A 114,578-nucleotide genomic window follows, 5' to 3' on the forward strand; every position below is an offset into this window, starting at 1 on the left:
AGCGCGCCTTCAGGTCGCGCAGCTGCTCGACGCGCTCCCTGGCCTGCTCGCGCTGGCGCTTGAGGTCGGCGATCTCGGCGCGCTGGGAGACGTACTGACGCATCGGATAGGCGAGCGCGACGATCAGCGAGCACAGGACGAGCGCGAGCAGCGCCGCGCGGCCGGTGAGCCGGGAGCGGCGGGCCTGGCGCTTGGTCTGGGAGCGGTAGACACGGGCCGCCGTCTGCTCGCCGAGCAGCCGCAGCCTGGTCGCGGTGGAGAACCGGTCCCGGTCCTTCACAGCCATGTTCCCCGCCTCCCGTTTCACGCGCGTACGTCCCCGCACACGGTACGGGACCGGTACGGGGACGTACGTACGACTGGCGAAGCCTTGCCTAACGGCTCAGCCGGAAGGGGTCAGCCCTTGCTGTGCCCGATGGTCCGCAAAGCGGACGTGCGGGAAGGCTCAGCCCTTGAAGCGCGGGAAGGCGCTGCGGCCGGCGTACACCGCGGCGTCGTCGAGGATCTCCTCGATGCGCAGCAGCTGGTTGTACTTGGCGACGCGGTCCGAGCGGGCCGGGGCGCCGGTCTTGATCTGGCCGCAGTTCACCGCGACGGCCAGGTCGGCGATGGTGACGTCCTCGGTCTCGCCGGAGCGGTGGGACATCATGCACTTGAAGCCGTTGCGCTGGGCCATCTCGACGGCGTCCAGGGTCTCGGTCAGCGAGCCGATCTGGTTGACCTTGACGAGCAGGGCGTTCGCGGAGCCCTCCTCGATGCCGCGGGCCAGGCGCTCGGGGTTGGTGACGAAGAGGTCGTCGCCGACGATCTGGACCTTGTCGCCCAGCTTCTCGGTGATGACGTTCCAGCCGGCCCAGTCGTCCTCGAACAGCGGGTCCTCGATGGAGACGAGCGGGTAGTCCGCGACGAGCTGCTCGTAGTACTCCGTCATCTCGGCGGCGGAGCGCTCCTTGCCCTCGAAGAGGTACTTGCCGTCCTTGTAGAACTCGGAGGCGGCGACGTCGAGCGCGAGGGCGATCTGCTCACCGGGGACGTACCCGGCCTGCTTGATGGCCTCGAGGATGAGGTCGAGGGCCTCGCGGTTGGAGCCGAGGTTCGGGGCGAAGCCGCCCTCGTCGCCGAGGCCGGTGGACAGGCCCTTGGTCTTCAGGACCTTCTTCAGCGTGTGGTAGACCTCGGCGCCCCAGCGCAGGGCCTCGGAGAAGGACTCCGCGCCGATCGGCGCGATCATGAACTCCTGGATGTCCACGTTGGAGTCGGCGTGCGAGCCGCCGTTCAGGATGTTCATCATCGGAACGGGCAGCAGGTGCGCGTTCGGGCCGCCCAGGTAGCGGAAGAGGGGGAGGTCGCTGGCCTCGGAGGCGGCGTGGGCGACGGCGAGGGAGACGCCGAGGATGGCGTTGGCGCCGAGCGAGCCCTTGTTGTCGGTGGCGTCCAGGTCGAACATGGCCTGGTCGATCAGGCGCTGCTCGGTGGCGTCGTAGCCGACGAGCTCCGGTCCGATCTGCTCGATCACGGCGAGGACGGCCTTCTCGACGCCCTTGCCCTGGTAGCGGTTGGGGTCACCGTCGCGGAGCTCGATGGCCTCGAAGGCGCCGGTGGAGGCGCCGGACGGAACGGCGGCACGACCCGTGCTGCCGTCGTCGAGGCCGACCTCGACCTCGACCGTGGGGTTGCCTCGGGAGTCCAGGATTTCCCGGGCTACGACGACGTCGATGGACGGCACGAGCATCTCCTTCTTGGGATGTGACGCTGGGAGTGCGGGGCGCGGGGGCCTCGATGGCCCGGTCCGTGCCCTGCGACTAGAGCCTAACCGCCCGGGGGTGCGGGTCGGCCGACCGACCGCCCCCTGGACACGGCGACCGTAGTACACATTGTTTCCGGGCGGAACAAAGGGGCTGGGGGCGGGTGCAGGCGGGGGAGCATGAGGCGGAAGCAGGGAGCACCGGAAAAAGCAGACCCCGCCCCGGCACGCATGGGGGAATGCGCACGGGGCGGGGAGACTTGGGGGGCGGCTGCTACTTCAGGTGCAGCTGCTGGCCCGGGTAGATGAGGTCGGCGTCCTCGACGATGTCCTTGTTCAGCTCGAACAGCTTCTTCCAGCCGCCCTCGACCTTGTGCTTCTCGGCGATCGAGCCGAGGGTGTCGCCCTTGACGACCTTGTACTCGCCGTCACCCTTCTTGACCTTCTTGCCGGTCGGGGTGCTGACGGTCTTGCTCGCGGCCGGGCGGTCGGTGGAGCGCGTGGCGGCCTGCGGCTCGGCGGCGCGGGCGGTGGTGTCCGGGGTGCTGGTGCTGGTGCCCGCGTTCGTGCCGGTTCCGGTGCTGGTGCTCGTGCTGCCGGAGGTGCCGCCGTTGTACGGGGTGCTCGACAGGCCCGTGCCGCAGTTCGGCCAGGCGCCCTTGCCCTGGGCGGCGAGGACCTTCTCGCCTATCTCGATCTGCTGGGACTTGGTGGCCTTGTCGGCGGTGGCGGCGTACTGCGTGCCGCCGTACGCGGCCCAGGTGGAGGCGGAGAACTGCAGACCGCCGTAGAAGCCGTTGCCAGTGTTGATGGACCAGTTACCGCCGGACTCGCACTGGGCGACGGCGTCCCACTCGGAGGCGGTGGCGGCGGAGGCGTTGCCGGCCGCCATCAGCGGAGCGGCGACGGCGGTGCCGGCGACGCCGGCGAGTGCGAGGGCGCGGATGGCCTTGGCCGGACGGCGGTGCTTGCCCTTGCTGGAAAACAGCATGGATCGATCCCCTCACCGACGCCTGCGAGGTGAGCTGTCGGGTTCGGGCCGGTTGAGTTGCCCGGCCACATCCCTCACGGGACATGGCTTCACCCCGAGCCGGTCACGGCATCAACTGCCGGTTCCGGCACTTACCTTGGGTCCCCCGCTCCTGCCTACGGCGCTTGACGCGACGACTGTTCCCGTACGGCCGCTGGCAGGACTCGGCGTTGCGGCAGCCGGGGCTCGTGGTGACGAGCGGACATGACCGTAGACACGCGATCCGCCGAATTCCAAAGACGATCAGGGCTTCTGAGACTCATCCCACACTTTCACCAAACGGGACATTTAACGCCTAAACGGGGCGTCAACTCCCGCCCCATTTCGCCCGTTCAGGAATCGAAATGCAGGGTCTGACCGGGGGCGATGTGGCTCGGGTCGTCGCCGATGACCTTCTTGTTGCCGGCGTACAGCGCGCGCCATCCGCCGTCCACGTCAAGGGAGTCGGCGATGGACGCGAGGGAGTCACCCTCGCGGACGGTGTAGGCGTGCCGCCCGGCGGAGTGAGCATTCACCCCCTTCGCGTCACTCGTCCCGCTTTCCTCCGCGCTGACGCCACGGTGCCGCCCGCCGCCGACCGACCCGGTGTCGACCAGGCTCCAAGTGCTGCCACTGCGCCACGCGTTGTCGGATTCTTCGGCGCCACGGGAGACCGAGGGCGAACCGTCGCCCGTCCGCGCCTCACTCTTCGCACCGGAAGACGACGACTTGCCGGACTTGCCCGCATTATCGGAGTCGGTCGAGCCGTCACCGACTGCCGCGTCACCCCTCGGTGAGTGCGAGTCCGACGGCGAGGCGTGAGACGCGGAATCGGACGCGGAGCTCTCACCCCGGGAGCCGGAGTCGCCGCCGGAGTCGGATCCGGACGTCTCGCCGGGCGACAGCAGCGAGCCGAGCAGACCGTCCGAGCCGGAGGAGCCGGATGAGTCCGAGGAATCCGACGAATCGCCGGATTGGGACGAACCATCCTTGGAGACGCCGGTGTCGACGTGGACCGAGCTGGAGTCGCTGCTGAGCCCGTAGAGCAGGGCACAGGTCGCCCAGCGCTTCGTGCCCTGGTCGGCGAGGATCTTCTCGGCCACGGCTATCTGCTGCGAACGGCTGGCCTCGTCGGGGCTCGTGGCGTACTGACCGCCGCCGTACTTGTCCCAGTCCTCCTGGGACATCTGAAGGCCGCCGAAGTAACCGTTGCCCGTGTTGGCGCTCCAGGAGCCGCCGCTCTCGCAGTCGGCCACCCTGTCCCACGTCGTGCCGTCCGCCGCGCTGGCACTGGCCGCGCCGAGCAGGGGGATGGCGATGGCAGAGCCGGTCACTCCGGCCGCGACGAGGAGAGCCGGAGCCTGACGGGGGCGACGGTGACGACCGTTCCCGGAGATCATGCGGAAGCCTTTCGTGCGACGGCGTTGACCGGCGCGGCGAAAAAGGCGCACGTGCCGCGCTGACGAGTGAACGTATAGGCACACGATCACTAGTCACAAGTTCGATGCGCAGAGATCACGTGAAGATCACAGCGCCTCCCACACAATCCCCCACCGGCCGCCGATATCCGGATACAGCGGACTCCGTCACCCCCTCTCCATGCCCGCGCGGACGCCCGTCCGCTCCGGTTACGGTCGTGCTGTGAACGCCCCGAACACCGCCCCCGAACTCTTCACCTGGGAATTCGCCAGCGATCCCTACCCGGCCTACGCCTGGCTGCGCGAGCACGCCCCGGTCCACCGGACGCGGCTGCCCAGCGGGGTCGAGGCCTGGCTCGTGACCCGGTACGCCGACGCCCGCCAGGCGCTCGCGGACAAGCGGCTGTCGAAGAACCCCGAGCACCATGCCGAGGACGCGCACGGCAAGAGCAAGACCGGCATTCCGGGCGAGCGCAGTGCCAACCTCATGACGCATCTGCTCAACATCGACCCGCCGGACCACACCCGGCTGCGGCGGCTCGTCTCCAAGGCGTTCACTCCGCGCCGCGTCGCCGAATTCGAGCCCCGCGTCCAGGAGTTGACGGACGATCTGATCGACCGGTTCGCCTCCCGGGGCGAGGCCGACCTCATCCACGAGTTCGCCTTCCCCCTCCCCATCTACGCCATCTGCGACCTGCTCGGCGTCCCGCGCGAGGACCAGGACGACTTCCGCGACTGGGCCGGGATGATGATCCGGCACGGCGGCGGTCCGCGCGGTGGTGTCGCCCGGTCGGTGAAGAAGATCCGCGGCTACCTCGCCGACCTCATCCACCGCAAGCGCGGCGACCTAGGCGATGACCTCATCTCGGGCCTGATCCGCGCCTCCGACCACGGCGAGCACCTCACCGAGAACGAGGCCGCCGCGATGTGCTTCGTGCTGCTGTTCGCCGGCTTCGAGACGACCATCAACCTCATCGGCAACGGCATGTACGCCCTGCTGCGCCACCCCGAGCAGCGCGCCCGCCTCCAGGAGTCGATCGAGCGCGGCGAGTCCGCGCTGCTCGACACCGGGATCGAGGAACTGCTCCGCTTCGACGGCCCCGTGGAGCTGGCCACCTGGCGCTTCGCCACCGAGCCCCTCACCCTCGGCGGCCAGCGGATCGCCACGGGCGACCCGGTCCTGGTGGTCCTCGCTGCCGCCGACCGCGATCCCGCCCGCTTCACCGAGCCGGACACGCTCGACCTCTCCCGCAGCGACAACCCCCACCTCGGGTACGGACACGGCATCCACTACTGCCTCGGCGCACCCCTGGCCCGCCTCGAAGGCCGCACCGCCCTTGAGACGCTGCTGCGCCGGCTGCCCGACATCGAGCTGGCCGCCGACCCGGCCGAACTGCGCTGGCGCGGCGGCCTCATCATGCGGGGGCTGCGGGAGCTGCCGGTGCGGTTCACGTCCGAGTGACGGGCCTCAATCGAGCCGTGAGCCATAAGCCGTGAGCCGTATGGACTCGGGGCCTCGTCCGATCGATATCACCCCTCCACCTCCCTGATCGCGTCCCGGTAGGCGCGCGCCGCCGCTCTCAGGGCCGCCTCCGGGTCGACGCCCGCCGCCTCGGCCCGCGCCGCCAGCGCCAGCAGCTCGTAGCCGACGCCCTCGCCGCTCGGCAGCGGCACGTCCAGTCCGGCCGTCCGGACGCGGGAGGCGAGCTTCGCGGCGAGGGCGAGGCCGGGCTGGCCCAGGGGGACGCCGTCGGTCACCGAGGCGCGCTGCTTCTCCTCGGCCTTGGTGCGCAGCCAGTGCTCCTTGACGTCCTCGGGCGTCTCCGCCGACTCGTCGCCGAACACGTGCGGGTGGCGGTGGATCAGCTTGGCGACGATGCCGCCGGCCACGTCGTCGATGGAGAACGGCTCCTCGGAGTCCTCCTCGGCGATACGGGAGTGGAAGACGACCTGGAGCAGGACGTCGCCCAGCTCCTCCCTCAGCTCGTCGCGGTCGCCGGCCTCGATCGCCTCGACGAGTTCGTACGCCTCCTCGATGCCGTACTTCGCCAGGCCCTCGTGGGTCTGCCGGGACGACCAGGGGCACTCGGCGCGGATCCGGTCCATGACCTGGACAAGGTCGAGGAGGCGGGCGCCGGGCAGGTCGTAGGAGGCGGGGAGCAGCTCCAGCTCGGGCATCTGGACGCGGCCGGAGCCGGCCATGCGGGCCAGGCCGTCCGTGAGGACCGGTTCGCCCTCGCCCGTCGCCACGACCACCACCGTGTGCCCGCCGGTGCAGGCGTCCACCACCTCCTGCGCGGTCGGGGACGCCTCGTCCACGGTGATGCCGGCTTCGCGCAGATACGGCAGCTGCGGATGCGCGCTGTCCGCGCACAGCACGCGGTCGGCGGTGCGCAGGGCCTGCCAGGCGGGCCAGGACAGCAGGCCGGGGGCGACACGGTGGCTGGTGGTGAGCAGGACGATGCGGCCGGGGGCGCTGTCCGGGCCCGGTTCCTGGGCGGAGCCTTCGAGGCTGGTGGTGTTCACGCCTCGAACGTAACGCACACCGACCGCCGGCCTCGGAAGTCGTCCACAGGCACGAGCCGATCATCAGACTCATCGGACAACATGCGACCAGTGATCGCCGGAGGGCCGGGACGGGGGCCTCTACCCGAACGCCGCCTGCGGCTGCGTCCCGCCGGAGGAGACCTCCCGGAGCCAGGGCGTCTTCGCGTCCACGCGGCTGCTCTTGGCCGCGTCCCAGGTGCCGTAGCGCGGGTTGACGTCGATGCGGAGTTCGTCGGACGCGGTGGACAGGGCCTTCCAGAAGGCGGGCTGGGTGGTGTCCGTGCCGAGCTTCTGCGCGAGCTTCTGGGCCTCCAGCTGGAGGCGGAGGTTGTCGTCGAGCCGGCGCGGGGCGATGCCGTACTTCTGCAGCCAGGTCGTCTCCAGCGCCTTCGCGCCGCCGGCCTGCTGCTCCAGGCCGGTGCGCATCGTCTGGATCTCCTTGCGGGTCACGCTCACGCCGTGGTCACGGGCGGCGCGGCGCAGCACCTGGTCGAGGACCATGTTGTGCAGGGTGTCGCGGGTGAGGCCGCTGGTGGAGGCGAGGACCTGCTGGAACTGCGCCTCGTCCGGGACCGCGGCCCGCTGCGCGCGGCGTACCTCGTTGACCCTGCTCTCCAGGTGGGAGACGGAGATCCGTTGTCCGCCGACGACGGCTGCCGCGCCCGGATGCGCGTCGTTGCCGCAGGCGGTGAGCAGGGGGCCCGCCGCGAGGATCGCGGCGGACAGGACGAGCGCGGTGCGACGGCGGCGGTGCAAGGAGACCTCCCGAGGAGATTGTGCGACGGTGCACAAGGTCTTGCGATGATCGATGGTAGAGAGGGGACCGGCTCCGGCCAACCCATTCGACCAACGATTCCCGGGGTGTTCGGGTACCGCTCCTCAGCCTCTCGCGTCCACCGCCCGCTCCACGGAGGCGGCGACGGCGGCGCGCAGGCCGTGGCCGACACGAACGGCAGCCACATTCTCGCCGCCCTTGGTGTCGGCCTTGCCGCCGACGAGGACGAAGCCCACCTTCCGGTACTGCGGCGCGGTCTGCCCCACCGCCGCGACCTCGGGCCGGCCGACGGCGAGCACGACCTCGCAGGAGCGCTGGAGCATTCCGTTGAGGAACGGCCGCGCGTTGCCGGTGCTCTGCTCCCCCATCACCGATGTGTAGCTCACGCGCGCGTGGGTCTTGAGAGAGGCGTCCTGCATGCCCTGCCAGACCGTGGCGGCCGGCGTTCCCGCGGCGATGCCCTTCTCGCCGGTGAGCAGGCAGGCGTCGACCTCCGTGTAGTGCCGCGCGCGCGTGTCGGGGATCGGAGGCCGGTCGTCACCCCCGAAGAGGAGGTAGCCGCCCACCACAAGGGCGGCGACGACGATCAGCGCGCCGCCCGCCAGCGCGATGGTTCGTCCGCTCAACGACCGGAGCCACACGACCGCGGCCCGCCCCATTGCGGCGAGCCGCCCCGTCGTTGTCTCTGCCTGCCGGGCGGAACGCGCCTGCGACACCTGTCGGACCTGCTTGGTCACTGTTGCTTGCCTGCTTTCGTGCCCACGTACGTATCAGTGCTCGTACGTATCAGTGCTGCGGTATCTGCCGCGCCGGCCCGGGCCAGAGCCTCCACGCGTGCAGCGAGGCTCCCGCCATCGACAGCAGGATCAGCAGCAGGTCGGCGGCGAACAGCACCCCGTGCGTGTCGACCGGGGTGAGCGCGAGCTCGGCGATCCAGGCCGCCAGCACCGCGCTGAACCCCGCGAAGGCCCACCAGTCGCCGCGGCCGCGCCGCCGCAGGGCGAGGAGGAGGGACGGTACGGGGCACAGCAGTCCGAGGCTGAGCAGGGGCAGCGCAGCCGCCCCCGCCCGTGCGGCGAACCGCCGGAGTGCCGGCCCGGTGACGACGACGCTCATCGCTGCTCCTCTTGTCCGACGGCCCTGTTGGAGGGATTGGGTCTGGGCGGACTCAGCCGCGAACTCAGCCGACGATGGCGACCGGAGCGTCCCAGGCGTCCCGGTCCACGGTGATCGTGTAACCGCCGCGGGATTCCTTGCTGTTGACCATGTACTGGTGTCCACGGCTGTGGTTGGTGAACTGGGTGGAGCCCCACGGCCAGTCCGACGTCGTGGTGTTGGTCTTGTCCCACAGTGCGTACCAGAGGTTGCCCGGCAGGTCCGTCTTGTCGGTCGCGGTGGCGATCGCCTTGGCGCTGGAGCTGGTGAAGCCGTAGTAGCCGCTGCGGTACGTCTTGGCGCGCAGCGCCTTGTCGAAGGAGCGCACGTACGTCAACACGGCGTCGTTGCACGCCGTGTTGGTGATGTCGTACGGCTCCATGTCGAGGTAGACCGGGCTGCCGGCCGTCATGCCGAGCGCCGCCGCCTTGGCCACGGCGTCGTTGCCGTCGCTCGTACCGAGGGACGCGGCCGTGGAGGCGGTCAGCTTCTCGGGGTTGGAGCTGGTCTGGCAGGGCGGCTGGGCGCCGACGTAGATCGGAATGAGCTTGAAACCGAGCGAGTTGACCGACTTCACCCAGGACGCGGTGAGGTTGGGCTGGTTGCAACCGCGGTTCTGGCCGCCGACGTAGACCGCGGCCGCGCCGTAGAAGCCGGTGTGCCAGGCCTTCATCGCACTCAGGGAGGGAGCGGTGCAGGTGTCGAAGGCGCGCCCGGTGAAGGTCTTCTGCGCCGGCCACGTGGTGGCGGCCATCGAGCTCTGCGCCGCGATGCCGGCGCCCGCGACGACGGCGGCACCGGCCGTCGCCCACGCGACGTAACGGCCCTTCTTGGACAACCGGTGACTGGACAATCCCCACCCCATTCACGATGACGGCGCACGACGCGCAGCGGGCGCGTCCACCGACGACGATGTAGTTGCTCCGGATCGGCGCTTGACGCGTTCCTGACCTGCGGAGCGGATCGCAAGGTAACCGACGTTGTCACCGCGCGCGGGAAACTTCAGCCCCGGGAGTTCACAAGTTTTCCCCAAGGGGCAGTAAATCTTCAGAGATCGCCAGATGTGCCGACTGCCTGTCGACCGAGGTGCAGAGACGAACAGCAGGCCCGCTCGTCGTAGAGGAAACCCTCAGACTCCCCAACGGCTCCAGAGTGTGTGCTGCCAATCATCGGAGTTGGGGCCGGGGCGGGTCACTGACGGCAGTGGTCCCGGGGCCGTCTCGATGAGGTGGACCAGCGACCACGCGACGCCGAAGCAGTCGTCCGGGCCGAAGCAGGTGGCCAGCGCATGCGCTTCCTCCGTCGTGACAGGCCGACGGATGGCCTCGAGCTGCCTGACCCGTCGCTCGATCTCCCCCTCGTCGCCGTCGTCATCAGGCAAGAGGCCATCAGCGACAAACGTCTGCACTTCGGCTCTCATCCAGCCATGATCAGCCGCGAAACCCCGGCGTAGCAAGCGTGGGGAGGGCTGGCTAGCACTCCAGCCTTAGATCGTGATCACGAGTGGCTGTGGCGGGCTCGTCAGTTCACTACGGAGAGGGCTTACTGTCCGCCGAGTCGGAGTACAGCAACCACGTACAGGCTCCCGGCCACGGTCAGAAGCAGAAAGGCGAGAACGGTATGGGCGACGAGTCCTCCTGCGGCAAGGCCCAGATGCGCCCGGGCCGCACGGCTCACATGGGGTCTGGTGACACCTCGCGCGGCGTTCGCGTCCGCCTTCTCGATCGCTCGGCGTAGTTTCCTGCGGCTTCTCTCGGTCGTGATACCCAGGCGCGCACCGTCGGCGTCGCGCACCAACAGGGTCCGGTACGCGCTGCCGTACGAGAAGGTCGTCAGCAGTCGGACTGAGGTGATCCGGTTGAGGTCGACGGACCGCTCGCCGGTCAAGGTGCGCGCAGTCAGGTGGGACGAAGAGTGCCGGAACGGGGCTCGCTCCTCGCACAGTGCGGGCAGGAAGATGGCGCTGGCGATCACTGACAGCAGTCCGAGCACGATGGGTGTGCCTTCTGGGGCTACCTCCACCCTGGCCAGTCCGTAGCCACCGAGAGGCAGCAGAAGAACCGTCACCGCCAGACCCGATCCCATGCGTGCACGTGCCACGCTGCGGGTTGTGGTTCCTTCCACTGATGCCCCCGTTTCTGTTGGCGGACATCAGCATGCATGCACGGCGGGCCTCTGCACATTGCCGGGTCTTCAAAGTTGAGCGGTGCGGAGGTGTCCGCGGGCTCGGCGGGTGGTGACGCAGCGTGTCCACAGCCGCTGGTTGTCAGCGTTGCGAAAGGCGAACGCGTTGCGGGCGACGAGCCTGATCACGCTGTTGATCCCTTCTCCCCTGGCGTTCGCCTGTCAGGTCAATCATCAAGCGTGACGCCTGGGAAGCGGTGAAAGCGAACTGCTGTATCCGTCAGTGGAGCCGGGACGAGTCATTCCAGCGTCCTCTAAGGAAGTCGAGCACTTCAGTGGCGAACACCAGGCGATCTGCGATGGATTCACCTCTACGCGTTGCCCGCGTTCTCATGAGACGCGTGAGGGCCCGCCGGATGATCCGGCGGGCCCTCCGGCGAGGTCGGCATCAGCGGATTACCTCAGCCCCCCATGCGGAGATCTCCCCTGCTGACATGGCCAGTTGGAGTTCTCCGCATGTGACACGCCACAGCCCGTCCCATCGAACGTCCCACTGTTCATTCCGATGATTCCAGAGCTGAAGGTAGGCACCCTCAACACCTTCCAGGAGCCGCAACTCGTGCACCAGGTAGTCAGGCGAAATGAACACGGGCTGTTCACCGATCGTCCCGGCACCTGTCTTCGGATTGTCGAAGCGGACCAGCACGTAAGGGCTGGGCTCACGATTCATGTCCGAAGACCTGAGCATACGGCCGTACCGCTCGGCGGCCTGGTCGACCGATTCGGCACCCGAAATTTCGACGGAATATCCAGGAAACACCCCGAATACGACCTCGTTGAGGCCCGGATCCTTCGGGAAGAGCCGGTGAGCCTCCGGCCTGACGCGGCCGACCGCATCAAACTCCCGACCCGCCCACGAGAAGCCGGTCAATGCGATCAACGGTTCAGGCCGACCGATGACCTCGTCCTCGCGCTCGCGCACAAAGTCAAGGACAGCACGGCACATTTCCGCGTCGTACGAGTCCTTGGTGTTCAGCCTGAACGCATGCCGGCGGTCCGAGCTCAGAGCCGCCAGCAGTACGAACCCGGGGGCAGGGGACCACTCCCAGGCGTCCGGGACGCCCGGGAGTGGCACTGCGTTGGGGAGCGCGGACAGCTTCGCAGCAATGTCCATGGTCAAACTTAACCAGCTTTCCGCTAGCGCGTGTAGTCGAAATGCTGTCCTTGTTCCGGAACTGGCCCGTGTCCGGGTTGTACCAACGCGACGCCGTACCGACATCACCCGAGCCCGGCTCCGTCCAACCCGACTGGAAGCCCAGGTGGCCCGTCAGCGAGCTGGTCGAGACCACCTTGCCCAGCGGGTCGTACGACGCCGAGCCCGCCAGCGTCGTCGCACCCGAGGCGAACGTGCCCACCACATCGCTGTGCTGGTCCGTCAGGGCCAGCACAGCACCGCCGACCGTCGACATCGGCTGATACGGCCGACGTGGCACGGGTACCGTTTGAGTGTCGCCGCAGAACGGAGTTCGCTGTGTCGCACAGCATCGCGGAGCACACCGGCGCTCGGATCGCCCGCATCCGAAAGCAACGCGGCCTGACGCAGCAGGGGCTGGCGATGCGGGCGCACGTGTCGAAGTCGCTGTTGTCGAAGGTGGAATGCGGGCAGAAGCCCGCCTCTCCGGCTCTTGTCGCTGCCTGTGCTCGCGCACTCGGTGTTTCCACGTCCGAACTGCTGGGGCAGCCGTACGCTGACGAACTTCGCCGGGACCGGATGGATGCGCTGATCCAGCCGATTCGTGAAGGGCTGGAGAACTGGGACATCGCTCTGGACTGGGAGACGGCTCCGCGCCCGGCCGCGTTGATCTGGGCGGACGTTCAGCGGGCGCTGGAGCAGCGCCGTCAGGCGCAGTACACGGACATGGTGCGCGACCTGCCAGCGCTGATCGACGAGTCAGTGCACGCAGCGCACACCAGTACCGGGGAAGAACAGCGGCTGGCTTTCGAGTGTTTGGCGGAGACCTTCCGATGCGTGTTCACCGTGGCGTGGAAGCTCGGCTTCCTGGATCTCGCGACCGTCGCACTGGACCGGCTCGCGTGGAGCGCACCGCGCGCCGACGAGCCGGGACTGGCCGCCATGCACGCCTTTCTTCGTGCGCAGACCACGATGTCGTCCGGGCGGTACGACGTGGGGCTGCGGGTGGTCGACCGTGCTCTGCGGGACCTCGATGGCCAGGAATCACGCCGCCCGGCGGGCATTGAGGCCATGCGGGGGATGCTGCACCTGCGCGCCGCGACCATCGCAGGTCGCATGAAGGACAAGGACCACGCCGACGCCCGCCTGGCCGAGGCTCGTGCCCTTGCCCAGGCCACAGGCGAGTTGCCCGACTTCGGCGTCACCTGGGGGCCGGTGAACGTCGGCGTGCACGCGGTGGCCATCGCTTCGGAGGCCGACGACTTCGGGCGCGCGATCGAACTCGCCGAGAACGTTCGCATCCCACGCGGCTGGACCCGCTCCAGGGCCGGGCACCACTGGATGGACCTCGGCCGGGCCCACACCTGGGCGGGTCAGCCGGAGCAGGCGCTGGACTGCCTGCGCCAGGCCCGGCGCATCGCCCCGCAGCAAACGCGCTACCACCCGACCGTGCGAGAAGCCGTACTGGCCCTCAGGCGGCAGGAACGAACCCGCAACGGCTCTCTGGCGCATTACGCGGAGTGGGTCGGGATGTAGCAGATCCCTGGCACGGCAGTTGCACCCTTCGGTGCAACTGCCGTGCACCGGTTGTCGGCAGGCTGACGTCTCGTCGGACCCCTTTGACCGGGCGAACGGTCCAGGGGCATCGCCAATGCTGACAAGGAGCGTCGACATGCCGCACCGCAGCGCCCGCATCTTCGAACCAGACGTACGAACATGGTGAGCCCGCCGGATCGGCTGCGCCTGCTGCCCTGGGCTGGGCCAGAGGGAAAGCCCTGCTATCTCGCGGGCGACGGAACCGGCTATGTATCCCGGCTCGCGGACAACGTGGAGTCGGCGCAGCTCGACCTGGCCGGCGAAATCCTCCAGGAAGCTCAGCGCGTACTGGACAGCCGCCAGTGGACGTCCGGCGAACTGCACCTGCTCACCATCCAGTTGAACGAAGCGCTGACACAGGTGCGCCAGATCGCGATCAGCCGGGGCGCCCGCCTGCCAGCACCCGCCTACGAAGATCCTGCCGTCGGCGACGACACGCACGACCAGCAGGAGGAGGCCTCGCAACGCACCCAGTTCGGTTCCGGGTCCCCCCTTCGATCTCGCCAATGGGGGGCCACCCAGACCTGATTCTCAAAACGGCAGGAACGGCCGATAAGGCTTCATCTTGGCCTTGGCCCGCTGCCCATCAAAGTGCCGCGCAGTGGTTCCTCACCCCAGAGACCGTCACGAGCGCTGAGTTCCTCAAAAGGCGGCACTGACTCGTCGCTCAGCGCGAGCCTGCCCGAGCCCCCGCTCGCGTCCGCCCACTCGACATGACCGTCACGGCAGCCGCACGGCCCGACCGGTTCCCACCCCAACTCCTCCACGAGCTCTGCCAGCACCAACCGAGTCTCCCCGAATCCGCTCCTCAGCAGATCCAGGTGGCGGGAGAGCTCCGCCGGATCCGCCGCGCTGTGTACAAGGGCACGCTTGTCAGCTTCCTGCCAGGAACGCTCTTCCTCCGCGAAAGCGGAATCCGACAAAGCCAGAGCGGACAATCTCCGCGCCCGGGTCAGACTCACGTCGAACGTCTGCCACACCGACTCTCCCTCGTCGTATGGAGAGTGTGCCTGTACCAGGCGATACCGCAACATATCACCTCACCATCGGCACCCTCCACCGGGATGACTACCTGGAAAGGAAGGCAATGCTGCCACCCTCCATACAGGAGGCCAGGCGTCTCGACGGGAGAGTCGGAACGCCTGGCCTCCTGTAGAGATCTACCGAATGAGCCGGTCTATTTCTCGGCGCCTAGCTCATTAGCCTCACTCAGATTCTCCTCGATCATCGCCCTGAAGAAATCAAGAAACGACGAGTACCGTTCCACCTCCGCACCGGCAAACCAAATCACAGGAGCCGGGAACTTATCGCCCGTCAGCGGCATCGCAAAGAAGTCGATGGCTGTCGTGGAAGCAGCGATCGGCAGGAGAACATCCTGATCGAGCCCTGAGGTCTTCAGGCCCTCTGTTTCGAGCGTCGTCAGCAGTTCGCGTGCCATGTCCATGCGCGCGCCCAGTAGCTCTGCGGTGCCGAACAGGTCTACGTCCTGCATGAGCGCAGGCCAACCATCAGCCTGGAGCAGGAACGAGGCATATTCGCTGTCAAGACTGTGACCGAGTCCCACGGCCACCTCCCGTAGACGTTCGGGGCTCGCAGGTGACCTGGGCTCTTCGTAACGCCACAGACTATTGGCGTCGACCTCTTGGACCCGATCCCTGGCATCGACCATCCTTTGCATTTCATCGCGCCAGTTAATCATTGGCCGCCCCTCTCATCCACGATGACGAATTTCTTCGGGGTGCATCCCACAGGGCACCGTTGACCCTGGCCCGAGAGACTGCTGTTTACCTTCAAATCCATGTCGATCCAGGTAGGGGGCTTTCCATGTCCGAGCCACATGGCATCCGGTGCATGGCCGGCAACTCCCTGGTACGGCGTACCTGCAGCTTCGGCACGGGCCCGTTCCGCCTTTGCCTCGCGTGCCGCCGCCCTACGGACGGCACCCTTCGTGGACACACGACCCGTAGGCGACAACAACCCCTTGTCAATTGCATCGTTCGCCGCGTCAACATACGCCTTAAACTGCTTGACCTGGTCGTCCGTGGCCCAGTCAGGAATCCTGACTTCTGCTTCGCCGGCGTCGTTGCAGTTGTGGACGAGTACTGGGGTGCTGCCAGCTTCCACATAGTACGTGTGGAGGGTGCCGATGGTGAGGTCGTAGGTGACGGTGTTCGCGTGGTAGAGGCGGACACCAGTGACCTCAGCCGTGCCGGCCGGAGTCTGGAGAACGTCGCCGGGCTTGAGGTCCTTGGCCTCGACGAAGGCCGATTGGGTCTCGTCGTAGAACGGGTGGTGGAAGGTCGTCGTGAGGTGGGCATCGCGGTTGGTCGTGCTGACCGACGCCACCGGCGCCGTGGCCGGCTCGTGCCCGACGCCGTGGCCGTGGCCGTGGCCGCCGGACAGGGCACCCAGGACCGCTGCCGAGGCCGCCAGGCCGAACGCCGCCTTGCGGGCCGCCTTCTTGGCCACGGCCTTCACACCGGTCTTCAACCTCTTACCGGCGGACTTACCAGTGTCCTTGATGGCCACGTCCACGAAGTCGTGGTCCGTGCGCGTCACGATCACGTCGGTGACCTTGTGCGCCTCCGTACCCTTCGCGCCCGGCACAGAGTTGGCGACCGTGTCACCGACCTTGACCTGGTCGATCGCCTTCGTCGTGCCGTCGGCCATCAGGACCCTGGTCGAGCCGGTGAAGCTGTGCGGCCGGATCGGGCAGCTGCCACCGGACTCCTCCGCCGCCTCGCCGGCGTCATCCGAGTGCGACTGAGCCCTCGTCCCAGCTCCCTCCGATTCAGCCCGCGAAGCCGCCGCCTCCGTGGCATCCGTGGCTGCCGTTTCCTCCGCTTCCGTCGCCCCCTTGCCGAACAGCCCGCCGACGACCTTCATCGCCTTCGGCGCCGCCTTCGCCAGCAAGGAGCCGCCTATCTTGCCGAGGATGCCGCCCACGGCGCCGGCGACAGCACCCGTCACCGCCGAGCCCGCGAACGCGCCCACGCTGCAGTCGTCACCGCCGTTCTCCGCACACGCGAAGCCCTGCTCCACCAGGGCACCCGCCGCACCCGCGGCCGCAGCACAGCCGATGGAGCCGACGCCCGCCGTCAGTGCCTCGCAACCCGCGAAGACCGCCGTCGACACCACGAAGGAGGTGATCGCCGCCGCGTGGTGCTTGGCGTACTTCGCCGCCGTCTTCACAGCCTTGACCGTGGCGTGGTACGCCGTCCTGGCCGCATGCGCGACCGCGTGCGCGGCCTTCTTCACCACATGCGCGACCTTGTGCGCCGCCTTCTTCACCGCATGCACCACGCGATGCACCGCGTGCGAGACCTTGTGGTAGGCGGAATGGACCGCGTGCACCACCCGGTGATACGCGCGTCTGACGTGCCGGACCGTGTAGTGGTAGACGCGGTGCACCACCCGGACCGTGGCGCGGTAGACGTCGCGCACGTGGTGAACGACCTTGCGGGCCGCGTGCTTGACTGCGTGGACGACCTTGCGGGCCACGTGCTTGGCCGCGTGGTAAACCCGGTGCGCCACATGCTTCACGGCGTGCGCCACATGCTTCACGGCGTGCGCCACATGATGGGCGGCCTTCTTCGCGCCGCACACCACGTCGTACCAGGAGCAGTTGCCCGACTCGTCCGTACCCGCAAGCGGGTTGTCATCGACGTACGCGAACGGGTTCGCCGAGACCGAGTTCGGCACCGGGTTCAGCGAGATGCTGTCCTTGTTCCGGAACTGCCCCGTGTCCGGGTTGTACCAGCGCGATGCCGTACCGACATCACCAGAACCCGGCTCCGTCCAACCCGACTGGAAGCCCAGGTGACCGGTCAGCGACGACGTCGAGACCACCTTGCCCAGCGGGTCGTACGACGCCGAACCCGCCAGCGCCGTCGCGCCCGACGTGAACGTGCCCACCACATCGCTGTGTTGGTCCGTCAGGGCCAGCACAGCACCGCCGGCCGTCGGCTTGATGCCGACCACGCCGCCCGCCGGGTCGTACGTGTACGTGTTGTCGCCGTCGGAGGCGATCGTGTTGTCCGCGCCCGAGTAGGTGAACGTCCTCGTGGAGCCGTCCGACGTGTCCCTGTCGGACACGTTCCGGCCCATCGCGTCCTGTGTGTAGGACTGGTCGCCCGCCACGATCTGCGAGCCGAAGGCGTCCGTCTTGTACGCCACCGTGCCGCCGCCGGCCGACGACTCCTGCGTCATCGAGCCGCGCGCCGAGTAGGAGTACGTCTTGGTGCCGTCGGACGTGAGCTGATCACGCGCGTCGTACGTGTAGACGTCCGCGCCGTTGCGGATGCGGTTGCCCGAGGCGTCGTAGCCGTAAGTCGTCGTGTTCGTACCGTTGTTCCACGACGTGAGGCGGTTCGCCCAGTCGTAGCCGTAGGTGTTGGACGAGGCTCCCGACACACCCGTCGTCGTCTTCGACGTCAGGTTGCCGTTGTCGTCGTAGCCGTAGGCGAAGCTCGCCAGCGTCGACGCGCCCTGGACCAGCGTGTCGCTGGTCAGCTCGTGTTCGGTGTTGTAGTTGAAGGTGCGGGTCTGGCCCGTCGCGCCGTACTTCACCGACCGCAGCTCGTTCAACTGCCCGTACGTGTACGTCAGCTGCGTGCCCGTCGCCCCGTCGTTCAGCGTCGACAGACGGCCGGCCGTGTCGTAGCCGTAACTCGTCGTGCCCGCGGCGTCCGTGCGCGAGGTCATCGCGCCGTCGTTGTTGTACGCGAAGCTGGACGTGCCCGCGGATCCCGACGTCGTCAGCAGGTCGCTGCGGTCGTCGTAGGTGAACGCGTTGTGCGTGGCGGCCTGGTGGTCCTCCGCGCCCGTGATGCCCGCCTCGTCCGTGTCGGCCGACAGCACGCGGCCGACGGCGTCGTAGGTGAAGCTCCGCTTGGCCGTCGCCGCGTCGGCGCCCGCGCCGGTCATCGTCTTCAGCTGGCCGTTGACGTCGTACGTCATCGCCGTCGTGGTGCCGCCCGGCAGCGTGACGTTCGTCGTCTGGCCGTCCGCGTCGTAGGCGAAGGTGGTCGTCGTGTCGGCCGCCGAGGTGTACTGCGCGGTGGTCGGCTCGATCACCTTCTCCTGCTGGCCCCACGGCGTGTACGTGTACCGCCAGGAGTTGCCGCGTCCGTCGGTGAACCGGGTGCGGTTGCCGGACGCGTCGTAGCCGAAGGTCGTCGTGATCGACGTCGTCGCGTCGACCGGCTGGACCTCCTGCGTGATCGTGCCGGCCGCGTCGTAGGTGAACTGGCTGGTGTGGCCGTTGGCGTCCGTCGCCGCCGTCATGTTGCCGACACCGTCGTACTGCTGCGAGGTCTCCCACAGCTTGGTGCCCGAGGCGTCGTAGGAGCGCGTGGTGATCGGGTCGCCGTCGGCGTTGTAGTCGGTCGTCGAGTAGGTGTTGTCCGGCAGCGTGGTCTTGTTCCGGTTGCCCTCGAAGTCGTACGCGTAGCGGGTGGTGTTGCCCGCTCCGTCCGTCACCGACGTGATGTCACCGGCCCGGTTGTAGCCGTACGTGTTCGTCACGCCGCCCGGTGAGGTGCTCGACGCGGCGTGCGCGCCGTAGGGGTTGCCGGTGGTGACCGCGTAGGACGTGGTCGCCGTCAGGGTCCGGGTCGACGGATAGCGCTCCAGGGTCGTCTGCGTGAGCTGGCGGCCCAGGTAGTCGTACGTCGCCTGGCTCTGCGCGCCCGAGGCGTCCGTCGCCGAGAGCTGCTCGCCGTTGGCGTCGTAGACGGCGTGGGTCTTGGTGCCGTCGGGCGCGGTGACCTGCGCGACGTCACCGAGCTGGTCGTACAGGTACGACGTGGTCCTGCCGCCCGGCGTCGTCGCCGACGTCTGGTTGCCCTCGCTGTCGTACGTCCACACCGTGGTGCCCGCGTTGGGCTGGGACGCGCCCGCCGGGGTGTACGGCGGCAGGGTCTCGGAGACCTTGTTGCCCTCGGCGTCGTACACCGTGGTGGTGACCAGGCCGCTCGGGTCCTGCTCCTCGACGGCCTCGCCGAAGGTGTTGAAGCCGCTGGTGGTGACCGGGCGCACGGTGGCCGGGCTGGTGCCGTCCGGCTCGGCCTGGACGGCGGGCGCGGTGGTGACCGCGAGGTTGCCCGCCTCGTCGTAGGCGTAGTCGGTGGTGTTGTTCTCCGCGTCCGTCATGGACTTCGGCAGGCCGCGCTTGTCGTACGCGTAGGTCGTCTTCTGCTCGTCGGAGGAGCCGACCGTGCCGCCGGTGCGGCCCTTGCCGTAGAGCGAGGACACCTCGGAGGAGGACAGGGCGCGCTGGTAGACCTGCGTGTTGGAGACGGCGCCGGCGACCACGTCGGAGACCGTGCCGCCCGCGGTCTTGCTACCGCCGATCGACAGCGGCCCGGTGCCCGTCCACGGCGACGGGTCGGTGGCCGAGCCCGCGAGCGTGCCGTTGACGTACAGCTTCATCGCGCCGGTGGCGGTGTCGAGGGTGCCGACCAGGTGCGTCCAGGTGTTCAGCGTCGGCGCCGTGGACGCCTTCGCGTCGTAGAACGCGGACGGGGAGGTCGCGTCCTGACTGGCTATGTGGAAGCGGTAGGCGTTGTCGGCCTTGGAGTACTGGAGGTAGAAGGAGGGCCGGTTGGTGCCCCCCTGCGCCACGAAGGTGCGGTAGGTGGAGGTGTCGGTGAGCTTCACCCACGCCGAGACCGTGTAGGAGGACGAGGTGTCAAGGACCGGGCTGTTGGTTGCGATCACATCGCCGGTGCCGGTGGGCGAGCCGCTGAACTGGGCGGCGTCGTCCGACCAGTTCACGCCCGGGTCGGCGGTTGCGGTGTTGCCCGTACCGGAGGAGTCCGTGACCGACCTGCCCGCCGTCTGGTTCAGCTTCCACCAGCCCGCCGGATGCCCCGAGGCGTCCCCGTACAGCGTCTCGCTGAGTAGGTTGCCCATGTCGTCGTAGGTGTTGGTGGTGGTGCGGTCGTAGCCCGAGGCGTCGTGGTCGTTCTCGGAGGCGATCTGGTCGTCCGGGGTGTACGACACCGTGGAGACGCGGTCCACGCCGGTCGGGTCCAGCTCGGTGGACGTGGTGCGGGAGGCTGCGTCGACGGTGTACTTGGTGACCGTCTCGCCGTTGTCCGACGTGGCCTGGGTGAGGTTGCCGGCGGCGTCGTAGACGTCCGACTCCAGCGTGTAGGTGCTCTGGCCGTTGGCGCTGGTCCGCTTCACCGTCGCGGTCAGGCCGTCGTCGGTGTAGGTGTACGCCGTGGTGTTGCCCATCGCGTCGGTGATCGACACGAGGCGTCCGGCCGGGTCGTAGGCCCGGGAGGACTCCGTCAGCAGGGTCGCCGGCTGGGGGTTGACGGGATCGCCGGTGTACATCAGGCCCTGGGTGAGCAGGTTGCCCTCGGCGTCGTAGGTGTACCGGGTCTCGTTGCCGGCGCTCGTCACCTCCTTGGTCTTGTTGCCGGAGGTGTCGTACGTGTAAGTCGTGGTGTTGCCGTTGACCGCGCCCTCGGCCGCGTTGGCGTCGGCCTCGGTGGCCACGCGGTCGTAGGCGTCGTAGGTCCAGTTCTGGGTGCGTGCGTGGTCGCCGCCGCTCGCGTCGGACACGGACTGCGAGGTGACGTTGCCGTCGTCGTCGTAGACCGAGGTGGTGACGGCGGCGTGGGTGGCGCCGGTGACGCGGTCGGTGAGCTGCGGGTCGTGCTCCTCGATCACCTGGCCGGCGGCGTCGTACTTGTAGGTGGTGACCAGGCCGCTGGGATAGGTGTCGGAGACGACCTTCTGGCTGGTGACCTGGCCCAGGCCGTCATAGGCGTAGGTGGCGACCAGACCGATGGCGTCGGTGGTGGAGGCCACGTCGCCGTTGCTGGAGTACGACACCTGGTTGACGGCGCCGCCCGGGGTGATCGTCTTCACCGGCAGGCCCTTGGGGACCACGCCGCCGCCGGACGCCGGGTAGGTGGCCGTGCCGTCGCTGTAGACCGTCGTGGTGGTGCGGCCGTTCGGGAAGCCGGGCACCGCAGGGCCGGTGATGGCGGTCTGGTTGCCCGCCGAGTCGTACGTGTACGACGTCAGGTAGGTGTTGTCGGTCGCGGACGCCGAGCGGCCGTCGCGCTCGGTCAGCAGCTGGTCGTTGCGCGGGTCGGCGGTGGTCAGCTGGGCCGTGGTGTCGTCCGGGTAGTACGTGTAGTACTCGGTGTTGCACTTGTTCGCGGCCTGGTCCTGGCAGGACGTGGAGGAGACCACGTTGCCGCGCACGTCGTGACCGGTGATGGTCATCGCCCCGTTGGGGTCGGTGACCGTGTGCTCGAAGCCGGCCGTGTCGTAGCCGAAGCTGGTCTTGTTGCCGAGCGCGTCGGTCTCGGTGAGCGCGCGGTTGTTGTTGGTGACGTCGTAGGTGTACTTCAGCGTCGCGGTCGTCGGCGTGGTGACCTGGACCGTCTCCACCGGCAGCAGGCCGGTGGAGTTCTTCGCGGCCTCGTACTGCTGGGCGACGTCCGCGTCCGACAGCTGCGAGCGGAAGAGGGAGACCTCGGCGACGGAGCCCTTGAAGTAGCTGGCGTACCCGGTGCTGTCGGTCGTGTTGTGGTGTGACTCGTCCGGCCAGTAGCCGCCGATGAAGCCACCGCCGACGTAGGTGTACGGCTGGTTGGACATCGCCGCGGTGCCGGTCTGGGTGCCGACCAGGGCGCCGTCGAGATACAGCGTCTGGCTGGTGGCGCTGGTGGAGAGCACCACGTGGTGCCACTTGCCGTCGGTGACCGCCGCCGAGGAGGCCAGGGGGTTGTCCGAGCCGGTGGAGAACCAGTACTCGCCGTACAGCTTGCCGCTGCTGCCCACGTACAGCACGGGCGTGTAGCCGGTCGGGGTGGTGGCGTTGCTCAGCGGGTCCCTGCTCGCGCCGAGCAGGACGCCGCCCGCGGTGGTCGTCTTGAACCACAGGCTCGTCGACTCGGCGCCCGAGCCGGGTATGGAACCGCTCGGCAGTGTCACCAGCGAGCTGGTGCCGTTGAAGGTGGCCGCCTTCTGGTCGCTGAACGGGCCGGTGGAGCCGAGCGTCACCGTGCTGTACGTGCCGTTGCCGCCGCGCACCTGGTCCACGGCCGTGGTCGCACCCGCGGCCTCACCCAGCCGGAAGTACTCGGAGGGGGCGCCGCCGAGGACCGCGCCCCGGTAGGTGTCGCTGGACCCGGTGACGGTGGGCGTGCCCATCCCCCACGTGCCGCCGTTCTCGTCGGTGAGCTGGGTCAGCGCCGTGGTGTTCGGGTCGTACGTCATCGTCGCGAACGTCTTGCCGGACGGCCGCTTGACGGAGGTGAGCAGGCTCGTGCTGTGCGTGCCGTACGTGTAGAGCGAGTTGACGTCGGCGGCGACCAGCGGGCGGCTGTACCAGCCGACGTCCGCGATGGAGCCGTTGAAGTAGGTGGCGTAGCCGTCCTTCTCGGTCGCCGAGTAGTGCGGCTCGTCGGGCCAGCTGCCGCCGAGGAAGCCGGTGCCGAGGTAGTTGAAGGACTGGTTCTTGCCGAAGGCGACCGCGCTCTGGATGGAGATGGTGCCGCTGCGCGAGCCGACCTTGGTGTTGTCCAGGTACAGGGACTGCGAGTTGCCCGCGGCGGACAGCACCACGTGGTGCCAGCGGCCGTCGGCCACGGAGGCGGAGGAGACGATCGGGTTGACGCCGCCGCTGTACCAGAACTCGGCGTTCAGCTTGCCGTCGGTGCCGACGTAGATGGCCGGGGTGTAGAAGCCGCCCGCCTGGCCGGAGCCGATGGGCTGGGAGGCGTAGGAGTAGAGGACACCGGGGCCCGCCGAGGTCTTGAACCACAGCGAGATCGCGCCGGAGTCGGTGTCGTTGCCGAGGTTCTTCGGCAGCGAGATGTCGGAGGAAGTGCCGTTGAATCCGGCGGCCTTGGCGACGGAGCCGGTCAGCGGGCCCGGCTGGCCGAGGGTGACGTTCTCGTACGTCGCGTCGGTCGTGCCCTCGTTGCCGAGGATCGCGTCCTTGGCGGTCGTACCGGAGCTCTCCGACAGCGGCCAGAAGGTGTGCGGGTCGAGGTCGAGCGCCGCGTTCTGGTAGCCGGAGCCGGTGGTGTAGCCGTACACGGTGCACTTGGTGGCCGACAGCGGCGAGCAGACCTTGGTGAGCTGGTCGCCGGTGTAGCCGTAGGTCCACGTCTGCACGGTGCCGGAGTCGCCCGGGGTGACCGGGTCGGTGACGACGGTGGCGACGTGCGCGGCCTGGGCGCCGGCCGGGGTGCTCCAGGTCAGGGACAGGGAGCGGTTCGAGACCGCGGAGGTCATCTTGTTGACGTGACCGGAGGTCCAGGTCAGGTTCACCGAGCGGCCGTTGGCGTCCGTGACGGAGGTCAGGCCGTAGCCGCCGGAACCCAGGGACTGGGTGAAGGTGTAGACGGTGTCGTCCTTGTCGGTCAGCGTGTAGCCGCCGGTGACCGACTTGAAGGTGGCGAAGCGTCCGCCGCCCGGCGTGAAGGTGCCGTCGCTGTTCTTGCCGTAGCCGACCTGGGAGCCGTCGGGGTAGGTGACGGACACGCTGGAGACGGCGCCCGCGGCGGTGTACTGCTCGGTCGCCCTCGCGTCGAAGATGCTCGACCAGCCGGAGCCGAACGCCCCGGTCCAGCGCGGGTCACGGGAGTTGTAGGCACGCTCGACGTCCAGGGACGGGCCGACGGTGGAGATCGAGGCGTCGGTGTCGGAGGTCGTGTAGTTGCCGATGGACGCGTCGAAGCCGTGGTCGCTGCTGTTCTGCGACAGACCGGAGGTGATCACGGCCTGCGGGACCTGGACGGACAGCTCGTACGTCGTGGCCGGGGAGTAGAGGTTGGTGGCGGAGTCGTACGCCTTGACGGTCCAGGTGTAGTTCTTGCCCCAGGCGAGCTTGCCGCTGGGCACGGTCCAGCTGCCGGTGGCGACGAGGCCCGAGTCGGCAACCTTGGTGCCGGACGCGTCGTAGACCTGGAACAGGTACTGGTTGCTGCTGCCGCTGGTGGAGTTGGCGCCGCCGGCCCAGGCCGTGAAGGTGGGCGTGGTGGTGTTCACGACCGCGTTGTCGGCGGGGAACTGCTCGTACAGCTGGGGCGCGGTGTTGCCGGTGTAGGTGACGTCGATCCACGGGCCCTTGCCCGGGTCGTTGAAGGAACCGAACTGCTTCCAGTGCAGGTTGTCGCTCGTCGCCGCGTACACCGCGAGGCCGTTGTCCTCAGTGGCGCCGCTGAACCAGCCCTGGATGGCGGAGGTGGTCAGGGGGACGGTCACCCAGTCGCCGACGGCGCGGTCGCCCGCGGTGTTGGCGCAGGCGTTCGGCACGCTCGGGGTCAGGTTGCCGATGGAGGCGCCCTTCGACGGGCCCGGGTAGGTGGTGACGGACTCCGGGGTCCAGGCGCTGGTCACCAGGGCGACGTCGAAGCGCTCGGCGGTGCAGGTGGCGGCCCAGGTGTCGAACAGGTGCAGGCTCGCGGAGGTGACGGTGGCGTTGGAGCCGTCCCAGGCGGTGTCCCAGTGGTTGACGAAGCTGTTCGCGGAGTGGGTGCCGGAGTCGTACGAGCCGACCTTGATGGTCTGCTCGTAGGAGCGGTCGGTGGCGGCGTAGCCGGACTCGGCGTAGGTGGTGGTCCAGCCGTCCTGGACGGTGGGGTCGACGGTGACCGGGAAGACGCGCTTGACGCTGTGCAGCCAGCGGCTGTCGAGGGTCACCTTCAGCGCGTAGCCGTCCTTGTCGCGGACCAGCTCGGTGGTGACGTCGTGGGTGGTGGCCGGGTCACCGGAGCGGCGGTTCACCTTCGAGTCGTACGCGTACGCCGGAGGGATGCGCTCGACGGTCTTGCCGGCCGGGCTCTTGAGGTCGATCCAGCCGTTGGAACGCTGGACGGGCTTCAGGCCTTCGAGGTCGAGGGGGAAGGTCCAGGTGTTGTCCGCGGCGGCGGAGCGCAGGACCACGGACTCCTTCACACCGGTCGCGGTGGGCGCGAGCCGCAGGTCGGTGGAGTCGAGGACGTCCTTGTACGTGACGGTCGAGCCGTCGGCGGTGCCCTTGACGGGGGCGGCGCCCCGCAGGGCGTAGGAGACGCGGTGCTTCTCGTCGGGTGCCAGGGTGGCGAGGTCGGGGTCGGTGGCCTTGGCGGCGAAGTCGACGGCGACGGAGTTGGCCTTCTCGTGCCAGCGGCCGTCCGGTCCGGCCCGCACGTCCACGTCGATGGGGGCCCATCTTCCCTTGCTGACCTGGTAGTTGACCGGCGTCTGGGACAGCCGGCGGGTGACGGACCCGTCGGCGTTGTCGTAGACGGTCTCGGTGCGCGAGGACTTGGTGGCGTTGCGCTTGCTGGTCTTGGCGTTGAAACCGGCGGCGCCCGCGCTGCGTCCCTTCTTCACGGACGGAGTGTGCGCGTGGTACGCGGGCAGTTCACCGCGGCCCTTGCCGGGGGCGTGGCCCTTGCCGCGGTGGGCGGCGGTCACGTCGGCGGAGACATGGTGGCGGTGGTGCGTGGCGGTGCCGGACCGCTGGTGCGGCAGCTTGCCCCAGTGGGGGTCGGTGAACCAGGACGCCCACGCGGACGCACTGGCACCGGGCAGCTCGACGCGGCTGAGCTCCAGCCCCTCGGCGAAGGCCTGATCGGTCGTCAGCATGACGGCGAAGGAGGTGAGCACGAGCACGGCGACGGCGCGCAGGGCGCGGCGCATCAGGCGTGCGGGACGGGGGTGGTGCAACAGCCGGGAAGGCAGCACGACTTCACTCCAGCGAGCGAGCAAGCGACAAGAAGCGCACCGATCTTGCCTGTCGTGAACATTCTGCAAACAGGCTCGAAAGGTGATCTTGGGCTGACCTTGACCGCCGCTTGTGCAACCGGCCCGACTTACATCGATTCACCCCCTTACGCCTTGTCAACTTCTTTGCAAGCACGTCGATATACCTGCATCAAGTGTTCAGGTAGTGCCTACTTGTGAACGCTGAGGTGTGGGCGTCTCACGGTGTGCCGCGTCCTGCGGCGCCCGCTCAGCGCGCGTGAAATCTCACCGGCGCCTTGGTGGGGTTGCCGCCGCTCGGCAGCTTCTGGTCCGGGCAGCCGGTGAGGACCTTCTTCATCGCGGCCTGCTCGGCTGCGGTCACCCACAGGCCGTACTTCTTCTTCACGGCGACCTGGGCGGCGACATAGGTGCAGCGGTACGCCTTGTTCGGCGGGACCCAGGTCGCCGTGTCGCCGTCCCCCTTGCCGCGGTTGGTGCTCGCGTCGACCGCCAGCAGGTTCAGCGGATCGTTGGCCAAAGCTATGCGCTTGCTGGGGTCCCAGTACTTGGCGCCCTTCTGCCAGGCGTCCGAGAGGGCGACGATGTGGTCGATGTCGACCAGGCTGCGGCCGCGCCGGAAGGTGACGTCCTTGCCGGAGTAGGCGCAGTCCAGGGACATGTGGATCACGAAGTCGCCGCGCGTCTCAGCGAGCCGCGCTTCCTAGCCCACGCCCCGGCCGGCTTCGATCCCGGCGAGGGCGGCCAGCACCTGATGGTCAAAGCCCGCGTCCTGAAGGCGCCGGAGATCGAGCGGGCACCACAGACGCTCACTGGCGTCCAGACGGAGCAGGTCATCGATGCCGCTCGCACTGCGCGTGACCGGCTGCTGCTGACCGTCCTGGTGGAAGCGGGCCTTCGCATCGGCGAAGCCCTTGGACTGCGGCGTGAGGACATGCATCTGCTCCCCGACTCCACGCACCTGGGCTGCCGAACCGGTGGCGCGCACCTGCACGTCAGGCCCCGGCAGGACAACGTCAACGGGGCGCGTGCCAAAGCCGGGCGCCCTCGCATGGTTCCGCTCACACCGGAAGTGGTACACCGATACCGCGATCATCTCGCCGAGCGTGAACAGGTAGTCGGCTCCGCCGACTGTGACTACGTCTTCCTCAACCTCGTCGGCGTCCACGCGGGACGTCCGCTCTCGTACTCCAATACCAAGCAAGTGATTGAACGGATCGGGAGGCGCTGTGGTCTGACCGCCCGACCGCACATGATGCGGCACACAGCCGCCACCCGCTGGATCCGCAACGGGGTCGCCCCGGACGTCGTACAGACCCTCCTGGGGCACGCCTCCTCGGCGAGCACCGCCGTGTACTTGCACGCCCAGGACGAGGATCTCCGCGCAGCCGTCGCGGCCGTCGCGGCCGTCGAAAGTCTCGCGCCGGAGCGTCCCGAGGACGGTCACGACTACTCCACCAGCCACCGCAGAGCCCTGCTCCGCCACTGGCGCACGTTCCTGGAATACGCCCGTCAGGCCGGGATGATGGACCACGTGCCCGGCGGGTTCGCGCTCAACCCCCGCTTCCACAGCATCGCCGCCGTGGAAGTGACCGAGGACGATCTCGGCCGCGCGATCCCCGAACACGTCATCGCCCAGCTCGACGTGCACCTCGGTCTGCTGGGCGCCTCGACGGGGTACGCGAGCGGCGGCTGGAGGGCCGCCGACTTCGCGCGGATGTACCAGGTGGTCTACGCGGTCCTCCGGGACACCGGCCGACGTCCGGGCGAGGTCACCAGCCTGCACCGCGACTGCCTGGAGCGGGTCGACGGCAAACCGACGCTGATCTACGACAACCACAAACGGCGACGCCACGGCCGTCGGCTGCCGATCTCGGAGACCACCGCCCAGCTGGTCGAAACCTGGCAGAAAGAGCTCGATGCGCTACCGGCCGTACCAGCCTGCGCCCAGTGGCTTTTTCCCTCACCGGGACAGCGCAACCGTCCACGCCGCGGGCATCTGAACACTTCGCATTTCTGCAACCGGATCTTCCGGAACTGGGTCGACGAACTGATCCCTGACCTTGTGGACGACCGGCTCGACGAGGACGGCGCCCCGCACGCCTACGACCGGACCCAGGTCGTCCCGTACGGCTTCCGTCACGCGTACGCCCAGCGTCATGCGGACGCGGGCACTCGCCCTGACGTCCTGCGGGAACTCATGGACCACCGTTCACTGGACGTGACCATGGGCTACTACAAGGTCTCCCTCAGCCGAAAGCAGGAGGCCGTGCGCACGGTCGCGGCACTCGCCGTCGACCGGCACGGAGCAGCCCGCGGATTCGGCGATCCCCTCGCCTACGAGGTGGAAAGCGTCGGGGATCCCTACGGCGGCTGCACCGAGCCGAGCAACGTCAAGGCCGGCGGCGGGCACTGCCAGATCCGCTTCCAGTGCGCCGGATGCGACTTCTACCGACCCGATCCCTCCTACCTCCCCGCCCTGGAACAGCAGATCGCGGACCTGCGGGCCGACAAGGAAGCCGCCCTGGCGATGGAGGCCGCCGACTGGGTCGTGCGCAATCTCGACGACCAGATCCGCGCCTACTCGAAGTCGGCCGACGAGATGCGGCGGAAACTCGACGCGCTGCCCGCCGAGGAGCGGGCCGCCGTCGAATCCGCCTCACGCGAGCTGCGCAAGGCACGTTCGGCAGCGGCCTTCATCCCTCTGCAGGCGCTGACGACACGGAGCTCCGAATGAAAATCCCTGCTGCTTCCGGCGGCAACGACCGGAACGCCCGGGTCGAGCGCCTGCGCGTCAGCCGAGCCAAGGACAGCGAAGACAAGACCAGGCGTGCACTCGACGCCGTGGACGGCCTTCTCCGCTCGGGACGACGGATCACCGTCACCCAAGTGGCACGGGAAGCCTCGGTGTCCACGTGGTTCGTCTACAACCAGCCTCAGGTGCACCAGGCCGTTCAGGACGGCATCACCGCCCAGCGAGCGCGGGGGCGCCGCAACTCCGTCGCTCCGGAGGCATCTCAGGTGTCTCCGGCCGGGTTGCGGACGGATCTTGCACTGGCCCGCGAAGAGATCAAGGACCTCAAGAAGGAGCGCGATCGGCTCCGTAACCGGGTCAGGCTGTCTCTCGGCGCCGAGTTGGAGGGCGTGAACCGGAATGAGCTGATCGAGCGGGTACAGCAGATCGAGCAGCGGAATACCGCGCTGGAGCAAGCGTTGTCAGAGGCCAGGGATCAGATCGCCGCCCTGGAGGGCCAACTGCGTGTGGCGGAGGACGACCTCACCGCCGCGCGAGCCAGTCTCCGCCGTGCCATGCGGTCCGTTCCGACTCCGTAACCCGTGCTGCATGGCCACACTTTGTGGTTGTCCGGTTCTCACCCCGTTAACCGGACAGCCACAAGGCACGTCGTTCCCACGGTCAGGACTTCACCGAAGCGGGTTCCGGGCATGCTCAATCGGTGTCCGTCGCGGCCAACACCGCCAGTCGTCGGCGTCCTGGAGAGACCGAGGTCAGGCCGATGTCCCAGGCCACGCGCTCGAACCACTTGGTGTCGGCGCCGAAGCCGTACCAGGCGCACTCCCGTGCACATGCCTCGACCTCCTCCGCGGGGGCGCCCTCGGCAGTACCGGAGAGGCCGGCCAGGGACTGCCACGCGGCCAGCCGTCCGTAAGCACCGCGTGCGCCGGAGTTATAGGCACCTCCCGTGGACGCGGCGGCGAAGAGGACCCTCCATGCCTGGTCCGGCGGGCAGGCCGCGACCGAGAAGGTGGTCTTCTTCCCTGCACTCTTCAGGCATTCCAGGCCCAGTCCCAGCAACATGCTCGGTACCGACTCGGCTACCAGAGGAGCTGCCAGGTCGAAGACCCGCGCCTCGATCCGGCCGTTCGACTCCTCAGCCCAGTTCGCCACAGCGGTGCCGATGCCCTTGGTGGCGGCTTCGGTCGTCGTTTCCTCGACCGACGGCACATGCGCCCCGGCATCGGCCCGCATCGCGCGATTCGCCAGCGAGCCGAACGGCATCGAGTGGCTGCCGCCGCGAGCGCTGTAGCTCGGCAGATCCGGCTGCCCTTCCACATCGGACAGCGCCAACGGCAGCCATCCCAGCGGGTGGTGTCTCCAGTGCGGCGACGTCGCCCACCCTGCGATCCCCGGAGTCTCCGTGACGTCGGCGCCCCTGAGCACCGCTTCATGGACCAGGCACGCACGCAGCTCCTCCGAGGCGTTCCCGGTGAACGCTACGGCCAGTTCCTCCACCGGGTGGCTGGAGGCCAGTAGGGAGGCCGCATAGCGGTCCAGCTTCCTGTCGGCAGCCTCCGTGGAGGAGACCAGCCGCAGCGCCGCGGCGACGTTCCCGGCACCGGGCGTGGTGGAGAGCAACCGGAGCAGGTAGTCGAAGACGCTCCCGTACTGCCACATCCGCCCGGCGTCGGAGGCGTAAGCCCCGGCCAGTGCTATGCCGAGATCCGCGAGGAAGGCAGCATCACCCCGCGCCAGACTGCGGTCAGCCGTCTCCCATATGCCGGTGACGCTCTTCAGTTCCGGCAGCTTCGTCACGATCTTCTGTATGCGGTCAGCCACAGTAGGGAGCGTATGTGTCCCACAGTCCGAAAGCGATGGCGTTTTCCCAGGTCACGGCGGCTCGATCAGCCTTCGCACTGCTTCAGCATCATCGCCTTGTCCGCCATCGTCACCGGGAGCTCGTACTTGTCGGCGACCTGCGCGAACCGCACCGCGTACGAGCACCGGATCTTCTTGTTCGGCGGCAACCAGGACGCGGGCCCCGAGTCCCGCTTCGCCGAGTTGGCGCGCCCTTCGACAGGAAGCAAATTGAGCACGTCGTTCGCCAGTTGCTTGCGCTTGCTCTCCGGCCATCGGGCGGCGCCCATCTGCCAGCTGTAGGACAGCGGGACCACGTGGTCTATCTGCACCTCGGTGGCCTTCGCCTTCTTCCAGGCGATGTTCTTGCCGGTGTACGGGTCGTACAGGTCCATCGAAACGACCACGCAGTCGGAACCTGAACGGAACTGCACGTGCCGCCCATGGAGTTTCAACAAGTCGTTCCGCGTGTCACAACCATTCCTCGCCAGCGGTACCCCGTCCGCCGTATCCATCCACGCATAGCCGAACTCATCCCGTTCGTAGCCCGTCTTCGGCCCACGCCCCTTTGTTGTGAGTCCTTGGATGAGCTTGCGTGCGTCGGCCTTGTCCGCTTCCGACGTGAGCGCGGCGAGTCCCGGCTTCGTCCCGTCGGGATTCGTCAGCGGGCTCACCGCCTGGCCGGCAGCTACGTCCGGTCCGGATCCTGCGGAGCTTCCGCCCGGCTCCAGGCCATCACAGCCTGCGACGAACGCGGCGACAACGACGACCGTAAGCACGGCTTTCTTCCCGCGAGTCCGCAGGAGCCCGTGACTCATGTGCCTCTCACTATGCACAGCCGATCACACCCTGCATACGCTGCGAGAAAAGCCCCATTACAGCGCGAACCATAGAGATAACACGGGTGTCACAGGAATTGGAGTCGGTGTCCGCCCACGCGGTGCCGAACCGCTCCCGCGCGTAACCCGTCTTCGGCGCCCGCCCCTTGACCGGCAGCGCCTCGGCGACGGCCAGTGCGGCGCCCTCGCCCTCCGGGCCGGAGGCCCCCTTGGTGTCCTCGTTCGTGCACGCGGTTACGGCGACCGTCATCACCGCGGCGGCGATCACCCCGCCCCTCAGACGCTTCACTACGCCCCCTGCTCGCCCGCTCGCCCTGGACCGCCCTCACATACGGGGCGGATCGTTCCGCCTCTCACGGTAGCGGTCGTACGACTTCCACCCGATGGGACAAAAGGAGATTTTCCGGGCGATCGGGGGTTGTGCAGGGTCACTTGATGGCCTGAGGGGGAGCCCGACGGGGGCGCGGCACGCGCCCCCCTCACACCTTGCCGCTCACGAGCCCAGGATCGAGGCGAGGAACTCCCCGGTCCAGCCCAGCAGTTCGCGGCCGACGAGTGGCTTGCCGCCGACCTTGGCGGTCTTCGGGCGCGGTACCAGGATCTGGTTCGCGGCCGGCTTGATGACCGTGCCCGGGTACAGGCGCTTGAGCCGCAGTTCCTGGGATTCGCGCAACTCCACCGGCGCGAAGCGGATGTTGTTGCCCTGGAGGACGATCTCGCCGACTCCGCAGGCACGGGCGAGCATCCGCAGCCCGGCCACCAGCAGCAGGTTCTCCACCGGCTCGGGCAGCTTGCCGTAGCGGTCGGTGAGTTCCTCGCGGACTGCCTTGATGTCCTCCTCCGAGTTGGCGGAGGCGATGGCCCGGTAGGCCTGGAGGCGCAGGCGCTCGCCGGGTGCGTAGTCGTGCGGGACGTGCGCGTCGACGGGCAGCTCGATCTTGACCTCGAGCGGTGCCTCCTCCTCGATCTCGCCGGTCTCCAGCTGGCGCCGGTAGTCGGCGACGGCCTCGCCGACCATGCGGACGTACAGGTCGAAGCCGACGCCCGCGATGTGGCCGGACTGCTCGCCGCCCAGGAGGTTTCCGGCTCCTCGGATCTCCAGGTCCTTCATCGCCACGTACATGCCCGCGCCCATCTCGGTGTGCTGGGCGATGGTGGCGAGCCGCTCGTGGGCGGTCTCCGTGAGTGGCTTCTCCGGCGGGTACAGGAAGTAGGCGTAACCGCGTTCGCGGCCACGGCCGACGCGGCCGCGCAGCTGGTGGAGCTGGGAGAGGCCGAAGTTGTCGCCGCGCTCCACGATCAGGGTGTTGGCGTTGGAGATGTCGATGCCGGACTCGACGATCGTGGTCGAGACGAGCACGTCGAACTTCTTCTCCCAGAAGTCCACCACGACCTGTTCCAGGGCCTGTTCGGACATCTGGCCGTGAGCGACGGCGATGCGCGCCTCGGGCACGATCTCGCGCAGCCGGGCGGCGGCGCGGTCGATGGACTCGACGCGGTTGTGGATGTAGAAGACCTGGCCCTCGCGCAGCAGTTCGCGGCGCACGGCGGCGCCGATCTGCTTCTCCTCGTACGGGCCGACGAAGGTCAGCACCGGGTGCCGCTCCTCCGGCGGGGTGGTGATCGTGGACATCTCGCGGATGCCGGTGACCGCCATCTCCAGGGTGCGCGGGATCGGGGTAGCCGACATGGTCAGCACGTCGACGTTGGCGCGCAGCTTCTTCAGCTGCTCCTTGTGCTCGACGCCGAAGCGCTGCTCCTCGTCGACGATGACGAGGCCGAGGTCCTTGAACTTGGTCTCGGAGGAGAACAGGCGGTGGGTGCCGATGACGACGTCCACCGAACCCTCCTTGAGGCCCTCCAGGACCGCCTTCGCCTCCGTGTCGGTCTGGAAGCGGGACAGGGCGCGCACGTTGACCGGGAACTGCGAGTACCGCTCGGAGAACGTGCCGAAGTGCTGCTGCACCAGCAGGGTCGTGGGCACGAGCACGGCGACCTGCTTGCCGTCCTGGACGGCCTTGAAGGCGGCTCGGACCGCGATCTCGGTCTTGCCGTAGCCGACGTCGCCGCAGATCAGACGGTCCATGGGGACCGACTTCTCCATGTCCTCCTTGACCTCGGCGATGGTGGTGAGCTGGTCGGGCGTCTCCACGTACGGGAAGGCGTCCTCCAGCTCGCGCTGCCAGGGGGTGTCCGTGCCGAAGGTGTGGCCGGGGGCGGCCATGCGGGCGCTGTAGAGCTTGATCAGGTCGGCGGCGATCTCCTTGACGGCCTTCTTGGCGCGCGCCTTGGTCTTCGTCCAGTCCGCGCCGCCCAGGCGGTGCAGGGTGGGCGCCTCGCCGCCGACGTACTTGGTGATCTGCTCCAGCTGGTCGGTGGGGATGTAGAGGCGGTCGCCGGGCTGGCCGCGCTTGGCGGGGGCGTACTCGACGACCAGGTACTCGCGGGTGGCGCCCTGGACGGTGCGCTGCACCATCTCGATGTAGCGGCCGACGCCGTGCTGTTCGTGGACGATGTAGTCGCCCTGCTCCAGGGTGAGCGGGTCGATGGTCTTGCGGCGGCGGACCGGCATCCGGGCGCCGTCCTTGCCGGCGGCCTTCTGGCCGGACAGGTCGGTCTCGGTGAGGACGGCGAGCTTGAGCGCGGGGTCGACGAAGCCGTAGTCGATCGAGCCGCAGGCGACGTGGACCAGGGACGGGCTCAGCTCGGCGAGGTCGCCCGTTTTTGAATCAGACACAGCCAGGCGGGCGGCGATGCCCTCGCCGCCGAGCACCTCGACCGTGCGGGCGGCCGGGCCGTGGCCCTCGGTGACGTACACCGTGCGCCAGCCGTCGGAGAGCCAGCCCTTGGTGTCGGCCAGCGCCTTCGCCGTGTCGCCGCGGTACATCTCGGTGGCGTGCATGCCGAGCTTGAGCGTGTCGGAGTCCGGCTCCTCGTCCGCCGCGAAGGGCGAGACCGACCACCACATCATGTCCAGCTCGCGCGCGCGGTCGCGGACGTCGGCGATGGACCACAGGGAGGCGGCGTCGACGTCGATGGGCGCCTCGCCGCCACCGGCGGTGGCGGCCCAGGACGCCTGGAGGAACTCCTGGCTGGTGGCGACGAGATCGGAGGCACGCGTACGCACCCGCTCCGGGTCGCAGACGACGGCCATGGCGCCCTTGGGCATGACGTCGAGGAGCAGCTCCATGTCGTCGACGAGGACGGGGGCGAGGGACTCCATGCCCTCGACCGCGATGCCCTCGGCGATCTTGCCGAGCAGTTCGCCGAGTTCGGGGTGCTGTTCGGCGAGGGCACGTGCGCGTGCACGTACGTCGTCCGTCAGCAGGAGTTCGCGGCAGGGCGGCGCCCACAGACCGTGCTCGGCGACTTCGAGGGAGCGCTGGTCGGCGACCTTGAAGTAGCGGATCTCCTCGACGTCGTCGCCCCAGAACTCGATGCGCAGGGGGTGTTCCTCGGTGGGCGGGAACACGTCGAGGATGCCGCCGCGCACGGCGAACTCGCCGCGCTTCTCGACCAGCTCCACGCGCGAGTACGCCGCCGCCCCGAGGGCGTCGACGATGTCGTTCAGGTCGGCGGTCTGGCCGCTCCTCAGCGCCACCGGCTCCAGGTCGCCGAGCCCCTTGACCTGCGGCTGGAGCACGGAGCGGATGGGGGCGACGACGACGGAGACCGGGCCGGTCCCGGCGTCGTCGGCGCTGGGGTGGGCGAGGCGGCGCAGCACGGCGAGGCGGCGACCCACGGTGTCGCTGCGCGGGCTGAGCCGCTCGTGCGGGAGCGTCTCCCACGAGGGGTACTCCACGACGCCCTCGGGGGGCAGGAGCGTGCGCAGGGCGGCGGCCAGGTCCTCGGCCTCGCGGCCCGTCGCCGTCACGGCCAGGACGGGGCGGCCGGCCTCGCGGGCCAGTGCGGCGACCGCGAAGGGGCGGGCAGCCGGGGGTCCGACCAGGTCGACGTGCATGCGGTTGCCGTCCGTGGCCGCCGTGATCGCTTCCGCGAGAGCGGCGTCCTTGACGACGGCGTCGAGCAGACCGTGCAGGCTCATGAGGGGCTTCCCGTCCGGGGTGGGCAACGCGAACCGCCCGACACGCGTGGCGGGCCGGGGGTTCCAGGGTACGTCGCCGGGGAGAGCGTCACCCGGTGGAGTGAACGCGTTGGCCCGGGAGGGGGACGGCGGCTACCGTGGAGGCGGGCCTAGTCCGGCCCCTGGTCCACTCAACTCCGCTCAGCCGGGAGACCTCCATGAGCACGCAGCACTCCCAGCGGCAGTACAACGTCCACGAGGCCAAGACCCACTTCTCCCGGATACTGCAGCTCGTGGAGACGGGGGAAGAGGTCATCATCAGCCGGGCGGGGGAGCCGGTGGCGAAGGTGGTGCCGTTGCGGGCCGCCGTACACCGGACCGCCCGCGGCTCCCTCAAAGAGCCGGTGGTCTTCCACGACGACTTCGACGACATCTCCGACGACGAGGGCTTTGCCGGGGCGTTCGGGCTGCTGCCGCAGGACCGCTCATGAAGCTCCTCGCAGACACTCACATCGTGGTCTGGTGGCTGCTCGACTCTCCCGAGCTCCCCCCCGAGATCAAGGATCTGCTGGACACTGAACCGCAGGCGTATGTCAGTGCCGTCACTCCCTGGGAGCTCGCCGTCAAGCAGGCTCTGGGCAAACTGGACGGGCCCGCCGATCTTCCCGAGCGCGCCCGGGACTGCCAGCTGAGGCCTCTGCCCGTCACGCCGCAACACGGCGTCGGCGTCGGCCGGCTGCCACACCACCACCGCGACCCCTTCGACCGCATACTCGTCGCCCAGGCCCAGCTCGAAGACCTCACGATCATCACCCGCGACACCTGGATCCCGAAGTACGACGTCCGGGTGCTGCGCGCCTGACACGGCGAGGGGCCCGGTGCCCCCGGCGGCGTGAAGCCACGCTATGGACGCCCCGGGGTCCGGCTCGTCCTCCGGGGGGGACGGGCCGGACCCCGATCCGCGGTACGACGCTCCCTCCAGGGGAAGTCCGCCTCCGGGCGAGCTCCGTCTCGGGGTTGGCGCGCGATGCTCAGGGACAGGTGCATGACGCCCGGAGCCGGTGGCGCGACGGGCACAAACCGACCAGCCAGTTTGGGGAAAAGCCCGCGCCGTGGGGGTGCCCGCGAGTAACGTGCGGGCACCGCTCCCTCACTCCTGCGGTCCGCCGCCACGGACCCGAGCCGCGCAAGGAGCACCGGGATGTCCCACGATCCGCCCCCGCACGTACCGCCGCACCTGACCTACCCCTGGCAGCCGCTGCCCCCGCAGCCCGTCCCGGCCCGGCAGCCGTCCGCCCGTGAGCCCCTCGGGCGCCACAGCGACCTGCGGATCCTGCGCAGCGCCTACCGCTGGCAGCGGCGCACCGCCACCCTGACCGCTCTCGGCTACTTCACGCTGTTCCTCGTGCTGTCGGCGTACGCCCCCCGCTTCATGACCCGCCCGGTCGCCGACGGCATCCCCGCCGGACTGCTGCTCGCGCTCGTCCAACTCCCGGTCACCTGGCTGGCGATCGCGCTCTACGAGCACACCGCGCGCCGCCGGGTCGACCCGCTCGCGGACCGCATTCGCAAGCAGGCGGAGCTGGACGCCAAGCGAGGGGCGGGGCGATGAACGATCCGGCGGGCACGCTGACCGGTTTCAGCGACTCGGCCCAGGCGATGGCCCTGGTCGGCTTCTCGGCCGTCGCCACGGTCACGCTCCTGCTGTGCGTGATGACCGGCCCCGACCGCGACGACCTGGACGAGTTCTACACCGGCTACGGCTCCCTGTCCCCGCTGCGCAACGGGCTGGCGATCGCCGGGGACTACATCTCCGCGGCGACCGTGCTCGCGACGAGCGGCGTGATCGCCCTGTGCGGCTACGACGGCATCGTGCTCGCCCTCAGCACCGCGCTGTCGCTGATGCTGCTGATGTTCCTGCTGGCCGAACCCCTGCGCAACGCGGGGCGGTTCACCATGGGTGACGTCCTGGCCCGCCGGCTACCGGGCCGCAGCGTCCGTATCGCGGCCTGTCTGGTGACCCTGGCCGCGCTGCTGCCGATCATGGTGGTGCAGCTGGCCGGCACCGGGCAGCTCATCGCCTTCGTCCTGGGCTTCTCCAACGCCTCGCTGCGGACGGGCTGTGTGGTCGGCGTGGGCGCGCTCATGATCAGCTACGCAGCGATCGGCGGCATGAAGGGCACCGCCCTGATCCAGATCCTGAAGATCGTGATCCTGCTCGGCTCGGGCGCGCTGGTCTCCGTACTGATCCTGCGCCGCTTCGACTTCGACCCCGGCGCGCTGTTCCACGCCGCCGAGCGGCACAGCGGGCTCGGTCCGGCGTTCCTGCACTCGGGCCTTCAGTTCGCGGGCGGCGCCGCGCCCCGGCTGGACATGATCGCGTCCGAGCTGACGGTCGTCCTCGGCGGCGCCTGCCTGCCGCACATCACCATGCGCATGTACACCGCCTCCAGCGCCCGCCAGATACGCCGCTCCATGTCCTGGGCGGTGTCGATCGTGGTGCTGTTCGTCCTGGTCATCACGGTCGTCGGCATCGGGGCCACGGCCCTGGTCGGCCGTGCGGCCGTCGCCCAGGCCGATCCGCAGGGCAACACGGCCTACCTGCTCGGCTCCCGGGCGGCGTTCGGCCCGGACGTGTCGACGGCCGAGACCCTGCTGTTCACCACGGTCACCACGGCCATCTTCCTGACCCTGCTGGCCTCCGTCGCCGGAATGATCCTCGCCTGCGCCAACTCCCTGGCCCACGACGTGTTCGCGTCCCGGGTGCAGGAGATGCCGGCCCGCCGCGAGATGACCCTGGCCCGCCTCTCGGCGCTGGCCGTGGGCGCCACGGCGATCTTCCTGGCCACCCTGGTCCAGCACCGCAGCCTCCAGCCCCTGGTGACCGCCTCCTTCTGCATCGGCGCCTCGGCCCTGGCCCCCGCCCTGGTCTACGGCCTCTTCTGGCGCCGCTACACCCGTACCGGCATGCTGTGGACCCTGATCGGCGGCACGCTCGCGGTCCTCGTCCTGCTGCCGGGCACCAACCTGGTCTCCGGCTCGCCCGTCTCGGCGTTCCCCGAGGCCGACTTCAACTGGTTCCCGTTCACGACCACCGGCATCGTCTCGATCCCGGCCGGCTTCGCCCTCGGCTGGCTGGGCACGCTGGTCTCCGGCCGCAGGAAGGCGGAGGAACAGCGCCGTCAGTACGAGGCGGTGGAGGGCTGGATCCTGGCGGGGGCGGAGCGCAACGGGAGTTGAAGCCGCGCCACGGACCGGGGGCGCCTAGTCCAGGGGCGCGGCCTGCCCTGTCAGCGCCAGCAGCCGGTCCCGTACGACGTCCATCTGGGTCTGTACGTCATCCCAGGTCTGCCCGTGCCGGCGCAGCACGTGCTCGGTGTCGCGCCCGATCCGCTCCTCGCGCGCACGCGCCTCGGTGAGCATCGCGGCGGCCCGCTCGCGCGCCTCCTCCTCGCGCCCTCGCGCCCACTCCCGCGCCTGCTCCAGCGCCCGCTCCGCCTCGGCCAGCGCGACCTCCGCGCGGGCCTCACGCTCGGCACTTCGCGCGTCCAGGGCGGCCGACCGCTCGGCCTCCTCCCACTCCAGCCCGGCCCGGCGTGCGGCCTGCTCCCTGTCCAGCTCGGCGAGCATCGCCTCGGTCCGCTGCCGGACCTCGCGCAGCGCGGCCAGGGCCTCGGCGCGCAGCTCCTTCACCTCGCGGCGCGCGCCGACGCGTACGTCGTCCGACTCGGCGCGGGCCGCGAGCAGCAGCTGACGGGCGCGCTCCTCGCTCTCAGCCCGCAGGGCGTCCGCCTGTTCCCGCGCGGCCCGGCGCACCTCGCGCGCGTCCTCCTCCGCCCGCTCGACGAGCTCGTGCGCCTCACGTCGCGCCAAGTCCCGTACGGCCGCCGCCTCTTCCACCCCGAGCTGGAAGAGGCGGCGTGCGCGCTCCCCGAGCGTGTCGTACGTCTGCGGCGGGAGCCGTGCGACGGTCTCGCGCAGCCGCGCGGCCTGTGCCGCCATGTCCTTGGCGAGCACGGTCAGCCGGGCGGCCCGCTCCCAGGCGGCGTCCCGCTCCTCGGAGAGGGCCGTCGTGAACGCGTCGGCCTGCCCCGGGCGGTAGCCGCGGCCACGGACCACCACGAAGCCGTACGGGGACATCGATGCGCTGTTCACCCTGGGAACCTCTCTCCACCGGACACACACGACACCATGATTTCGCGCATATCATGAGGGATCGGGCGTAAGTGTTCATAACGCGACACTCCGCACGCACGTCACGGTCAAAGCCGTGCACAGGGCTGGGGGCAACAGGCGAAGAAACGGTACGGCGGGCATACGGAGGGGCCGGGCCCGGTCGTCACCCGACCGGGCCCGGCCCCTCCGTCACACGGCTCACACCGGCAGGGCTACAGCAGCCCGTCCCACAGCTGCTCCAGCACCACCGACCACCAACTCTCCGGCGACGCCAGCGCCGACGGGTCGAGCGAGGCCAACTGCGCCTGGAAGTCGACGGTCCAGCGCCCCGCCTGCTCCTGGTTCAGCCCGTACCGCAGCCGCCACATCCGCCCGAGCAGCGCCAGACAGCGCGCGAACTCCGGCAGCCCGGCGTTCACGAACTGCGGCGGCACGGGCGCACCGCCCGGCCCCGCCTCCACGGGCACCGCCACGATGTTCGCCGTGCCGTACTGAACACAGATCGCCTTGCCGAAGTCGCTGCCCACCACGAGGTACGAGCCCGCGTCCGAGGCGGGCTGCACCCCGCGCTCCTGCGCCAGCTCCGCCAGCGTCGGCACCGGACGGCCCGGCTGGGCCTGTGCCCAGAAGAACGGACCCATGTCCAGCGGCAGCCCGGCCGCGACCAGCGTGTGCGCCACGACCGGCGGCACGCCCTCGCGCGACACCGCGGCCTGCTCGAACCGGAACACACCCGGCCCGAACGCCGCCGCCAGCTCGTGCGCGATCCCCTCCGGCGGCAGCGGCGAGGCCGACTGCACCGGCGGCAACGGCGCCCGCACCGGGGCCGGCCGCGCGGGACCGTCCGCCACCTGGTGCAACTCACCCTGATGAGCCAGCAGTTGCCGCATGCCCTGCTGACGGCTCGCGTGATCCGTGCCGTACGGCGCGATGCTCGTGATCCGCGCCTGCGGCCACTGCTCCCGGATCATCCGCGCGCAGTACGCCCCCGGCAGCTCGCACGACTCCAGCTCGGTGTGCAGCTCCAGCACCTTGTCCGGGGGCACGTTCATGGCCCGCAGCTCGTGGAAGATCTGCCACTCCGGGTGCGGCATCCCCAGCGCCGAACGCCGGATCAACTGCTGCTCGGACCCGTCCTGCGCCCGGTACCGCAACACAGCCTGATACCCGGGCCCAACAGTCGGCTGCGCCGGCGACTGGGGGTAGCCGTAGGAGGGGGGCGGCGGGGTGGGGGCGGGCGGCTGACCAGGGGGCGGCGGGGCGAAAGCGGGGTGAGCGGGGGCCGGTTGGCCGGGTGCGGGGTGCTCTGGGGCGGGCGGCTGAGCGGGGGCGGCTGGTTGGCCGGGCGCGGGCATGCCGGGGACCGCCTGACCGGGGACGGGGGTGGGGGCCGCCTGCCCTGGGGCCGGTTGGCCGGGCGCCGGCATCCCCGGAACCGCCTGACCGGCGACGGGCGCAGGTGTCTGCTGACCGGAAGCCGGTTGCCCAGGTGCGGGCATCCCCGGGACCGCCTGACCGGCGATGGGCGGCTGACCGGGGGCCGGTTGCCCAGGCGCCGGCATGCCCGGAACCGCCTGACCGGCGACGGGCGCAGGTGTCTGCTGACCGGAAGCCGGTTGCCCCGGCGCCGACATCCCCGGGACCGCCTGCCCAGGCGCGGGCGGTGGAGGCGGGGGCGAACCAGGCGCCGGCTGGTTGAGCGGCGGCATCGCTCCGGGCGCCCCCGCCTGGGGAGCGGGAGGCGGCGGAGGCGGGGTGCCGGGTGCGGCTGGAGGCATACCGGGTGCGCCGGGGACGCCCGGAGGAGCGGGCGGCGGGGGCGGGGTGCCGGGACCGGCCGCCGGAGGCGGGGGCGGTACGGCGTCCGCCTTGTGTACGGCGTCGTGCGCGGCCGGAGGCAGACCGGGGGCGCCCCGCGTCCCAGGAGGCGGCGGGATGGTGGCCGAGGCGGCAGACATGCCGGGCGCACCCGGGGTGCCGGGGGCCTGCGGGATGGCGGAGGGATCGGCGGACGGGACGGACGCGCTCGCGTCCGGGCCGGCCGGCGGAGGCATGCTCCCCGGAGCCACCGGCGGGGGCGGCGGCGCGTCAGCCGCACCGCCCGCCGCGCGCGGCGGTTGCGGGTAGCCGTACGCCGGAACTCCCGTGAGCGGCGTACCCGGAGCAGCCGGAACTCCCGGCCCCTGCGGGTACCCGAACGCCGGCGCGCCCGGGGCGGGCGGAGGCGGCGGGACGCTTCCAAGCGGCGGGGCGGGAGGCGCACCCGGAGGGGGCGGCGGGGTCCCCGGCGGGACGCCCGGAACCGGCGGAGGCGGCTGGGTACTTCCCTGCGGCGCACCCGGACCAGGCGGCGCGAGCGGCGCAGAAGACGTCCCCGCCGCGGGCGTGCTCACCTGCGGCGCACCCGACCCAGGCGGCGCGAGCGGCACAGATGGTGCCCCCGGAACAGGCGGCACAGACGGAGGCGTGCTCCCCTGCGTCCCACCCGGAACCGGCGGAGATTCCGGAGCACTCCCCCGCGATGCCAACGGTGTGCTCGGGGACACCGGGCCCTGCGGGTAGCCGTACCGCGCGCCGCCCGGGACCGGTGGCGGCAGCGGGGGTGTCGTGTCGGCGGCCGGGGAGGTCGGGGCGGCCGGCGGTGCGGGCACCATGTCGGGCAGCGGCACCGAACGGTCCTCGCCCGCATCGGCGTTGGTGTCCGTCCCGGCCCACGGGGTCGCCCCCGCAGGGACGCCCGGCGCGTCCGGCGCCGCAGGCGCCTCACCGGCTCCCGGTGGCCGCTGATCCGGGATGCCCAGCTTGTCCGCGGCCTCCTGCAGCCACTCCGGAGGAGTCAGCAGGAACGACGTCTGGTTCAGGTCCACCCGCGCGGCCGGCGCCGGCCCCGGTACGGCGTCCTCGGCCGCGTCCTCACGGCCGTACTCCTCCTCGTACCAACGGATCACCTCGCCCACCGGCAGCCCGGGCCACAACGTGGCCTCACCGCTGTCCCGCGCGATGACGAGCCGCTGCGCGCCCGTGTCCGAACGCGGGCCCTCCGCACGGTCCTCGCCCCACACCACGAAGCCGAGCCCGAACTCCCGTACCCGCACCTCGCGGTGCTGGAACGCGGGCACGTCCCCGTTGATCCACTCCTCCGCGCGCTCCTGCGCCTGCGCGAACGTCACCATCGAAAAACCTCACTCCCCCGCCGACGGAGCCGGCACCGGCGCCACCGCCGAAGACACCGGCACCGCACGCGCGAAACCGCCGTCCACCATCAGGTCCGACACCGTCTCCAGCTCCGGCGGACTGCCCGCGAGCCGCGACAGGAACGCGTCGAAGTCCTCACCGCACGGCAGCAGCAGCCGCTCCACCCGCTCCGCGGGCGACCACGCCGGATCCACGTCACGCGCGTCGTCGTACAGGCAGAACCACACCGAACCGGCCCGCTCCCCGCGCACCTTCACCGCGAGCAGACCACCCTGCACGAACGACACCGCGAGGTAGTCCTTCGTCAGGTGGTCACGCAGGCACTTGTTCACGTACACCAGATCGTTGACCGCCGCCTCGTCCCGCACCGTGAAGAACGGCTGGTCCAGCAGCAGCCCCAGCTCCGCGTCGAGCGCCGTGCCCACGGGCGCGCAGCCGCCCGCCGCTTTCAGGAACGAGCGGTAGGCGCCCGGCAGCCGGTACCCCAGGTCCTCCTCGGCTCCCTGCACCTGCTGCTCGGTCACCGCCACCCCCGACTTGGGCAGCCCGAAGTGCGCCGGACGCGTCTCCTGCAACGGCCGGGTACCGCGCTTGCCCTGGTCGACCCGCGCGGTCGCCACACCCCCGTGATGCCGCAGCAGCGCCTTCACCTCGACCGGCACCAGCTCCAGCCGCCGCGTCCCCACCACGTGGTGCCACGTCCAGCCGTGCGGCGTCGCCGCCCTCCCCACCGTGTCCCACAACGCGTGCCCGGACGCCGACAGCGCGGCGTTCGCCGACACGTAGTCCGTCAACCGCAACTCGTCGACGCCGAAGCCCTCCGGCGGATCGGCGACCTCCGCCGCCGCGCGCGCGTACGGCGAGAAGTCGGGGTACCCACGCCCGTCGACCCGCACCCCTCTCGGGTGGCGTGCCGCCCGGACCGGATCCGGGAAATGCACGACCTGCCCGGCGTAGGCCGCGTTCGGCGGCACGGCTTGCTGCCCGAGCCGACCTGTCGTCATGGCGGTTGCCCCCTGCGGCACTCTGGACGGGCCGCGCCCGCGCCGAGCCCCGGCGCGACCCGGCCCGTATCCGACTGTCACTGCCCCGTCCGGGCCCCGCCCGCGCCCGTCTGCGACACGCCGACCGCGCCCGTCGCGGTGCCGACAGCCTATGCGGTACGCCCACACCGGTCACCGGGCCTCCGACCAGCCACCCTCCGTCCCGCGACCGGCCCCGCACACCGCCCGTGCGAGCAGCGGGCGTTCACGTCCGTCACCCCGGGCCCCGACTCCCTCACCCGCACCCCCGCACCCCCGTGATCCGGCGTCACCCCAGCGTGACAGGCTGCCCGGCCTGGGCGTGTCACCCCGACCCAGCTTCCGGACCAGCCACGGCATTTGGCACTCTGTGTCCTCCGAGGGGATGCTCGGGAGGGGATGATGATCATGAACGCGACGCAAACCGGCCCGCACACCGGCACCTCCGGCGACCCCCGCATCGGCTGGAGTCACGCCGAGAGACCCGCCGTCCCCACCCTGCTGAACCGGCGCGACGGCATCCTGCCCACCATCGCCGCCGCCCTCTCCGTACGCGGCGCCACCCTCACCGGCACCGCCGCCCGCGGCGACCGGCCACCCACCCTCCACCCCCTCGTCAAGGACTTCCTCGACACCCTCACCAGCGGCCAGCGCGACCGGTTCACCGGCCGCTGCGCGGAGACCATCCTCATCTCCCGCCACCTCACCGCCGCCGACGCCACCCGCAGCAAACGCGCCGCCCGCAAACCCATGACCAACAGCGAAGCCCGCAAGGCCCTCAAGCACGCCAAACTCACCGCCCGCCGCATACGCGAGGACGGCGACCCCCTCCACGGCAGCTTCGCCACCCCCTGCCGCGCCTGCACCGCCCTCAGCGCCCACTTCGGCATCCACATCGTCGACCCGGCGACCACCACCTGACCGACCGACCTCCCCTCCCCCACCGCACCCGGCGGAAGCCGAAGAGACGAACAAAGGGCAGATGCAAGCAGCCGACCGCACCTCAACCACCCGCTTCCCCGCGCCCGTCGACACCGCGCTGCGCGCCGCCGGCTGGCACCCCGGGCGCTGGGACATAAAGCAGGCCGAGGTCTGGGCCGACACCCTGCGCGAGCACACCTCGCCCGCCGGTCACCGGCACGCCGTCTTCCCCGCGGCCGTCGAGGCCTGGGCCGAGTTCGGCGGCCTGCACATCACCCCCCGGGGCAACGGGCGCCAGATCGCCCCGGCCGCCCTCCACCTCGACCCCCTGCACGGCCTCCACCTCGCCCGCACCCTCGGCGACCTCGGCCGCGCCCTGGACACCGAGGTCTGCCCCCTCGGCGAGGAGACCGACACCCGCTCCCTGCTCGCCATCGACAACCAGGGCCGCGTCTACACCCTCGACCACACCGGCGACTGGTACCTCGGCCCCGACATCGACCACGCCCTCGACGCCCTCATCACCGGAACCCAGCCCGTACGCCTCACCACGGACTGACGCACCCCGCGCGCCTACGCCGCCGGAATGACCGCCGAGACCCGGAACCCGCCCGCGTCCGTCGGCCCCGACACGAAGACGCCGCCCAGCGCCAGGACCCGCTCCCGCATCCCCAGCAGGCCATTGCCACCGGACGGCAGCCGCGCGGCCGGCACCGCGGCCGCCTCCGGCGGCGGCTCGTTCTCCACCTGCATCGCGATCTCCGACACCCGGTGCGCCAGCCGTACGTACGTCTTCGCCCCGCCCGCGTGCTTGTGCACGTTCGTCAACGCCTCCTGCACCACGCGGTACGCCGTCTGCTCGACCTCCGCCGCGTACGCCCGCGCCCTGCCCTCCACCGACAGGTCGACCACCATGCCCGCGGCGGCGGACTGGCCCACCAGCTCGTCCAGCTCCGACAGGCACGGCCCCTCACCGGAAGCGTCCTCCACCGCGGCCCGCGACGCCGCCGCGGCGGCCGCGGCCCCGACGGCGGCCAGCGGCACGTCCGTCTCACGCCGCTCCACACCGTCCCCGGCCCGCAGCACGCCCAGCATCTCCCGCAGCTCGGTCAGCGCCTGCCGGCCCATGTCACCGACCAGCGCCGCGTTCTTCACGGCCTTCTCGGGATCCTTCCGCGCGACCGCCTGCAAGGCGGCGGCATGCACGACCATCAGACTCACCCGGTGCGCGACGACGTCGTGCATCTCGCGCGCGATCCGCGTCCGCTCCTCGCCACGCGCCCACTGAGCCCGCTCCTCCGCCCGCTCGGCCAGCAGCTGCAGCTCCCGCTCCAGACTGTCCGCCCGCTCCCGCAGGCTCTCCATCAGCCGGCGCCGGGCACCCACGTACAACCCGAGCAGCAGCGGCGGGGCCGTCAGCCCGAGCGAGGTGGCGATCGACGCGAACGGGACGAACCAGTTGCCCAGCGTCAGCTCCCCGCGCGCCATGTCCTGATGCAGGCGTACGAACGTCACGATCATCGTCCCGACGAACGACATCCCCGCCAGCGCCACGATGATCCGGCGCGGCAGCTCGGCGGCGGCGAGCGTGTACAGCCCGACGATGCTCAGCAGGAAGCCCATCTGTGCGGGAGTGATCGCGATCGACACGAGCACGACCGCGATGGGCCACTTCCGCCGCATCAGCAGCATGGACCCGGCGAGCACCCCGAAGACGACCCCCACCGACACCGGGACCCCCGCGTCCCGTGCAAAGGGAACGCCCTCCGCCCCGCACTCGGCCGCGGACGCCAGCGCCAGCACCCCGTCCAGCACCGCACTACGCCATCGAGCCCACCACCACAGCCCGGTCCCGGCCGCGGCGTCCTCTTCCCCCGTCGTGGTCATGCGTCCAGCGTACGGGCGACGAGGGGCGCCTTTCCGGTGAGTTTCGCGGACTTGCCCACACCGCGCTCCGGGGCTGTCTCGTGATCAAAGTCCTGAAAGGTGCCGAGTTGTACCGTCGCATCGAAGGCTGGTGGTACGGCATAGTAGGTGCTGCAACTGCATCCGATCTTCGAAATCGGACATAGCGGTAATCCCGGGTCGTCTAAGGGCAAGACGTCAGATTTTGGTTCTGATCATGGGGGTTCGAGTCCTCCCCCGGGAGCAACTGGTTCGGGTCCTGACCTAGATGGGTCAGGACCCACACTCATGTCCCCCACAAAACCCCCCGGTATCCTGCGGATGTCACCCCTGCCGTCCAAAGCCGAAGGGCAACCTTGTGAGCGCCATTCGCCCGGCCGCCGTCGTCGTTCTCGCAGCGGGTGAGGGCACCCGTATGAAGTCGGCCACACCCAAGGTTCTGCACGAGATCTGCGGTCGCAGTCTCGTGGGTCATGTGCTGGCCGCTTCCCGGGAGTTGGAGCCCGAGAACCTCGTCGTCGTCGTGGGGCACGCCCGTGAGCAGGTGAGCGGTCACCTGCACGCGATCGACCCGCGGGTACGCACGGCCGTGCAGGACCGGCAGAACGGCACGGGGCACGCCGTGCGGATGGCCCTGGAGGAGCTGGGCGGTGCCGTCGACGGGACGGTCGTCGTCGTGTGCGGTGACACCCCGCTGCTGAGCGCCGAAACGCTCAAGGACCTCGCCGCCACGCACCAGGCCGACGGCAACGCCGTCACCGTGCTCACCGCCGAGGTCCCGGACGCGACCGGTTACGGCCGTATCGTCCGGGACGAGGCGACCGGCGCCGTGACGACGATCGTGGAGCACAAGGACGCCACCGAGACCCAGCGCGCGATCCGCGAGATCAACTCCGGTGTCTTCGCCTTCGACGGGCAGCTGCTGGCCGACGCGATCGGCAAGCTGCGCACCGACAACAGCCAGGGCGAGGAGTACCTGACCGACGTCCTCGGGATTCTCCGCGAGGCCGGGCACCGGGTGGGGGCCTCCGTCGCGGCCGACCACCGTGAGATCGCCGGGATCAACAACCGCGTTCAGCTCGCGGAGGCGCGCCGGATCCTCAACGACCGCCTGCTGGAGCGGGCGATGCTCGCCGGCGTGACGATCGTGGATCCGGCGACCACGTGGGTGGACGTGACGGTGACGTTCGAGCAGGACGCCGTCGTGCACCCGGGGACGCAGCTGACGGGTGCGACGCACATCGGCGAGGGTGCCGAGGTCGGCCCGAACACCCGCCTGAACGACACCCGGGTCGGCGCTCAGGCCCGCGTGGACAACACGGTGTCGGACAACGCGCGGATCGGCGCGCAGGCGTCCGTGGGACCGTTCGCGTATCTGCGCCCCGGTACGCGTCTCGGCCCGAAGGCGAAGATCGGCACGTACGTCGAGACGAAGAACGCGGCGATCGGCGAGGGGACGAAGGTCCCGCACCTGAGTTACGTGGGTGACGCGACGATCGGCGACCACACGAACATCGGTGCCGCGAGCGTGTTCGTGAACTACGACGGTGAGAGCAAGCACCACACCACCGTCGGGTCGCACTGCAAGACCGGTTCGGACAACATGTTTGTGGCGCCTGTCACCATCGGGGACGGCGCGTACACCGCCGCGGGGTCCGTGATCACGAAGGATGTGCCGCCCGGTTCGCTGGCCGTGGCCCGCGGTCAGCAGCGGAATATCGAGGGTTGGGTGGCACGCAAGCGTCCGGGGAGCGCGGCCGCGAAGGCGGCGGAGGCGGTGTCCCGGCCGGGTTCGAGCGACGACTGACCGGAAACAGGTGCGTCAAACACGGCGTACCGTGATAAGTGCCCACCCGCACCCCCACCACCAGCTGAGACGGCCTCTCACACCCAGCCGAGAGGTCGCTCGACACTCGGCTGTGACACCTCTGAGGAGACTGTGCTGTGACCGGGATCAAGACGACCGGCGAGAAGAAGATGATGTTCTTCTCCGGCCGCGCCCACCCCGAGCTTGCCGAGGAGGTCGCCCAGCAGCTGGGTGTCGGGGTCGTCCCGACGAAGGCCTTCGACTTCGCCAACGGTGAGATCTACGTCCGCTACCAGGAGTCGGCTCGCGGCGCGGACTGCTTTCTGATCCAGAGCCACACGGCTCCGATCAACAAGTGGATCATGGAGCAGCTCATCATGATCGACGCGCTGAAGCGCGCGTCGGCCCGCTCCATCACGGTGATCGTGCCGTTCTACGGTTACGCGCGGCAGGACAAGAAGCACCGTGGGCGTGAACCGATCTCGGCGCGTCTGATCGCGGACCTGATGAAGACCGCGGGTGCGGACCGGATCCTGACCGTGGATCTGCACACCGACCAGATCCAGGGCTTCTTCGACGGTCCGGTGGACCACCTGTTCGCGCTGCCGCTGCTGGCGGACTACGTGGGTGCCAAGGTGGACCGCGCGAAGCTGACCGTCGTCTCTCCGGACGCCGGCCGGGTGCGGGTGGCGGACCGCTGGTGCGACCGGCTCGGTGCGCCGCTGGCGATCGTGCACAAGCGCCGCGACAAGGACGTCGCGAACCAGGTGACGGTCCACGAGGTCGTGGGTGAGGTCGAGGGCCGCGTGTGCGTCCTGGTCGACGACATGATCGACACGGGTGGCACGATCTGCGCGGCGGCGGACGCGCTGTTCGCGCACGGCGCCGAGGACGTCATCGTGACGGCGACGCACGGTGTGCTGTCGGGTCCGGCTGCCGACCGGCTGAAGAACTCGCGGGTGAGCGAGTTCGTGTTCACCAACACGCTGCCGACGCCGGGCGAGCTGGGCCGTGACCTGGACAAGCTGACCGTCCTGTCGATCGCGCCGACGATCGCGAGCGCGGTGCGCGAGGTGTTCGAGGACGGCTCGGTCACCAGCCTGTTCGACGAGCAGTAGGCGTCGAGCGACCGCCTGAAGATCCTTTTGGGTACGGCCTCCCCCTCCGAGTAGACTGCGTGAGTTGCTCGGCGAGGGAGGCCGTGCTCGTTCTCCGGAACGGGTGTGGTGGTCCGTTATCGACGCGCTCTTCGTAGCAGGCCGTTCGTGGCCGGGTGACCCCGTCCGTATCTACCTCTACGAGGAGTGATCATCATGTCCGAGGTGAAGCTCGCCGCCGAGACGCGCACCGAGTTCGGCAAGGGTGCCGCCCGTCGCATCCGCCGTGACAGCAAGGTCCCCGGTGTTCTCTACGGCCACGGCTCCGATCCGCTGCACCTGACCCTTCCGGGCCACGAGCTGCTGCTGGCGCTGCGTACGCCGAACGTCCTGATCTCCCTGGACATCGACGGCAAGACCAACGAGCTGGCCATCCCGAAGGCCGTCCAGCGTGACCCGCTGAAGGGCTTCCTGGAGCACGTCGACCTGCAGCTGGTCAAGCGCGGCGAGAAGGTCACGGTCGAGATCCCGGTCCACGCCGAGGGCGAGCTGGCCCCGGGTGGCAACCTGCTCGAGCACGTGCTGAACGCGCTGCCGGTCGAGGCCGAGGCCACGCACATCCCCGAGTCCGTGACGGTCTCCGTCGAGGGCCTGGAGGCCGGTGCCTCCATCCTCGCCAAGGACATCACCCTGCCGTCCGGCATCTCGCTGGCCGTCGAGGGCGACACGGTCGTCCTGCAGGTCCTGGCCGCGCAGGCCGAGGAGGCCCCCGAGGCCGAGGCCGAGGGCGAAGAGGCCGCCGAGGCCTGATCCTCGCGATCGTCGTCGCGTCAGCCGCTGTCCTTCGGGGCAGCGGCTGGCGTGTGTCAGGGACGCGTTCTCGCGGGTGCGGGGCGCGTGCCGAGGACCTGTTCGTGCGCGTCCCCGTGTCAGCGCGTATCAAGGAGACATGAACGTGAGCACTCCCTCAGCCGCCCCGTGGCTGGTCGTCGGTCTGGGCAATCCCGGGCCCGACTACGCGATGAACCGGCACAACGTGGGGTTCATGGTGGCCGATCTGCTGGCCGAGCGGGTCGGGGGGAAGTTCAAGCGGGCCGGCAAGGCGCAGGCCCAGGTCGTGGAGGGGCGCATCGGGCCGCCGGGGCCGGGGAACCGGCGGGTGATCCTGGCCAAGCCGATGTCGTACATGAACCTGTCGGGCGGGCCGGTGAACGCGCTGCGGGACTTCTACAAGGTGCCGGTGGAGAACATCGTCGCGGTGCATGACGAGCTGGACATCGACTTCGGGGCGCTGCGGCTGAAGCTGGGCGGCGGTGACAACGGGCACAACGGGCTCAAGTCGATGACGAAGGCGATGGGTTCGGACTATCACCGGGTGCGGTTCGGGATCGGGCGGCCGCCGGGGCGGATGCAGGTGGCCGACTTCGTGCTGAAGGACTTCTCGTCGGCGGAGCGCAAGGAGCTGGACTACCTGGTGGACCGGGCGGCGGACGCGGTGGAGTGTCTGGTGATCGAGGGGCTGGAGCGGGCGCAGGGGTCGTACAACTCCTGAGGTCTCGGGCGCCGGGCGGGGGTTGACCGATCGCCGGGCCATGGCCAATGATCCCGGCCATGCCTGCCTCCGCCAGTTCCTCCCGCCGGGCCTCGGTCACCGCGCTGCGGTGGGGCCGGCTGCTGGCGATGGGTGCGGTCGCCGTGCTGATCCTGATCGCGGGGGTGTGGGGGTCGTGGGGATCCGCGCAGCACGTGATGCTGACGAAGGGGCGGGAGAGCGGCACGATCCGGGTGACGCGCTGCGGGGCCCGGGAGTGCACGGGGCCGTTCACGCCGTTGTCGGCGGGGGCGCGGGAGCGCCGGCGTGTCGTCATCGCGCGGACGGTGGCGGTGCGTAAGGGGCGGACGTACACCGTGGTCGTGAAGCCGGGCGGGGACGAGGTGGTGCGTTCCGGTCCGGCGGGTGTGCTGTACGCGTGGGTGCCGTTGGGCGGGGCGTTGCTGCTGGCGTCGGTCGTGGTCGCGGGCGGGCTGCGGATGACGCGGGCGGGGTGGGTGCTGGCGGGGTTGGGGGCGGCGCTGCTGACGGCGGCGTTCGTGGCGCTTTGAACGGGACTGCGATGTCTTGGACTTGGCCGTGTTCGTGGAAGAACTGTGTGTTCTCTGTTCGTAATTGACCAACACCCGGTCGGGGCTGCAAGCTGAGCCGCCCCCCACATCTCTTTTCCTCATCTCGAAGATGGGCTGTATCCCCATGCGTACCCTTCTGCGCGCCGGCGCGTTGTCCGCCGGTCTGTCGGCCGTGCTGCTGGTCGCCCCCTCCGCTCACGCGACCGCTCCCGGTGACAACGGCACCGTCAAGATCCACGATGCGAAGACCGGCGAGGACCTCCGCCGCAACGAACCCCATGTGTGCACGTTCTACCTGGACGCCTTCGGCTTCGACGGTGCCCAGCAGGTCGACTGGCACATCGAGGCCTGGGCGCCGACCGGCGCCGAGAAGGGCGCGACCGTGAAGTCCGGTTCGCTCGCCCTGGACGCCGGCGGGCATGCCCGTACGGCGGATCTGTCGCTGCCCGACGGGCACTACAAGCTGTTCTGGAACTTCGACGGCGAGCACGGCGCCGCGAAGCACAAGGTGTTCTGGACGGACTGCCAGGGCTCGAAGGCGGGCGACGTGTCCGTCTCGGTGTCGGCGAGCGCCTCGGTCGGCGCGGGCGGCGTGGCCGTGGGCGCCGGTGCCTCGGTCGGTGCCGACGCGTCCGCCTCGGCGGCTCCGTCCGCGTCCGCCTCGGCGGCTCCGTCCGCGCAGGGCGGCTCGGGCGACCTGGCCGAGACCGGCAACGGCGCCCCGGTGGCGCTGCTGTCGACGCTCGCCGCGGCGATGGTCGGTGCGGGCGGCTTCCTGCTGCTGCGCCGCCGCAAGGCCGCCGGTAACTGACGTACGACATGAGGGTGCCCCCTGCCTCGTGGTGAGGCAGGGGGCACCCTCATGCATGTCGCGGGCGGTCAGCCGGTGTTGCGCAGGCCTGCGGCCACACCGTTGACGGTCAGCAGCAGCGCCCGGGCCAGCAGCGGGTCGGGCTCCTCGCCCGCGGCGGCGGCGTCGCGCTGGCGCTTGAGGAGCGTGACCTGGAGGTAGGAGATGGGGTCCAGGTAGGCGTCGCGGATGGTGAGGGTCTGCCTCAAGCCGGGCTGGGCGTCGAGGAGTTCCTTCTCGCCGGTGATGCGGAGCACCTCGGCGACGGTCAGCTCGTGCTCGGCGCGGATGCGATCGAAGACGTGCTTGAGCTCGTCGGGGACGAGCGTGTCGACGTAGTGGCCGGCGATGCGCAGGTCGGTCTTCGCGAGCGTCATCTCGACGTTGGAGATGAAGTTGCGGAAGAAGTGCCACTGTTCGTGCATCTCGTCGAGGACGCTGTCGAGGCCGGCCTCGCGCAGGGCCTTGAGGCCGGAGCCGACGCCGAACCAGCCGGGGACGATCTGGCGGGACTGGGTCCAGCCGAAGACCCAGGGGATGGCGCGCAGGCCGTCCAGTCCGGCGCCGGAGTCGGGTCGGCGGGACGGGCGCGAGCCGAGGTGGAGGTCGGCGAGCTGGTCGACGGGGGTGGAGGCGAAGAAGTACGCCGGGAGGTCGGGGTCCTCGACGAGCCTGCGATACGCGTCGTGGGCGGCGTCGCTCACGACGTCCATGGCGGCGTCCCAGCGGGCGAGGGCCTCGACGGACTGGCGGGGGGCCGTGTGCAGGGCGGAGGCCTGGAGGGTGGCGGCTACGGTCAGTTCCAGGTTCTCGCGGGCGAGCGAGGGGACGAGGTACTTGTCGGAGATGACCTCGCCCTGCTCGGTCACCTTGATCTCGCCCTCCAGGGTGCCCCAGGGCTGGGCGAGGATCGCGTCGTGGGAGGGGCCGCCGCCGCGGCCGACGGTGCCGCCGCGGCCGTGGAAGAGGCGCAGCCGTACGCCGTAGCGGTGGGCGACGTCGCGCAGCCGGCGCTGGGCGCGGTGGATCTCCCACTGGCTGGTGGTGATGCCGCCGAACTTGGAGGAGTCGGAGTAGCCGAGCATGACCTCCTGGACGTCCCCGCGCAGCGCGACCAGGCGCCGGTAGGACGGGTCGGAGAGCATGTCCTCCAGGATCGTGTCGGCGGCCTTGAGCTCGTCGGTGGTCTCCAGCAGCGGCACGATGCCGATCTTGGCCCAGCCGGCGTGCAGGTCGATCAGGCCGGCCTCGCGGGCGAGGACGGTGGCGGCGAAGACGTCGTCGGCGCCCTGGCACATGGAGATGATGTACGACTCGATGACCTCGGGTCCGAACACCTCCAGTGCCCGCTTGACCGTGTGGAACACGCCGAGGGTCTTCTCGCCGGCCGCGTCGACGGGGGCCGGGGTGGGAGCCAGCGGCCTGCGTGACCTGAGCTCCTTGGCGAGGAGCTTGGCCCGGTACTCGCGGGGCATGTCGGTGTAGCGCCAGGACTCCTCGCCGAGCCGGTCGAAGAGCTGGCCGAGGGCGTGGTGGTGGGCGTCCGCGTGCTCGCGTACGTCCATGGTGGCGAGCTGGAGGCCGAAGGCGGCGAGGGTGCGGATAGTGCGGCCCAGGCGGCCGTCGGCGAGCAGGCCGCCGCGGTGTTCGCGCAGGGAGGTCTGGATGAGGCGCAGGTCGTGCAGGAGTTCGGGGGTGCCGAGGTAGTCGCGGCCCGGCTCGTGCGGGGTGCCCTTGGCGAGGCGCTGCTTGGTGTTCTCCAGCTTCTGCCGGATGCAGGTGGCCTTGAGGCGGTAGGGCTCCTCGGCGTTGAGGCGCTTGTAGCGGGGGCTGATCTCGGGCAGGACGTCGAGGTCGGCGGCGAGGGACTGCAGGAGTTCCTCGGTGGCGCCGGTGTAGCGGATGGAGTTGGAGAGCAGTCCGCGCAGCTCGTCGATCATCTCCAGCGCGTCGTTGATGCCGTGCTCGTGCTGGAGGATCAGGACGTCCCAGGTGACCTGGGGGGTGACGTTGGGGTTGCCGTCGCGGTCGCCGCCGATCCAGGTGCCGAAGGTGAGCGGGCGGGTGTCGTCGGGGAGGTGGACGCCGACGCGCTCCAGCTCGGCGGTGAGGTCCTCCAGGACGTCGCCGACGGCGCCGGTGTGGAGTTCGTCGAGGTAGTAGATGGCGTTGCGGGCCTCGTCGGTGGGCTCCGGGCGTACGACGCGCAGCTCGTCGGTCTGCCAGACGAGGTCGATGCTCTCGGCGAGGCGGGTGTCGTGGCGGCGGCGGTCGGAGTCGATGACCGGCGTCTCCAGGAGCTCGGCGATGCGGCGGAGCTTGGTGAGGACGGACCGGCGGGCGGCCTCGGTGGGGTGGGCCGTGAACACCGGGCGCACGTTGAGGTGCTCGACGGCCTGCCGCAGGTGCTCGGCGTCGGCGTCCTTGAGCCGGTCGGCCGTGCGGGCGAGGAGGCCGCCCTCGGCGGCGCGCCGGGCGCGCAGTTCGCGGCCGCGGTGGACCTGCTCGGTGACGTTGGCGAGGTGGAAGTAGGTGGAGAAGGCGCGGACGAGCTTGGCGGCCGTCTCCAGTTCGGTGCCGCGCAGCAGTTCGGCGGCGGCCTCGCCGTTCTCGCGGGTGAGGCCGCGGACCTTCTCCACGAGTTCGAGCAGCTCGGGGCCCTCCTGCCGCACGAGGGTCTCGCCGAGGAGGTCACCCAGTCGCCTGATGTCGGCGCGCAGTGCGCTGCTGGTCTCGGAGGTCTGGGTCGTCGGGTCGTCGGCACTGCTCACAGGTGCGGCTCCTTGCAGTGTTGAACTCGTCTGGGCGGGAACCCGGTCTGTCTGCGACGCGAACGAAGTGCATCGCATACCGAACCGGACATCCGGGAAGAAATCGCAGCGGACCGCGCTGTCCGACCGATTCCAAGGATAGGTGTCCGTGCGGACGCGCTGGCTCACGGGCTCTTGCCGCCGCTGGACGCACTGCCATACTTACGATGCCGTAGGTTACGGGACCGTAGGGAATTGTTGTTCCAGTTCCCGACGGGGTTCCGGCGGCCCGGCATCCGTCTCGACCCTCGAAACCCCACAGGGAACGCCCATGAGCACGAGATCCGATGTGATCGACGACGCCCCGGAGGCGACCGGCACCACGCCCGCGTCCGCGACGCTGGGCGGAGAGCAGAAGCGTTCGATCGAGCAGATCGCGCTGCTGGTCTTCATCATCGTGCCGTTCCTCGCGCTGCTGGCCGCGGTGCCGCTGGCGTGGGGCTGGGGGGTGAGCTGGCTGGACCTCGGTCTGCTGGTCTTCTTCTACTACCTGGGCTGCCACGGCATCACCATCGGTTTCCACCGCTACTTCACGCACGGTTCCTTCAAGGCCAAGCGGCCCCTGCGGATCGCGCTGGCGGTCATGGGGTCGATGGCGGTGGAGGGACCGCTGGTGCGCTGGGTGGCGGACCACCGCCGGCATCACCGGTTCTCCGACGCGGAGGGCGACCCGCACTCGCCGTGGCGGTTCGGGGAGACGGTCCCGGCGCTGATGAAGGGCCTGTGGTGGGCGCACATCGCATGGATGTTCGACGAGGAGCAGACGCCGCAGGAGAAGTACGCGCCGGATCTGATCAAGGACGGGGCGATCCGGGCGGTCTCCCGCCAGTTCGCGCTGTGGACGGTCGTCTCGCTGCTGCTGCCCGCGCTGATCGGCGGTCTGGTGACCATGTCCTGGTGGGGCGCGTTCACCGGGTTCTTCTGGGGCTCGCTCGTGCGGGTGGCCCTGCTGCATCACGTGACGTGGTCGATCAACTCGATCTGCCACGCGGTCGGCAAGCGGCCGTTCAAGTCGCGTGACCGTTCGGGGAACGTGTGGTGGCTGGCGGTCCTGTCGTGCGGTGAGTCCTGGCACAACCTGCACCACGCCGACCCGACCTCGGCACGGCACGGTGTGGAGCGGTGGCAGCTGGACTCCTCCGCGCGGATCATCCGCTGGTTCGAGCGGCTGGGGTGGGCGTACGACGTGCGCTGGCCGTCACGCTCGCGTATCGATTCCCGCCGCAACACCGCGGAAGAAGGCTCCCGGCAGGGGGCGGACTCGGCGAAGGCGGCATGATTGACGGCGTGGCGACCGACTCCAGCACCCCCAGCAACGACAAGCCGCGGCGTGCCCGCCGCACCCGGATGACCGGCGCCGAGCGCCGTCAGCAGTTGCTGGAGATCGGTCGCACGCTCTTCGCGGCGAAGGGCTTCGAGGGGACGTCGGTGGAGGAGATCGCGGCGAAGGCCGGGGTGTCCAAGCCGGTGGTGTACGAGCACTTCGGCGGCAAGGAGGGGCTGTACGCGGTGGTGGTGGACCGCGAGATGCGGTGCCTGCTGGACATGGTGACCGGCAGCCTCACCGCGGGTCACCCCCGCGAACTGTGCGAGCAGGCCGCCTTCGCGCTCCTCGACTACATCGAGGAGTACACGGACGGCTTCCGCATCCTGGTCCGCGACTCCCCCATCCCGCAGTCCACGGGCTCCTTCGCCTCGCTCATCTCGGACATCGCCACGCAGGTGGAGGACATCCTCGGCCGCGAGTTCAAGAGCCGCGGCTTCGACCCCAAGCTGGCCCCCCTGTACGCCCAGGCCCTGGTCGGCATGGTCGCCCTCACCGGCCAGTGGTGGCTGGACGTACGCCGCCCGAAGAAGGCGGAAGTGGCCGCCCACCTGGTGAATCTGGCATGGCACGGCCTGGACGGGCTGGAGCAGAAGCCTCGGCTGATAGGGCACCGGAAGAGCTGATCGACCACTCGAAGGGGTGAACCAAGAGCCCAAAAGGTTAATCTTGTGGCATCATTCCGACATGACTGAGATTGCGATCAGCGCTGCCCGTTCCCAGCTCGGCGACCTGGTCCGCCGCGCAGCCCACAGCCGCGAGACCATCGCGCTCACCGACCACGGTCACGTGGCCGCGCTCTTGGTATCTCCTCAGGTGATAGAGGACCTCGAAGACGCCTTGGCGCTGGCCGACTACGAGCGGCGCAAGGCCGAGGGCACCCTTGGAGAGGGCATCCCCCACGAAGAGGTTGGACGCATGCTGGGGTTGCGCCCGTGACCCACCGCATTGTCTGGGAGCCCGGCGCCACGGATGCGGCCCTCCGCTTCCTCAAGGACGACCCATCAGGCCTTGCGGCTGTCTACGAAGCCGTCGACACACTGGTCGAATCGCCGCGTCCCGCCAACTCCACAGCCTACGGGCCGGAGGCTCGGCGCCTTCGAGTCGGCAGATACCGCGTGCTGTACCGAATCGACGACGACGTGATCCGCATCTTGGTCACCCACCTGGGCCGCACCCCCTGACTCGTCACACCCCCTTCACCGCCACCGCGAACAGGCGGCGGAACGGCAGGACCGTGCCGTACGACGCGCTCGGGTAGGCCTGGCGCAGCAGGTCCCGGTATTCCGCGATGAACGCGTCGCGGGCCTCGGGGTCGTCGGCCAGGGCGGTCAGGACAGGCCTCAGCCCCGTCCCCTTGACCCAGTCGAGGACGGGGTCCTCGCCCTGGAGGACGTGGAAGTACGTCGTCTGCCAGACGTCCGGCTCGCAGCCGAGGCGCGCGAGACGGTCGAGGTAGACGGCGGGGCTGTGCACCGAGTGCGGGCGGCGCAGCAGGTGGCCGAGCCGGCCCTTCCAGCGGGGGCTGCCCGCGAGGTCGCGCATCAGGGCGTGCAGGGGCGCGTCGATGTTGTCGGGGACCTGGAAGGCGAAGGTGCCGCCGGGCGCGAGGCCGTCCAGCCAGGGCGCGAAGGCGTCGAGGTGGCCCTCGACCCACTGGAGCGCGGCGTTGGACACGATCAGGTCGTACGACTCGTCGGGCACCCAGTCGGCGGCGTCCGCATGGGCGAAGTCGAGGCGGCCTCCGCCGGAGGTGGGACCGGCGTACTCCTGGGCCTTGTCCAGCATCGCGGTCGAGTTGTCGTACCCCGTGATGCGGGCCGTGGGCCAGCGGTCGGCGAGGACGGCGGTGACGTTGCCGGGGCCGCAGCCGAGGTCGGCGATGCGGGGCGGGTCGCCGGGCAGCGCGGGGACGCGAGCGAGAAGGTCCGTGAAGGGGCGGGCGCGGTGGCCGGCGTGACGCAGGTACTGGGCCGGGTCCCAGGTGGGCTTGGTCATGCCCCTAGCCTTCCCCCCACTTCTCTCGACGTCAAGACACTTGACGTCAAGAGACTTCACATCGACACAACCACTACACTGATCGCATGGAGGACGAGGTCGATCGGCTGGTGGCTGCATGGCGCCGGGAGCGCCCGGACCTCGACGTGGAACCGCTCGAGGTGCTCAGCCGGGTGAGCAGGCTGGCCCGGCACCTGGACCGGGCGCGTCGGCTGGCCTTCGCCGAGCACCAGCTGGAGCCCTGGGAGTTCGACGTCCTGACCGCGCTCCGGCGCGCCGGAACCCCGTACCAGCTCTCCCCGGGACAGCTGCTCACGCAGACCCTGGTCACCTCGGGAACGATGACCAACCGTATCGACCGCCTGGCGAAGAAGGGCCTGGTGGAGCGGCTGCCCGACCCCAGCGACCGCCGCGGCGTACTGGTCCGGCTGACGGACGAGGGCCGCGACCGCGCCGACCAGGCTCTGGCCGGCCTGCTGGACCAGGAGCGCGCGATCCTCGTCGAACTCACCAGCGCCCAACGCTACGAACTCGCCAATCTCCTACGCCAGCTGACCGCCCCGTTCGACAACATCCCCGGATAGGTCGGCGGGTCCCACTCCGGCCCGGCGCGCGAGAGCGACCGCCGCGAGCGTGGAGTGGACGCCCAGTTTGCCGAGGACGTTCTGCATGTGGGTGCGGACCGTGTGCGGGGAGAGGAACAGGCGCTCGGCGACCGCCTTGCGGCCGAGGCCGGCCACCATGCAGCGGAGCACCTCGCGCTCGCGCGGGGTCAGCGACTCCACGAGCCGTTCGCTCTCGGTGCGGTGCTTGCGGGCGGCGGTCAGCTCGCGCAGCACGCCGGTGAGCAGGGCGGGCGGGAGATGCGTCTCGTCGCGCAGCACGCCCCGTACGACCGTGAGCAGCCGGGACAGCGAGCAGTCCTTGGCGACCCACCCCGAGGCCCCGGCCTGGAGCGCGAGGGCGGCTCGCCGCGGCTCGTCCCGCTCGGCGAGTACGACGGTCCGTACGCCGGGCTGGGCCGACCGCACACCGCCGACCAGCGAGATCCCGTCGACGGGCCCCTCCGCGGCGGCCTCCGGCACCGGCGCCGCCGACCGCGCACCGGGCAGCCGGCCCCCGCCCAGATCGGCGTCGACGAGCAGGACGTCGAAGCGGCGGCCCTCGGTGGCCGCCCGCTCCAGACAGCGCAGCGCCGCCGGACCGCTGCCGGCGGCGGACACCTCGACATCGGGCTCGGCGGCCAGGGCGGCGGCGAGCGACTCGGCGAAGATGCGGTGGTCGTCGACGACCAGGACTCGGATGCGAACCATGAAACCCCCACTGGTTCAACTGGTTCAACTGGCTCTGAGAAACGCCGACCGGCGCGGGTACGGCACCCGCCGATGACGGAGACCGCACGGCCGCCGCCGTGCGAAGACTGTTACCCCCACCGCGGGTGCCGTACCCGACTTGTCTCGCCCCCTGATCAGCACCGGCCCCCACCGGCGCTGTTCCTCAGAGTACGGACGCGGGCGTGGAGCGGAAGGCGATTTGCAGAACTGTCCGTCCAGCGCGCCTATGGTGTGCCGCATGTTTCGTATCGAGGCGGAAGTCGACAAGGCGCGGCGCGATCTTCTCCACTCCCGGCTGCGGGAGACCAACACGGCCGCGTCCCCCGTCCTCGCGGCCCTGCGCGGCACCACCGCCGAACGCCAACTCCCGCTCCACATCTGGGCGATGACCGGCGCCGACGAGCTGGCCGGCGGCCTGGTGGGGCACACCTGGAGCACCTGGCTCCAGGTGACGTACCTCTGGGTCGACGCCGTCCACCGGGGTACGGGCCTGGGCTCCCGGCTGCTCGCGGAGGCCGAGCGCGCCGCCCGCGAGGACCGCGCCTGCCGCGCCGCCCGCGTGGAGACGTGGGACTTCCAGGCGCCGGACTTCTATCGCAAGCGGGGCTACGAGGTGGTGGGCGTGGTCCCCGACTTCCCGCCGGGCGTCACGGAGTTCACGCTCACGAAGAAGCTGGCGTGAGCCGCGCGCCGGGCGGTCGAGGTCACGGCAGGATCGCGTCGACGTAGCCGCCGTCCACGCGCAGGGCGCCGCCGGTGGTGGCCGAGGCCTGGTCCGAGGAGAGGTAGACGACCATGTTGGCGATCTCCTCCGGTTCGATCAGCCGTTGCAGCAGGGACTGCGGCCGGTACTCGCGCATGAAGGCGCGTTGCGCCTCGTCCCAGGGCAGCTCGCGGTCGACGAGTTCGTACACGAAGTCCTCGATGCCGGCGGTGTGGGTGGGCCCGGCGATGACGGAGTTCACCGTGACGCCGGTGCCCGCCGCCTTCTTGGCGAATCCGCGGCTGACCGCGAGCAGGGAGGTCTTCGACATGCCGTAGTGGATCATCTCCGCCGGGATGACGATCGCCGAGTCGCTGGCGATGTACAGCACCCGGCCCCAGCCGCGCTCGGTCATGCCCGGCAGGTACAGCCGGGTCAGCCGCACCGCGGCCAGGACGTTGACCTCGAAGTAGCGCCGCCACTCGTCGTCGGTGATCTCCAGTGGGTCGGCGCTGCCGAAGATGCCGAGATTGTTGACGAGGATGTCGGCCTGCGGCAGCTCCCGCAGCAGCCGGGCCGCGCCCTCCTCGGTCGACACGTCGGCGGCCACCCCGGCCAGGTGGGCTCCGGGCACCGCGGCGGCCAGCCGCGCGACGCTCTCGGCCACCCGCCCCTCGTCCCGGCCGTTGACCGCCACGCGGGCACCGGCGCGGGCGAGGCCCTCGGCGATCGCCGCGCCGATGCCCTGGGTCGAGCCGGTCACCAGGGCGGTGCGGCCCGTCAGATCGATACGCATGGCAGAGCAGTCCCCTTTGTCCAGGATGTGACATCACGTCACTTACCACAGGAGCGGGGGCGGGCGAAGGACCGCGGGAGCCGCGCGGGAAAGACCGCGGGAGCCGCACGGGAAGGACGGCGGGGCCGCGCGTGAAGGGCCGCGGGAGCCGCGCGGGAAACACCGCGGGAGCCGCACGGGAAACACCGCAGGAGCCGCACGGGAAACACCGCAGGAGCCGCACGGAAAAGACCGCAGGAGCCGCCCCGCTGCTCACTCCACGCGGCGCGCCCCCGCCGCGGGCACCGCCTCGAACACCCGCGGCGCCGCGAACCCGGCAGCCGCGAAGGCCTCCTCGACCGCCTTGGTGATCGCGTCGGTGTCGGTCGCCTCCGCGAGGACGATCGCCGAGCCGCCGAAGCCGCCGCCGGTCATCCGGGCGCCCAACGCGCCCGCCCCCAGCGCCGCCTGCACCACCAGGTCCAGCTCGGGGCAGGAGATGCGGAAGTCGTCGCGGAGCGAGACGTGGCCCTCGGTCAGGACCGGCCCGATGGCGCGTGGGTCGCCGGACTCCAGCAGGGCGACCGTCCGCTCCACCCGCTCGTCCTCGGTGACCACGTGGCGCACCAGCCGGCGCACCTCCTGGTCGTTGCCCAGCCGCTCCAGGGCCTCGTCGAGCCCGTCGTACGCGACGTCGCGCAGGGCGTCGAGGCCGAGCAGGGCCGCGCCCTTCTCGCAGCCGGCGCGCCGCTTGCCGTACTCGCCGTCGCTGTGGGCGTGCTGGACGCGGGTGTCGACGACCAGCAGGCGCAGGCCCTCGGCGGCGAGGTCGAAGGGGATCTGCCGCTGGGACAGGTCGCGGGTGTCGAGGAACAGCGCGTGGCCCTCCTCGCAGCAGGCCGACGCGGTCTGGTCCATGATGCCGGTCGGCGCGCCGACGTAGACGTTCTCGGCGCGCTGGCACAGGCGGGCCAACTGCCAGCGCTGCAGGCCCAGTTCGTACAGGTCGTTCAGCGCGAGGGCGACCACGACCTCCAGCGCCGCCGAAGACGACAGGCCCGCGCCGGCCGGGACCGTCGAGGCCAGGTGGATGTCGGCGCCGGTGACCGGGTGGCCCGCCTCGCGCAGCGCCCAGACGACGCCCGCCGGGTACGCGGTCCAGGCGCGGTCGGTCCCGGGGGCGAGGTCGCTCAGGGCGAGCTCCGCGACCGGGCCCTCGACGTCCGCCGAGTGCAGGCGCAGGACGCCGTCGGCGCGGCGCGAGACGGCCGCCAGCGTCCGGTGCGGCAGCGCGAAGGGCATCACGAAGCCGTCGTTGTAGTCGGTGTGTTCACCGATCAGGTTGACCCGGCCCGGCGCCGACCAGACGCCCTCCGGTTCGCTCCCGTACAGCTCGGTGAAGCCCGCCCGTACGTCCCGCGCCCGCTGTTCCCCCACTACCGCTCCTCTGCGATCTCCTGCGCGAACTCCCACGCGTCGGCGACGATACCGGCCAGGTCGGGCCGGGAGGGCCGCCAGCCGAGGCGCTCACGGGCGGCGTCGGCCGAGGCGACCAGGACGGCCGGGTCGCCGCCCCGGCGCGGGGCCGTGACCTCGGGGATCGGGCGGCCGGTGACCTGACGGACGGTCTCGATGACCTCGCGCACGGAGAAGCCGTTGCCGTTGCCGAGGTTGCAGATCAGGTGCTCGCCGGGCCGTGCGGCCGTGAGGGCGAGCAGATGGGCCTCGGCGAGGTCGGCGACGTGGATGTAGTCGCGGACGCAGGTGCCGTCCGGGGTCGGGTAGTCGTCGCCGTAGACGGAGATCGCGTCGCGGCGGCCCTGGGCGACCTGGAGGACCAGCGGGATGAGGTGCGACTCGGGGTCGTGCCGCTCGCCGCAGGCGCCGTACGCCCCGGCCACGTTGAAGTAGCGCAGCGACACGGCGCCCAGGCCGTGGGCGGCCGCCTCGCCGGTGATCATGTGGTCGACGGCGAGCTTGGAGGCGCCGTAGGGGTTGGTGGGCCTGGTCGGGGCGGTCTCGGGGATCGGGACCTGCTCCGGCTCGCCGTACGTGGCCGCCGTGGAGGAGAAGACCAGCGTGCGGACGCCCGCGTCGCGCATGGCGCGCAGCAGCGCCATGGTGCCGCCGACGTTGTTCTCCCAGTACTTCTCCGGCTTCACGACGGACTCGCCGACCTGGGAGAATGCGGCGAAGTGCAGGACGCCGTCGTAACTGGGGTCGAGCCACTTGGCGGCGTCGCGGATGTCACCCTCGACGAAGTCGGCACCGGCGGGGACGCCCGCGCGGAAGCCGGTGGAGAGGTTGTCGAGGACGGTGACCGCGTGTCCCGCCTCCAGCAGATGCTGGGCCACCACGCTGCCGACGTAACCGGCGCCACCGGTCACCAGGTACTTCATGAACTCGCTACCTCTCGCAGTCGCTCGGCCGCGCGCTCCGGCGGCACATCGTTGATGAACACGTTCATGCCGGATTCGGAACCCGCGAGAAACTTCAGCTTGCCGGAAGTGCGGCGGATGGTGAAAAGCTCGAGGTGCAGCGCGAAGTCGTCGCGGCTGACCCCCTCGAACCCCTCCAGCGCGCCGAACGGGGCCTGGTGCCAGGCCGCGATGTACGGCGTCGGAGGCTCACCCTCGCCGAAGATCCGGTCGAAGCGCCTCAGGAGTTCCAGGTATACCCGGGGGAACTCCGTGCGCGCCGCCTCGTCGAGGGCGAGCAGATCGGGGACGCGGCGCCTGGGGTACAGGTGGACCTCGTACGGCCAGTGCGCGGCGTACGGGACGAAGGCCACCCAGTGTTCACCCTCAAGGACGACCCGCTCACCGGCGAGTTCGCGCTCCAGGACGGTGTCGAAGAGGTTCTCGCCGCCGGTCTGTTCCTTGTGGGCGGCCAGCGAGCGGAGCATCGCGGCGGTGCGCGGGGTGATGAACGGGTAGCCGTAGATCTGGCCGTGCGGATGGCCGAGCGTGACGCCGATCTCCTCACCGCGGTTCTCGAAGCAGAACACCTGCTTGACGGAGGGGAGTTGGAGCAGTTCGGCCGTCCGGTCGGTCCAGGCGTCCAGGACGAGGCCGGCCTGCTGCTCGGTGAGGCCGGCGAAGGAGGCGTCGTGGTCGGAGGTGAAGCAGACGACCTCGCAGCGGCCGGAGTCGCCGGCCAGCGAGGGGAAGCGGTTCTCGAACACCACGACGTCGTACGAGGAGTCGGGGATCTCGCTGAGGCGCTCGCCGTCGGAGGGGCACAGCGGGCACTGGTCGGCGGGCGGCAGATAGGTGCGGCCCTGCCGGTGGGAGGCGACCGCGACCGAGTCGCCGAGCAGCGGGTCGTGCCGGATCTCCGAGCTGGTGACGGTCGGCTCCAGCGGGCGCCGGTCCGCCGCGTCGCGCACGGTGTCGTCGCGCAGGTCGTAGTAGATGAGTTCACGCCCGTCGGCCAGCCGGGTCGAGGTCTTCTTCACGTCTGACTCCCCAGACTCAGCGGTCGAGCCATCGAACCTTCAAACAGAACTCAACATACCAAAACACAACTCACCAGCGCCCGGTCGATCACAATCAAACAAAGAACATCAACAGAAGTGTTCAACAACTCAACCGGCAGGCGTAGGTTCCGCTCCTGGATCAGTTCGCGCGACGAAGCGAGTACTCGACATGCAGACCCCCACACATGACGCCACATATCTGGCGGCGGGGCTACGGCTCCCCACCAACGGGCTGGACTACGCGATCATGGCGATCTACTTCGTCGTGGTCCTCGGCATCGGCTTCGCCGCCCGCCGTTCGGTGAAGACCAGCCTCGACTTCTTCCTCTCCGGGCGCTCCCTGCCCGCCTGGATCACCGGCCTGGCCTTCATCTCCGCGAACCTGGCGGCCACCGAGATCCTGGGCATGGCCGCCAACAGCGCGCAGTACGGCGCCTACACGGTCCACTGGTACTGGATCGGCGCCATCCCCGCCATGGTCTTCCTCGGCCTGGTGATGATGCCGTTCTACTACGGCAGCAAGGTCCGCTCGGTCCCCGAGTTCCTGCTGCTGCGCTTCAACAAGGCGGCGCACCTGCTCAGTTCGGCCCTCTTCGCGTTCGCCGCGATCCTGATCTCCGGGGTGAACCTCTACGCCCTCGCGATCGTCGTGGAGGCGCTGCTGGGCTGGCCGCAGTGGGTGGCGATCGTGGTCGCCGGCTTCTTCGTGCTGGCGTACATCACGCTGGGCGGCCTGTCCTCGGCGATCTACAACGAGGTGCTCCAGTTCTTCGTGATCCTGGCGGCGCTCATCCCGCTCGTCGTGCTCGGCCTGAAGAAGGCGGGCGGCTGGGACGGTCTGACGGCCACCCTCACCAAGTCCCACGGGCCGGACTTCGTCACCGCCTGGGGCGGCACCGGCATCGGTGAGGCCAACCCGCTCGGCGCGAACTGGCTGACCATCGTCCTGGGCCTCGGCTTCGTCCTGTCCTTCGGCTACTGGACGACCAACTTCGCCGAGGTGCAGCGCGCGCTGTCCGCGAAGAACCTCTCCGCCGCGCAGCGCACGCCGCTGATCGCCGCGTACCCGAAGATCTTCATCGTCTTCCTGGTGATGATCCCGGGTCTGGTGGCCGCGGCCCTGGTCCCGAAGTTCGGCACGCCGGCGTCCGGCCTGCAGTACAACGACGCCATCCCGTACCTCATGCAGGAGCTGCTGCCCAACGGCGTGCTGGGCATCGCGGTGACGGGTCTGCTCGCCGCCTTCATGGCCGGCATGGCGGCCAACGTGTCGTCCTTCAACACGGTGTTCACCAGCGACATCTGGGCCAAGTACGTGGTCAGGGGGCGCGAGGACGCGTACTACGTGCGCTTCGGCCGCCTCATCACCGCGATCGGCGTGATGGCCTCGATCGGGACGGCGTTCCTCGCGTCCTCGTTCTCGAACATCATGGCCTACCTCCAGACGCTGTTCTCCTTCTTCAACGTGCCGATGTTCGTGGTCTTCATCGTCGGCATGTTCTGGAAGCGCGCCTCGGCGGCGTCCGGCTTCTGGGGCCTGCTGGCCGGCACCGTGACGGCGATGGTCAACTACTTCGTCCTCTACAAGCGCGGCATCATCGCCATCCCCACCGACCAGGGCGCCAACTTCGTCTCGGCGATCGCGGGCTTCGTCGCGGGCGCGGTCGTCATGGTCGCGGTGTCGCTCTTCACCAAGCCGAAGCCGGCCGAGGAACTGGCGGGCCTGGTCTACGGCACCCGCTCCCCCGGCATGGCCGAACCCCCCGCCGCCGGCGACGACGCCTGGTACCGCAAGCCGGCCCTGCTGGGCTGGGGCGCTGTGATCATCGCGGCCGCCTGCTACATCCCGTTCTCGTTCTCGCTCTGACCGCGGGAGGATTGAGAGACCATGTCTGACCACTTCTCCGAAGAGGACGTCCAGCGGGAAGTCACCGAGCTGGAACAGAAGTCCGCGACGGCCGCCCGCATCTTCGACCTGCGCCGCATCATCGGCGGCCTCTTCGTCCTGTACGGCGTCATCGTCACGATCACCGGCCTGACCGACGGCCAGGCTGCCATCGACAAGGCCGAGGGCATCAACATCAACCTGTGGACCGGGATCGGCATGCTGCTGCTGGGGGTGTTCTTCCTGGTGTGGCTGCGGCTGCGGCCGGTGGCTCCGCCGACCGAGGCGGGGATGGGCGATGAACGGCCTCCGTCGGACTGACGGCGCCGCGAGCGGGGCCGCGGTTCCCTCCGGGGACTGCGGCCCGCCGAATCACTCGTCGCTGAACAGGTCCTCGGCGCGAACCACGAGGACGGCACACTCCGACCAAACCTTGAGCTGGTCCAGGTCGGCGCACGACTCGACTCGGAGCCGGACCCAGTCGGGAACTTGAAGCCCGCGGGACTCCAGGATCTCCAGCGTCATCTCGATGCGATCTTCGATGCGCCCCTCGATGCGCCCCACGGTGCGCCCCTCTGCGCGCCCCTCATCCCTCAGCTGATCCGCGACCGGGTTCCGGAAGAAGTAGTTCACCCGAGCCATCGGGCCCCTCCACGCGTCACTCTTCGCTGAACAGTTCCTCGGCGGACCCCACATGGACCGCGCGCTCCGACCAGGCCTTGAGCTGCTCCAGGTCGGAGCACCCCTCGACCCGGAGCCGGACGGAATCCGGCACCTCGACGCCGCGCAGCTCCAGGATCCTCAGGGTCACCTCGGCACGCTCTTCAAGGCGCCCCTCATCCCTCAGCTGATCCGCGACCGGGTTCTGGAAGAAGTACTTCACCGGAGCCATCAGGTCCCTCCAAATCTCCCTGATGCATCGCCTCATGCGACGAGCTGACCATCGGGCCTCCTTCTCCGACGGCAGCGAGGGCAGCACCTGCGTTGAAGTCGCAGCCACCCCCACCACCCTCCACCTCCGCGAGAGCGACATCCCGGACACTCGCCTCACCACCACCCCCTCCGCCGTCGCCCAACTGCTCGCAGGCATACGCTCCGGCGCCCTCGGCAGCTGAATCGCCAACGTCAGTCAGGGAGGGGCCCCGCCCGGTCCAGCAACCCCGTCCGCGCAGCCAAGGCCGCCGCCTCCAGACGCGACCCCACCCCCAGCTTCATCAGCACCCGCTGGACATGCGTGCGCGCCGTCGACGGGGCGATGCCCATGCCGGAGGCGATGACGCGGGTGTCCTCGCCGTCGGCTACGCGGACCAGGACCTCGACCTCCCTCGGGGTGAGGACCTGGAGCAGGCGCTGGGCCTCGTCGTCGGGCTGGGCCGCGGGGTTGAGGAGTTCGCTGAAGGCTCCTTGCAGCAGGGTCGGGGCCACCGCCGACTCGCCCGCCCGTGCCTTCGTGATCGCCCGCTCGACGCCCTCTATGCGCTCGTCATGCCGTACGTACCCCGACGCGCCGGCGGCGAAGGCGGCCGCGATGCCGCGCGGGGACGGGACCGGGCCCAGGACCAGCACCGCGACCTGCGGACGCTCCCGCTTGATCTTCACCACCGGGTCGAAGGCACCCGGCTCGGCCGGTGCCGCCGTACCCAGCAGGCACACCTCCGGCGCGCGGGCGATCACCAGATCCGCCGCCCCCGCGGACGGCGCCGCCGCGGCGAGCACCCGGTGCCCGCGCAGCTTCAGTGCCGAGGCCAGCGCCTCGGCCAGCAGGCGGTGGTCGTCGACCACCATCAGCCGCACTCCCATAGAGCAACCCCCCAGTCCCCCCAATGGATGCCCACACTATGGATCCCCACTGGTCGGCATGGACAGAGGACCCTCCCCCGGCCCCCTGTCCTTCTTGCCCCGGGAAGCTACACGCTTGTTCGACGTCGCGCCGCCCCTACTGATGAGAACTGCCCCGGATCGACGGAATTTCCGGCATTCGCCACCAAGGGGACCGCTTACGCGTCCTCGGCCAACTCCAGCCAGTGCATTTCCAGTTCCTCGCGCTCGCCCGCCAAGTCCCGGAGCTGGGCATCGAGTTCGGCCACCTTGCCGAAGTCCGTGGCGTTCTCGGCGATTTGAGCGTGCAGCTTGGACTCCTTCTCGGAGATCTTGTCCAACTGGCGCTCGATCTTCTGGAGTTCCTTCTTGGCTGCTCGCTGGTCGGCGGCGCTCTTCTCCGAAGTCGCAGGCTTGGGAGCCACCGCGGCCGCCACCGCCTCCTCCATGCGCTGACGGCGCTCCAGGTACTCGTCGATGCCGCGCGGCAGCATCCGCAGGGTCTGGTCGCCGAGGAGGGCGAAGACGCGGTCGGTGGTGCGCTCGACGAAGAACCGGTCGTGGGAGATCACGATCATCGAGCCGGGCCAGCCGTCGAGAACGTCCTCGAGCTGGTTGAGGGTCTCGATGTCGAGGTCGTTGGTGGGCTCGTCGAGGAAGAGGACGTTGGGCTCGTCCATCAGCAGGCGCAGGAGCTGCAGGCGGCGGCGCTCACCACCGGACAGGTCACCGACCGGCGTCCACTGCTTCTCCTTGTTGAAGCCGAACGTCTCGCACAGCTGGCCCGCGGTCATCTCGCGGCCCTTGCCGAGGTCGACCCGGTCACGCACCTGCTGCACGGCCTGCAGGACCCGCAGGTGGGGGTCGAGTTCGCCGACCTCCTGCGAGAGGTAGGCGAGCTTGACCGTCTTGCCGACGGCGATCCGCCCGCCCGCCGGCTGCGCCTCGCCCTCGGTCCGCGCCGCGTCGGCCATCGCCCGCAGCAGGGAGGTCTTGCCCGCGCCGTTCACACCGACGAGGCCGATGCGGTCGCCGGGGCCGAGCTGCCAAGTGACGTGCTTCAGCAGCTCCTTGGGGCCTGCCGTCACACTGACGTTCTCCAGGTCGAAGACCGTCTTGCCGAGCCGGGAGGAGGCGAACTTCATCAGCTCGCTGCTGTCCCGGGGCGGCGGTACGTCCTTGATCAGCTCGTTGGCGGCCTCGACGCGGAAGCGCGGCTTGGACGTACGGGCCGGGGCACCGCGGCGCAGCCACGCCAGCTCCTTGCGGACCAGGTTCTGCCGCTTGGCCTCCTCGGTGGCGGCGATGCGCTCACGCTCCGCGCGCGCGAAGACGTAGTCGGAGTAGCCGCCCTCGTACTCGTAGACGTCGCCGCGCTGGACGTCCCACATGCGGGTGCAGACCTGGTCGAGGAACCACCGGTCGTGGGTGACGCAGACGAGGGCCGAGCGGCGCTCGCGCAGGTGCCGGGCCAGCCAGGAGATGCCCTCGACGTCGAGGTGGTTGGTGGGCTCGTCGAGGACGATCAGGTCCTGCTCCTCGATGAGCAGCTTGGCCAGCGCGATACGGCGCCGCTCGCCACCGGACAGCGGGCCGATGACGGTGTCGAGACCCTTGGGGAAGCCGGGCAGGTCGAGGCCGCCGAACAGTCCGGTCAGTACGTCCCTGACCTTGGCGTTGCCCGCCCACTCGTGGTCGGCCATGTCGCCGATGACCTCGTGCCGCACGGTCGCGGCCGGGTCGAGGGAGTCGTGCTGCGTGAGCACGCCGAGCCGTAGCCCGCCGGAGTGTGTGACGCGTCCGGTGTCCGCCTCCTCCAGCTTGGCGAGCATCCGGATGAGGGTGGTCTTGCCGTCGCCGTTGCGTCCGACGACCCCGATCCGGTCCCCTTCCGACACGCCGAGCGAGACGCCGTCCAGCAGGGCACGGGTGCCGTACACCTTGCTGACGTTCTCGACATTGACCAGGTTGACGGCCATTTCACTCCTGTGCGCGGGGGTGGATCAGCCTTCAAGCGTAGGGCCTGCAGGGGTGGGGGCGGAGCGCGAGGTAACGGTCACTCTTTGTGATGACGTCGTCGGGATGCGGCCGCTACCGTGGAGGGCAGGCAGCAGGATCCCGTCCATGGGAGGAACCATGACCGCCGAGTCCGTAGAGCACGGCCACCACTGGCCGGTGCCGCCGCTGGACGGCTATACCGTGGACGATCTGTTCACGCTGCCTGATCTCCCGCCGCACACCGAGCTGATCGACGGGAGCCTCGTTTTCGTGAGTCCGCAGCGCCGCTTCCACTACCTCGCGATCAACCTGTTGTTCGACGGATTGCGCGAGGCTCTCCCCCCCGAGTTCAGCGTCGAACGGGAGATGACCGTCGTCCTCGACGACCGCAACGGCCCCGAACCCGATGCCTGCGTGGTCCGAGCCGATGCGGTCACCGGACTGGACCAGACCCGGTTTCAGGCTGAGGACGTCCTACTCGCAGTAGAGGTCGTCTCCCCCGAGTCGGGGTCCCGCGACCGTACGACCAAACCGCAGAAGTACGCCGCCGCAGGGATCCCGAACTTCTGGCGTGTCGAGCAGGACGGAACCAGCGGCGGCCCACTGGTCCATATCTATGAGCTCGACCCGCTCACCAGGTCCTACGTGCACATGGGACTGCACCGGAACCACCTCAAGGCCGACAAGCCCTACCCGATCGACTTCGACCTGACCGCCATCGGTCAGCGCTGACCGCCTCAGACGACCGTCGCCCCCGGCACCGGCCCCGCCGCCGTCCGAACCGAGCGGCACGTACCCGACACCCGTAGCGCCTCCGCCACCTTCCCCGCCGACTCGGCATCGCGCGTGAGGAACGCCGTAGTCGGACCCGACCCGGAGACCAGCGCGGTCAGCGCGCCGGCCTCGCAGCCGGCGGCAAGCGTGGCGGCCAGCTCCGGGAACAGGGACAGCGCGGCCGGCTGGAGGTCGTTGGTGACGGTCGCGGCCAGCGCGTCCGGGTCGCCCTTCGCGAGGGCGGTCATGATGTCGGCGGAGGCCACCGGCTCCGGGATCTCCCGCCCCTCGGCCAGCCGGTCGAACTCGCGGAAGACCGCCGGGGTCGACAGCCCGCGCTCGGCCATCGCGAACACCCAGTGGAAGGTGCCGCCGACCTCCAGGGCCGTCAGCTTCTCGCCGCGGCCGGTGCCGAGGGCCGCCCCGCCGACCAGGCTGAACGGCACGTCGCTGCCCAACTCGGCGCAGATGTCGAGCAGTTCGTCGCGGGAGGCGTCCGTACCCCACAGCGCGTCGCACGCGAGCAGCGCGCCCGCGCCGTCCGCGCTGCCGCCCGCCATGCCGCCGGCGACCGGGATGTCCTTGGCGATGTGGATGTGCACGTCCGGCTCGATGCCCCGGCGCTCCGCGAGGGCGATCGCGGCGCGGGCGGCGAGGTTGGTGCGGTCCAGGGGGACCTGGGCGGCGTCCGGGCCCTCGCAGGTGACGCGGAGTTCACCGGCGGGGGTGACGGTGACCTCGTCGTACAGGCCGACCGCGAGGAAGACGTTGGCCAGGTCGTGGAACCCGTCGGGGCGGGCGGCGCCCACGGCGAGCTGGACGTTGACCTTGGCCGGGACGCGTACCGTCACGCTCACTTGGCGGTCTCCTTGTGTTCCGCGATCCGGGCGAACTCCTCGACCGTCAGCGCCTCGCCGCGCGCCTGCGGCGAGATCCCGGCGGCGACCAGCGCGGCCTCGGCGGCCGCGGCGGAGCCCGCCCAGCCGGCGAGCGCCGCCCGCAGGGTCTTGCGGCGCTGCGCGAACGCCGCGTCGACCACCGCGAAGACCTCCTCCTTCGAGGCGGTCGTGTTGATCGGCTCGGTCCGGCGGACGAGGGAGACGAGCCCGCTGTCCACGTTCGGGGCGGGCCAGAAGACGTTGCGGCCGATGGCACCGGCCCGCTTCACCTCGGCGTACCAGTTGGCCTTCACCGAGGGCACGCCGTAGACCTTGTTGCCGGGACCGGCGGCGAGCCGGTCGGCGACCTCGGACTGCACCATCACCAGCGTCCGCTCGATACTCGGGAAGGTGTCGAGCATGTGCAGCAGGACGGGGACGGCCACGTTGTACGGCAGGTTCGCGACCAGGGCGGTGGGCGGCGGGCCGGGCAGCTCGCGCACGTGCATCGCGTCGGAGTGGACGAGCGCGAAGCGGTCGGCGCGCTCGGGCATCCGGGCGGCGATCGTCGCGGGGAGGGCGGCGGCGAGGACGTCGTCGATCTCGACGACGGTGACGCGGTCGGCGACCTCCAGCAGCGCCAGGGTGAGGGAGCCGAGCCCCGGGCCGACCTCGACGACCACGTCGTCGGGGCGGACGTCGGCGGTGCGGACGATCCGGCGGACGGTGTTCGCGTCGATGACGAAGTTCTGGCCGCGCTGCTTGGTGGGGCGCACGCCGAGGGCTGCCGCCAGCTCGCGGATGTCGGCGGGGCCCAGAAGGGCGTCGGGGGTGGGGCTGCTCACGGCACAAGGGTACGGGGGTGTCGTCGGCGCGAGTGCCACGTGGGCGGTGCCGTAGTCGGGTGGTGGGGTTTCCGGGTGCCGGGAACAGCGTCCGAGCGGGGGGCGCGCAGCCCGGCACGGCTTGAGGAGGCACGCCGGCCGCGGTGCGCGCGGGGCGGCGCCCCTGGCGGTCCACGCGCCCTGCGCTATGAGTGCAGGCGCGCGCCGCAGTGGGGCCAGGGGGTGGAACCCCGGCGGATGTAGAGCTTCTTGGCCCGGTAAGTCTGCTCGGCGGCGGGGGCGTCCTGGGGGCGGCCCTTGCCGCCGAGCGCCTGCCAGGTCTGCGTGTCGAACTGGTAGAGGCCGCCGTACGTGCCCGAGGGGTCGACCGCGTCGGGGCGGCCGCCGGACTCGCAGGCCGCGAGGCCCGTCCAGTTCAGGCCGTCGGCGCCGTCCACCGAGGCCGGCCGCGGCTTCGTGCCCACCTTCACCACCTGCGGGCGCGGCTCGCGCACCACCTCGGCCCGCTCGCGGCGCGGCTTCTGGCGGACGCCGTTGACTGTGCGGACGAGGTAGGTGACCCGCCGCACCCCGGGCCGGCCGGCCTGCTCCACGACCTCCGTGCCCGTGAACAGCGAGGGGTCGGGGGAGCGCCGTACCGCGAACGGGATCTGCTCCTCCTGGACCTCGCGCCTGCCGGTGACCCGCAGGACGGTCACCGTCTGCCCATCGCGCGGGAAGCTGCCGGGCGGCACGGAGGTGGTGTCCTCGCCGCGCAGCGTGATCCCGGCCTCCTCCACCGCCTCACGGACGGTCGCTGCGTTGGTACGGATGACGCGGGCACGGCCGTCCGCCATGACCGTGACGGCCCGTTCCGTGCGCATGTCCAGGGCGAGGCCGGTGCGTCCGATGGGCCGGGAGCGCGAGACCGACATGTACGCGCCCTCCGCGCGCACGCCGAGCTGCTGGAGCGCCTCGTCCACCGTGTGCGCCGTCGTCCACACCTCGCGCCGCTCGCCGTCGATCGTGAGCCGCATGGGGCGTCCGTAGCGCACGGCGACCTCGTCGCCGCTGGTCAGCGAGGCGCCCGGCGCGGGCGCGACCATGTCGTGCGGGCCGACCCGTACGCCCTCCTCGGCCAGCAGCTCGGTCACGTCGTCGGCGAAGGTGTGCAGCGTGCGCGGCCTGCCGTCGACGCTCAGCTCGATCGCCTTGTCCTTGGCGACGAAGGCCGTGGTGCCGCCCGCCAGGAAGGCGACGACGAGCGCCTGCGGCAGCAGACGGCGCATGGGGGACTCCGGGCGGCCGGAGTAGCGCAGCCTGCGCCGGCGTACGGGTCGCCCCCGGGCGCCGGCCTGATCCGGCTGCGGCGCCTGCTCGTCCATGGCCTCCGCCTGCCGTGGCAGCACCCGCGTCACCTGCGCCTCGTAGGCGGGGCGGTAGGTGTCGCCGAACGGCAACGTCTCCGCGGAAGGCCCGTGAAGACCGTTCTCAAGACCGTTCTCGTACGCCTTGTACTGCGACTTGCTCACGCCGACACGCTCCAGAAAGGCACGGGGTCCGGATCGGGCCCCCAGAACCTAGCGGAGCGATCGTCACTCTCCAAAGCGACGCGACTACGGAGGGTGTCGAACGCGAGTCGGGTCGGGTCAGTAGCCGAAGGCGCGGGCGGTGTTCGCCCCCAGGGCGGTCGCCAGGGTATCCTCGTCGGTCCCGCGGACGGCGGCCATCGCGCGCACGGTGACCGGGATCAGGTACGGCGCGTTGGGCCGCCCCCGGTACGGCGCCGGGGTCAGGAAGGGCGCGTCGGTCTCCACCAGGACCAGCTCCAGCGGGGCCACCACGAGGGCGTCGCGCAGGTTCTGGGCGTTCTTGAACGTGATGTTCCCGGCGAATGACATGTAGTAGCCCTCGCGGGCGCACACCTCGGCCATCTCCGCGTCGCCGGAGTAGCAGTGGAAGACGGTGCGCTCGGGGGCGCCCTCCTCCTTCAGCACGCGCAGTACGTCGGCGTGGGCGTCGCGGTCGTGGATGACCAGGGCCTTGCCGTGCCGCTTCGCGATCTCGATGTGGGCGCGGAAGGACCGTTCCTGGGCCGTCTTGCCCTCGGGGCCAGTGCGGAAGTAGTCGAGGCCGGTCTCGCCGACGCCCTTCACCTGGGGCAGTGCGGCCAGCCGGTCGATCTCGGCGAGGGCCTCGTCCAGCGCGGCGTCTCCGCCGGCCTGGCGCGCGCCCTGCCGGGACCAGCCGTCGGGGTCGCCGTGGACGATGCGCGGGGCCTCGTTGGGGTGCAGGGCGACGGTCGCGTGGACGGCGTCGTACGCGGCCGCGGTATCGGCGGCCCACTGCGAGCCCTTGATGTCGCAGCCGACCTGGACGACCGTCGTGACGCCCACGGACGCGGCCTTGGCGAGGCCTTCCCCGACCGTGCCGGACTGCATGTCGAGGTGGGTGTGGGAGTCGGCCACCGGCACCCGGAGGGGCTCCGGGAGCGGCGGCGCCGCGTTCTTGTCGGCCTTGTCGCTGTTGGAGGGCATGCCCCGATCCTACGAAAGGGGCATGCCGTGCCGGTCGGCGCGCCGGTCAGCTCGCCTTGCGCTGGAAGGGATGCAGGAGATCGGACAGATGCCAGTGGTGGTGTTCCCCGGCCGCCGCGGGCGCCTCCGGCGCGGGCGACTCCGGTACGGGCGACTCCGGTACGGGCGACGGTGCCGCGGGCGGTCCGGTCCGCTGCGCCGCGACGCGCACCGACGAGACCTGCCCCGCCCGCATGATCCGCAGGACGTGCCCGTCGCAGTTGTGGCACACGGGCCGGCTCAGCGGCGACGGCACGACCCGGCCGTCGGCCACGTACAGGACGAACGCGTTGCCGTCGGTGTCGGTGTGGTGCTCTATCTCGTACGACTGCTCCCAGCCGTGCCCGCAGCGCATGCAGGCGAAGGAATACGACTCGTGGACGACGGCTGCCGCGGTGGCGCGGAGGCCGGTCCGCCCTGCGATCTCACTCATGCCGGGCTGCTCCTCCCCTAGAGGCGAGGGACGGATGAACGCCCCTGCCGACCAGTGGACGCCCTCACCGGGAGCGAACGCAGCAGCCCTGCCGAGTGTTGGAGCCGATTTGGGCTCCCATTGCCCTACCGCCCTCGCCGCCCGGCCCGCCCTTTGCCTTCAGCCACGTCCCTTTGCCCCCACATGGGGCGCATGCAGGCGCGCCCAAAGGGGCGCGGGGAATAGAGCCCGCAGATGGGGCGCAGGCCCGCACGTGCACGGCGCGCGATGGGCCGCGCCCCAAAAAGGGGCGCGGGGAACTGCGCCACCAGCCACACACGACCCGCGGTCCGCCACACCGCCCCAGCCCCAACGGCGCTCGTGGGATCCGCTCAACCCGCGGAGCGCTTCGCCGCGACGACGGCGTCGAAGACCTCCCGCTTGGGGATCCCCGCCTCGACTGCCACCGCCGCGATGGCCTCCTTGCGCCGCTCCCCGGCCTCCTCGCGCGCCCGGACCCGGCGCACGAGTTCCTCGGCGTCGAGCTCCTCGGGGCCGCGCTCGGGGGCGCCCTCGACAACGACGGTGATCTCGCCCCGTACGCCCTCAGCCGCCCACTCGGCCAGCTCGCCGAGCGGGCCGCGGCGTACCTCCTCGTACGTCTTGGTCAGCTCACGGCACACGGCGGCGCGCCGCTCGGCGCCGAAGACCTCGGACATGGCGGCGAGGGTGTCGTCCAGGCGGTGCGGGGCCTCGAAGTAGACGAGGGTGCGCCGCTCCTCGGCGACCTCACGCAGCCGCGACAGCCGCTCGCCGGCCTTGCGCGGCAGGAACCCCTCGAAGCAGAACCGGTCGACGGGCAGCCCCGACAGCGCGAGCGCGGTGAGCACGGCGGACGGGCCGGGGACCGCGGTGACCTTCACGTCCTTCTCGACGGCCGCGGCGACCAGCCGGTACCCGGGGTCCGACACCGACGGCATGCCCGCGTCGGTGACGAGGAGCACGCGCGCGCCGCCGAGGAGCTCCTCGACCAGCTCGGGCGTCCGCGCGGACTCGTTGCCCTCGAAGTAGGACACCACCCGCCCCTTGGGCGTCACGCCCAGCGCCTGCGTCAGCCGGCGCAGCCGGCGCGTGTCCTCGGCGGCCACGACGTCGGCGGCCGCCAGCTCCTGGGCGAGCCGGGGCGGCGCGTCCGCGATGTCGCCGATGGGGGTGCCCGCCAAAACAAGGGTTCCAGTCACCCCTCCATCCTCGCAGCCATGACTGAGGGCGAACGCACATCGTCCGGTACCGGGCATGCACGGGACTCACACGGACGGGTTCCCTACGATGGCGCGGTGACCAGTACCGCGTCCTCGATGGACACCCGGCAGGGCCAGGCCCCGGACGATCCGCGGCCGTCGTGGCAGCAGCGGCTGCGCCGTTACGGCTACGCGGCCACAGGCGCGGGCACGGCGATGCCCACAGGCGGCAGGAGCGGCACCGGCTCCGATGTCACCGACCGCCTGGTGCCGCCGTACACCGAGCCGAGTCCGCGGCTGTGGGTGGCGCTGGGCGTACCGCCGGCCCTGGCCGAGCGCGTCGTGCGCTTCTCGAGCTGGGTCGGGCCGCTGCTGGTGACGCTGATGGCGGGCCTGATGCGGTTCTGGAACCTGGGCAATCCGCGGGCGGTGATATTCGACGAGACGTACTACGCCAAGGACGCCTGGGCGCTCGTCCACCGCGGCTTCGAGGTCAACTGGGACAAGAACGCCAACGACCTGGTCCTGCAGTCGCACGGCCATCTGCGCATCCCCGCCGACGCGGCCTACGTGGTGCACCCGCCGGTCGGCAAGTACGTCATCGGGCTCGGTGAGCTGCTCTTCGGCTTCGACCCCTTCGGCTGGCGGTTCATGACCGCGCTGCTCGGCACGCTCAGCGTGCTGCTGCTGTGCCGGATCGGGCGCCGGATGTTCCGCTCCACGTTCCTCGGCTGCCTGGCCGGCGCGCTGATGGCGCTGGACGGGCTGCACTTCGTGATGAGCCGCACCGCGCTGCTCGACGGGGTGCTGATGTTCTTCGTCGTCGCGGCCTTCGGCTGTCTGATCGTCGACCGGGACCGGACGCGGGAGCGGCTCGCGGCCGCGCTGCCCGCCGACGCCGACGGCCGCGTCCGCCCGGACGCACACACCGCCGACAGCCTCTTCCTCGGCTGGCGCCCGTGGCGCTGGGCGGCCGCGGTCTTCCTCGGCCTCGCGATCGGCACCAAGTGGAACGGCCTGTACATCCTGGCCGCGTTCGGTCTGATGACCGTGCTCTGGGACGTCGGCGCCCGCAAGGTCGCCGGTGCCCGCCACCCGTACGTCTCGACCGTCCGGGACGCCGTCCTCGCCCTCGCCATGCTCCCGGTGGCGATCGGCGTGTACGTGCTGTCCTGGCTCGGCTGGATCCTCTCCCCGACCGACGGCTCCGGCGGCTACTTCCGCAACTGGGCGGCCGGCGACGGCAAGGGCGGCGGCTGGGCCTTCCTGCCCGCCTGGCTGCGCAGCCTGTGGCACTACGAGCACGAGGTGTACAACTTCCACGTCGGGCTGTCCTCGCCGCACACCTACCAGTCCAACCCGTGGAGCTGGATCGTCCTGGGCCGCCCGGTCTCGTACTTCTACGAGTCCCCCGGCCCCGGCGCGGACGGCTGCCCGATGAACGCGGGCGAGAAGTGCGCCCGCGAGGTGCTGGCCCTCGGCACCCCGCTGCTGTGGTGGGCGGGCTGCCTGGCGGTGCTGTACGTGCTGTGGCGCTGGGCCTTCCGCCGCGACTGGCGCGCCGGCGCCATCGCCTGCGGCATCGCGGCCGGCTACCTGCCCTGGTTCCTGTACCAGGAACGCACGATCTTCCTCTTCTACGCCGTGGTCTTCGTGCCGTTCCTCTGCCTGGCGGTGGCGATGCTGATCGGCGCGATCATCGGCCCGCCCGGCTCCGGCGACGGCCGCCGCGTGGTCGGCGCGACGGGCGCGGGCATCCTGGTGCTGCTGATCGCCTGGAACTTCATCTACTTCTGGCCCCTGTACACCGGCACGGCCATCCCGATCGACTCGTGGCGGTCGCGGATGTGGCTGGATACGTGGGTCTGAGCCGCGCTCGGACAACAATCGGAAACTTTCTCCCCCGGTGGCCCCGCGAGCACTTAAGGTGCGACCACGGCCAGCTTTGAACGCGTTCATAAATGCGGGCAGGGATGCGGGCAGACGGACGCGGACAGGGCTTCACGGGGAGGGGAAGCGCGCCATGCGCAAGGGGGTCAAGGCCGCCGTCATGGGCGGGGTGTTCACCGTGGTGGTGGGAGGGGCCGGGTACGGCGCCTTCAACATCGTCTCGGCGTTGAGCGGCGGCGGAGGGACGGGGGCGTCCGGGGGCGGGTCGGAGGTCGTGCGGACCGGGCCGCCCACCGCCGCCGAAGCGAAGGAGACCACGCGGAAGTTCTTCGCCGCCTGGGAGAAGGGCGACGGGACGGCCGCGGCGTCGTACACGAACAACGAAGAGACCGCGGCGCAGTTGCTGAACGCCTACGGCGAGGAGGCGCGCATCACCAAGGTGCACATCGCGCCCTCCTCGCCCGTCGGCGCGACCGTGCCGTTCACGGTGAAGGCGACGGTGTCGTACGACGGGAAGTCCGAACCGCTCGACTACTCCAGCGAGTTGAGGGTCGTGCGCGGCCAGGTGACGCACCGCGCGCTCGTCGACTGGGAGCCGTCCGTCGTCCATCCCCGGCTCCAGCGCGGCGACACCCTCGTCACCGAGGAGTCGGCGAGCCCACCGATCAAGGCGGTGGACCGCGACGGGACCGTACTCACGAAGGAGGACTACCCCTCCCTCGGTCCGATCCTGGACGCCCTGCGCGAGAAGTACGGCGAGGAGGCGGGCGGCAGGGCCAGTGTGGAACTGGTGATCCGGCACCCGGCGGACGGCACCCCCGACACCCCGCTCCTCACGCTCGTCAAGGGCCGGCCGGGCCGGCTGCGCACAACACTGAGCGCGGGTGTGCAGGCGGCCGCCGAGAAGGCGGTGCGGAAGTACGCCGAGTCGTCGGTGGTGGCCCTGAAGCCGAGCACCGGCGAGGTGCTGGCGGTCGCCAACCACCGTCAGGACGGCTTCAACGCGGCGTTCCTGGGCAAGGTGGCGCCCGGCTCCACGATGAAGATCGTCACGGCGGCCATGCTCATCGACCACGGCGTCACGTCCGCGTCCGGCCCGGCGCCCTGCACGCCCGACGCGATGTGGGAGGGGCAGACCTTCCACAACCTCAAGGACATGACGCCCGACGAGAAGGCGACCCTCTCCGAGAGCTTCGCGCGCTCCTGCAACACGGCCTTCGTCAAGTTCACCGACGACGTGAAGAGCGACTGGCTGGCCCGGGAGGCCGAGGACCGTTTCGGCCTCGGGCGCGACAACTGGCAGACCGGCATCCAGTCCTTCGACGGCCGGGTTCCGGCCACGGAGGGCCCGGACAAGGCGGCCGTCCTCATCGGCCAGGGCCAGATCGAGATGAACCCGCTGAACATGGCGTCGGTCACAGCGACAGCGATGACGGGCGTCTTCCACCAGCCCGTTGTCGTCCCGTTGAGCCTCGACGACCGCGAACCGGCGCACGCGCGGGGGCTCGCGTCGGGTACGGTCCAGCAGTTGCGGGCGATGATGAACCGCACCGCCGTCGGTGGCACCGCCTCCGGCATCATGTCCCGGCTGAGCGGCAGCATCGGCGCGAAGACGGGCTCCGCCGAGGTCGACGGGCAGAGCAGGTCCGACAGCTGGTTCACCGGTTACCGCAATGACATGGCGGCCGCCGCGATGACCCAGGACGGCGGCCACGGCATCGACGCCTCGGGCCCGATTGTCGCGGACGTGCTACAAGCAGGTGGCTGAAGTCACCCGCCCAGCAGGGGACTCTAGGCTGGTGCCGTCGTTGAGGATGTCAACGTCCGCGACGGCAGCGGGGTCCTGGGGAACGTGGAGGAACTGAGGCAGTGGGCAAGAGAAGACTCGTCACCGAGCAACAGCGGAAGACCAGCCCGGCCGTACTCGGCGGGATGATCGCCGTCGTCATCGGTGGCGCGGGGTTCGGCGTCTACGCGCTGTACGGCGGCGGCGCCTCGGCCGAGGACGTCACGGACGCCGCCGACCGCAAGCCGGCGTACACCCGCCCGCTGTCCGCCGAGGACGTCCGCACCGCCACCGAGCGCTTCCTGACGGCGTGGCAGCAGGGCAGTGTCCCGCGCGCCGCGGCGGCCACGACCGACCCCGCCGCCGCCACCCCGCTGCTCGTCGGCTACGCCAAGGACGCCCACCTCTCGGCGCTCACCCTCACCCCCGGCCGCCGCACCGGCACCAAGGTCCCCTTCTCGGTCAAGGCCACGGTGTCCGAAGAGGCCCCGGCGGCCACTCAGACCACGCCGTCGGGCGGCACCGCGAGCAAGCCGCTGGCGTACGACAGTTCACTGACCGTCGTCCGGCGCCACAGCGACGGCAAGCCGCTCGTCGAGTGGCACTCCTCCGTCCTCCACCCCGACCTCAGGGACGGCGACACGCTGGTCACCGGCGAGTCCGGCACGCCGCCGGTCAAGGCCCTGGACCGCGACGGCGGGGAGCTGACCGCCGCCAAGTACCCGTCGCTGGGCGCGGTCCTGGACGGGCTGCGCGAGAAGTACGGCAAGGAGGCGGGCGGCAAGGCCGGCGTCGAGCTGCGGGTGGTCCGCGGCAAGGAGTCGAAGAAGCTGAAGCTGTCCGACAAGACCCTGCTCGAACTGAGCAAGGGCACGCCGGGCACGGTGAAGACGACGCTGAACCCGGACCTCCAGGCCGCCGCCGAACAGCGGGTCGCCAAGCGGGACAAGGCCTCGGTCGTCATGATCAAGCCCTCGACCGGCGAGGTCCTCGCCGTGGCCAACTCCGGCCACGGGTTCAACACCGCCTTCATGGGCTCGCTGGCGCCGGGCTCCACGATGAAGATCATCACGTCGTCGCTGCTGATCGAGAAGCACCTCGCCTCGGCGGACAAGCCGCACCCGTGCCCGAAGACGTTCACGTACGGCCACTGGAAGTTCCACAACGACGACGACTTCGAGATCAAGAACGGCACGTTCAAGGCGAGCTTCGGGCGCTCCTGCAACACGGCCTTCATCAGCCAGGCGCCGAAGCTCAAGAACGACGACCTGACGAAGCAGGCGCAGCAGGTCTTCGGTCTGTCGATGAACAACTGGGCGATCGGCGTGCCCTCCTTCGACGGCCAGGTGCCCGTGCAGTCGGCGGCCCAGATGGCGGCCTCGCTGATCGGCCAGGGCGGGGTGCGTATGAACCCGCTGAACATGGCGTCGGTCGCGGCGACGGTGAAGTCGGGCAAGTTCCACCAGCCCTACCTGGTCTCGCCGGAAGTCGACCACCGCAAGCTGGCGACCGCCTCCCGCACGATGTCGTCCTCGACGCTGTCCCAGCTGCGCGAGCTGATGCAGTTCACGGCCCAGTACGGCACCGCCGCGGAGGCCATGGCCGGGCTCGGTCCGGACTACGGCGCCAAGACGGGCTCGGCGGAGGTCGACAGCCAGAAGAAGCCCAACGGCTGGTTCGCCGCATACAAGGGCGATCTCGCGGGCGCCGGTGTGGTGCAGGCGGGCGGTCACGGCGGTGACACGGCCGGCCCGATCGTGGCGGCCCTGCTGAAGATGGGGGACTGACCTCGGGCTGACCCCCGGACCCAGGCCGTCAGCCGGCCACCGGCGCGGCGGCCGCGGCCATGTAGGTGCGGCCCAGGAACCGCAGCAGCGTCTTCGTGTCGAACTGCACGACGGCCACACCATGCGGGGAGTGGAACTCCACCACGGTCTGGACGCGGCCGCACGGCCACACCCGCACGTCCCCGTCCCGCGCCGGGCCCCGCAGCCCCCGCTCCAGCAGTTCGCGCGGGAAGGCCCACTCGTGCGGTCCGGGCAGGCGGACCCGCACCGACCGCGGGTCCGTCGCGGCGTCGTAGCGCAGGACCACGGGGACGGCGCCCGGTTCGTCGCCGGCGTCCTCGTCCGTGACGATGCGGGCCCGTGCGTACTGCTCCACTACGGACATCGGTGCCCCTCACGCTGCGTGACCTGTGTGAATGCTGGGTACTCGCTACTCGCCTTCATTCCAATGTCTCATATGCCCCACATTGTGCTCATTGGAGCGAAGGTCCCGCGCGAGGACCGCACAGGTGACCGCACAGGTGACCACCCTCAAAATACGACTAGCTAGCTCTTGCAAAGGGTTTGCAACAAGCCTCTAGAATCAAACGGTGCACGTACCTGACGGATTCATCGACGCCCCTGTCTCCGCCGTCACCGGGGTGGTCGCCGCCGGCGCCATCGCCGTGAGCCTGCGCGGTGCCCGCCGCGAACTCGACGAGCGCACCGCGCCGCTGGCCGGGCTGGTCGCGGCGTTCATCTTCGCGGTGCAGATGCTCAACTTCCCGGTGGCGGCCGGCACCAGCGGCCATCTCCTGGGCGGAGCGCTGGCCGCGATCCTCGTCGGGCCGTACACCGGCGTGCTGTGCGTCTCCGTCGTGCTGCTCATGCAGGGCATCCTCTTCGCGGACGGCGGTCTGACCGCGCTCGGCGTGAACATCACCGACATGGCGATCGTGACGACCGTCGTCGCCTACGCCGTCTTCCGCGGGCTGGCCAAGGTGCTCCCGCGCGGGCGCCGCTCGGTGACCGTCGCCTCCTTCGTCGCCGCGCTGCTGTCGGTCCCGGCCGCCGCCGTCGTCTTCACTCTCATCTACGCGATCGGCGGCACCACGGACGTCGCCCTCCCCAAGGTCGCCACGGCCATGGTCGGCGTCCATGTCCTCATCGGCATCGGCGAGGCCGTGATCACCGCGCTCACCGTCGGTGCCGTGATCGCCGTACGGCCGGACCTGGTGCATGGCGCCCGGGGCCTTGAGCAGAGACTCAAGCTGCGGGTGAACGGCGAGCTGGTCGACGCCCCCGCCGCCGAGCCCGCCCCGGCACCGGCCGGCCGCTCGCACCGCAAGCTCTGGATCACCGGCCTGATCACCTCGCTCGTGCTCGCCGGGTTCGTCAGCTTCTACGCCTCCGCCCACCCCGACGGGCTGGAGAAGATCGCCCACGACCAGGGCATCGACAAGAAGGCCGAGCCGCACGCGTCCTCGGACTCCCCGCTGGCCGACTACGGCGTCAAGGACGTCTCCGACGCCCGCCTCTCCGGCGGTCTCGCGGGCGTGATCGGCGTCGGCGCCACGATCGTCGTGGGCAGCACGGTGTTCCGGGTGGTGCGCAGGCGTCGTACGGACGAGATGTCCCGCGCGGACACGCACACCGCCACGGGAACGAGGGTCTGACATGGGTGCCGGCCACGCGCACCGGTTGTACCGGCACGGGCACTCGCCCGTGCACGCCCTGCCCCCGCACACCAAGCTCGCCGCCGTCTTCGCCTTCGTGGTGATCGTCGTCTCGACCCCGCGGGAGGCCATGTGGGCCTTCGGGCTCTACGCCGTCCTGCTCGCGTACGTCGCGTACCGCGCGCGCGTGCCCGCCGGGTTCCTGCTGAAGCGGCTGCTGATCGAGGTGCCCTTCGTCGCGTTCGCGGTGCTCATGCCGTTCGTGGCCCAGGGCGAGCGGGTCGAGGTCCTCGGAATGCAGCTGAGCGTGAGCGGGCTGTGGGGCGCCTGGAACGTCCTCGCCAAGGGCACCCTCGGCGTCGCCGCCTCGGTCCTGCTGGCCGCCACCACCGAGCTGCGCGAACTGCTCCTCGGCCTCCAGCGGCTCAGACTTCCGCCGCTGCTGGTCCAGATCGCGTCGTTCATGATCCGTTACGGCGACGTCATCACCGACGAGATGCGCCGGATGCGCATCGCCCGCGAGTCGCGCGGCTTCGAGGCGAGCGGCGTGCGCCACTGGGGCGTCCTCGCCAAGTCGGCCGGCGCGCTCTTCATCCGCTCCTACGAACGCGGCGAGCGCGTGCATCTGGCCATGGTGAGCCGGGGCTATGCCGGCTCGATGCCGGTCATCGACGAGGTGACCGCCTCCCGGGCGCAGTGGCGTCACGCCCTCGCCCTCCCCTCGACGGCTCTGGTCGTCTGTCTGCTGGGATGGACCCTGTGACTGCACCTGCCTCGCTGGAGGTCTCCGGCCTCGCCTTCGCCTACCCCGACGGCCACCAGGCCCTGTTCGGCGTCGACTTCAGCATCGGGCGCGGCGAACGGGTCGCGCTGCTCGGGCCGAACGGCGCCGGGAAGACCACCCTCGTCCTCCACCTCAACGGCATCCTCGGCGGCGGCGCCGGGACGGTGACCGTGGCCGGGATGCCGGTCGGCCGCCGGCACATGGCCGAGATCCGGCAGAAGGTCGGCATCGTCTTCCAGGACCCGGACGACCAGCTGTTCATGCCGACGGTCCGCGAGGACGTGGCGTTCGGCCCAGCGGCCGCGGGCCTCAAGGGCGCGGCGCTGGAGCGGCGGGTGCGCACGGCCCTGGAGCTGGTCGGCATGCAGCACTTCGCCGACCGCCCGCCGCACCATCTGTCCTTCGGCCAGCGCCGCCGGGTGGCCGTCGCAACCGTGCTCGCGATGGAGCCGGAGATCCTCGTCCTGGACGAGCCGTCCTCCAACCTCGACCCGGCCTCCCGCCGCGAACTGGCCGACATCCTGCGCTCGTTGGACGTGACCGTCCTCATGGTCACGCACGACCTGCCGTACGCGCTGGAGCTGTGTCCGCGTTCGCTGGTCCTGAGCGACGGCGTGATCGCGGCGGACGGCGCGACCGGCGAACTGCTCTGCGACGAGGAGCTGATGCGCGCGCACCGCCTGGAACTGCCCTTCGGCTTCGACCCGCGCTCGGTGGCGGCGACGGCAACATCGGCATAACGATCGCCTCCGGCCTGGGACGCGAAGGAATCGCAGGCCGCCCCTGGCTGTTGCACCGCCTGTCGAAGGCAAGCCGAGGAAAGGGCGAACGTGGACGTCACTGACGCGCACGGCACGGTGGCCGAGGGCTTCGAGCCGGTCAGGGAGGCGTTCGCAGCGAACTTCGCCCTGCTGGGCGAGCGGGGCGCCGCGGTCGCCGTCTACCGGGACGGCCACAAGGTCGTCGACCTGTGGGGCGGCACCAAGGACGTCGACGGTACGGCCCCCTGGGAGGCCGGCACCGCGCAGATCGTGCGCTCCGCGACGAAGGGCGTCGCCGCGACCGCGCTGCTGCTCCTGCACCAGCGCGGGGAGCTGGACCTGGACGCCCCGGTGGGCGCGTACTGGCCGGAGTTCAAGGCGGCCGGCAAGGAGCACACGCTCGTACGGCATCTGCTCGCGCACCGCGCGGGCGTCCCGGTGCTGGACCGCCCGCTGACCCCCGAGCAGGCCGCCGACCCCGACCTCGGCGCCGAGGCCGTGGCCGCGCAGGCCCCGGCGTGGGAGCCGGGCACGGCGCACGGCTACCACGCGCAGACGTACAGCTGGCTCACCGGTGAGCTGATCCGGCGCATCACGGGCCGTCCGGTCGGCGCATGGATCACGGCCGAGATGACGCGGCCGGTGGGTGCGGACTTCTGGCTGGGGCTGCCCGAGGAGCAGTCGGCGCGCGTGGGCCGCCTCGGTCCGGTGCAGGCCCCGGAGACGGTGGGCGGGCTGAAGACGCGCCCGAAGCGCGCCGTCGCCGAGGCCTACGCCGACCCCGAGTCGCTCACCCGCCGTGCCTTCGCCGCGCTCACCCCGGCGCCCGACGAGAACGCCCCCGCCTATCGCGCCGCCGCGCTGCCCGCCTCCAACGGCATCGCCACCGCCGACGGCCTGGCCCGCCTGTACGCGTCGCTGATCGGCGAAGTGGACGGCGGCGCCCGCCTGTTCACCCCGCGGACCATGGAACTGGCCCGCGCCGAGCAGTCCGCCGGTCCCGACCGGGTGCTCGTGGTGAACACCCGCTTCGGCCTCGGCCACATGCTGCACGGCCCGGCCTCGCCGCTGCTGTCCCCCGGCTCCTTCGGCCACCCCGGCCGCGGCGGCGCGCTCGCGTTCGCCGACCCGGACTCGGGCATCGCCTTCGGCTATGTGACCAACGGCTTCCGCAAGTCCGTGACGGCGGATGCGCGCGCGCAGGCGCTGGTGAAGGCAGTGCGGACGGCCCTCGTGTAGGGCCTGGGCGGCGGATCATGCCGCAGACGCTGGGCGCCCGCACCGCTGCTCCCGGGCCGCTCACACGTGGATGGGGTGCGAGATCCGCCCGGAGCTCTCGTCGATCTCCTCGTGGGCCTTGGTCAGCAGCAGCATCGCCAGTTCGTTGAGGGCCCGCGCGCCGGCGATCTCCTCGCCGACCCGCGGCTGGTTGCTGTCGGTGTGATATCGGGTCGCATGGCCGTGCGCCCGTACCTCCGTGCCGTCGGGCAGCCTCAGCAACGCCACTGCCCTGGTCTGCTGGTCGTCCTCCAGGAACTCCATCTCGACATGCCAGCCCACTGCCGGGTGCATCATGACGACCACCTCCAACATCGCTGATTCCAGGGTGCTCCTCGCGGCCGGAGACGTCACCTCGGACCGGGGTCGCCCGGCGTCAGGAGGCGGCCTCGCCCGGCTTCCCGCTCTCGTCGAAGCTCGCGAAGTACGCGGCGGCCATGTCCTCGTCGGCGTGGCCCAGGGCGGCGGCGCGGGCGAAGCGTTCGGCGGCCGCGGCGGCCACGTCCAGGCGGACGCCGCTCTGTTCGCCGGCCGCCACGATCAGCCGCGCGTCCTTCTCGGCGGTGGCCACCGCGAACTGGGCCGGGGTCAGCGGCCCGTCGAGGACGAGACCGGCCTTGGCCCTCAGGTACCCCATGTCCAGCGGGCCCTCCTCGATCAGCTCGAAGAAGCCCTGCGGGTCGACGCCGAGCCCCTCCGCCAGCGCCAGCACCTCGCCGGTCGCCGCGGTGACCGCGAGGACCCAGCTGTTGGCGACCAGCTTCAGCCGGGAGGCGGTGCCCGCCGCCCCGTCCTCGCCGGTCCACACGGTGCGGGCGCCGACCGCGTCGAAGACGGGCGTCACCGTGGCCCGGCCCTCCTCGGGTCCGGCGGCCAGCACGGTGAGCTGGCCCAGCTCGGCGGGCTTGCGTGTGCCGAGCACCGGGGCGTCGTAGAAGACCAGGCCGTGCTCGCCTGCGAAGGCGGCGAGGTCGGCGATCGCGTCGATCCCGGCCGTGGTCGACTGCACCCACACCGTGCCCGGCCGCAGCGCGGGCGCCGCCTCGCGCATCACCTCCAGGGTGGCCGGGCCGTCGTACAGCATGGTCAGCACGACGTCGGCGCCCCGGGCGGCCTCGGCCGGGGTGTCCGCGACCTCGATGCCGTCGGCGGCCAGCGGCTCGGCCTTGGTGCGGGTGCGGTTCCAGGCGCGGACGGTGTGCCCGGCCCGGGCGATGCTGCGAGCCATCGCGGCACCCATGATGCCGGTGCCCAGAACGCTCACGGTGAGCTTGTCGGTCATGCTCGCTTCCTCTTCTCGTACGCCGTCGCGCACGACGGTGCGGATCTCGTGCGGGTCGCCCCAGCTTCTCGTACGCGTACCCGCGCCGCCGCCTGCCGCGCGTGCTAACCGGCGTGCAGCATCAGCCCGATGCCGACGACCAGGAGACCGGCCGCCGCGATCCTGGGCGCGCCGAACCGCTCCTTGAAGAACACCGCGCCGATCGCGGCGCCGACGATGATCGAGGACTCGCGCAGCGCGGCGATCGGGGCGAGGGCGGCGCGGGTCTGGGCCCACAGCACCAGGCCGTACGCGAGGACGGACAGCAGGGCGCCGAGCAGCCCCACCGCGGCGAAGGGGCGCAGCGCGGCGGCCGTCCCGCCCCGCCAGCGGTACACGGCGTACGCCGGGACCGCGACGCCCTGGAGCACCATCAGCCAGGCGGTGTAGCCGACCGGGGAGCCGGAGGCGCGCACGCCGAGCCCGTCGACCACGGTGTACGAGGCGATGGTCAGCCCGGTCGCGAGGGCCGCGCCGATGGCCGCCCACGGAGGCCGTTTGCCGCGCAGCCCCCACAGGGCGACCCCGGTGAGTCCGGCGCAGGACAGCGCGATACCGGCGGCACCCCACGCGTCCGGCACCTCGTGGATGAACACGGCCGCGAGCACGGCGGTGACGAGCGGGGCGCTGCCGCGCGCGATGGGGTAGGCCTGACCGAAGTCGCCGAGCCGGAACGAGGTCATCAGCAGGACGACGTACGCGAGATGGATGCCGGCCGAGACGATCAGATACGGCCAGGCCGCGGCCGCCGGGAAGGCGGCGAAGGGGGCCATGACGAGTCCGATGAGCACGCCCCCGGCCAGGATCAGCGTGAAGCCGACCAGCTTGTCGGTGATCTTGTGGGCGATGGCGTTCCAGCTGGCGTGCGTGACCGCGGCGAGCAGGACGGCCGCGGTGACCGCCGGGGTCATGCGGTGACCTCGGCGCCGGTGGTGGCGCCGGCCGCCGCGGCCACGGTCGCATTCATGATCATACGAGCACGCTAGCGGTGCGTGTACGGGGCACGCGACCGATTTGGGCCCCGCGTGACCCTGGCCCCTCTGCCACGAGTTGCCCCGCTCCATCCCCCGGCAAAGCATGGGGAGGTGAGCTATCTGCGCATGCCCCACATCCACGGCGACCAGCTGACCTTCGTGGCCGAGGACGACCTCTGGCTGGCGCCCCTCGACTCTCCGGGCCGTGCCTGGCGGCTCACGGCCGACCGCACCAAGATCGCTCATCCCCGCTTCTCGCCCGACGGCAGCCAGATCGCGTACACCAGCTGGCACAGCCTCGCGCCGGAGATCAGGCTGACCTCGGTGGACGGGGGCACGGGGGAGCAGCTGACGTACTGGGGCGGCGACGACGCCCAGGTGTGCGGCTGGACCCCGGAGGGCGACATCCTCGCCGTCGCCTCGCACGGCGAGCCGTTCACGCACTTCTCCTTCGCCTACAAGATCCCCACCACGGGCGCGCCCGGCGGCAAGCTCCCCTGGGGCCCCACCTCGGGCATCCAGGTCGCCGACATCGACGGCGAGCGCAGGACCCTGCTGCTCACCGGCACCCCACCGCACGACCCGGCCTCCTGGAAGCGCTACCGCGGCGGTGCGACGGGCCGGCTGTGGATGCACGGCGAGCGGCTGCTGCCCGACCTCGACGGCCATCTGGACTCCCCCATGTTCGTCGGCGGCCGGATCGCCTTCCTCTCCGACCACGAGGGCGTCGGGAACCTGTACTCGTGCGCGTACGACGGCTCCGACCTGCGCAGGCACACCGACCACGACGCCTTCTACGCCCGCAACGCCTCCACGGACGGCGACCGCGTCGTCTACCAGTGCGCGGGCGACCTGTGGATCGTCGACGACCTCTCCCCCGACTCGGTCCCGCGCCGCCTCGACGTGCGGCTGGGCGGGCCGAGCGTGGGACGCCGCCCCTACCAGGTGCCGGCGGCGCAGAACGTGGACGGGGTCTCCGTGGACGAGACGGGCCGGGCGAGCGCCGTCGTGGTGCGCGGCAGCCTGTACTGGCTCACCCACCGGGACGGCCCGGCCCGTACCCTCAGGGACACCCCGGGCGTCCGGGTCCGGCTGCCTGAGATGCTCGGCTCCAGCGGTCAGGTCGCCTACGTCACGGACGCGGGCGGCGCCGACGCCATCGAGATCGACCCGCTGCCGCGCTCCACCGGCGACCCCGCCCCGCGCCGTCTCGCCTCCGGCGAGCTGGGCCATGTGACGGAGCTGGTGTCCGACCCCGAGGGGGAGCGCCTCGCCATCGCCTCGAACGACGGGCGGCTGCTGCTGCTCGACACCGCCGAGGACGCGAGCGGGGAGGTCAGGGAGCTGCTCCGGTCGGACAACGGGCCGGTGCGGGACATGGCCTTCTCCCCGGACGGCAAGTGGCTGACCTGGTCTCACCCCGGCATCGGCCGCTCGCTGCGGCAGATCAAGATGGCCCGGCTCTCGGACGGGACGGTCGTCGACGTGACCAACGGCCGCTTCGAGGACGAGAACCCGGTCTTCACCCGGGACGGCCGCTACCTCGCCTTCCTGTCCTGGCGCGGCTTCGACCCGGTGTACGACGTGCACACCGGGGACCTGTCCTTCCCGCTCGGCTGCCGCCCGTACCTGGTGCCGCTGTCCTCAGCGACGCCCTCGCCGTTCGCCCTGAACCCGGACGGGCGCCCGGCCGCCGGAGGCCTGGACCCGGTCAGGAGCGAGGCCGAGGGCGAGAGCGGCGACGGCACGGTGATCGTCGAGACCGAGGGGCTGGAGAGCCGGGTGACGCCGTTCCCGGTCACCGCCTCCAAGTACTCCTCGCTGAAGCCGGTCGCGGGCGGCGGGCTGGTCTGGCAGCGCTGGCCGATCTCGGGCGCGCTCGGCGAGACCTTCGCCAACCCCAACGACATGACGGGCCGGCCGAGCCTGGAGCACTTCAACATCGCCAAGGCGAAGAAGACCGAACTCGTGGGCCATCTCGACGGGTTCGAGGTGAGCGGGGACGGGACCCGGCTGGTGGTCATGGACGAGGGCGACCTGCGCGCCGTCCCCGCCACCGAGCCCGGCGACAGCGACACCACGGTCTGGATCGACCTGCGCCGCATCCGGCACGTGGTGGACCCGCCCGCGGAGTGGCGCCAGGCCTACGAGGAGGCGGGCCGCATCACCCGCGCCTATTTCTGGGACCCGGACATGTCCGGGATCGACTGGGACGCGGTGCTGGAGCAGTACCGCCCGCTCGTCGAACGGGTCTCCTCCCCCGACGAGTTCGCCGACCTGCTGCGCGAGGTCCTCGGCGAACTGGGCACCTCGCACGCGTACGTGTCCGCCGCCCGCCGCAACGAGGGCCCGCCCCACTACCAGCGCCGCCAGGGCCTGCTGGGCGCCAACTTCGTGCGCCGCGGCGACCACTGGGTGGTCAAGCGGATCCTGCCGGGCGAGTCCTCCGACTCCCGGGCCCGCTCCCCGCTCGCCGGCGCGGGCATCCGCGAGGGCTCCGCGCTCACCCATGTCGACGGCCGCCCGGTCGACCCCCTCACCGGCCCGTACCCGCTGCTCGCGGGCTCGGGCGGGACGACGGTGGAGCTGACGTTCGCCCCGCCGGAGGGCGAGGAGGGCCCGCCGCGGCGGGTGGCGGTGATCCCGCTGATCGACGAGCGGCCGCTGCGCTACCAGGACTGGGTGGCCAAACGCCGGGAAGTCGTCCGGGAGTTGAGCGACGGCAAGTGCGGCTATCTGCACATCCCCGACATGGGCGGCTCGGGCTGGGCCCAGTTCAACCGCGACCTGCGCATGGAGGTCTTCCGTCCGGCGCTCATCGTCGACGTACGCGGCAACGCGGGCGGCCACATCAGCGAACTGGTCGTCGAGAAGCTGACCCGCACCATCCTCGGCTGGGACCTCACCCGCAACGCCCAGCCCGTCTCGTACGCCTCCAACGCGCCCCGGGGCCCGGTGGTCGCCCTGGCCGACGAGGCGACGGCGTCGGACGGCGACATGATCACGGCGGCGTTCAAACTGCTGGACCTCGGGCCGGTGGTGGGCCAGCGCACCTGGGGCGGCGTCGTCGGCATGACCGGCCGGCACCGCCTCGGCGACGGCACGGTGATCACGGTCCCGATGAACGCGGCCTGGTTCGACGAGTACGGCTGGTCCGTGGAGAACCACGGCGTCAGCCCCGACGTGGAGGCCCTGCGCACCCCCCTCGACTGGGCCGAGGGCCGCTACGCCCAACTCGACGACGCGGTCCGCCTGGCCGTCGACCTCCTGGAAACCCAGCCCCCAGCCACCCCACCGGACTACAGCAACGTCCCCAACCGAGCCAGGCCGAAACTGCCGCCGCGCAATCTTTAGGGGCGCGGGGAACTGCGCATCTTTCAGGGACGCGAGGAACTGCGCGCCCAGCCCCCAACCCCCCACCCGACAACGCACCGAATCAACGCCAACGCCAACGTGGGGCACCCCATAAACAGGGCACCCCACGTCGAACCGGCTAAAGCCGAGCGCAGCGACTAGGCGTCATAGTCCTGGTCGAAGCGGTCCTGGTCCTCGTGGTGCGAGCGCTCGCGCTCGTCCTCGCGCTGCGGACGGCCCTGCGGGGCGCGGCCCTTGGCCTTCTCGGCGGCCTGCTGCGCCTTCTGCTTGCCCTGCTGGGCCTTCTGCTGCATCTGGTCCTTCATACCCATGTGGGTTCACTCCCGTAATGAGTGGGGGGGACGGCCCTTGACCGGGCCTCGACCAGATTCACACGAGCCGCCACGCTCCGCATGTCGATCAGTAACGGTGCGTAGCAGGCGGTCAGTTCGGCCGGTTCACCCGCTCCTGCTCGTCGGCCGCACCGCCCGCTCCGACCAGCCCCGTGCGCATCCCCTGCAGCCGCGGCCCGAACCGCCGCATCTCACGCTGCCCCACGGTGCCGATGATCCCCGGGAGGTAGCCGCGCACGCCCTGCATCCCGCGCAGCCACCACTGCCCGTACACATGGCTGGAGCGGCGCTCGATCCCGGCCACGATCCGGTCCACGGCCGGGCCGAGCGGGTAGGTCTTGTTGGACGGCCACGGCAGCCGCTGCCTCAACTCCCGCATGACGTCGTCCACATCGGCGCCGCGCACCATGTCGGTGTCGGTCCACGACAGGTACCCGACGCCCACCCGCACGCCCTGGTAGCCGACTTCGGCCCGCAGGCTGTGCGCGTACGCCTCCACGCCCGACTTGGACGCGCAGTACGCGGTCATCATCGGCGCCGGCGTGATCGCGGCGAGGGAGGCGATCTGCAGCAGGTAGCCCCGGCTCTCGATGAGCACCGGCAGGAAGGCCCGCGCCGTCACCGCCGAGCCGATCAGGTTGACCTCGATCACCCGCCGCCAGGACACCGGGTCGGAGTCGACGAACGGACCGCCGGTCGCCACCCCGGCGTTGGCGACGACGATGTCGACCTTGCCGAACCGCTCCTTCACCTCACGGGCGACGCGGGCCATCGCCTCGTGGTCGGTGACGTCGGCGTACCAGTAGTCGCTCTCGCTGTGCAGCCGCCCGGAGACCTCCTTGAGCACCTCCTCCTCCAGCCCGACCAGCGCCACCTTGGCGCCGCGTGCGGACAGCTTGCGCGCGAGCAGCTCGCCCACGCCGCGCGCGGCTCCGGTGACCACCGCGACCTGCCCCTCGAGGCCGACCCTGCTCATGCGCTCTCCTTGGTGTGTGCGTCGGTGTGTGCGTCGCTGGGTGCGTCGCCGTGTGCGTCCGCCGGGTGCGGCAGATACGTGGTGACGAGTTCCCGGATCCGCGCGGTGACCAGCTCCGGTGCCTCCACCGGTGTCATGTGGCCGAGGCCGGGAAGCTCGGTCGTGCCGACGCACTGGGGCAGGGCGGCGGCCAGGGCCCGGGCGTGCACGGGCGGCGTGAGCCGGTCGCCGGTACCGGCGACCACCGCCGTCGGGACCGTCAGCTCCCGGACGCCGTGGTCGAGGTCGAGCTGGGCCAGCACCTGCGACCAGGCGTGGCGGACGCGGCGCGGACAGGCGTGCACGATCCGCGCGCAGGCCTCCACCATGTGCGGGGCGGAACCGGCGCCCATCGTGGCGTACTTGAGGATCCGCTTGGCGAGGGGGGTGACCGGGCCGAGCGGGGCGCGTGAGCCCAGGACGTGCGTGGTGAGCCAGGTGCGCAGCCTCCCGGCGCGGATCGGGACCACGGTCGACTCGGCGACGAGCCGCGAGCTGCCCGTGCTGCACAGCAGGACGGCGGCCGCGTGCTCCCGGAAGCGGGGGCGCGCGGCGGCGGCCATCACCGTCATGCCGCCCATGGAGTGGCCCGCGATCACGGCCTTCTGGCCGGGTTCGAGCGTGTGGGCGAGCACCGCCTCCAGGTCGTCGGCCAGCGCCTCGGTGGTGCAGGCGGGGCTCGCGGGGCTGCGGCCGTGGCCGCGCTGGTCGTACGCGACGACGCGGTGGTCGGCGGCCAGGTCCCGGATCTGCGCCGCCCAGAAGGCGGTGGAGCAGGTCCAGCCGTGGGCGAGGACGACGGTCGGCGCGTTCTCGGGGCCGTGCACCTCTACGTGCAGCCGCGCGCCGTCGGCGGAGACGGCGGTGAGTTCACGGGCGGGAGCGGGCGGGGCGTAGGGCCCGGGGACCACGTTCTTCGGGCGGCTCATACGGCGACCTCCGTCGCGTCGGTGGCGTCTGTGCGCCGGGCGGGGGTCTTCTCCCCGGCCGCCCGGATGACCTGGTACTCCGCGAGGTCGACGCGGCGCGTGGCCCGCCGGAACTCGGTGGTGGTGCCGGGCCAGATGGTGGTGTTGCGCCCGCTCGCGTCCAGGTACCAGCTGGTGCAGCCGCCGGTGTTCCACACCGTGCGCTTCATGCGCTGCTGCACCTGGTGGTTCCAGGCCCGTACGGCGCTGGGGCGGGCGTCGAGGGCGGCGCGGCCCCCGAGGACGTCGAGCTGGCGGACGTAGTCGGCCAGGTAGTTCAGCTGCGACTCGATCATCAGGATCATCGAGGAGTTCCCGAGGCCGGTGTTGGGCCCGATGATCGACATCCAGTTGGGGAAGCCGGCCGCGGTGGCGCCGCGCAGGGCCCGCATGCCGTCCTTCCAGCTCTCGGCGAGGGTCCTGCCCTCCGCCCCGACCACGCGCTCGGCGATCGGCAGGTCGGTGACGTGGAAGCCGGTGCCGAAGACGATGGCGTCCACCTCGGCCTCGCTGCCGTCGGCGGCGACGACGGTCGACCCGCGGACCTCGCTCAGCCCGCTGGCGACGACGTCCACGTTGGGCCGCGCGAGGGCCGGATAGTACGTACTGGACAGCAGGATCCGCTTGCAGCCGATCCGGTAGTCGGGGGTGAGCTTGGCGCGCAGGGCCGGGTCCTTGACGGCACGGCCCATGTTGCGCAGCGCGAGCTTCTCGATGAACCCGAGTTCGCCCGGGTGCTTGGTGAACGCCTGGACCTGCAACTCCCGGATTCCCCACAGCAGTCCGCGGCGCAGCTGCGAGGTGAGGGGCAGCCGGCGGTGCATCCAGCGCTCGGCGTCACTGATGTCCCGGTCGACGCGCGGCATCACCCAGGGCGGGGTGCGCTGGAAGAGGGTGAGCTTGGAGACGAGGGGCTGGACGGCCGGCACGATCTGGATGGCGGAGGCGCCGGTGCCGACCACGGCGACCCGCTTGCCGCGCAGGTCGTAGTCGTGGTCCCAGCGGGCGGAGTGGAACACCTTGCCGGGGAAGGAGTCGAGGCCGGGGATGTCCGGGACCTTCGGCTCGGACAGCGGCCCGGTGGCGGAGACGACGATGTCGGCGGAGAGCGAACCGCTGCTGGTCTCCACGTCCCAGCGCAGCTTCTCCGTGTCCCAGGTCATCCGCGTCACCTCGGTGCCGAAGCGCAGGTGGGGGCGCAGACCGAAGACGTCGGCGACGTGCTCCAGGTAGGCGCGGATGTGCTCCTGCCCGGAGAAGGTGCGCGGCCAGTCGGGGTTGGGCGCGAAGGAGAACGAGTAGAGATGCGACGGGACGTCACACGCACACCCGGGATAACTGTTGTCCCGCCAGGTGCCGCCGACGCTGTCGGCCCGCTCCAGGACGACGAAGTCGGTGATCCCCTCCCGGCGCAGCCGCACGGCGGCGCCCAGTCCCCCGAACCCGGACCCGATCACCGCCACCCGCACATGCTCGCGTTCGGCCATCGCGAAACCTCCAGCCATCCCGTCGGACCCTTGGATCTCGCCAGTGAATACTGGCGCAATGGAAGGGAGAGTAGAGCAGCCCCCTACCGATGGGTAGGGGTCGGGGAAGGGAAAGTTACCGGCGGTACACCTTAGGCTGCGAGCGTGGCAGACGACGGCGGACGAGGCGGCGGTACCGGGAAGCACGGCGCGGGCGAGCGCGGCGCCCCCCGCGAGTACCGCATGGAGGAGCTGGCCCGCCTCGCCGGCATCACCGTGCGCACCCTGCGCTTCTACCGCGAACGCAAGCTGATCCCGCCGCCCCGCCGCGAGGGCCGTGTCGCCTGGTACGACGAGCACCATCTGGCCCGCCTGCGCACGATCACGGCCCTGCTGGAGCGCGGCCACACCCTCAGCGGCATCGCCGAGCTCGCGGAGGCCTTCGACCACGGCCGCGACGTCGCCGACCTGCTCGGCGTCGGCACGCCCACGGAGGAGGAGCCGGTCCGCCTCACCCCGGAGGACCTCGCCGACCACTTCGGCGCCGAGGCCACCCCGGACAATCTCGCGGCCGCCATGGACCTCGGCTACCTGGGTACCGACGGCGACGAACTGGTCCACATCAGCCGCAGCCTGCTGGACGTGTCCGCCACGCTGGTCCGCGAGGGCATCCCGCTGGCCGAGGTCCTCATGGCCGGCAAGCGCGTCCGCGAGCACACCGAGGCCCTCGCCGACCTCTTCGCCGACCTCGTCCTGCGCCACGCCCCCGAGGAGGACCTCCAGCGCCTGCGACCCCTGGCCCGCGATGCGGTCCAGGCGGAACTGTCACTGGCCCTGGACAGGCGGCTGCGCAAGCAGGCCTGACCCAAGCCCGTCTAGAGGTCGTAGACGACGGTCACCGGAGCGTGGTCGGACCACCGCTCGGTGTGCGTGGCCGCCCGCTCCACGAAGCCCTTGACGGCCTTGGCCGCGAGCCCGGGCGTCGAGACGTGGTAGTCGATCCTCCACCCTGCGTCGCTGTCGAAGGCCCGCCCCCGGTACGACCACCAGGTGTACGGCCCCTCGACGTCCGGGTGCAGCGCCCGTACGACATCGACGTAGCCGCCGTCGGTCTCGTCGAGGACCCGGCTCAGCCACTCCCGCTCCTCCGGCAGGAAGCCGGAGTTCTTGCGGTTGCCGCGCCAGTTCTTGAGGTCGGCCTCCTGGTGGGCGATGTTCCAGTCGCCGCAGACGACGACCTCGCGTCCGTCGGCGGCGGCCCGCTCGCGCAGGCCCTTCAGGTAAGCGAGGAACTCGCCCATGAAGCGGACCTTCTCGTCCTGCCGCTCGGTGCCCACCTCGCCGGAGGGGAGGTAGAGGGAGGCGACCGTCACACCGGGCAGTTCGACCTCGACGTACCGCCCGCTCGCATCGAACTCGGCCGAGCCGAATCCGACCTGGACACGGTCGGGCTCGCGCCGCGTGTAAAGGGAGACGCCCGCGCGGCCCTTGGCGGCGGCCGGGGCGTGGACGACGTGCCAGCCGTCGGGCTGCCGTACGCCCTCGGGCAGTTGCTGGGGCTCGGCGCGCACCTCCTGGAGGCAGAGCACGTCCGCGGAGGTCTCCGCGAGCCACTCGACGAAGCCCTTCTTCGCCGCGGCCCGCAGTCCGTTCACATTCACCGAGGTCACAGTCAGCACCCGGGCACGATACCGGCACACTGGACCACGCCCGACCGACCGACCGCATGGATAGATGGTGCCCCGCATGAACATACGCCGCGTCCGGTTCGACCACCCCGACGCCGTGAAGCTCAGCGACGAGGTCCAGGCCGAGTACCACGTGCGCTACGGCGACGGCGGCGACGCCACCGAGCTGAACACGACCGACTTCGATCCGCCACAGGGCGTGTTCCTGATCGCCTACGACGAGCACGACCGCCCCGTGGCCACCGGCGGCTGGCGCAGCCAGGACGAGAACGGCGAGGGCAACCAGAACGGCGACGCCGAGCTCAAGCGCATGTACGTGATCACGGAGATGCGCGGCCACGGCCTCGCCCGCCGCATACTGGCCGCCCTGGAAGCCGACGCCCGCACGGCCGGCCGCACCCGCATGGTCCTGGAGACCGGCACCAAGCAGCCCGAAGCGGTCGCCCTCTACCGCTCGAGTGGCTACACCCCCTGCACGAAGTTCGGCTTCTACCGCTTCCACGCGGAGAGCCTGTGCTTCGCCAAGGCGCTCTGATCGCCTGCACAGGACCCACCGACGGGCCGGGCAGCGGCGGTAGTTCGCGCTCGGCCCGGGCTCGCCGCGCCTGCCCCGGAAACGCCGAGACCCCGCCTGATCCAGTGGATCGGACGGGGTCTTGCGAACTACTCCGAGAGAACTCGGGAGAGTTGATGCGTGGGGTGTTCACGAGTGCTGATGACGTGCGGCGATAAGAGGCCCTGAAGATCGTTCTGCGTGCTGACGAAGGTCGTTCCCCAGCCGCCAGGGAAACGGAACCGGTCGCCGCCGTTCGGCCGCTCGTGAGGTGTGCGTGACCGGCCCGCTGCTCTGTGCCCCTCTTCTGGGTGATGGCGCCGGGGCGAGTTTCGAAGTAGTTTCAAAGTTATGAGCACCGAGAACGCCGCCGTGAACTTCTCCGAGCTGGTGAACAAGAACAAGCAGACCCTTGCCCGGCTCCAGGAATCGCCGAGACTGCTGCTGCACCGCAGAGACGGCGAGGATCTGGTCCTCACCACCGCGGCGCGGGCCGAGCAGGACCAGACGGTGGTGTCGGCAGCCACCCGGATGCTGGCCGCGATGGCGCGCCGGGAGCCCGGCAGCATGGAACTGCTCCTCGACATAATGCCGGACGCATTCCCGTGGGTCCGTTTCCTGCCCGAGTCCGATCTGCACGCTTTCGCTGTCGAGCTGGTCGACACCATGCGCGCCGCGGACTCAGTCGGCAACAGCGCCTCTGTCGCCCAGTTGCTCATCGCCTGGCAGCACACCGCCGAGGTCTACTCCGACCCCGAACTGCTGGCCGCGCTGACCAGGGATCACGGCGAGGACTACGGCCCGGCAGCAGACCCACGGGGCGTCGCATGACCGCGAGTCGCGGCGACCGCGCCGCACCCCCGGCACCGGACGGCCACTGGGAGGTCCGCTTCGCCGACGCCGCCTCGGCCAAGGGCTGGGAGAGCCTCGCCCAGCAGGCCCGCGAGAACACCTACCGCGCCTGGACGACTATGCGCACCGCCCCCAGACCGGCCACCGAGACACCCCGGCACCACCGGCTCAAGGGCGGTCTGGCGCACGGAACCCACCGCGGACAGACCTGCGAGCAATGGCAGATCGAGGTGACCGGCGGCGGCCGCATCTGGTACCTCCTGGACACCGCCCGCGACACCTGCTGGATCACCTTCGCAGGCACCGGGCATCCGCGAGCCACAGACCGACGCTGAGCCGGCACAGCCGGGTGGGCGGGACGCACAACGAGGAGATGACCAGGCTCGACTCGCCGAAGTTCGTTCCACATGTGCGTAACGATCGTTTCCCGACTCTGGGCCGAGTTCAGCGATTGCAGGGCTGCAGGGCGCCTGGTCATGCGCCGATGGACCAGCCGGTGCAACACCGACTTCCTCGGCCCGGAACGACTGATCCGGGCATGACGCTGAATCCGGCGAATGGTTGCTTCCCGCGTTCTCAGGAGTGGCGGTGATACGCCTTGTTGGCGATACGCCAGCTGTCGTCGGTGCGGACCAGCAGGAAAATGTCGGTGAACGTGTCTGCGCCGTGCGAGAGCGTCATGGTTGCAGTCGCGACGGTGCCGTGGACGTCGATGGCGTCGATGCGGCGGGAGCGGGTCGGTTCGTCCGGGGCCGGCCGGCCTTGGAAGAGAGCGCAGTATTCGTCCAGGCGCCAGGAGACGAATGCGCCGTCGCGGAGCCCCTCGATGTGGGCAGTGGGCAGGAACGCGTCGCTGAAGTGGGTGGGGTCCCCGGTGGAGTGTCCGCGGATGTAGGCGCGGAGCGGTTCGAGTACGGCGTCTTCTGCGGCGGGGACCGTGGCGGCAACCGCGATGTCGGCCTCAGGGGCGGCAGGGGTGTCGGCCAGGCCGGCTGCGCTGCGCAAGGGGGTGTTGGACGCGGCGGCCAGCAGAGCCATGTCCTTGGCCAGCGCGCCGATGGTGAATTCGGCCATGACAGCGCCGGGCTGGTCGGCGAGGAAGGGCCGTTTGCGGGCCACGAGCCCGCCGAGTTGGCCGAGTTCGAGGACGTCAAGTACCTGGGCACGGGTCAGGTCGAGGGCATCGGCTTGCCGTAGTGAGTCGCGCAGCGCGAGGACGGCGCCGGCGAGGCTGTTGTTGGCGATCAGCTTCAGCGCGGCGGCAGTGGCGGCGTCATCGACGTGCCGGATGGTGCCCAGCGCTTCCAGAACCGGTCGGACTCGATCAAGCGCGTCTTGGTAGGCGGCGGCAAGAATCTGCAGGGTTCCGGCGGCGGCGGCCGGAACAGAGCCGAGCACGGGCGCGTGGACGTAGGCCGGGCCGAGTTGCCGGGACAGCTTCGACGCTTCGGCGGGAGCGATGGTGCTGGTGTTCAGCACCATCGTGTCCGTTCGCAGCGAGCCACGGACGTCGTCGAGAACCTGCTGGCAGGCCGGGCCGTCGAACAATGCCAGGAGCACGAAGTCGGCCTTCGCCACGGCGTCGTTCGGATCGCCGGTCGTCTTGACGGCACCTGATGTGCGCCCCGAGCGTGTCCAGCCGACGACGTCCCAGCCCTGGGTGGCCAGTCGTGTCGCGATCGCCTCGCCCATGCGCCCCAGGCCGAGGACGGCGATCGTGTGCGGTGTGGTCATGCGCGCCAGAATGGTGCACCACGAAGGCTGCGACAAGCGCAGATTGTGCAGGCCAGCCCTGCGGAGTTCGCATACCGGCTGGGCATACTGGCGCCATGGAACTGACGGTGTGGCGGACCTTCGTGACCGTATGCCGGCTCGGGTCTCTGTCGGCGGCGGCCGCCGAGCTCCATCACACGCAGTCGGCCGTCTCCCGGCAGATCGCCGGGCTGGAGCGGCAGCTCGGCGTGCCGCTGATCGAGCGGCACGCGCGCGGTGTGCGCCCGACGCCTGCCGGTGAGGTGTTCCGGCACCACGCTCTGGCCACGCTCAGCGAGGCCGACCGCGCCGTACGTGCCGCACGGGAGGCCGGCGACGGGGCGTTCAACCGGCCGCTGACGGTCGGCGCGACACCTTCTCTTGCCGCAGGGATCGTCCCCGAGGCCATCCGGGCCCTGCAGAAGGAGACCGGATCCATCCGGTGGAGCCTGCTCCCCGGCTTGAGCGCACAACTGCACCACCGTGTGACCACCGGCGATCTCGACGTTGCCATCGTCACCGATGCACCGCCAGGGCTGCCCCATGACCCGCGGGTCGAACGCCGGTTCCTCGGGCTGGACGACATGGTCGTCGCACTGCCCGTCGACCATCCACAGGCCGGGCGCGGCCCAGTGCGCATGCAGACACTGGCCGACCAGACCTGGGTCGAGGACAACGACGGCTCAGCGGCACTCCTGCACCAGCACGCCGCCCGCGCCGGAGTCAGCGCCTGTATCGACCTCACCGCGGCCGATCTGCCCGGCAAGCTGGCCCTGGTCGCAACCGGCCATGCGATCGCGCTGATACCCGGGGTGTTGACACGCGCGCTGCGGCCCGATGTCACCACGGTGAGCCTCGTCAATCCCCCGGCACGCGGCATCTACACGGTCACACCAGGTCGTGGCCCCCACCCCTGCGCAGCGCCCCTGCTCGACCAGCTCGCCACAGCCTTCGCCTCGGTCCGTCCTGCCCACGCCGCGCACCGGCCGACCGGTACGGATGCCCACCCCACTGGGCCGGCACTTTACGACGGCATCACGGACTCGTAAGCCGGGGCTCTTCGGGATGGGGATACCGCTGGCTTTCCCAACTGTCAGACGTGGTTTGGCGTTTCTGGTGCATCGTACTGGCAGAGCTGGCCGAGGCCGCCGGGCGGGCTACCTGTTCCGGCCCGGCCGGAAGGTGGAGGCGGCGAAGAACCTGGTGTCCTCGTGGCCGGCCCGGCACGGGCCGCCCGCCGGGCTGCCGCCGCTGTCGGCCCGCCGTCTGCGCCCCAAACACGGCCCGGCACCAGGCCAGGTCGCCCAGACCCTCCTGGTCGCCCTCATGGTCCCGCCGGCAACCTCGACATCCTCGAAACCTGGCTCTACCAGCGCACCGGCACCCAACTCACCGACACCAGCTTCGACTGCCGACACCATCCCCCAACAACCGGAACAGCCGGAGAATGCCCCGCCCACAGGGATCGGACGGCCACCTCCGCCCACTGAATGAACCGCCACTCGAAGAACAATCCCCACACCTGATCGCGGCCAGCCCCGGCGCCCCGGGGCTGGCCGCCATGCCTTCAGCAGCCTGCGGCAGCACACCAACCCAGCCCCCACCACGGACCGCTGCCGTCCACCACCCCGGACAGGCTCGAACAAGCCCCGGAAACGACGAAGATCCCGACCGATCATGAAGATCGGCGGGATCTCGTCAACCGACCTTGAGTTAACTCAAGAACGGCCGATGCGTGGACCTGAGGGGATTTGAACCCCTGGCCCCCTCGATGCGAACGAGGTGCGCTACCGGACTGCGCCACAGGCCCTTGCAACGAGTGAAACTCTAGCATCCCGATCAGGGTGCTTGGAAATCCGCTCCGGGACTGGTCAGCGGGGGCGTCACTCGTTGGCCGCGCGCGGGCGGTCGCCGTCCGCGTACTGGTCGAACAGCGGGGTGCGGCCGCGCTCGCGCGAGCGGCGGGCCGAGGCGGCGCGGCGCGCGTCGCTGAGCCCGTCGGCCGCGGGACGGGCCCCACCGGCCGGAGCGGGGTCCTCCGCACCCCGCTCCACAGGCGCCGCCTCCTGCTCGGGCGCCACGGAGCTGGACCGCGCCGAGCTCCAGGCGTCGGGCGCGCCCAGGTCGACGTCCGAGGTGGCCCGCGGCGCGACCGGGGCGGTCACGTACGTCGGCAGCGGCACGGGCACCGGGTCCCAGCTGTCGCCGTGCCCGGGGCGCTGGCCCTCGCGCTGCTGGTCCACCCACTCGGCGTGGTCGGTCTGCTCGACGAGGGCGCGGCGGTCCGCGGCGAGGGCGGCGGACAGTGCGGGGTCGGTGTCGGTGCTGCCCGGTCCGTCGTCCGGCTCGTCGGTGACCACGCCCGCGTCGACGGACGCGCGGCGGCGGGGCTGGCGGTCCCGCAGGCGCTGCGCGGCGACTTCGGCCCGGCGCCGGTCCATCTGGTAGGCGAAGCGGCGCCGTTCCTGGGTGCGCAGATAGCCGATGTACGCGCTCAGCAGCAGGGCGGGCGCGGCGGGCGCCCACAGGAACGCGAGGCCGCCGACGGCCGCGACGATCGCGCCGACGGTGAAGGCGAGGAAGAGCACCACGGTCGTACGCCGGCGGCGCGCGAGCACCTTCGAGCGCTGGGCTCGTGCGGCGGCCGCCTGATCCGGGGGCGTACGCCGGGCGCTGGGCACCCGCTTCGGCGACGCCGCTTCGGACGGCGACTTGGCCGCGGGTGCGGGTGCCGGTGCGGGTGCCGGTGCGGGTGCGGGGGCGGGCCGGGGTGCCTGGGCGATCGCCTGGTCGCGGGTCCGCTCCGGGCGGGCCGGCACCTCCGGCTCGGCCTGCGCGCGCACCTGACGACGGGTCGGAGGCATGGCGAAGGCCCGGACGTCCACCGAATCGGTGGCGGCGTCCGGATCACCGGCGTCGGACTCCCCCTCGTGGGTGGAGCGCGCCCGCAGGTCCTTGGCGTACCGGCGCTCCATCCCCGCCCTTCCGGACAGCAGCCGGATGGCGGTGCTGAAGCGTTCCGTCGGACGGGCCTCGTTCAGCTCGTCCTGCCTACGGAGCCACATCGGCACCAAGTAGGCGGCCCAGGCCCCGACAATGACTGCGTAAATGAGGCCGCTGCTGCTCACGCCTCACACGGTAGAGGGGTTTGCATGAGGCCATCCGCCAATTGAGCCGGTGTGTCGCACGATCTGGCTGATATTTCGAGCTTTTTTTGTGACGGATCCGATCAACAGGGCGCCGAGGGGGCGAATTCGGCGCCGCGATACGGTCACCGGCCGGTCAATTTCGAACATATATTCAATTTTCCCAGGGGTGTCGGATTCCCTCGGGCTACGCGGGATTCCGGGGAGTGTTCTCCGCGGTGTTCTGCGGCGTGCTCCGCGGGGCCCCACCAGGTGTGTTCTGCGGGTTCCGGGGTGCACGGGACCGGCGCCAGCGGTCGAGGAGCCCTTCGGGGACCTCTTCCGCGGTGAGTGCGTAGACCAGATGATCGCGCCATGCGCCGTCGATGTGAAGATAGCGTGGACGAAGTCCTTCGTCGCGGAATCCGAGTTTCTCCACGACCCGGCGGCTCGGCCGGTTCTCCGGGCGAATGCAGACCTCGATGCGGTGCAGACCGACGGTGCGGAAGCAGTGGTCCACCACGAGCGCCACGGCCGTCGGCATCACCCCGCGGCCGGCCACCGCCTCGTCCACCCAGTAGCCGATGTGGCCCGAGCACATCGAGCCCCACGTGATCCCGGCGACCGTCAGCTGCCCGACGAGCCGCCCCTGGTACTCGATGACGAACGGCAGCATCCGGCCCGCGTTCGCCTCGGACCGCAGGTACCGCACCATCTGGCGGGTACGTCGGCCGGTGCGTGATCGGTCCGCTGGGCGTGGGCGGCGGAATGGTCGCCTCCCAGGGGCGCAGCCAGTCCCGGTTGCGCCGGTTCACCTCGCGCCAGGGCCGCTGGTCGCGCAGCCTTATCGGCCGGAGGACGACGTCGCCGTCCGCCAGCACGACGGGCCAGGACGGACTGGTCAGCTCACACCCCCGGACGAACCGGAGTGCCGGGCCGCGTCCGGCCGCGGGTGGTCGCCGCCGCGGATCTGGTCGACGGCGTGCGTCAGCAGGGGCTCCAGGACGGCGAGGCCGTCCTTCACCCCGCCCGCGGATCCCGGCAGGTTGACGATCAGCGTCGCGCCCGCGACCCCGGCCAGGCCCCGGGAGAGTGCCGCGGTCGGCACCTTGTCCCGGCCGTACGCCCGGATCGCCTCCGCGATGCCCGGCACCTCGTAGTCGATCACCCTGCGGGTGGCCTCGGGCGTGCGGTCGCTGGGCGAGATGCCGGTGCCGCCGGTGGGTGACGACCACGTCGTAGCCGGCCTGGACGGCGGCGCGCAGGGCGGCCTCCACCGGATCCCCGTCGGGGACGACCTGCGGCCCCTCGACGGCGAACCCGAAGTCCGTCAGGCCGGCGGCGACCCGCGGGCCGCCCTTGTCCTCGTACACGCCCGCGGCGGCCCGGTTGGAGGCCGTCACGACCAGGGCGCGGTACGACGCGGACGGTACGGCGTTCACGCCCGGCTCCAGTGGCCCGACTTGCCGCCCGCCTTCTCCTCCACCCGTACGTCCGTGATGACCGCGCCCTTGTCGACCGCCTTGATCATGTCGACCACGGTGAGCGCGGCGACCGACACCGCGGTGAGGGCCTCCATCTCGACGCCCGTACGGTCGGTGGTCCTGACCGTGGCCATGATCTCCACGGCGTCGTCCGCGACCGACAGGTCCAGCGTGACGCCGGAGACCGACAGCGGGTGGCAGAGCGGGATCAGGTCCGGGGTGCGCTTGGCGCCCATGATGCCCGCGATACGCGCGGTGGCCAGGGCGTCTCCCTTGGGCACGCCCTCGCCGCGCAGCAGCTCGATCACGCGGGGCGAGACAAGGACCCGGCCGCTGGCACGGGCGGTGCGCGCGGTCACGTCCTTCTCGGATACGTCCACCATGCGGGCCGCGCCCGCCTCGTCGATGTGGGTCAGTCGGTCCTGCGTACTCATGCTGTGTGGTGCTCCTGGTCCTGGCCCGTCGCAGTGCGGCGCACGGGCCTGCTGTGCGCGACACGGTACCGCCAAGTGGGAGCGCGCGCCGGATCACGACCTCCGCGGACCCCGGCGGACAGGCGCCGGGGAGTGCGGCCGGACACGGCGCGCGGAGCACCTCCGGCCGCCACGAAGGACGATCAGCCGAGCAGGATCACCTCGACCTCGGAGCCGGGCAGGACCTCCTCCACGTCCTCGGGGAGGACGATCAGCGAGTCGGAGTGCGCGAGCGCGGCGATCAGATGGGATCCGGCACCGCCCACGGGCGTCACCTCGCCGTCAGCGTACGCCGCTCGCAGGAACTGCCGTCGCGCCTTGGGCGAGCGCAGCGCCTCGTCCGTCTTCAGAACCGCCGTCGTCCGAGGACGGTGCACGTCCTCGAGACCCATCAGGGTGCGGATGGCGGGGCGGACGAACAGCTCGAAGGAGACGTACGACGACACCGGGTTGCCGGGCAGCGCCAGCAGCGGGGTGTGATCGGGGCCGATGGCGCCGAAGCCCTGGGGCTTGCCGGGCTGCATGGCGAGCTTGCGGAAGTCGACGCCGCTGCCCGCCTCGTCCTCGTCGCCGACGTGCGACAGCGCCTCCTTGACGACGTCGTACGCCCCGACGCTCACGCCGCCGGTGGTGACCACCAGGTCGGCGCGGACGAGCTGGTCCTCGATGGTGGAGCGGAGGATGTCGGCGTCGTCGTCGACGCCGCCCACGCGGTAGGCGATGGCGCCGGCGTCCCGCGCGGCCGCGGTCAGCGCGAAGCTGTTGGAGTCGTAGATCTGGCCGTATCCCAGGGGCTGTTCGGGCTGGACCAGTTCACTGCCGGTGGAGATGACGACCACGCGCGGGCGCGGGCGTACCCGGACCGTGGCGTGGCCGATCGAGGCGAGCAGCGCGATCTGCGTCGGACCGAGGACCGTGCCGGCCTCCAGCGCGCGCTCGCCGGCCTTGACGTCGCTGCCCTTGGCGCGCACGTGCGCGCGGGCGTCGACCGGCCGGTACACGTTGACGTGCCCGGTCGCGCCCTCGGGGGCCTGGCTGCGCGCGCGCATGCCCGTCGCCTGGCCCTCACCGAGGCCTCCGTCGGTCCACTCGACGGGTACGACCGCCTCGGCGCCGGGCGGCAGCGGGGCGCCGGTCATGATGCGGGCCGCCTCGCCGGGGCCGACGTGGACCGGCTCCGCGGCGCCGGCCGCGACGTCCCCGACGACCTCCAGGACGGCGGGGAACTCCTCGCTCGCGCCCGCCACGTCCGCGATCCGCACCGCGTAGCCGTCCATGGAGCTGTTGTCGAACGGCGGCAGGGACACCGGCACGATGATGTCGTCGACCAGGACGCAGCCCTGGGCGTCGAGCAGGTGCAGGTCGATGGGGTCGAGGGGACGGATCGCGGAGAGGACGTCCTCCATGTGCTCGTCCACCGACCACAGATGGCCCGTACCGGAGGTCGGGGTCGCGGCGCTACTCAACGTTATTGCATCTCCTCGGCTACGTAACTGCGAAGCCAGGTCCGGAAGTCCGGTCCCAGATCTTCACGTTCGCACGCAAGTCTGACAATGGCACGCAGGTAGTCGCCACGGTCCCCGGTGTCATAGCGGCGGCCCTTGAAGACGACGCCGTGCACCGGGCCGCCGACCTTCTCGTCCTGCGCGAGCTGCTGGAGGGCGTCGGTGAGCTGGATCTCGCCGCCGCGTCCGGGCTCGGTCGTGCGCAGTATGTCGAAGATGTGGGGGTCCAGGACATAGCGGCCGATGATCGCGTAGTTGGACGGGGCGTCCACCGCGTCCGGCTTCTCGACCAGGTCGCTCACCTTGACGACGTCGCCGTCCTCGGTGACCTCGACGGCCGCGCAGCCGTAGAGGTGGATCTGCTCGGGCGCGACCTCCATGAGCGCGATGACGCTGCCGCCGTGCCGCTCCTGGACCTCGATCATGCGCTGGAGCAGGGGGTCGCGCGGGTCGATCAGGTCGTCACCGAGCAGGACGGCGAAGGGCTCCTGGCCGACGTGCGGGGCCGCGCACAGCACCGCGTGGCCGAGGCCACGGGGGTCGCCCTGCCGGACGTAGTGCATGGTCGCGAGGTCGCTGGACTCCTGGACCTTGGCGAGCCGGCCGGCGTCGCCCTTCTTCTGCAGCGCCGACTCGAGCTCGTAGTTGCGGTCGAAGTGGTCCTCCAGCGGGCGCTTGTTGCGTCCGGTGATCATGAGGACGTCGTCGAGACCCGCGGAGACGGCCTCCTCGACCACGTACTGGATCGCGGGCTTGTCCACGACCGGCAGCATTTCCTTGGGAGTGGCCTTGGTGGCCGGCAGGAACCGGGTACCGAGGCCTGCTGCGGGAATGACAGCCTTGGTGATCCTGGCGTGCGACTGAGTCATGCCCGCCACCATATCCGGTGCCTTGAGACGGAATCTGCGGCTCCGGTTAATTGATGCTCATATGAGCATTGACCTCAGATGAGCAGAGCATGAAGGGTGCGGGAACGACCCGTGGAACACCTCGGACGCCCATCCGAAGGCGAGCCTGACAAACGAACGTTGCGGCGAGCGCTCCTCGCGGTGAGGAGCGGGTTGACGGCGGATGTCGTCGCGGAGGCCGCCGCCGCGCTGGCCCGGCGCGCGCTCGAACTGCCCGAACTGGCCGGGGCGCGCACGGTGGCGGCGTACGTCTCCGTGGGCGCCGAACCCGGCACGCTCGCCCTGCTGGACGCGCTCCGCGCGCGGGGCGTGCGCGTCCTGCTGCCCGCGCTGCTGCCGGACAACGACCTGGACTGGGGCGCCTATACGGGCGCGGACTCCCTCGCCCGGGTCCAACACGGCGGGAAGATGGCGCTGTTCGAGCCCGCGGGCGAGCGTCTCGGACCCGACGCCGTGACCTCCGCCGACGCCGTCCTGCTGCCCGGCCTCGCGGTGGACGCGCGCGGGATGCGACTGGGGCGCGGCGGCGGGTCGTACGACCGGGTGCTGGCCCGGCTGGAACGCGCGGGCGCCCGGCCCTCGCTGGTGGTGCTGCTGTACGACGCGGAGGTCGTCGAGCGGGTTCCCGCCCAGGCGCACGACCGGCCGGTGCACGCCGTGGTGACGCCGACGGGCGTGCGCCGCTTCGGAGGGCGCCCCTGACCGCGCCCGTACATGCCGTGGTGACGCCGACGGGCGTGCGCCGCTTCGAAAGGCGCCCCTGACCGCGCCCGTACATGACGAAAGGGCCCTCCACGCGCGCGTGGAGGGCCCTTTCGGCGGCTCACCGAACTGCCGTCAGCGGCTCAGGGCTTGAGCGCCAGTGTGTCGCTCGTGGTGCCGCCGACCGCCTTCTCCGAGAACGACCACGGCAGCAGCTCGCCCTTGGCCCACTTGTCCGTCTGGTCGACGTAGTGCGCGCTGTAGGCGTGCCCGGAGGCGCCGGTGAGGTTGATCCACCGGGACTTGTCGAGGTCGCCGAGGTTGACCACCATCCGCATCGACGGCACCCAGACGACGCCGTATCCGCCCGCGGCGTTCCAGCCGGACGCGTTGACCGTCGCCTCGCCGCCGCTGAGCTTCCAGGGGCCGCGGTTGAGGGCGTACTGGACGACGCCGGGGCCCTCGGTGCCCAGGATCTGGTTCTTCAGGAACAGACGGTGCAGCCGGCCCCAGCTCCAGGTGTCGATGTCCTTGCCGAGCTTGGCGGTCAGCTCCCAGCGGGCGTCGATCATCGCGCGGGCGAAGAGCTCGTCGCGGTTGTCGGCCTTGGGGCGGGTGCCCGACGCCGGCGTCTTCCACCAGTCGCTGTCGGGCTTGTCCAGCAGCGTGCGGACGACCTCGGACCAGCGGTCGCCGCCGTCCGGCTGCGCCTGCGTGGCGTCGCGCTCGCCGCACTCGCGCACCTTGGTGTCGTCGTCGACCGGACCGGTGCTGTCGGCCTTCTCGACCCACAGGCACTGGCCCTTGACCCGCAGCTCCTTGGGGAGCTTGTTGCCGAAGCCGAGCTTGAGGATGTTGCGCCACACCGCGTTGAAGTAGGCGGCCGCGGCGGAGTCGGCGTCCTGGGTGTAGTCCCAGCCCTCCAGCAGCTTCTGCGCGTCCCGGACGTCCTTGTCGTCCAGGTTGATCTTCAGCAGCCGGGGCACGAGCAGCTTGGCGATCTCGCTGCTGTTGTCCAGCTGCATCTGGCGCATGTCGTCGGTGGAGATCTTGCCGCCGCCGTTGATCTTCGACTCGATCAGGTCGGCGATGCGCTGGCTGCGGGTGCCGTAGCCCCAGTCCGTGGTGAGCGTGTAGGGGTACTTGGCCTGGTCGACCACGGCCTGGTTGGCGGTGACGATGTACCCGCGCGCGGGGTTGTACTCCTGGGGCAGCTCGCTCTGCGGGACGTAGCCGGTCCAGCGGTACTTGGGGTCCCAGCCCGGCGCCGGGACGGAGCCGTCGTCGCCGCTCGGGCGCGTGGGGATCCGGCCGGGCAGCGTGTAGCCGATGTTGTTCTTGGTGTCGGCGTAGATCAGGTTCTGCGAGGGCACGTCGAACAGCCCGGCCGCCTCGCGGAAGGAGTGCCAGTCGGAGGCCTTGTCCATGGCGAAGACAGCGTCCATCGAGGTGCCCGGCTCCAGGGCCGTCCACCTGAGGGAGATGCCGTAGCCGTCGCCGCGGTCGGGGGCGGCGGTGTCGACGTTGGCCTTCCTGCCGACCTTGACGAGCTCGCCGTCACGGTCGGACAGCAGGGGCCCGTTGTCGGTCGCCCGGACGACGATCTTCTTGGACGCCCCGCCGGCGACCTTGATCGTCTCCTCGCGGCTGGTGAACGGCTTGACCTTGCCGTCGTAGAGGTAGCCCTCGCCGCTGAGCTTCTCCAGGTAGAGGTCGGTGACGTCGACCTCGGAGTTGGTCATGCCCCAGGCGATGTCGGCGTTGTGGCCGATGATCACACCGGGCATGCCGGCGAAGGTGTAGCCCGTGACGTCGTACTGGCACGTCGGCGAGACGCTGCGGCAGTGCAGGCCCATCTGGTACCAGACGGACGGCAGTCCGGCCGACAGGTGCGGGTCGTTGGCCAGCAGCGGCTTGCCGGTGATGGTGTGGCTGCCGCCGACGACCCACGAGTTGGAGCCGATGCCCTGGCCGTTGACGCCCACGGCGGTGGGGACGTGATCGAGCACGCGGTACAGGCGCGAGAGCTGACTGGTCATCGACGAGCCCGCGGCGGCCTGCGTGCCGGTGGCGCCGGAGCCGCCCGCCGGGCCCGAGGAGGCGGCCGTGCGCGCGTGGCCGGCCGTGCCCTGCGTACCGCCGCCGGAGCCGCTCGTACCGCTGCCGGAGCCGCCCTCCTCGAACGCCTTGGCGAGCGCGTTGTACTGGCCCTGCTGGACGATCGCCTTGTTCCGGGCGTACGGGTAGTCCGGGTACAGCTCCTTGATCTGCTGCGGGCCGAGACGGCTCGTCATCAGCGCGCGGTCGATCTCGTCCTGCATGTTGCCGCGCAGGTCCCAGGCCATCGCCTTCAGCCACGAGATCGAGTTGACCGGGGTCCACGCCTGCGGCTTGTAGTCGTTGGTGAACCCGAGGGCCGCGTACTCCAGCGAGATGTCCCGGCCGCTCCTGCCCTTGAGGTAGGCGTTGACTCCCTTGGAGTAGGCCTGAAGGTAGGACTTCGCGGAGGCCGACAGCTTGGTGTCGTACTCCTCCTTGGCGACCCGGTCCCAGCCCATGGTGCGCAGGAACTCGTCGTTGGAGACCTGGCTTTTGCCGAACATCTCCGACAGGCGCCCGGCGGTCATGTGCCGGCGCACGTCCATCTCGTAGAACCGGTCCTGCGCCTGGACGAAGCCCTGCGCCATGAAGAGGTCGGCGTCGGACGAGGCGTAGATCTGCGGGATGCCGTGACCGTCCCGCTTCACCTCGACCGGGCCTGAGAGGCCGTCGAGAGTGATCGAACCCTTGGTCTGCGGGAAGGAGGAGCGGACGGCGCTGACCGACCAGTAGGCGCCGGTGGCCGTGCCTGCGACTACGGCCAGAACCAGCACCAACACGATCAGACGGGCTCTGCGCCCCTTCTTCCTGCCGGACTTGCCGGGCTTGTCACCTGTGGCGGTGGTATTCGGGGGCATCGCTGTCCTTGCTGTCCTAACGCGAGCGGCAGGTCGGGCTGTGACTATGAATGAGCGCTGGAGCAACCATAGGCGCAGGGCCCGGTACCGCTTGACGCGGAGTCCGGAACCGGGCACGGGGCAACGCCAGATCCTGCCTCGGCGGGCATCAAGAAAGCGTCAAGAGTTAGGTAAGGTAACGAAGTACTTGGGTGCGGAATGCCCCATCCTCAGATCTTGTGCACGTGCGGGGTCCTGTGGACGTGAGCGTCACCTTGTGTACGTGAGCGTCAGGGACCCTGGGCACGTGAGCGTCGCGCCGCCCGCGCGAGCCAGTGAAGGGAACCGCCGCTGACTGTCCAGCACCTCAACCAGCTCCTGCTCATCTGCTCCGTCGTCCTGCTCGTCGCCGTCGCGGCGGTCCGGATCTCCTCACGCAGCGGCTTGCCCAGCCTGCTCGTGTATCTCGGGATAGGCATCCTCATGGGCGCGGACGGCATCGGCGGCATCCGGTTCAACAACGCCGAGCTGACCCAGGTCATCGGCTACGCGGCCCTCGTCGTGATCCTGGCCGAAGGCGGCCTGGGCACGAAGTGGAAGGAGATCCGCCCCGCGCTGCCGGCCGCCTCGACCCTGGCGACGGTCGGCGTCGCGGTGAGCGTCGGTGTGACGGCGGTGGGCGCGCACTGTCTGATCGGGCTGGAGTGGCGGCAGGCGCTCATCATCGGTGCGGTGGTGTCCTCGACGGACGCGGCGGCGGTGTTCTCCGTGCTGCGCAGAATTCCGCTCCCCGCGCGCGTGACGGGCACGTTGGAGGCGGAGTCGGGCTTCAACGACGCCCCGGTGGTCATCCTGGTCGTGGCCTTCTCCACCGCGGGACCGTTCGAGCACTGGTACGTCCTGCTCGGCGAGATCGTCCTGGAACTGGCGATCGGCGCGGCCATGGGCCTCTCGGTGGGCTGGCTCGGTGCCTGGGGCCTCAGGCGCGTGGCGCTGCCCGCCTCGGGCCTGTACCCGATCGCCGTGATGGCGATCGCCGTGACCGCGTACGCGGCGGGCGCACTCGCACACGGCAGCGGATTCCTCGCCGTCTACCTCGCCTCGATGCTGCTCGGCAACGCCAAGCTGCCGCACTGGCCGGCCACCCGCGGCTTCGCCGAGGGACTCGGCTGGATCGCCCAGATCGGCATGTTCGTCCTGCTCGGCCTGCTCGTCACGCCGCACGACCTGCTCGACGACATCTGGCCGGGCCTGGTCATCGGCCTGGTGCTGACCCTGCTGGCGCGCCCGCTGAGCGTGGTGCTCAGCCTGGTGCCGTTCCGGGTGCCGTGGCGCGAGCAGGCGCTGATGTCCTGGGCCGGGCTGCGCGGCGCGGTCCCCATCATCCTGGCGACGATCCCGATGGTGAACGGCGTCGCGGGCAGCCAGCGCATTTTCAACATCGTCTTCGTGCTGGTGGTCGTCTTCACCCTCGTCCAGGGACCGACGCTGCCCTGGCTGGCCCGCAGGCTGCGGCTCGGCGAGGACACGAGCGCGGCCG

Annotated in this window: 95 protein-coding genes, 2 tRNA genes, 5 pseudogenes and 1 riboswitch (2 of these 103 running past the window's edge); of the genes and pseudogenes, 44 read left to right on the top strand and 58 right to left on the bottom strand. The window is 70.7% G+C overall.

The features are described 5' to 3' along the window. The 4 genes from QFZ74_RS12850 to QFZ74_RS12865 all read right to left on the bottom strand — a co-directional run. Nucleotides 1–286, bottom strand: the 5' portion of a protein-coding gene (locus QFZ74_RS12850; protein ID WP_307620949.1) for a septum formation initiator family protein. 191 nt of this gene lie to the left of the window's left edge; only the first 286 of its 477 coding nucleotides appear in the window; it begins with the start codon at nt 284–286; the stop codon falls past the left edge of the window. A 159-nt stretch (nt 287–445) separates the two neighbouring features. Then, entirely contained in the window at nt 446–1,732 is a 1,287-nt protein-coding gene (gene eno / locus QFZ74_RS12855; protein WP_307620950.1) for a phosphopyruvate hydratase, read from the bottom strand. A 286-nt stretch (nt 1,733–2,018) separates the two neighbouring features. Then, nucleotides 2,019–2,735: a transglycosylase family protein gene (locus QFZ74_RS12860; RefSeq protein ID WP_307620951.1), complete on the bottom strand. Its 717-nt coding sequence runs from the start codon at nt 2,733–2,735 to the stop codon at nt 2,019–2,021. 4 nt (nt 2,736–2,739) lie between these two features. Then, a riboswitch (cyclic di-AMP (ydaO/yuaA leader) is annotated at nt 2,740–2,908 on the bottom strand. 198 nt (nt 2,909–3,106) lie between these two features. Then, nucleotides 3,107–4,153, bottom strand: a complete 1,047-nt coding sequence (locus QFZ74_RS12865) for a transglycosylase family protein (protein WP_307620952.1) — start codon at nt 4,151–4,153, stop codon at nt 3,107–3,109. Nucleotides 4,154–4,352: 199 nt separating this feature from the next. On the opposite strand from QFZ74_RS12865, the gene QFZ74_RS12870 reads away from it, so the two are divergent. Beyond that, nucleotides 4,353–5,633: a cytochrome P450 gene (locus tag QFZ74_RS12870; RefSeq protein ID WP_373462379.1), complete on the top strand. Its 1,281-nt coding sequence runs from the start codon at nt 4,353–4,355 to the stop codon at nt 5,631–5,633. A 68-nt stretch (nt 5,634–5,701) separates the two neighbouring features. Here QFZ74_RS12870 and QFZ74_RS12875 read toward each other — a convergent pair whose 3' ends face one another. The 8 genes from QFZ74_RS12875 to QFZ74_RS12910 all read right to left on the bottom strand — a co-directional run bounded on the left by QFZ74_RS12875 (nt 5,702) and on the right by QFZ74_RS12910 (nt 11,946). Further along, entirely contained in the window at nt 5,702–6,697 is a 996-nt protein-coding gene (locus QFZ74_RS12875; RefSeq protein WP_307620954.1) for a nucleoside triphosphate pyrophosphohydrolase, read from the bottom strand. Between the two features lie 120 nt (nt 6,698–6,817). Then, complete coding sequence (locus QFZ74_RS12880; RefSeq protein ID WP_307620955.1) at nt 6,818–7,474, bottom strand: SurA N-terminal domain-containing protein; 657 nt, start codon at nt 7,472–7,474, stop codon at nt 6,818–6,820. 123 nt (nt 7,475–7,597) lie between these two features. Beyond that, complete coding sequence (locus QFZ74_RS12885) at nt 7,598–8,119, bottom strand: hypothetical protein (protein ID WP_307620956.1); 522 nt, start codon at nt 8,117–8,119, stop codon at nt 7,598–7,600. A 160-nt stretch (nt 8,120–8,279) separates the two neighbouring features. Beyond that, the gene (locus QFZ74_RS12890) at nt 8,280–8,609 is read right to left on the bottom strand and encodes a hypothetical protein (protein ID WP_307620957.1); all 330 of its coding nucleotides are present in this window, start codon (nt 8,607–8,609) and stop codon (nt 8,280–8,282) included. A 64-nt stretch (nt 8,610–8,673) separates the two neighbouring features. Further along, on the bottom strand, nt 8,674–9,501 hold the full coding sequence (locus QFZ74_RS12895; protein ID WP_307620958.1) for a glycoside hydrolase domain-containing protein: 828 nt from the start codon (nt 9,499–9,501) through the stop codon (nt 8,674–8,676). A gap of 276 nt (nt 9,502–9,777) precedes the next feature. Further along, nucleotides 9,778–10,068, bottom strand: coding sequence for a hypothetical protein (locus QFZ74_RS12900; RefSeq protein WP_307620959.1), 291 nt, complete (start codon nt 10,066–10,068; stop codon nt 9,778–9,780). 122 nt (nt 10,069–10,190) lie between these two features. Further along, complete coding sequence (locus tag QFZ74_RS12905) at nt 10,191–10,748, bottom strand: hypothetical protein (protein ID WP_307620960.1); 558 nt, start codon at nt 10,746–10,748, stop codon at nt 10,191–10,193. A gap of 472 nt (nt 10,749–11,220) precedes the next feature. Continuing rightward, nucleotides 11,221–11,946, bottom strand: a complete 726-nt coding sequence (locus tag QFZ74_RS12910; protein WP_307620961.1) for a hypothetical protein — start codon at nt 11,944–11,946, stop codon at nt 11,221–11,223. Nucleotides 11,947–12,014: 68 nt separating this feature from the next. Here QFZ74_RS12910 and QFZ74_RS12915 point away from each other — a divergent pair, with 68 nt between their 5' ends. The 3 genes from QFZ74_RS12915 (at nt 12,015) to QFZ74_RS12925 (ending at nt 14,088) form a co-directional block, all read left to right on the top strand. After that, a complete protein-coding gene (locus QFZ74_RS12915; RefSeq protein WP_307620962.1) occupies nt 12,015–12,248 on the top strand; it encodes a hypothetical protein in 234 nt (77 codons plus the stop codon). A gap of 55 nt (nt 12,249–12,303) precedes the next feature. After that, nucleotides 12,304–13,500 (top strand): helix-turn-helix domain-containing protein, encoded by a 1,197-nt coding sequence (locus QFZ74_RS12920; RefSeq protein ID WP_307620963.1) that lies wholly within the window; start codon nt 12,304–12,306, stop codon nt 13,498–13,500. A 180-nt stretch (nt 13,501–13,680) separates the two neighbouring features. Next, nucleotides 13,681–14,088 carry a hypothetical protein gene (locus QFZ74_RS12925; RefSeq protein WP_307620964.1) on the top strand — a complete coding sequence of 136 codons (408 nt, stop codon included), beginning with the start codon at nt 13,681–13,683 and terminating at the stop codon, nt 14,086–14,088. A gap of 649 nt (nt 14,089–14,737) precedes the next feature. Here the strand turns inward: QFZ74_RS12925 and QFZ74_RS12930 are convergent. The 3 genes and pseudogenes from QFZ74_RS12930 to QFZ74_RS12940 form a co-directional block, all read right to left on the bottom strand. Continuing rightward, the gene (locus tag QFZ74_RS12930) at nt 14,738–15,259 is read right to left on the bottom strand and encodes an SMI1/KNR4 family protein (protein ID WP_307620965.1); all 522 of its coding nucleotides are present in this window, start codon (nt 15,257–15,259) and stop codon (nt 14,738–14,740) included. After that, nucleotides 15,256–26,268 (bottom strand): LamG-like jellyroll fold domain-containing protein, encoded by an 11,013-nt coding sequence (locus QFZ74_RS12935; protein WP_307620966.1) that lies wholly within the window; start codon nt 26,266–26,268, stop codon nt 15,256–15,258. The genes QFZ74_RS12930 and QFZ74_RS12935 overlap by 4 nt, the downstream gene beginning before the upstream one ends. 268 nt (nt 26,269–26,536) lie before the next feature. Further along, nucleotides 26,537–26,929, bottom strand: a pseudogene (locus QFZ74_RS12940) (HNH endonuclease family protein); the annotation flags it as partial. A gap of 111 nt (nt 26,930–27,040) precedes the next feature. On the opposite strand from QFZ74_RS12940, the gene QFZ74_RS12945 reads away from it, so the two are divergent. Continuing rightward, complete coding sequence (locus QFZ74_RS12945; RefSeq protein WP_307624134.1) at nt 27,041–29,023, top strand: site-specific integrase; 1,983 nt, start codon at nt 27,041–27,043, stop codon at nt 29,021–29,023. Beyond that, nucleotides 29,020–29,619: a DUF6262 family protein gene (locus QFZ74_RS12950; protein ID WP_307620967.1), complete on the top strand. Its 600-nt coding sequence runs from the start codon at nt 29,020–29,022 to the stop codon at nt 29,617–29,619. Before QFZ74_RS12945 ends, QFZ74_RS12950 begins: the two co-directional genes overlap by 4 nt. A 115-nt stretch (nt 29,620–29,734) precedes the next feature. On the opposite strand, the gene QFZ74_RS12955 is transcribed toward QFZ74_RS12950, so the two are convergent. From QFZ74_RS12955 to mfd, 4 genes and pseudogenes are all read right to left on the bottom strand, one after another. Continuing rightward, on the bottom strand, nt 29,735–30,862 hold the full coding sequence (locus QFZ74_RS12955) for a DUF6183 family protein (protein ID WP_307620968.1): 1,128 nt from the start codon (nt 30,860–30,862) through the stop codon (nt 29,735–29,737). A 65-nt stretch (nt 30,863–30,927) separates the two neighbouring features. Further along, nucleotides 30,928–31,698 carry an HNH endonuclease family protein gene (locus QFZ74_RS12960; RefSeq protein WP_307620969.1) on the bottom strand — a complete coding sequence of 257 codons (771 nt, stop codon included), beginning with the start codon at nt 31,696–31,698 and terminating at the stop codon, nt 30,928–30,930. An 82-nt stretch (nt 31,699–31,780) separates the two neighbouring features. Further along, nucleotides 31,781–31,969 (bottom strand): annotated as a pseudogene (locus QFZ74_RS12965) (hypothetical protein); the annotation flags it as partial. A gap of 243 nt (nt 31,970–32,212) precedes the next feature. Further along, the gene (mfd, locus tag QFZ74_RS12970; RefSeq protein WP_307620970.1) at nt 32,213–35,764 is read right to left on the bottom strand and encodes a transcription-repair coupling factor; all 3,552 of its coding nucleotides are present in this window, start codon (nt 35,762–35,764) and stop codon (nt 32,213–32,215) included. Nucleotides 35,765–35,961: 197 nt separating this feature from the next. Between mfd and QFZ74_RS12975 the strand changes: the two genes are divergently transcribed. The 4 genes from QFZ74_RS12975 (at nt 35,962) to QFZ74_RS12990 (ending at nt 38,983) form a co-directional block, all read left to right on the top strand. Then, complete coding sequence (locus tag QFZ74_RS12975) at nt 35,962–36,234, top strand: type II toxin-antitoxin system Phd/YefM family antitoxin (protein ID WP_307620971.1); 273 nt, start codon at nt 35,962–35,964, stop codon at nt 36,232–36,234. After that, entirely contained in the window at nt 36,231–36,605 is a 375-nt protein-coding gene (locus QFZ74_RS12980) for a type II toxin-antitoxin system VapC family toxin (protein ID WP_307620972.1), read from the top strand. The genes QFZ74_RS12975 and QFZ74_RS12980 overlap by 4 nt, the downstream gene beginning before the upstream one ends. 339 nt (nt 36,606–36,944) lie before the next feature. Further along, nucleotides 36,945–37,355 carry a DUF485 domain-containing protein gene (locus QFZ74_RS12985; RefSeq protein WP_307620973.1) on the top strand — a complete coding sequence of 137 codons (411 nt, stop codon included), beginning with the start codon at nt 36,945–36,947 and terminating at the stop codon, nt 37,353–37,355. After that, the gene (locus QFZ74_RS12990) at nt 37,352–38,983 is read left to right on the top strand and encodes a cation acetate symporter (RefSeq protein ID WP_307620974.1); all 1,632 of its coding nucleotides are present in this window, start codon (nt 37,352–37,354) and stop codon (nt 38,981–38,983) included. Before QFZ74_RS12985 ends, QFZ74_RS12990 begins: the two co-directional genes overlap by 4 nt. Before the next feature lie 24 nt (nt 38,984–39,007). On the opposite strand, the gene QFZ74_RS12995 is transcribed toward QFZ74_RS12990, so the two are convergent. From QFZ74_RS12995 to QFZ74_RS13005, 3 genes are all read right to left on the bottom strand, one after another. Then, entirely contained in the window at nt 39,008–39,898 is an 891-nt protein-coding gene (locus QFZ74_RS12995; RefSeq protein WP_307620975.1) for a cellulose-binding protein, read from the bottom strand. A gap of 233 nt (nt 39,899–40,131) precedes the next feature. Then, nucleotides 40,132–43,092, bottom strand: a complete 2,961-nt coding sequence (locus tag QFZ74_RS13000) for an SUKH-4 family immunity protein (RefSeq protein ID WP_307620976.1) — start codon at nt 43,090–43,092, stop codon at nt 40,132–40,134. A gap of 9 nt (nt 43,093–43,101) precedes the next feature. Next, nucleotides 43,102–44,118 carry an SMI1/KNR4 family protein gene (locus QFZ74_RS13005; protein WP_307620977.1) on the bottom strand — a complete coding sequence of 339 codons (1,017 nt, stop codon included), beginning with the start codon at nt 44,116–44,118 and terminating at the stop codon, nt 43,102–43,104. Between the two features lie 417 nt (nt 44,119–44,535). Between QFZ74_RS13005 and QFZ74_RS13010 the strand changes: the two genes are divergently transcribed. Further along, on the top strand, nt 44,536–45,057 hold the full coding sequence (locus QFZ74_RS13010; protein WP_307620978.1) for a YwqJ-related putative deaminase: 522 nt from the start codon (nt 44,536–44,538) through the stop codon (nt 45,055–45,057). 61 nt (nt 45,058–45,118) lie between these two features. Continuing rightward, a complete protein-coding gene (locus tag QFZ74_RS13015; RefSeq protein ID WP_307620979.1) occupies nt 45,119–45,616 on the top strand; it encodes an SUKH-3 domain-containing protein in 498 nt (165 codons plus the stop codon). 14 nt (nt 45,617–45,630) lie between these two features. Here QFZ74_RS13015 and QFZ74_RS13020 read toward each other — a convergent pair whose 3' ends face one another. Beyond that, entirely contained in the window at nt 45,631–46,944 is a 1,314-nt protein-coding gene (locus QFZ74_RS13020) for a sensor histidine kinase (protein ID WP_307620980.1), read from the bottom strand. 191 nt (nt 46,945–47,135) lie between these two features. Here QFZ74_RS13020 and QFZ74_RS13025 point away from each other — a divergent pair. The 7 genes from QFZ74_RS13025 to QFZ74_RS13055 all read left to right on the top strand — a co-directional run bounded on the left by QFZ74_RS13025 (nt 47,136) and on the right by QFZ74_RS13055 (nt 52,801). Then, nucleotides 47,136–47,206 (top strand) — tRNA-Gln (locus QFZ74_RS13025). A 114-nt stretch (nt 47,207–47,320) separates the two neighbouring features. Further along, nucleotides 47,321–48,769: a bifunctional UDP-N-acetylglucosamine diphosphorylase/glucosamine-1-phosphate N-acetyltransferase GlmU gene (glmU, locus tag QFZ74_RS13030; RefSeq protein WP_307620981.1), complete on the top strand. Its 1,449-nt coding sequence runs from the start codon at nt 47,321–47,323 to the stop codon at nt 48,767–48,769. Between the two features lie 137 nt (nt 48,770–48,906). After that, nucleotides 48,907–49,887 carry a ribose-phosphate diphosphokinase gene (locus QFZ74_RS13035; RefSeq protein WP_307620982.1) on the top strand — a complete coding sequence of 327 codons (981 nt, stop codon included), beginning with the start codon at nt 48,907–48,909 and terminating at the stop codon, nt 49,885–49,887. 195 nt (nt 49,888–50,082) lie between these two features. Next, nucleotides 50,083–50,676: a 50S ribosomal protein L25/general stress protein Ctc gene (locus QFZ74_RS13040; protein ID WP_307620983.1), complete on the top strand. Its 594-nt coding sequence runs from the start codon at nt 50,083–50,085 to the stop codon at nt 50,674–50,676. A gap of 139 nt (nt 50,677–50,815) precedes the next feature. After that, complete coding sequence (gene pth / locus QFZ74_RS13045; RefSeq protein ID WP_307620984.1) at nt 50,816–51,418, top strand: aminoacyl-tRNA hydrolase; 603 nt, start codon at nt 50,816–50,818, stop codon at nt 51,416–51,418. Nucleotides 51,419–51,465: 47 nt separating this feature from the next. Then, the gene (locus QFZ74_RS13050; protein ID WP_307620985.1) at nt 51,466–51,969 is read left to right on the top strand and encodes a hypothetical protein; all 504 of its coding nucleotides are present in this window, start codon (nt 51,466–51,468) and stop codon (nt 51,967–51,969) included. A gap of 145 nt (nt 51,970–52,114) precedes the next feature. Then, a complete protein-coding gene (locus QFZ74_RS13055; protein ID WP_307620986.1) occupies nt 52,115–52,801 on the top strand; it encodes an LPXTG cell wall anchor domain-containing protein in 687 nt (228 codons plus the stop codon). A gap of 68 nt (nt 52,802–52,869) precedes the next feature. On the opposite strand, the gene ppc is transcribed toward QFZ74_RS13055, so the two are convergent. Next, complete coding sequence (gene ppc / locus QFZ74_RS13060) at nt 52,870–55,611, bottom strand: phosphoenolpyruvate carboxylase (protein ID WP_307620987.1); 2,742 nt, start codon at nt 55,609–55,611, stop codon at nt 52,870–52,872. 310 nt (nt 55,612–55,921) lie between these two features. On the opposite strand from ppc, the gene QFZ74_RS13065 reads away from it, so the two are divergent. The 4 genes from QFZ74_RS13065 to QFZ74_RS13080 all read left to right on the top strand — a co-directional run bounded on the left by QFZ74_RS13065 (nt 55,922) and on the right by QFZ74_RS13080 (nt 58,158). Beyond that, nucleotides 55,922–56,929 carry a fatty acid desaturase gene (locus tag QFZ74_RS13065; RefSeq protein ID WP_307620988.1) on the top strand — a complete coding sequence of 336 codons (1,008 nt, stop codon included), beginning with the start codon at nt 55,922–55,924 and terminating at the stop codon, nt 56,927–56,929. Next, entirely contained in the window at nt 56,926–57,600 is a 675-nt protein-coding gene (locus QFZ74_RS13070) for a TetR/AcrR family transcriptional regulator (RefSeq protein ID WP_307620989.1), read from the top strand. The genes QFZ74_RS13065 and QFZ74_RS13070 overlap by 4 nt, the downstream gene beginning before the upstream one ends. Before the next feature lie 61 nt (nt 57,601–57,661). Then, nucleotides 57,662–57,913, top strand: a complete 252-nt coding sequence (locus QFZ74_RS13075; RefSeq protein WP_307620990.1) for a type II toxin-antitoxin system Phd/YefM family antitoxin — start codon at nt 57,662–57,664, stop codon at nt 57,911–57,913. Then, complete coding sequence (locus QFZ74_RS13080) at nt 57,910–58,158, top strand: type II toxin-antitoxin system RelE/ParE family toxin (protein ID WP_307620991.1); 249 nt, start codon at nt 57,910–57,912, stop codon at nt 58,156–58,158. The genes QFZ74_RS13075 and QFZ74_RS13080 overlap by 4 nt, the downstream gene beginning before the upstream one ends. 4 nt (nt 58,159–58,162) lie before the next feature. Here QFZ74_RS13080 and QFZ74_RS13085 read toward each other — a convergent pair whose 3' ends face one another. Then, nucleotides 58,163–58,972: a trans-aconitate 2-methyltransferase gene (locus QFZ74_RS13085; RefSeq protein WP_307620992.1), complete on the bottom strand. Its 810-nt coding sequence runs from the start codon at nt 58,970–58,972 to the stop codon at nt 58,163–58,165. An 86-nt stretch (nt 58,973–59,058) separates the two neighbouring features. Between QFZ74_RS13085 and tamR the strand changes: the two genes are divergently transcribed. Then, nucleotides 59,059–59,556: a MarR family transcriptional regulator TamR gene (tamR, locus tag QFZ74_RS13090; RefSeq protein WP_307620993.1), complete on the top strand. Its 498-nt coding sequence runs from the start codon at nt 59,059–59,061 to the stop codon at nt 59,554–59,556. On the opposite strand, the gene QFZ74_RS13095 is transcribed toward tamR, so the two are convergent. Continuing rightward, entirely contained in the window at nt 59,515–60,285 is a 771-nt protein-coding gene (locus QFZ74_RS13095) for a response regulator transcription factor (RefSeq protein ID WP_307620994.1), read from the bottom strand. The two genes, tamR and QFZ74_RS13095, sit on opposite strands and share 42 nt — an antisense overlap. A 247-nt stretch (nt 60,286–60,532) precedes the next feature. Here QFZ74_RS13095 and QFZ74_RS13100 point away from each other — a divergent pair, with 247 nt between their 5' ends. Further along, on the top strand, nt 60,533–60,988 hold the full coding sequence (locus QFZ74_RS13100; protein WP_307620995.1) for an N-acetyltransferase: 456 nt from the start codon (nt 60,533–60,535) through the stop codon (nt 60,986–60,988). Between the two features lie 22 nt (nt 60,989–61,010). Here the strand turns inward: QFZ74_RS13100 and QFZ74_RS13105 are convergent, their stop codons facing one another. From QFZ74_RS13105 to galT, 4 genes are all read right to left on the bottom strand, one after another. Then, the gene (locus QFZ74_RS13105) at nt 61,011–61,805 is read right to left on the bottom strand and encodes an SDR family NAD(P)-dependent oxidoreductase (RefSeq protein WP_307620996.1); all 795 of its coding nucleotides are present in this window, start codon (nt 61,803–61,805) and stop codon (nt 61,011–61,013) included. 252 nt (nt 61,806–62,057) lie between these two features. Next, nucleotides 62,058–63,221 carry a galactokinase gene (gene galK, locus QFZ74_RS13110; RefSeq protein ID WP_307620997.1) on the bottom strand — a complete coding sequence of 388 codons (1,164 nt, stop codon included), beginning with the start codon at nt 63,219–63,221 and terminating at the stop codon, nt 62,058–62,060. Beyond that, nucleotides 63,221–64,183, bottom strand: coding sequence for a UDP-glucose 4-epimerase GalE (gene galE, locus QFZ74_RS13115; protein ID WP_307620998.1), 963 nt, complete (start codon nt 64,181–64,183; stop codon nt 63,221–63,223). The genes galK and galE overlap by 1 nt, the downstream gene beginning before the upstream one ends. After that, nucleotides 64,180–65,241 carry a galactose-1-phosphate uridylyltransferase gene (gene galT / locus QFZ74_RS13120; RefSeq protein WP_307620999.1) on the bottom strand — a complete coding sequence of 354 codons (1,062 nt, stop codon included), beginning with the start codon at nt 65,239–65,241 and terminating at the stop codon, nt 64,180–64,182. Before galT ends, galE begins: the two co-directional genes overlap by 4 nt. A 190-nt stretch (nt 65,242–65,431) precedes the next feature. Here galT and QFZ74_RS13125 point away from each other — a divergent pair, with 190 nt between their 5' ends. After that, nucleotides 65,432–67,129 carry a sodium:solute symporter family protein gene (locus QFZ74_RS13125; RefSeq protein ID WP_307621000.1) on the top strand — a complete coding sequence of 566 codons (1,698 nt, stop codon included), beginning with the start codon at nt 65,432–65,434 and terminating at the stop codon, nt 67,127–67,129. 21 nt (nt 67,130–67,150) lie between these two features. Continuing rightward, nucleotides 67,151–67,468, top strand: a complete 318-nt coding sequence (locus QFZ74_RS13130) for a hypothetical protein (RefSeq protein ID WP_307621001.1) — start codon at nt 67,151–67,153, stop codon at nt 67,466–67,468. 51 nt (nt 67,469–67,519) lie between these two features. Here the strand turns inward: QFZ74_RS13130 and QFZ74_RS13135 are convergent, their stop codons facing one another. Next, nucleotides 67,520–67,789, bottom strand: coding sequence for a hypothetical protein (locus QFZ74_RS13135; protein WP_307621002.1), 270 nt, complete (start codon nt 67,787–67,789; stop codon nt 67,520–67,522). A gap of 16 nt (nt 67,790–67,805) precedes the next feature. Continuing rightward, the gene (locus tag QFZ74_RS13140) at nt 67,806–68,039 is read right to left on the bottom strand and encodes a hypothetical protein (protein ID WP_307621003.1); all 234 of its coding nucleotides are present in this window, start codon (nt 68,037–68,039) and stop codon (nt 67,806–67,808) included. A 34-nt stretch (nt 68,040–68,073) separates the two neighbouring features. Between QFZ74_RS13140 and QFZ74_RS13145 the strand changes: the two genes are divergently transcribed. Next, the gene (locus QFZ74_RS13145; protein ID WP_307621004.1) at nt 68,074–68,262 is read left to right on the top strand and encodes a DUF397 domain-containing protein; all 189 of its coding nucleotides are present in this window, start codon (nt 68,074–68,076) and stop codon (nt 68,260–68,262) included. A gap of 10 nt (nt 68,263–68,272) precedes the next feature. Here QFZ74_RS13145 and QFZ74_RS13150 read toward each other — a convergent pair whose 3' ends face one another. Continuing rightward, nucleotides 68,273–68,947: a response regulator transcription factor gene (locus tag QFZ74_RS13150; RefSeq protein WP_307621005.1), complete on the bottom strand. Its 675-nt coding sequence runs from the start codon at nt 68,945–68,947 to the stop codon at nt 68,273–68,275. A gap of 197 nt (nt 68,948–69,144) precedes the next feature. Then, nucleotides 69,145–70,944: an ABC-F family ATP-binding cassette domain-containing protein gene (locus QFZ74_RS13155; RefSeq protein ID WP_307621006.1), complete on the bottom strand. Its 1,800-nt coding sequence runs from the start codon at nt 70,942–70,944 to the stop codon at nt 69,145–69,147. 145 nt (nt 70,945–71,089) lie between these two features. On the opposite strand from QFZ74_RS13155, the gene QFZ74_RS13160 reads away from it, so the two are divergent. Continuing rightward, nucleotides 71,090–71,695, top strand: a complete 606-nt coding sequence (locus tag QFZ74_RS13160; protein WP_307621007.1) for a Uma2 family endonuclease — start codon at nt 71,090–71,092, stop codon at nt 71,693–71,695. 5 nt (nt 71,696–71,700) lie between these two features. On the opposite strand, the gene QFZ74_RS13165 is transcribed toward QFZ74_RS13160, so the two are convergent. The 6 genes from QFZ74_RS13165 to rsmI form a co-directional block, all read right to left on the bottom strand. Then, nucleotides 71,701–72,594, bottom strand: a complete 894-nt coding sequence (locus tag QFZ74_RS13165; RefSeq protein WP_307621008.1) for a 4-(cytidine 5'-diphospho)-2-C-methyl-D-erythritol kinase — start codon at nt 72,592–72,594, stop codon at nt 71,701–71,703. Beyond that, complete coding sequence (rsmA, locus tag QFZ74_RS13170; protein WP_307621009.1) at nt 72,591–73,460, bottom strand: 16S rRNA (adenine(1518)-N(6)/adenine(1519)-N(6))-dimethyltransferase RsmA; 870 nt, start codon at nt 73,458–73,460, stop codon at nt 72,591–72,593. Before rsmA ends, QFZ74_RS13165 begins: the two co-directional genes overlap by 4 nt. Nucleotides 73,461–73,645: 185 nt before the next feature. Continuing rightward, nucleotides 73,646–74,971: a resuscitation-promoting factor gene (locus QFZ74_RS13175; RefSeq protein ID WP_307621010.1), complete on the bottom strand. Its 1,326-nt coding sequence runs from the start codon at nt 74,969–74,971 to the stop codon at nt 73,646–73,648. 117 nt (nt 74,972–75,088) lie between these two features. Beyond that, entirely contained in the window at nt 75,089–75,976 is an 888-nt protein-coding gene (locus QFZ74_RS13180; protein WP_307621011.1) for a TatD family hydrolase, read from the bottom strand. 46 nt (nt 75,977–76,022) lie between these two features. Then, entirely contained in the window at nt 76,023–76,448 is a 426-nt protein-coding gene (locus QFZ74_RS13185) for a hypothetical protein (RefSeq protein WP_307621012.1), read from the bottom strand. Nucleotides 76,449–76,819: 371 nt separating this feature from the next. After that, nucleotides 76,820–77,668: a 16S rRNA (cytidine(1402)-2'-O)-methyltransferase gene (rsmI, locus tag QFZ74_RS13190; RefSeq protein WP_307621013.1), complete on the bottom strand. Its 849-nt coding sequence runs from the start codon at nt 77,666–77,668 to the stop codon at nt 76,820–76,822. Between the two features lie 96 nt (nt 77,669–77,764). On the opposite strand from rsmI, the gene QFZ74_RS13195 reads away from it, so the two are divergent. From QFZ74_RS13195 to QFZ74_RS13205, 3 genes are all read left to right on the top strand, one after another. Then, the gene (locus QFZ74_RS13195) at nt 77,765–79,537 is read left to right on the top strand and encodes a dolichyl-phosphate-mannose--protein mannosyltransferase (RefSeq protein WP_307621014.1); all 1,773 of its coding nucleotides are present in this window, start codon (nt 77,765–77,767) and stop codon (nt 79,535–79,537) included. Nucleotides 79,538–79,691: 154 nt separating this feature from the next. Further along, a complete protein-coding gene (locus QFZ74_RS13200; protein WP_307621015.1) occupies nt 79,692–81,326 on the top strand; it encodes a penicillin-binding transpeptidase domain-containing protein in 1,635 nt (544 codons plus the stop codon). Nucleotides 81,327–81,427: 101 nt separating this feature from the next. Next, nucleotides 81,428–83,131, top strand: coding sequence for a penicillin-binding transpeptidase domain-containing protein (locus tag QFZ74_RS13205; RefSeq protein ID WP_307621016.1), 1,704 nt, complete (start codon nt 81,428–81,430; stop codon nt 83,129–83,131). 28 nt (nt 83,132–83,159) lie between these two features. Here QFZ74_RS13205 and QFZ74_RS13210 read toward each other — a convergent pair whose 3' ends face one another. Beyond that, the gene (locus QFZ74_RS13210) at nt 83,160–83,516 is read right to left on the bottom strand and encodes an SsgA family sporulation/cell division regulator (RefSeq protein ID WP_307621017.1); all 357 of its coding nucleotides are present in this window, start codon (nt 83,514–83,516) and stop codon (nt 83,160–83,162) included. A 205-nt stretch (nt 83,517–83,721) separates the two neighbouring features. Between QFZ74_RS13210 and QFZ74_RS13215 the strand changes: the two genes are divergently transcribed. The 4 genes from QFZ74_RS13215 (at nt 83,722) to QFZ74_RS13230 (ending at nt 87,570) form a co-directional block, all read left to right on the top strand. Continuing rightward, the gene (locus QFZ74_RS13215; RefSeq protein ID WP_307621018.1) at nt 83,722–84,786 is read left to right on the top strand and encodes an energy-coupling factor ABC transporter permease; all 1,065 of its coding nucleotides are present in this window, start codon (nt 83,722–83,724) and stop codon (nt 84,784–84,786) included. A 1-nt stretch (nt 84,787) separates the two neighbouring features. Beyond that, the gene (cbiQ, locus tag QFZ74_RS13220) at nt 84,788–85,549 is read left to right on the top strand and encodes a cobalt ECF transporter T component CbiQ (protein WP_307621019.1); all 762 of its coding nucleotides are present in this window, start codon (nt 84,788–84,790) and stop codon (nt 85,547–85,549) included. Continuing rightward, entirely contained in the window at nt 85,537–86,310 is a 774-nt protein-coding gene (locus QFZ74_RS13225; RefSeq protein WP_307621020.1) for an energy-coupling factor ABC transporter ATP-binding protein, read from the top strand. The genes cbiQ and QFZ74_RS13225 overlap by 13 nt, the downstream gene beginning before the upstream one ends. Nucleotides 86,311–86,400: 90 nt before the next feature. Further along, on the top strand, nt 86,401–87,570 hold the full coding sequence (locus tag QFZ74_RS13230; RefSeq protein WP_307621021.1) for a serine hydrolase domain-containing protein: 1,170 nt from the start codon (nt 86,401–86,403) through the stop codon (nt 87,568–87,570). 60 nt (nt 87,571–87,630) lie between these two features. Here QFZ74_RS13230 and QFZ74_RS13235 read toward each other — a convergent pair whose 3' ends face one another. From QFZ74_RS13235 to QFZ74_RS13245, 3 genes are all read right to left on the bottom strand, one after another. After that, nucleotides 87,631–87,906, bottom strand: a complete 276-nt coding sequence (locus QFZ74_RS13235) for a DUF1876 domain-containing protein (RefSeq protein WP_307621022.1) — start codon at nt 87,904–87,906, stop codon at nt 87,631–87,633. A 79-nt stretch (nt 87,907–87,985) separates the two neighbouring features. Beyond that, nucleotides 87,986–88,891 (bottom strand): NAD(P)-dependent oxidoreductase, encoded by a 906-nt coding sequence (locus QFZ74_RS13240; protein ID WP_307621023.1) that lies wholly within the window; start codon nt 88,889–88,891, stop codon nt 87,986–87,988. A 104-nt stretch (nt 88,892–88,995) separates the two neighbouring features. Next, on the bottom strand, nt 88,996–89,841 hold the full coding sequence (locus QFZ74_RS13245; protein WP_307621024.1) for a DMT family transporter: 846 nt from the start codon (nt 89,839–89,841) through the stop codon (nt 88,996–88,998). A 174-nt stretch (nt 89,842–90,015) separates the two neighbouring features. On the opposite strand from QFZ74_RS13245, the gene QFZ74_RS13250 reads away from it, so the two are divergent. Beyond that, entirely contained in the window at nt 90,016–93,258 is a 3,243-nt protein-coding gene (locus tag QFZ74_RS13250) for a S41 family peptidase (protein WP_307621025.1), read from the top strand. A 158-nt stretch (nt 93,259–93,416) separates the two neighbouring features. On the opposite strand, the gene QFZ74_RS13255 is transcribed toward QFZ74_RS13250, so the two are convergent. The 4 genes from QFZ74_RS13255 to QFZ74_RS13270 form a co-directional block, all read right to left on the bottom strand. Further along, nucleotides 93,417–93,590: a hypothetical protein gene (locus tag QFZ74_RS13255; RefSeq protein WP_307621026.1), complete on the bottom strand. Its 174-nt coding sequence runs from the start codon at nt 93,588–93,590 to the stop codon at nt 93,417–93,419. A 112-nt stretch (nt 93,591–93,702) separates the two neighbouring features. Then, complete coding sequence (locus tag QFZ74_RS13260; RefSeq protein ID WP_307621027.1) at nt 93,703–94,587, bottom strand: SDR family oxidoreductase; 885 nt, start codon at nt 94,585–94,587, stop codon at nt 93,703–93,705. Next, the gene (locus QFZ74_RS13265; protein ID WP_307621028.1) at nt 94,584–95,555 is read right to left on the bottom strand and encodes an alpha/beta fold hydrolase; all 972 of its coding nucleotides are present in this window, start codon (nt 95,553–95,555) and stop codon (nt 94,584–94,586) included. Before QFZ74_RS13265 ends, QFZ74_RS13260 begins: the two co-directional genes overlap by 4 nt. Continuing rightward, the gene (locus QFZ74_RS13270) at nt 95,552–97,081 is read right to left on the bottom strand and encodes an NAD(P)/FAD-dependent oxidoreductase (protein WP_307621029.1); all 1,530 of its coding nucleotides are present in this window, start codon (nt 97,079–97,081) and stop codon (nt 95,552–95,554) included. The genes QFZ74_RS13265 and QFZ74_RS13270 overlap by 4 nt, the downstream gene beginning before the upstream one ends. Nucleotides 97,082–97,303: 222 nt before the next feature. Here QFZ74_RS13270 and QFZ74_RS13275 point away from each other — a divergent pair, with 222 nt between their 5' ends. Beyond that, entirely contained in the window at nt 97,304–97,924 is a 621-nt protein-coding gene (locus tag QFZ74_RS13275) for a MerR family transcriptional regulator (protein ID WP_307624135.1), read from the top strand. 11 nt (nt 97,925–97,935) lie between these two features. Here the strand turns inward: QFZ74_RS13275 and QFZ74_RS13280 are convergent, their stop codons facing one another. Next, on the bottom strand, nt 97,936–98,739 hold the full coding sequence (locus QFZ74_RS13280) for an exodeoxyribonuclease III (RefSeq protein ID WP_307621030.1): 804 nt from the start codon (nt 98,737–98,739) through the stop codon (nt 97,936–97,938). Between the two features lie 67 nt (nt 98,740–98,806). On the opposite strand from QFZ74_RS13280, the gene QFZ74_RS13285 reads away from it, so the two are divergent. The 3 genes from QFZ74_RS13285 (at nt 98,807) to QFZ74_RS13295 (ending at nt 100,488) form a co-directional block, all read left to right on the top strand. Beyond that, on the top strand, nt 98,807–99,283 hold the full coding sequence (locus tag QFZ74_RS13285) for a GNAT family N-acetyltransferase (protein WP_307621031.1): 477 nt from the start codon (nt 98,807–98,809) through the stop codon (nt 99,281–99,283). 369 nt (nt 99,284–99,652) lie between these two features. Beyond that, entirely contained in the window at nt 99,653–100,132 is a 480-nt protein-coding gene (locus QFZ74_RS13290) for a hypothetical protein (RefSeq protein WP_307621032.1), read from the top strand. Continuing rightward, on the top strand, nt 100,129–100,488 hold the full coding sequence (locus QFZ74_RS13295) for a hypothetical protein (protein WP_307621033.1): 360 nt from the start codon (nt 100,129–100,131) through the stop codon (nt 100,486–100,488). The genes QFZ74_RS13290 and QFZ74_RS13295 overlap by 4 nt, the downstream gene beginning before the upstream one ends. A gap of 241 nt (nt 100,489–100,729) precedes the next feature. Here the strand turns inward: QFZ74_RS13295 and QFZ74_RS13300 are convergent, their stop codons facing one another. Then, on the bottom strand, nt 100,730–101,887 hold the full coding sequence (locus QFZ74_RS13300) for a nuclear transport factor 2 family protein (protein ID WP_307621034.1): 1,158 nt from the start codon (nt 101,885–101,887) through the stop codon (nt 100,730–100,732). Between the two features lie 95 nt (nt 101,888–101,982). Between QFZ74_RS13300 and QFZ74_RS13305 the strand changes: the two genes are divergently transcribed. Next, nucleotides 101,983–102,954, top strand: a complete 972-nt coding sequence (locus QFZ74_RS13305) for a LysR family transcriptional regulator (protein WP_307621035.1) — start codon at nt 101,983–101,985, stop codon at nt 102,952–102,954. Between the two features lie 687 nt (nt 102,955–103,641). Here the strand turns inward: QFZ74_RS13305 and QFZ74_RS13310 are convergent. The 7 genes and pseudogenes from QFZ74_RS13310 to galU all read right to left on the bottom strand — a co-directional run bounded on the left by QFZ74_RS13310 (nt 103,642) and on the right by galU (nt 109,361). Next, a tRNA-Ala gene (locus tag QFZ74_RS13310) sits at nt 103,642–103,715 on the bottom strand. Nucleotides 103,716–103,788: 73 nt separating this feature from the next. After that, complete coding sequence (gene glpR, locus QFZ74_RS13315) at nt 103,789–105,033, bottom strand: gephyrin-like molybdotransferase receptor GlpR (protein ID WP_307621036.1); 1,245 nt, start codon at nt 105,031–105,033, stop codon at nt 103,789–103,791. 205 nt (nt 105,034–105,238) lie between these two features. Beyond that, nucleotides 105,239–105,911 (bottom strand): annotated as a pseudogene (locus tag QFZ74_RS13320) (GNAT family N-acetyltransferase). A gap of 20 nt (nt 105,912–105,931) precedes the next feature. Then, nucleotides 105,932–106,472, bottom strand: a pseudogene (locus QFZ74_RS13325) (molybdenum cofactor biosynthesis protein B). Continuing rightward, a complete protein-coding gene (gene moaC / locus QFZ74_RS13330) occupies nt 106,469–106,948 on the bottom strand; it encodes a cyclic pyranopterin monophosphate synthase MoaC (RefSeq protein ID WP_307621037.1) in 480 nt (159 codons plus the stop codon). The pseudogene QFZ74_RS13325 and the gene moaC overlap by 4 nt, the downstream one beginning before the upstream one ends. Before the next feature lie 182 nt (nt 106,949–107,130). Beyond that, nucleotides 107,131–108,453 carry a gephyrin-like molybdotransferase Glp gene (gene glp / locus QFZ74_RS13335; RefSeq protein WP_307621038.1) on the bottom strand — a complete coding sequence of 441 codons (1,323 nt, stop codon included), beginning with the start codon at nt 108,451–108,453 and terminating at the stop codon, nt 107,131–107,133. Nucleotides 108,454–108,455: 2 nt separating this feature from the next. Continuing rightward, on the bottom strand, nt 108,456–109,361 hold the full coding sequence (galU, locus tag QFZ74_RS13340; protein ID WP_307621039.1) for a UTP--glucose-1-phosphate uridylyltransferase GalU: 906 nt from the start codon (nt 109,359–109,361) through the stop codon (nt 108,456–108,458). Nucleotides 109,362–109,472: 111 nt separating this feature from the next. Between galU and QFZ74_RS13345 the strand changes: the two genes are divergently transcribed. Continuing rightward, complete coding sequence (locus QFZ74_RS13345; RefSeq protein WP_307621040.1) at nt 109,473–110,102, top strand: 5-formyltetrahydrofolate cyclo-ligase; 630 nt, start codon at nt 109,473–109,475, stop codon at nt 110,100–110,102. A 143-nt stretch (nt 110,103–110,245) separates the two neighbouring features. Here QFZ74_RS13345 and QFZ74_RS13350 read toward each other — a convergent pair whose 3' ends face one another. Continuing rightward, entirely contained in the window at nt 110,246–113,059 is a 2,814-nt protein-coding gene (locus tag QFZ74_RS13350) for a penicillin acylase family protein (protein WP_307621041.1), read from the bottom strand. A 330-nt stretch (nt 113,060–113,389) separates the two neighbouring features. Here QFZ74_RS13350 and QFZ74_RS13355 point away from each other — a divergent pair. Next, a pseudogene (locus QFZ74_RS13355) lies at nt 113,390–114,578 on the top strand (potassium/proton antiporter) (it continues 379 nt past the right edge of the window).

It is taken from the genome of Streptomyces sp. V3I7 (assembly GCF_030817495.1).
In the GTDB taxonomy this organism is placed as follows: domain Bacteria; phylum Actinomycetota; class Actinomycetes; order Streptomycetales; family Streptomycetaceae; genus Streptomyces.

Excerpts from the sequence above, each read along its gene's own strand:
- eno (WP_307620950.1), bottom strand. The coding sequence starts at position 1,732 with ATGCTCGTGCCGTCCATCGACGTCGTCGTAGCCCGGGAAATCCTGGAC.
- QFZ74_RS12860 (WP_307620951.1), bottom strand. The coding sequence starts at position 2,735 with ATGCTGTTTTCCAGCAAGGGCAAGCACCGCCGTCCGGCCAAGGCCATC.
- QFZ74_RS12865 (WP_307620952.1), bottom strand. The coding sequence starts at position 4,153 with ATGATCTCCGGGAACGGTCGTCACCGTCGCCCCCGTCAGGCTCCGGCT.
- QFZ74_RS12870 (WP_373462379.1), top strand. The coding sequence starts at position 4,353 with ATGCCCGCGCGGACGCCCGTCCGCTCCGGTTACGGTCGTGCTGTGAAC.
- QFZ74_RS12890 (WP_307620957.1), bottom strand. The coding sequence starts at position 8,609 with ATGAGCGTCGTCGTCACCGGGCCGGCACTCCGGCGGTTCGCCGCACGG.
- QFZ74_RS12900 (WP_307620959.1), bottom strand. The coding sequence starts at position 10,068 with ATGAGAGCCGAAGTGCAGACGTTTGTCGCTGATGGCCTCTTGCCTGAT.
- QFZ74_RS12910 (WP_307620961.1), bottom strand. The coding sequence starts at position 11,946 with ATGGACATTGCTGCGAAGCTGTCCGCGCTCCCCAACGCAGTGCCACTC.
- QFZ74_RS12925 (WP_307620964.1), top strand. The coding sequence starts at position 13,681 with ATGGTGAGCCCGCCGGATCGGCTGCGCCTGCTGCCCTGGGCTGGGCCA.
- QFZ74_RS12930 (WP_307620965.1), bottom strand. The coding sequence starts at position 15,259 with ATGATTAACTGGCGCGATGAAATGCAAAGGATGGTCGATGCCAGGGAT.
- QFZ74_RS12945 (WP_307624134.1), top strand. The coding sequence starts at position 27,041 with ATGGTCAAAGCCCGCGTCCTGAAGGCGCCGGAGATCGAGCGGGCACCA.
- QFZ74_RS12950 (WP_307620967.1), top strand. The coding sequence starts at position 29,020 with ATGAAAATCCCTGCTGCTTCCGGCGGCAACGACCGGAACGCCCGGGTC.
- QFZ74_RS12960 (WP_307620969.1), bottom strand. The coding sequence starts at position 31,698 with ATGAGTCACGGGCTCCTGCGGACTCGCGGGAAGAAAGCCGTGCTTACG.
- mfd (WP_307620970.1), bottom strand. The coding sequence starts at position 35,764 with ATGAGCCTGCACGGTCTGCTCGACGCCGTCGTCAAGGACGCCGCTCTC.
- QFZ74_RS12975 (WP_307620971.1), top strand. The coding sequence starts at position 35,962 with ATGAGCACGCAGCACTCCCAGCGGCAGTACAACGTCCACGAGGCCAAG.
- QFZ74_RS12980 (WP_307620972.1), top strand. The coding sequence starts at position 36,231 with ATGAAGCTCCTCGCAGACACTCACATCGTGGTCTGGTGGCTGCTCGAC.
- QFZ74_RS12985 (WP_307620973.1), top strand. The coding sequence starts at position 36,945 with ATGTCCCACGATCCGCCCCCGCACGTACCGCCGCACCTGACCTACCCC.
- QFZ74_RS12990 (WP_307620974.1), top strand. The coding sequence starts at position 37,352 with ATGAACGATCCGGCGGGCACGCTGACCGGTTTCAGCGACTCGGCCCAG.
- QFZ74_RS13000 (WP_307620976.1), bottom strand. The coding sequence starts at position 43,092 with ATGGTGACGTTCGCGCAGGCGCAGGAGCGCGCGGAGGAGTGGATCAAC.
- QFZ74_RS13005 (WP_307620977.1), bottom strand. The coding sequence starts at position 44,118 with ATGACGACAGGTCGGCTCGGGCAGCAAGCCGTGCCGCCGAACGCGGCC.
- QFZ74_RS13010 (WP_307620978.1), top strand. The coding sequence starts at position 44,536 with ATGATGATCATGAACGCGACGCAAACCGGCCCGCACACCGGCACCTCC.
- QFZ74_RS13015 (WP_307620979.1), top strand. The coding sequence starts at position 45,119 with ATGCAAGCAGCCGACCGCACCTCAACCACCCGCTTCCCCGCGCCCGTC.
- QFZ74_RS13020 (WP_307620980.1), bottom strand. The coding sequence starts at position 46,944 with ATGACCACGACGGGGGAAGAGGACGCCGCGGCCGGGACCGGGCTGTGG.
- QFZ74_RS13040 (WP_307620983.1), top strand. The coding sequence starts at position 50,083 with ATGTCCGAGGTGAAGCTCGCCGCCGAGACGCGCACCGAGTTCGGCAAG.
- pth (WP_307620984.1), top strand. The coding sequence starts at position 50,816 with ATGAACGTGAGCACTCCCTCAGCCGCCCCGTGGCTGGTCGTCGGTCTG.
- QFZ74_RS13050 (WP_307620985.1), top strand. The coding sequence starts at position 51,466 with ATGATCCCGGCCATGCCTGCCTCCGCCAGTTCCTCCCGCCGGGCCTCG.
- QFZ74_RS13055 (WP_307620986.1), top strand. The coding sequence starts at position 52,115 with ATGCGTACCCTTCTGCGCGCCGGCGCGTTGTCCGCCGGTCTGTCGGCC.
- QFZ74_RS13065 (WP_307620988.1), top strand. The coding sequence starts at position 55,922 with ATGAGCACGAGATCCGATGTGATCGACGACGCCCCGGAGGCGACCGGC.
- QFZ74_RS13070 (WP_307620989.1), top strand. The coding sequence starts at position 56,926 with ATGATTGACGGCGTGGCGACCGACTCCAGCACCCCCAGCAACGACAAG.
- QFZ74_RS13075 (WP_307620990.1), top strand. The coding sequence starts at position 57,662 with ATGACTGAGATTGCGATCAGCGCTGCCCGTTCCCAGCTCGGCGACCTG.
- QFZ74_RS13085 (WP_307620992.1), bottom strand. The coding sequence starts at position 58,972 with ATGACCAAGCCCACCTGGGACCCGGCCCAGTACCTGCGTCACGCCGGC.
- tamR (WP_307620993.1), top strand. The coding sequence starts at position 59,059 with ATGGAGGACGAGGTCGATCGGCTGGTGGCTGCATGGCGCCGGGAGCGC.
- QFZ74_RS13095 (WP_307620994.1), bottom strand. The coding sequence starts at position 60,285 with ATGGTTCGCATCCGAGTCCTGGTCGTCGACGACCACCGCATCTTCGCC.
- QFZ74_RS13100 (WP_307620995.1), top strand. The coding sequence starts at position 60,533 with ATGGTGTGCCGCATGTTTCGTATCGAGGCGGAAGTCGACAAGGCGCGG.
- QFZ74_RS13105 (WP_307620996.1), bottom strand. The coding sequence starts at position 61,805 with ATGCGTATCGATCTGACGGGCCGCACCGCCCTGGTGACCGGCTCGACC.
- galE (WP_307620998.1), bottom strand. The coding sequence starts at position 64,183 with ATGAAGTACCTGGTGACCGGTGGCGCCGGTTACGTCGGCAGCGTGGTG.
- QFZ74_RS13125 (WP_307621000.1), top strand. The coding sequence starts at position 65,432 with ATGCAGACCCCCACACATGACGCCACATATCTGGCGGCGGGGCTACGG.
- QFZ74_RS13130 (WP_307621001.1), top strand. The coding sequence starts at position 67,151 with ATGTCTGACCACTTCTCCGAAGAGGACGTCCAGCGGGAAGTCACCGAG.
- QFZ74_RS13135 (WP_307621002.1), bottom strand. The coding sequence starts at position 67,789 with ATGGCTCGGGTGAACTACTTCTTCCGGAACCCGGTCGCGGATCAGCTG.
- QFZ74_RS13140 (WP_307621003.1), bottom strand. The coding sequence starts at position 68,039 with ATGGCTCCGGTGAAGTACTTCTTCCAGAACCCGGTCGCGGATCAGCTG.
- QFZ74_RS13145 (WP_307621004.1), top strand. The coding sequence starts at position 68,074 with ATGCGACGAGCTGACCATCGGGCCTCCTTCTCCGACGGCAGCGAGGGC.
- QFZ74_RS13150 (WP_307621005.1), bottom strand. The coding sequence starts at position 68,947 with ATGGGAGTGCGGCTGATGGTGGTCGACGACCACCGCCTGCTGGCCGAG.
- QFZ74_RS13155 (WP_307621006.1), bottom strand. The coding sequence starts at position 70,944 with ATGGCCGTCAACCTGGTCAATGTCGAGAACGTCAGCAAGGTGTACGGC.
- QFZ74_RS13160 (WP_307621007.1), top strand. The coding sequence starts at position 71,090 with ATGGGAGGAACCATGACCGCCGAGTCCGTAGAGCACGGCCACCACTGG.
- QFZ74_RS13180 (WP_307621011.1), bottom strand. The coding sequence starts at position 75,976 with ATGCCCTCCAACAGCGACAAGGCCGACAAGAACGCGGCGCCGCCGCTC.
- QFZ74_RS13185 (WP_307621012.1), bottom strand. The coding sequence starts at position 76,448 with ATGAGTGAGATCGCAGGGCGGACCGGCCTCCGCGCCACCGCGGCAGCC.
- QFZ74_RS13200 (WP_307621015.1), top strand. The coding sequence starts at position 79,692 with ATGCGCAAGGGGGTCAAGGCCGCCGTCATGGGCGGGGTGTTCACCGTG.
- QFZ74_RS13210 (WP_307621017.1), bottom strand. The coding sequence starts at position 83,516 with ATGTCCGTAGTGGAGCAGTACGCACGGGCCCGCATCGTCACGGACGAG.
- cbiQ (WP_307621019.1), top strand. The coding sequence starts at position 84,788 with ATGGGTGCCGGCCACGCGCACCGGTTGTACCGGCACGGGCACTCGCCC.
- QFZ74_RS13225 (WP_307621020.1), top strand. The coding sequence starts at position 85,537 with ATGGACCCTGTGACTGCACCTGCCTCGCTGGAGGTCTCCGGCCTCGCC.
- QFZ74_RS13235 (WP_307621022.1), bottom strand. The coding sequence starts at position 87,906 with ATGATGCACCCGGCAGTGGGCTGGCATGTCGAGATGGAGTTCCTGGAG.
- QFZ74_RS13240 (WP_307621023.1), bottom strand. The coding sequence starts at position 88,891 with ATGACCGACAAGCTCACCGTGAGCGTTCTGGGCACCGGCATCATGGGT.
- QFZ74_RS13245 (WP_307621024.1), bottom strand. The coding sequence starts at position 89,841 with ATGACCCCGGCGGTCACCGCGGCCGTCCTGCTCGCCGCGGTCACGCAC.
- QFZ74_RS13255 (WP_307621026.1), bottom strand. The coding sequence starts at position 93,590 with ATGGGTATGAAGGACCAGATGCAGCAGAAGGCCCAGCAGGGCAAGCAG.
- QFZ74_RS13260 (WP_307621027.1), bottom strand. The coding sequence starts at position 94,587 with ATGAGCAGGGTCGGCCTCGAGGGGCAGGTCGCGGTGGTCACCGGAGCC.
- QFZ74_RS13265 (WP_307621028.1), bottom strand. The coding sequence starts at position 95,555 with ATGAGCCGCCCGAAGAACGTGGTCCCCGGGCCCTACGCCCCGCCCGCT.
- QFZ74_RS13270 (WP_307621029.1), bottom strand. The coding sequence starts at position 97,081 with ATGGCCGAACGCGAGCATGTGCGGGTGGCGGTGATCGGGTCCGGGTTC.
- QFZ74_RS13275 (WP_307624135.1), top strand. The coding sequence starts at position 97,304 with ATGGAGGAGCTGGCCCGCCTCGCCGGCATCACCGTGCGCACCCTGCGC.
- QFZ74_RS13285 (WP_307621031.1), top strand. The coding sequence starts at position 98,807 with ATGAACATACGCCGCGTCCGGTTCGACCACCCCGACGCCGTGAAGCTC.
- QFZ74_RS13290 (WP_307621032.1), top strand. The coding sequence starts at position 99,653 with ATGAGCACCGAGAACGCCGCCGTGAACTTCTCCGAGCTGGTGAACAAG.
- QFZ74_RS13295 (WP_307621033.1), top strand. The coding sequence starts at position 100,129 with ATGACCGCGAGTCGCGGCGACCGCGCCGCACCCCCGGCACCGGACGGC.
- QFZ74_RS13300 (WP_307621034.1), bottom strand. The coding sequence starts at position 101,887 with ATGACCACACCGCACACGATCGCCGTCCTCGGCCTGGGGCGCATGGGC.
- QFZ74_RS13305 (WP_307621035.1), top strand. The coding sequence starts at position 101,983 with ATGGAACTGACGGTGTGGCGGACCTTCGTGACCGTATGCCGGCTCGGG.
- moaC (WP_307621037.1), bottom strand. The coding sequence starts at position 106,948 with ATGAGTACGCAGGACCGACTGACCCACATCGACGAGGCGGGCGCGGCC.
- galU (WP_307621039.1), bottom strand. The coding sequence starts at position 109,361 with ATGACTCAGTCGCACGCCAGGATCACCAAGGCTGTCATTCCCGCAGCA.
- QFZ74_RS13350 (WP_307621041.1), bottom strand. The coding sequence starts at position 113,059 with ATGCCCCCGAATACCACCGCCACAGGTGACAAGCCCGGCAAGTCCGGC.